Below are 115,343 nucleotides of genomic sequence, written 5' to 3'. Positions count from 1 at the left end.
CCCGGGAGGCCGCCGTTGCACGGTCCGAACCTGGTCAGCTGGCTGCTCGCCGTGCTCTCCGCGGCCTCCGGGGGCTACTGCCTCTCCCGGCTGCGCCACGCCCCGTGCGTTCCGGCGGACGGCGCGCCCGTCCCGGTGGGCGCCGGGCCGCGGTGGCTGCGCGCCCACGAGTCGGATCTGGCCGAGGGGCTGATGGGCTGCGGGATGGCGGCCATGGCGGTGACCGGGACGGCCGTGCCGGGCGAGGTGTGGGCCTGGGTGTACGGTCCGCCCGCGGTGCTCCTGCTGCTCGCGGCCCTGTGCCGGCCGGCCCGGCGCGCGCACCGGCTGCACCACGCGGTCGGCGCGCTGGCGATGACGTACATGGCGCTGGTGATGACGGCCGCGCCCGGCCACGCCGGGCACCACCCGGCGGCGGGCCCACCGGCGCTGACCGGCGCGCTGCTCGTCTACTTCGGCGGGTACGCGCTGTGGTCCGGCAGCCGGCTGCTGAGCGGGCCCGGCGGGGCGGTGCCGGTGCCCGCGGCGGCCGGGCTGCCCCGGGCCTGCCGGCTGTCGGTGGTCATCGGCATGTTCGCCATGCTCCTGACCACGTAGGACGTCCGTCCCGGGACCGTCCGACCGCCGCACGGCACCACGGGAAGCCGCCACGCCGGAGCACGGTCGTGGCGTTGGTCACTGGGCGACCGAAAGTCGTACCACCGCGCCCCGGCAGCGCATAAGTTGGCGGGAAGCGCACTGTCGCGCTCCGTTTGCCCTCGGGGAGCCCATGCCATGACGGCCCTGCTCGGCCTGCTGCTGCTCGGACTGCTGCTCGCCACCGCCGCCCCCCGGCTGCTGGCCCGGGCGCGCTGGGTGGAGCGGGAACCGGTGCTGGCGCTGCTGGTCTGGCAGTGCCTGGTGGTGGCCGTGCTGCTGTGCTGCGCGCTGAGCCTGGTGCTGGCCGCGATGGCCGCCCTGCCCGCCCTGCGGGAGGTGCTGTTCTCCTGCGCGCCGAACGGCGTCGAGGCCGCGTACGGGCTGCACAACGCCGAGGGCTGGGGGCGGCTGTGCGCGGCGGTGCTGGCGGCGGGCGCTCTGCAGACGGTGTTCGCGCTGACCCGCGAGGTCCGTACGGCGAAGGCGCTGCGCGCCCGGCGGCACGCCCAACTGGCGAAGCTGTCACCGCCGTTGCCGGAGTCGATCGAGCCGGCCTCCGGTCAGGGCGCCCGGCCGCGCCGGGAGCGGCTGGTGGTGCTGGAGAACGTCCGCCCGGAGGCGTGGTCGCTGCCGGGGCAGGACTCCCGGCTGGTGGTGACCACCGGGGCAATGCGTCAGCTGACGGACCGGGAGCTGGCGGCGGTTCTCAGCCACGAGCGCGGGCACGTCCGGGCCCGCCACCACTGGCTGGCGCAGGTCGCCCAGGCGCTCGCCTCCGGGTTCCCCGGGGTCGGGGTGTTCAGCGCCTTCCGCGACCAGGTGGGCGAGCTGGTGGAACTGGCGGCGGACGACCGGGCGGCGCGCCGGCACGGGCGGCACACCACGGCGCTGGCGCTGGCCGAGATCAATCTGGGGCGCGGGGTGTTCGGTTCCTGCCCGCCCGGGCTGGCACAGTCCCCGAAGCGGGTGGACCGGCTGCTGGCCGGACGGCCGCGGCTGTCGGTGCCGGGCCGGCTGCAGGTGACCCTGTTCGCCCTGGCGACGCCCGCCACGGTCGTGGTCCTGGCCGCCGCGCCGGGGCTGCTCGCCCTGCGCTGACCACCGGGGCCATCGGGGCCCCCGGCACCACCAGGACGACCGGGCGGACCGGGAGGACCGGGAGGACCGGGAGGACCGGCACCGCCGGGACGACCAACCGGCCGGAAGCACCGGCGGGTTGGCGAGAGGTCAGTCGGCGATCGGGGCCCCGCAGGCCGGCTCAGGGTCGTCGGCCAGGGTGAGCGAGAGCACCTCACGGTGCAACGGGCGCGCCTCTTCGTAGCGCCGGTGCCCCTCCTCGGTCAGCGCGACCTTGATGCCGCGCCGGTCCTCGACACACATCGCGCGGGTGACCAGCCCGGCCTTCTCCAGCCGGCCGATCAGCCGGGAGAGCGCGCTCTGACTGAGGTGCACGGTGGGGGCCAGCTCCTGGACCCGCAGTCCGTGGCCGGTGCCGTCACAGCCCTCGACCAGGCGCTCCAGCACCTCGAACTCGCTCATGCCCAGGCCGAACTTCTCCCCGAGCTCGCGGTCGAGCAGGCAGGAGGTCTGGGCATGGCGGGCCAGCAGGTCGCGCCACTGGGCGACCAGACCGGCCTCCGCCGGGGAGTCGAGTTCAGCCACGGCGCCACAGTATCACAGGCGCCAGCAACTTATGCGTTAACATTTTATTCACTTGCATTGGATGCACGTGCATGTAGTCTCTTGGGCCATGACCACAGCGACCGCCACGACATCCGACGCACCGTCAGCTGCCGGAGGCCACTGGACCCCCCGCCTCTGGGGCACCCTGATCGTGCTCTGCGCCGCGCTCTTCCTGGACACCCTGGACGTCTCGATGGTGGGCATCGCCCTGCCGTCCATCGGCTCCGAACTGCACCTCTCGACCTCCACCCTGCAGTGGGTGGTCTCCGGCTACGTGCTCGGCTACGGCGGCCTGCTGCTGCTCGGCGGCCGTACCGCCGACCTGCTCGGCCGCCGCCGAGTCTTCCTCGCCGCGCTCGCCGTCTTCGCCGCCGCCTCCCTGCTCGGCGGCCTGGTCGACGACGGCGGGCTGCTGATCGCCGCCCGCTTCCTGAAGGGCGTCGCGGCCGCCTTCACCGCGCCGGCCGGCCTGTCGATCATCACCACGACGTTCCCCGAGGGCCCGGCCCGCAACCGGGCGCTGTCCATCTACACCACCTGCGGCGCCAGCGGCTTCTCGCTCGGCCTGGTGCTCAGCGGGCTGCTCACCTCGGTCGGCTGGCGCTGGACCTTCCTGGTGCCGGTCCCGATCGCGCTGATCGCGCTGGTCTTCGCCGTCCGGCTGCTCCCCCGCCCGGCCGAGGAGAAGCCGCACGGCCGTTACGACGTGCTCGGCGCGATCACCGGCACCGCCTCCGTCCTGCTGCTGGTCTTCACCGCCACCGAGGCGCAGGGCGCGGGCTGGCTCAGCCTGCGCACCCTGGGCTCGCTCGCCGTCGTGGTGCTGCTCGTCGCGGCCTTCCTGGTGACCGAGACCCGCACCGCGCACCCGCTGGTGCGGCTCGGCATCTTCCGCAACGGCGGGGTCGCCCGCGCCAACGTGGTCGCCTTCGCGATGGCCGGCGCGTACGGCGGCTTCCAGTTCGTGGTCACCCTCTACCTGCAGGAGCTGCTCGGCTGGTCGGCCCTGGCGATGGCGCTCGGCATGCTCCCGGCCGGTGCGATGGTCGCCCTCTCGGCGCCCTTCATGGGACCGGTGGTGGACCGCTTCGGCACCGGCCGGCTGCTGCCGATCGGCCTGCTCGCCCTGGTCGGCGCGTTCGCCCTGTTCCTGCGGCTGGACGAGCACAGCTCGTACCCGGCGCTGGTGCTCCCGTCGATCGTCCTGCTCGGCATCGGCTTCGCGCTGGCCTTCCCCTCGGTCAACATCGCCGCCACCGACGGGGTGGCCGACGAGGAGCAGGGGCTCGCCTCCGGGCTGGTGAACACCGCGATCCAGGTGGGCACCGCGGTCGTGCTGGCCGGCGCCACCGCGATCATCACCGCCGGCAACGGCGGCGGCACCAGCGCCCAGGCCCAGCTGGACGGCTACCGGCCCGCACTGCTCTTCGTCACCGGGGTCGCGCTGGTCGGGCTGCTGATCGCGGTGACCGGCGCCGTGCTCGACCGCCGGAAGAAGGCAACTCCCCTGCCGGTACTGGACTATGATTATCCGTCAGTAAGCCGGGAAGACCTGGCTGAGCGGCGCGACGAGATCCTCAGCAAGAGCTGACCGCCGAGCACCGGACGACGGTCGGCCCGGTCCCCGACCCGGGGTTCCCGGCACCCGCGTCCGGCCCTCGCCGTCGGACCGGGCGCCGGCTCTACCAAACCCCCGTGTTGGTAGGGCCGGCGCCTCCGTACGAACCGAACCGGACCGCACGGCCAAGGGCCGGACACCGCGGTTCGCCCGTCGGCCCGGCCAGTATATTGGCCGCCAGCCAACGAACGTACGGAGCAGACACGATGGCACCTCGCGGGGATTCGGTCAATGAGGAGATGCGTCAGCGCTCCCGGCGACGCATCATGCGGGCCACCGTCGAACTGGTCGACCAGCGCGGATACGCCGGGACGACGCTGACCGACATCGCCGAGCGGGCCGGACTCGCGCGCGGGCTGCTGTCCTACTACTTCGACGGCAAACGGCTGCTGATGCAGTCCGCGACCCACCGGATGATGCACCAGACGCTCTCCGCCGCCCTCGACGAGCTGGCCCCGGACGCGGGCCCGGAGGCCCGGCTCGCCCGGGCCATCGACGCGGTGCTCGGCCTGGCCATGGACCACCCGCGGGTGATGCGCTCGCACCTCGCGCTGATCCTCGACCCGGACACCGGCGCCTTCGTCCAGGACCCGGAGCAGCAGCGGCTCGGCGCCCTCCTCCAGGGGCTGCTGCGCGACTGGGGGGCGCCCGACCCGGCGGCCGAGCACGCGGTGCTGCGCAGTGCGCTGATGGGCGGTTGCATAGGCGTGCTGCTGCCCGGGGCGGAGCTGCCGCTGGCCCCGATCCGCGCCGACCTGTTCCGCCGTTACGACCTGCCCTGGCAGCTGGGCCGCCCGCCGCAGCCGCTCCCGCCGGAACGGGAACGGCCGCCGGCCCGCGGCTGACCCGCGGCGGCCGGCGGCCGCTCCCCGTCGTGCTCCGGTCGCCTCCCGGCTCCCCGGTCCCCGGTCCCCGGTCTCCCGGCTCCCGTTCTCCCGGCCTGCTCCCGGCTCGCGCTCAGCGCTCCTTCAGGATCGAGGACAGCAGGTCGATGGTGCGCTCGGGCGTGAGACTGTCCACGCAGAGCCGTTCCATGACCTGGATGTAGGCGTCCACGTCGTCGCGCTTGTCCAGGTACAGCGCACTGGTCAGCTGCTCCAGGTAGACCACGTCGGCGAGGTCCTGCTCGGGGAAGCGCAGGATGGTGAACGCACCGGACTCACCCGCGTGCGCGCCGAAGCGGAACGGCATGACCTGGATGACCACGTTGGCCTGCTCGGCGGCGTCGATCAGGTACTGGACCTGGCCGCGCATCACCTTCGGCCCGCCGACCGGCCGGCGCAGCGCGGCCTCGTCGATGACCGCCCAGAGCCGCGGGCTGTTGCCCTCGGTGAGCAGCTTCTGGCGGCGCATGCGCAGGCTGACCCGGCGCTCGACCTCCTCCTCGCTGATCACCGGCCGACTCTGGCCGAAAACCGCCCGTGCGTACTCCTCGGACTGGAGCAGGCCGGGGACGAACTGGACCTCGTAGGTACGGATGAGGGCAGCGGCCTCCTCAAGGCCGACGTAGGTCTGGAACCAGCCCGGCAGGACGTCGTTGAAGCTGTGCCACCAGCCCGACTTGTTCGCCTCGCGGACCAGGCCGAGCAGAGCCTCGCGTTCGAGGCCGTCGTCCACGCCGTAGAGGCTGAGCAGGTCGGCGACGTCGCGTTCCTTGAAGCTGACCCGGCCGAGTTCCATGCGGCTGATCTTGGACTCGGAGGCGCGAATCGCGTAGCCCGCATCCTCGCGGGTGATGCCGCGCGTCTCGCGGAGCCGGCGCAGCTGGGAGCCGAGGAGGATCCGGCGGACCATCGAGCCGCCGCCCGGCTGAACTGTGGTCATGCGGTCCTAACCTCCACCTAGGGCAAACAGCGCACAGTCTGCCATCAGTTGAGCGCTCACGGTGCCGATACTGACGGATGTTCCTATCAGTTCTGCACTCCATGCACCAGGATGCACGTGCATCCGGCGCTTGCATATGCCATTTGAACGACTGCACGTGAATCGACTCTTGCATCTGCAGTGAGCGCAGAGCACGATGGTGCACGTGCACCTGCACATCCCTGGCAATCCCGCGGGCTCCGCGTCGACCCCACGCGCGATTCCGTGCACCGGCCCGGCAGCGCCCCCGCGCCTCCGGGCCCTCGTGCGCGCGCGCCTGGTCGAGGGGCGGCCGCGCGGCCGAGCGAGTCGGAGGTGACCGGCATGACCCCGGCGGGTCCAGCCGTGTCCGCCCCCTTATGGGAGGAGCTCTTCATGAGCACCGGAACGGCCTTGGCAGTCGACCCCCATGTGGTCACCTGTACGCTCGCTCCCCGCTATGAGGCTGTGAGAACCGCGCGCGACTTCGCCAGGACCGCCCTGCAGCGCTGGGGGCTGGGCGAGCTCTTCGACGACGTCGCGCTGGTGGCGTCGGAGCTGGTGACCAACGCGCTGCGGCACGCGATCGGCGCGTGTCCCACCGCGGCGGACGACTACGACTTTCCCACGCATCCGGCGGCGGAGAGCCGGCTGCCGATCCGAATAAGCCTCGTGCACCGCGCCCCCCAGATCGTCTGCGCGGTGAGCGATCCCAGCAGCGCCGGCCCGGTGGCCCGGGAGGCGGACTTCGTGGCGGAGTCCGGCCGGGGCCTGCACCTGGTCGACTCGTTCAGCCGCTCCTGGGGCTGGCACCCGCTGGGCAGCGGCAAGGTCGTCTGGGCGCTGTTCGAGGCCGAGGAGGCGCAGCGGTTGGCGCCCGCCCCGGTGGGCGAGTTCGGCGGACGGCACCGGCGTTCGGCCTGACCGGCGCCCGAGGGCATCGTGTCCGACGGCATCGCGTCCGACGGCGCGAGCGCGCGGAATCACCACAGTACGGCGAACGGCACCCCGGCAGCGGCGACCGGCGGCCCTCGGGCAGCGGGCACCGGCGGCCCACCGGTGGTGGCGGCGTCGTGATCCGCGTGCGGCGGCGGTCCGCACGGGACCGCGCGACGAAGGCTCCGCGGCGAAGGCCCTGCGACAGCGGCCCGGAACGACGGCTCCGGGCGAGGCCTTCAGGAAAAGACAAAGGCCGTCGTGGTGTCAGCACCCACGACGGCCCCCCGATGTGAAGCCGGCGGCCGGTCAGACCGCCAGGTGGTCGAACTCCCCGTCCTTCGCCCCCAGGAGCAGTGCGGCGATCTCGGCGCGGGTGTAGATGAGCGCCGGACCGTCCGGGAACCGCGAGTTGCGCATCGCCACCTCGCCCCCCGGGAGCGCGGCGAACTCGACGCAGTTGCCCTGGGAGTTGCTGTGCAGGCTCTTCTGCCAGACCACGCCCTCAAGGTCGGTCGCGGCCATCCCGTTGTACGTGTCGGACGTGTCGAACGTGTCGTGCGTGTCGTGCATAGAAATCTCCCGAAGAGCTCCGGAGTGGGTCGTTCGGCTCGGCGCCCCGGCCCCGGCCGAACGGACGGGCCGGCCCCGTACTGGCCCGGCACACCGCCTCACTTGACGTGATGATAGCTCCAGTGCACGTGCATCAGCACGGGACGTTGCAGGTGCACGGCCTTTTCGACACCGAACCGGAACTCTTCACAAGGCGCCCGCCTGACGGTACGTAAACGGACAAAGCCGACTGAATCGGCAAGCCGCCGATAACCGCCCGTAGGCGGTCACCCGCCGATTGTTGATCTTCGAACGCCCGGAGTCGCCCTTCCGTGACCCTCCGTCAGGTCGCCCGCATGCTGTGAGACATCTCACGCGCCGGACCGGCAACGCGGTTCCCGTTCCGGCGCATCTGAACGGGTACCGGGAGAACTGCCGCCCGAGGGTCGGTTATGTCCGGTTTTCACGGTGGCCGCCCCTCTCGGTTCGGCAGCCGACTGCGGGACGGGCGGACCGATGTCCTACGATCTCCGCCATGAGCACCGCAGCCATCCCGGGCGCGCCACTGCCCGTCCGCACTCCAGGCTCCCGTGCGCGGGGGCGCCACCGCCGTCCCGAGCGCCCCGAGATCCCGGCCGGTTCCCCGGCCCTGCTGCTCGCCGTCCCCGCGGCCGCCGGGCCGGAATCCCGGCCCGTCGTCGAGGAGCTGCTGTCCATCGTCCGCAGCGAGCAGAACGGCGTGCGGACCGCCGCCGGCTACCTGCCCTCCGGTGGCACCGAGGGCGAGGCGGGCGGCGAGCGCACCGTGGCCGAGCTGCTGGCCGAGGCGGCCGAGGCCGGCCTGCCCGCGCCGGTCGTGGTGCCGCTGGTGCCCGGCCCGCACGACTTCCTCCCCCAACTGCACGCGCTGGCCGCCGAGTACGGCGCCCCGGTGACCGACACGCTGGGCCCGCACCCGCTGCTCGCCGAGGCCGTCCACGTCCGCCTCTCCGAGGCCGGACTGGCCCGCGCCGACCGGGCCCGGCTGTTCGCCATCGCGACCGCCGCCGACGGCGTGGTGCTCACCACCGTCGGCGGGCAGGTCGCCGCCGACGCCGCCGGCATCACCGGCATGCTGCTGGCCGCCCGGCTCGCGGTACCGGTGGTCGCCGCCGCACTGGACGTGCCCGGCTCGGTGGCGGATGCCGTCGCCCACCTCAAGGAGATGGGTGCCCAGAACCCGGCGCTGGCCCCGCTGGTGATCGGCCCCGAGGCGGACGCCGAGCTGCTCGCCGCGGCCGCCGAGGAGTCCGGCTGCCCGTCGGCCGCGCCGCTGGGCGCGTACCAGGCGGTCGGCCAGCTGGTCGCCTCCACCTACCTGGCCACCCTGCCGGCCTTCGACCCCGAGGACGGGTCCGAGGAGGCCGGCGTCGAGGCGGGCGCGGCGCGCGCCGCCGGCCGGCACGCCGCCCAGTAGCACCCACCGCGCGACGCCGCCGTGCGAAGGGCCCGGAACGGTTCGTCCGCTCCGGGCCCTCGGCGTCTACCGGCCGACCCGGGTGGTGGGCGCGGCGGCGTCCTTCAGTCGCAGCGCGGGCACCTGCACCGGCCGTGACTGGCCGGCCAGGGTGGGCACCACGGCCGCGGCGGCGTTCCACCGCGGCTGGGCGGTGCCCTCCTCACCGGCCCGGCGCACCTGGAGCACCTCGGTGGAGCCGGCCCGGCGCAGCAGGATGTTCTTGGGCGGCCCGGCCTCCGGGTCCAGCCACAGTTCGTTGCCGCCGAACTCGCAGTCCAGCACCAGCAGGTCGTCCGGCTTGCCGTCGGCCCCGGCGCGGAAGGCGATCCCGGCCCGGCGGTAGCCGGTGAAGCGGCAGCGGCCGAAGGTGACGGACTCTCCGGCGAGTTCGTGCCGGGTGGTGGAGACCGCGAAGTCGCTGTGCCCGGCGGCGTCGATCAGCAGGCCGTCGAACACGGTGCCCTTGTCCCGGCCGAGCGCGTGCAGGGCCACTCCCCCGGCCGCGTTGCCGTAGAGCACGCTCGCGGTGTAGTCGAAGTCGTTGAGGTAGGCGCCGTGCTCGATGCCCCAGCCGCCGTTGTGGTAGGCGGCGAACTCGGTGACGACGTGGTGCTGCTTGGCGTTGAGCCAGACGAAGATGCCGTCCTGCAGGTTGTTGTGGGCCAGGCAGCGCTGGAAGGTCCAGACGCCCTCGCTGTTCTCCGGCCACTCGAAGCCGGAGGCGCCGTTGGCCCCCCGCACGCCGACCGCCACGCAGTCCAGCGCCTTGCCGCCGGTGCCGGCGCCGAGGTTGAAGCCGGTCAGCCGGTAGGCGCGGGGGTTGGGTTCGAGCAGGGTGCGGGAGGCCACGCAGGACTCGTAGACGATGTCGTCGGAGGGCTGCTGGGGGGTGCGGGTGTCCAGCGGCCCGTCCCACCAGTAGGCGTCCTCCCAGGTCTCGTGGCTGATGCAGCCGCGGAAGGTGATGCCGTGGCTGGCGTGCGGGACGTACGCGTGGCTGCCGGCGTCGCGGACCACCACGCCCTCGACGACGGTGCCGCGGGCGGCGTCGCCGAGCCGGTGGAAGTGCAGGCCGTAGCGGCCGAGCACCGGCGCGGTGACCGGAGCGGTGCCGTCGGCGCCCTTCCAGGTCTCCTTGGTGTCGGCGCGCGGGCCGACCCAGCGCAGCGCGGTGTGCCGGACGTCGGCGCGGCGGGAGCTGGTGAGGTGGACGTGGCTGCGGCCCTTCGCGGTGCCCTCGACCCGGACGCTGCGGGTCAGGTTGAGCACCTCGGCGCCGACGGTGACGCCCCCTCCGGCGGCGACCTTCGGGTGGGGGTGCTTGAGCGGGGTCTCCAGGGTGACGGTGGTTCCGCTGACGGACCGGATGGTGACGAGGTCGTAGCGGTCGGCGAAGCCCTCCTGGTCGGGCGGGCCGGTCGGGGTGACGGCGAGTTCGTCGCCGGGCAGCCAGCCGGCGGGCGGGGCGGCCAGGGCGAGGGCGGTGTCGCCGGCCCTGAGCTCGCCCTCGGCGCGGACCCAGGCGGTCTTGGCGGCGCCGTCCAGCCGCAGGTAGCCCGCGCCGGTGACCCAGAGGCCGACGTCGGTGTCGACCACCTTCATGCCGTCGCCCTGGAAGCGCTTCTCGTCGACGCCGGGGAAGCGCAGGGTGTGGACGTGGGTGCCGTCGGGGGCGAGGGCGAGGGCGCCGCGGACCTCGACGTTGCCGGCGGCGGCGAGGGTGAGGGTGCGGTCGGCGGCGAAGGTGAGCGCGCCGCCGGGCTCGACCAGCAGGGAGCCGACCTCGGCGTCGGTGTCGAGCAGCACCCGGTCGGTGATCCGTACGGCGCCGCGCGGGCCGGGCGGGTTGCCGCCCCAGCCGGCCCGGTCCGACCAGCGGCGTCCGCCCTGGTCCACGGTGGGCGCGGGGGCGGGCTGTTCGGGGGCTCCGCCGACCGGCGGGCCGCTGCCGTCCGTCGGGGCGCCGCCGTGGCCGCCGTCGGGGCCCATCGGTCCAGCGGCCTCGGTCGGGGTCGTCCCGATGACGGCGGCCGGGGTGACGAGCCGGGTCTCGCCGGTCAGCGAGCGGCGCAGGACCTCCTCCCCGCTGATCGCCGCGAAGGCGGTGCCGACGGCGAGCCAGCGCAGTAATGCCCGGCGGGTCAGGTGAGTTCGGGTCGGTTCGGGTGGGATGTCCGCTCTGCGGTGCTTTGCCCTGCGATGCGCTCCAGCCGGCCGAACGGCCGGACGGGAGGCGTCCGGCTCCTCGTCGATGCCCATCGGTGCGTAGCCCTCTCCCCGGACGGCTGCGGCGTGCCGGCGTGCCGCCGACGCTCTGAAGCATAGGCAGTTGCATTGGCCGCGACCGGCGTTGCGGGAAATCGGTCATTTCTGATCATGAAGGGCGGCCATTCGGCCGGGATTTCGTAAACCGTGACGAGCGTCACACATGTTTGCGGTTTGAACGCGCCTCTGCTTAACGTGCTCCCCGTTCGTGGCCACACGGACCCAGTTCGTCCGCGACGCCGAGTCCTGCCGTCGGGCGCACTGGCAGCGCAATGCACCACGGCAGGAGCGGGGGAACCACAGGTAGTTCGCCCAGGACCGGTCCACGGACCGGCCCGGGGCTAGGGGTGAAGCCGCGTCCACAGCGCGGCCGGGCAACTCCAGCCCGAATCCGACAGCTCACCTCGCAGGCGTGGGAGAGGACCGCGTCTTCATGCTGCCCACCAACGGCACCCGACTGTCCGGCCGTACCCGTCGCGCGATCGCCACCCTCGGCGTCGCGGGCATCGGCCTCACCATCCCCTGCCTGACCGCCGGCACCGCCTCGGCCGCCTCCGTCGCCACCTGGGACAAGGTCGCCCAGTGCGAGAGCGGCGGCAACTGGAGCATCAACACCGGCAACGGCTTCTACGGCGGCCTCCAGTTCACCAACTCCACCTGGGCCTCGTTCGGCGGCACCGGCTACGCCGCGCGTGCCGACCTGGCCACCAAGGACCAGCAGATCGCGATCGCCGAGAAGGTCCTGGCCGTGCAGGGCCCCGGCGCCTGGCCGGTCTGCTCGGTCCAGGCCGGTCTGACCAAGGGCGGCGCCCCGGCCGCGGTGGACACCTCCTCCGCCGCCGCCACCACGCCGGCCGCCCAGACCCCGGCCCCGGCCGCCAAGCCCACCGAGAAGCCCGCCGCGGTCCCGCAGAGCCGGCAGTGGCGTCAGCAGGCCGGTCAGCAGGCCGCCGAGGACTACACCGTGGTCGCCGGCGACTGGCTGTCCACCATCGCCGACCGGCACCAGGTCCAGGGCGGCTGGCAGCGGCTGTACGAGCTCAACCGCGCCACCCTGACCGACGGCCCGCACGCCATCTACCCGGGCCAGCACCTGACCCTCGGCGAGCGCGCCACCGGCCAGGGCTTCGACTGGTTCAACCGCGACCAGGGCGGCGCCCAGGGCCAGGCCCAGACCCCGGCCACCCCGCCGGCGACCAAGCCCGCCGCGCAGGCCGGGACCCCGGCCCCCGCCCCGACCGCCACCGGCAGCATGGCCGCCGCCGTCGCCTTCGCCCAGTCGAAGGTCGGCCAGGCCTACGTCTACGGCGGCACCGGCAACGGCGGCTGGGACTGCTCCGGCCTCACCCAGGCCGCGCTGCGCGCCGCGGGCATCTCCGTCCCGCGTATCGCCGCCGACCAGGCCGCCGCGTCCACCCACGTCTCGCTGGACGCCCTCAAGGCCGGCGACCTGCTGTTCTGGTCCAACAACGGCAAGGACTCCGGCGTCTACCACGTCGCGCTCTACATCGGCGACGGCAAGTACGTCGAGGCCGCCAACCCGAGCTCGGGCGTGCGCGTCCAGACCGTCGCCAACTGGGCCCCGGACTTCGCCGGCCGGGTCTGACCCCGCCGCACCGTCACACCTGCCGCACCTGCCGCGCCGAAGCCCCCGGGGAGAGTCCTGCCGCTCCTCCCCGGGGGCTTCGGCCTGCGCGGACGCGCCGGGGCGGGTCCGGGCGCCGGACGGCCGTGGCCAAACGGGGCCGCGGCGGGCATGCTGCTGCCCTGCACCAGAGGAGGAGTCACCATGGCACAGGTCACCGTCTCGCTCGACGCCAATCTCGCGATCGACGTGATGATGCTGTCCGGCACCAGGAGCCCGCAGGACGCCGTCGAACTGATCCTCCGCGACTACCTGGAGCGGGGCCGGCGCACCGGGACCCGCACCGGCGACGCCGCCGACGGCCACCGGGTCTCCCAGGAGCGTCCGAACACCCAGGAGGGCTGAGCCCGGGAAGGCCGAGGAGCCCGGGACCCCCGAAGGACCCGGGCGCACCGAAGGGATCCGGGCACACCGAAGGGGCCCGGGAGCAGCCTGCTCCCGGGCCCTCTCCCGGGTCCGCTCAGCGCGCGCGGGCGCCGGTCGACCCGCGCATCACCAGCTCCGGCTGGAACATGAACTCCCCGCGCTGCGCGGCGTTCCCGCCGACCTCCTCCAGCAGCGCGTCCACCGCCGCGGTGGCCATCGCCTCCACCGGCTGGCGCACGGTGGTCAGCGGCGGCTCGGTGAAGGCGATCAGTGGCGAGTCGTCGAAGCCGACCACCGAGACGTCCTGCGGCACCGACAGACCCCGCTGCCGGACCGCGCGGATCGCGCCGAGCGCCATCATGTCGCTGCCGCAGACGATCGCCGTGCAGCCCTTGTCGAGCAGCGCCCCGGCCGCCGCGTGCCCGCCCTCCACGCTGAACAGCGTGTGGTGGACGAGCCCCTGCGCCTCCTGCGCCGTGTACCCCAGCACCTCGCGCATGGCCGCGGTGAAACCCTCGATCTTGCGCAGCACCGGCACGTACCGCTGCTGGCCGACCGCCAGGCCGATCCGCTCGTGGCCGAGTTCGGCCAGGTGCTGGACGGCCATCCACATCGCGGCCCGGTCGTCGGGCGAGATGAACGGCGCGTCGATCCGCTCGCTGTAGCCGTTGATCAGCACGAACGGCACCCCGCGTCCGGCCAGCCGGGCGTACCGGTCGTGGTCGGCGGTGGAGTCGGCGTGCAGACCGGAGACGAAGACGATGCCCGCCACGCCCCGGTCGACCAGCATCTCGACCAGTTCGTCCTCGGTCGAGCCGCCCGGCGTCTGGGTGCAGAGCACCGGCGTGAAGCCGTGCCGGCTGAGCGCCTGCTCGATCACCTGGGCCAGCGCCGGGAAGATCGGGTTGCTCAGCTCCGGGGTGATCAGCCCGATCAGTCCGGCGCTGCGCCGGCGCAGCCGGGTCGGCCGCTCGTAGCCGAGCACGTCCAGGGCCGCCAGCACGGTCTGCCGGGTGGTGGCCGAGACGTTGGCCTTGCCGTTGAGCACGCGGGAGACGGTGGCTTCGCTGACCCCCGCCTGCGCCGCGATGTCTGAGAGTCGCGCCGTAGTCACGGTTCCAGAGCCTATTGCAACCACGTCAGACCGCCCACCAGTCGGTGCTGTCCGCGGCGAGCACCGCCTCGCCGTCCGCCACCACCGGGTCGGCGTCGGCGGAGGTGAGCAGCAGCCGGCCGGGGGCCGGTATGCGCACCGGGGCTCCGGTGGTGTTGACGGTGCAGACGAAGGAGCCGCGGCGCAGCACCAGGGTGCCCTCGGGGCTGTCCAGCCACTCGACGTCGGTGCCGGCGCCGAGTTCGGGGCGGGCCCGGCGCAGGGCCAGCGCCGAGCGGTACAGCTCCAGGGTGGACGTCGGGTCGCCGGTCTGCGCCTCGACGCTGAGCGCGGCCCACTCGGCGGGCTGCGGCAGCCAGGACGGTCCGCCGGCGGTCGGGCCGAAGCCGTACGGGGCCTCGGTGCCGGACCACGGGATCGGGACGCGGCAGCCGTCGCGGTAGCCGTCCTGGCCGGCCTGGCGGAAGAACGACGGGTCCTGGCGGACCTCGTCGGGCAGGTCGGTGACGTCCGGCAGGCCGAGTTCCTCACCCTGGTAGACGTAGGCGGAGCCGGGCAGGGCGAGCATCAGCAGGGTGGCGGCGCGGGCGCGGCGCAGGCCGAGCGGGCGGTCGCCGGGGGTGCGGATCTGGGTGCCGAGGCCGGGCGGGTTGGCGAACCGGGTGGCGTGCCGGGTGACGTCGTGGTTGGAGAGCACCCAGGTGGTGGGGGCGTCGACCGGGCGCATCGAGTCGAGCGAGAGGTCGATCACCGCGCGCAGCTCGGCGGCGTCCCAGGAGGTGCCCAGGTACTGGAAGTTGAAGGCCTGGTGCAGTTCGTCGGGGCGCACGTAGTTGGCGGTGCGCTGGACGGTGGGGGTCCAGGCCTCGGCGACGCCGATCCGCTCGCCCGGGTACTCGTCGAGGATCGTGCGCCAGCTGCGGTAGACGGCGTGCACGCCGTCCTGGTCGAAGAAGGGCATGACGTCGTTGCCGAGCAGCTTGAGCTGGTCGGCGCCGCCGAGGTCGGGCAGGCCGGGGGCCTTGACCAGGCCGTGGGCGACGTCGATGCGGAAGCCGTCGACGCCCATGTCCAGCCAGAAGCGCAGGATGGAGCGGAACTCGTCGGCGACGGCGGGGCTGTCCCAGTTGAAGTCGGGCTGCTCGGGGGCGAACAGGTGCAGGTACCAGTCGCCGGGGGTGCCGTCCGGGTTCCGGGTGCGGGTCCAGGCCGGGCCGCCGAAGATGGACTCCCAGTCGTTGGGCGGCAGTTCGCCGTTCTCGCCCTTGCCGGGGCGGAAGTGGTAGCGGTCGCGCAGCGGGGAGCCGGGGCCCTCGCGCAGGGCGCGCTTGAACCACTCGTGCTGGTCGGAGGAGTGGTTGGGGACGAGGTCCACGATGATCCGCAGGCCGAGCCGGTGCGCGTCGCGGATCAGCGCGTCGGCGTCCAGCAGGGTGCCGAACATCGGGTCCACGGCGCGGTAGTCGGCGACGTCGTAGCCGGCGTCGGCCTGCGGGGAGGCGTAGAACGGCGAGAGCCAGACGGCGTCCACGCCGAGGTCGCGCAGGTAGGGCAGGCGGCTGCGGATGCCGGGCAGGTCGCCCATGCCGTCGCCGTTGGAGTCGGCGAAGCTGCGCGGGTACACCTGGTAGATGACCGCGTCCCGCCACCAGCCTCGGTCCGCGGCGGCACCGGCCTCGTGAGCGGTGGCGTCGGCGGCGGGCCGGGAGGTGTCGGCCAGGTTCTGGGTCATGGACGGTATCCCTTGGGAAGTGGCGGGCGGAGCTGTCGGGACGTCGGCGGGGACGTCGGTCAGGACTTCGAGGCGCCGGCGGTCAGGCCGGTCACCAGGTGGCGCTGCACCAGGTAGAAGAGGACCGAGGAGGGGATCGCGATCAGAACGGCGGTCGCGGCCATCAGGTTCCACTGGGCGTCGTGCTCGCTGACGAAGGTCTGCAGTCCGACGGCGAGGGTGTACTTGTCGGAGCTGAGCATGAAGGTGGAGGCGAAGGCGACCTCGGCCCAGGCGGTGAGGAAGGAGTAGAACGCGGCGACGGCCAGGCCCGGGCGGGCGAGCGGCAGCACGAGGCGCCAGAAGGTGCCGAACGGGGTGAGCCCGTCGACCCGGCCGGCCTCGTCGATCTCCACCGGGACGGTGTCGAAGTAGCCCTTCATCAGCCACGCGCAGTAGGGCACGGTGGTGGTCGAGTAGACCAGGATCAGGCCGAGGTAGCTGTCCAGCAGGTCGAGCTCGGAGAGGATCGTGTACATCGGCACGATCAGCACCGCGATCGGGAACATCTGGGTGACCAGCAGCGACCACATCAGCGGGCGGTGGCCGGGGAAGCGCATCCGGGAGACGGCGTAGCCGGTGGAGGCGGCGATCAGCACGCCGAACACGGTGGTGACGCCGGAGACCAGGAAGGCGTTGCCGAACCACCGGAAGAAGTCGGTGTCGAACAGCACCGTGCGGTAGTTGGCCAGGGTCAGCTTGTCGATGATCTCGCCGGGGTGCAGGTAGTCGGTCTTGTCCGGGCCGAACGAGACGTAGAGGATCCACGCCACCGGGAACAGCGCGATCAGGCTGGCGAGGATCAGCGCGCCGTGCATCAGGGTCCGGGCGAGCGGGCCGTTCGCGCCGCGCGGGCGGGCCTTGGCGGGCCGGGCGGCGGGGGCCGCGGGCCGGGCGGTGAGGGGGGTGGGTCGGTCGGTGGTGGTGCTCATCGGGGGTGCCTCCTTCGTGGTCGCGGGGTTCGCCGGGGTCAGCCTTCGGCCCGCTCGTTGCGGGCGAGCCAGCGGCGGTAGAAGCCGGTGAAGACGATCAGGATGGAGAGCAGGATGACGCCGTAGGCGGCGGACTGGGCGTAGTCCCGGGGCTGCTGGCCGAAGCCGAGCCGGTAGGCCCAGGTGACCAGCAGCTGGGCGTCGGGGGCGCCGTTGCCGAACAGCAGGAAGATGACGGCGAACTGGTTGAACGTCCAGATGACGCCGAGCAGGACGACGGTCGAGGAGACCGTGCGCAGGCCGGGCAGGGTGACGTGGCGGAAGCGCTGCCAGGCGGTGGCGCCGTCCATCTCGGCGGCCTCGTACAGCTCGGCGGGGATCGACTGGAGGCCGCCGAGCAGCGAGATCATCATGAACGGCACGCCGACCCAGGTGTTGACCAGCACGGCGGCGGCCTTCTGCGCGGTCGGGTCGTCCAGCCAGCCGGGCTCGGGCAGGTGCAGGGCGGCGAGCACGCCGTTGACGGCGCCGCCGTCGGCGAGCATCAGCCGCCAGGAGAAGACGGTGACGAAGGTCGGCACGGCCCAGGGCAGGATGAGCAGCATCCGGTAGACGGCGCGTCCGCGCAGCTTCTGGTTGAGCAGCAGGGCCAGGCCCAGGCCGATGGTGTAGTGCAGGCCGACGCACAGGGCGGTCCAGGCGATGGTCCACACGAAGTGCGACCAGAAGCGGTCGTAGGAGCCGGGGCCCCAGAGGATGTCGGCGTAGTTGTCGAAGCCGACGAAGTGGTAGCTCGCGGGGATCTCGTTGGCGCCGATCTTCCGGGCGGCGTTGAGGCTGTTGGCGTCGGTGAGGGTGAGCCAGAAGCCCTGGGCGAGCGGGTAGAGCACCAGGACGCCGAGCACGAGCACGACCGGCGTGATCATCGCGTAGGCGTACCAGTGCTTGGCGTACGAGCGCTTGAGGCGCTCCATCAGGCCCGGACGCGGATCGCGCTGCCGGCTGCCCTGGCCGGTGGCGCCCTGCACGGCGACTGACATGGTTCGACACCTTCTCGGGGGGAGGTCCGCCGCCTCGCTTCGGCGACTGCTGCTACGGGTCCGGCCGTCCGGCCCGCCGAGGGGGGAGGCGGCGGGCCGGACGGCGGGGAGGGGACTACTTGGCGAAGCCCGGGAGGAGCTTGGCGTAGTCGGTGGCGACGGTGTTCAGGCCGTCCTGGGTCGCGGTGCCCTGGACGATCTTGCCGAGGTTGGTGCCCAGCGACGCGAACAGCGAGCTGTACTCGGGCAGTTCGGGGCGCGGCTTGGCGCTCGGCAGCACGGCCTGGAAGCCGGCGATGCCGGGGTCGGCCTTGACCTCGGGGGTGAAGGCGTCGTCGCGGGTCGGCAGGGTGGAGTTCTTCTGCGCGACGAAGGCCTGGCTCTCGGCCGAGGTCATGAAGGCGGCGAACTTCTCGGCGGCGGCCTTGTGGGCCTTGTCGGCGCCGGCGTAGACGGCGATGTTGTGGCCGCCGGTCGGGGCGCCGGCCTTGCCCGCGGCGCCGGCCGGGACGGGGGCGATGCCGAGGTTGGCCTTGTCGGCGAAGGCGGAGCCCTTGTAGATGTTGGTGATCTCCCAGGGGCCCTGGATGATCGCCGCGACCTTGCCGCTGTTGAAGGCGTCCATCATGTGCGCGTAGGCGTCGGTGGTGACGTCGGCCTTGACGGTGCCGGGCGCGGTGAACATCGACTTGTAGGTCTCGACGGCCTTGACGGCCTCCGGCCCGGCGACGGTGATCTTCTTGCCCTTGGCGTCGACGGTGTCGGTGCCCTCGCCGAACAGGAACGGCATCGCGTAGTAGCCGTCGGCGGCCTTCAGCCAGAAGCCGTCGACGCCGGCCTTCTCCTTGACCGCGGCGGCGGCGGTCTTGAGCTCGTCCCAGGTGGTGGGGGCGGCGGTGATGCCGGCCTTGGCGAAGAGGTCCTTGTTGTAGAGCAGGCCGAGGGTGTCGGTGACCAGCGGCACGCCGTAGAGCTTGCCCTCGTAGGAGGCCTGCTGGACGAGGCTGGGCTGGAACTTGGCGGCGTCGGCGGCGGCCGGGGTGCCGTCCAGCGGCTCCAGGTAGCCGGCCTTGGCGAAGGCGGCGGTCCAGCCGACCTCGGCGCGGAAGACGTCCGGGGCGCCCTTGGCCCCCATCGCGGTCTGGAGCTTGTTCTGCGCCTGGTCGAACGGCACGTTGACGAAGTCCACCTTGACGCCCGGGTTGGCGGCCTCGAACTTCTTGACGAGCTCCTGGTAGTTCGGCGCCTCGTTGGTGGCGTTCGAGGTGTCCCAGTAGGTGAGGGTGACCGGCCCGTCGGCCTTGCCGTCCGAGCTGGAGCCGCTGCTGCCACAGGCAGCCATCGAGACCGCGAGGGCCACAACGAGGGCAGAGGCCGCGATGCCACGCCGCATTTGAACTCCTTGGAGGGTGGGGGGTGCCCGAAATGTTCGGAGACAGGCGCATAATGGCTGCCTTGCCTCGCGCCGACCGCACCGTTGCTGCCGCCGGGCCCGCAAGGAAGTTAACAGCGGGGTGACAGCGACGGAAACCCCTTGCAGCAAGTTTCTGCAAGAAAGGGCGATCGTTACGCCCACGTGTCCTTCGCGTTGCCGCACGGTAGTCATGGTCGGCCGCATTGCGGCGTCTTGTCCGGTTTGCCCCGGCCGGCCGAGGCCGCCGGGGCCACCCTCCGTGGTGAAAGATCCTTGCAGCGCCCCCGTCAGCCGGTCGTTCCGAACCGCAGAACGGTGGTCGAACGGAACTCCTCGCCCGGGCGCAACTCGGTGCTCGGGAAGGCCGGGTGGTGCGGGGAGTCCGGGAAGTGCTGGGTCTCCAGCGCGATCCCGGCGAACGGCCCGTAGGGCACCCCGCTCGCGCCGGTGACCGCCCCGTGGAACTTGTTGGCGGTGTAGACCTGGATGCCGGGCTCGGTGGTCAGTACCTCCAGGGTCCGGCCACTGGACGGGTCCTCCAGCCGCGCCGCCGGGGCCGGGGTGCCGTCCGCCGGGCGCGGGCGCAGCACCCAGTTGTGGTCGTAGCCGCCGGGCCCGGTCAGCTGCGGGTGGCCGTCGTGCACCGACTTGCCGATCGGCCGGGCGGTGGTGAAGTCGAACGGTGTGCCGGCCACGGGTTCGATCCGGCCGTCCGGGATCTGCCGCTCGTCGGTGGGCGTGTAGCCGTCGGCGTCCAGGGTGAGCAGGTGGCCGAGGATGTCGCCGGAGCCCTCGCCGGCCAGGTTGAAGTAGGCGTGGTTGGTGAGGTTGAGCACGGTCGGCGCGCCGGTCACCGCGTGGTAGTCGATCGCCAGCTCGCCGTCGGCGTCCAGGGTGTAGTCGACGGTGACGTCGAGCGCGCCCGGGAAGCCCTGGTCGCCGTGCGGGCTGTGCAGCTTCAGCCGGACGCCGCCGGGGATCTCCTCGGCCGCCCACATCCGGTGCGCGAAGCCGTCCGGGCCGCCGTGCAGGGTGATCCCGCCGCCGGTCGGGGCGAGCGGGTGCTCCTCTCCGGCGACGGTGACGCTGCTGCGGTCGATCCGGTTGGCGTAGCGGCCGACCACGGTGCCGTAGTGGCGGGCCGGGCCGAGGATGTCGGCGAGCCGGTCGGTGGAGAGCAGCAGTTGGGCGGGGCGGCCGTCGCGGTCGGGGGCGACCACGGTGTGCAGGGTGGCGCCGAGGGTGAGCACGCTCGCCTCGTACGGTCCGGCGCGCAGCGTCCACCGCTCGATCGCGGCGCCCGCGCCCGAGGGTTCGAAGGGCTCGCGCCGCACGGTGGTGGTCTGCGGCCCGTTCGCCGGGGGCGTCGCCATGGCCTGCTCCTCACTGGCGGGCCACCGGAGCGCGCCCGCCCTTCGCCGGGGTCCGGGCCTCGTACGGGACCGGGTCGGCGTCAGCCTAGGGCCTGGCTCCCGGAATCCGTCGGATCAGGTGACGGCCCCGGCACGGATCCGGGAGAAGGGTCCTTGCCGGGTGGGACGGCGCGGGGGCGCTGATCGAGTGCCCGCGCGCCGTCCGTGCGCTCCGACCGCCGGTGCGTCGGCGTCAGCGCGCGCGGTCGAACCCGCCCCCGAGCGTGTCCGGCCCGCTCTGCCGGTCGACCGGGTCCGAGCCGTCCCGCTGCGCGGGCGGCAGGCCGAGCGCGGCGGCCAGGCCGTCCGGGCCGCTGCCCGCCTTGCGGTAGACGGCGGCCAGCCGGTAGTTGACCTGGCTGAGCGGGAGCCCCAGCTGTTCGGCGATCCGCTGCGGCGGCACGCCCCGCACGGCGAGTTCGGCGACGGCCCACTCCGGCTGGCTGAGCGCCTCCCGGACGTCGCCGAGCCGGTTGGGCCGCAGGCCGTAGTTGGCCAGCTCGCGCCGGGCCCGCTCGACCAGCCCGTCCGCCGCGCAGTGCTGGGCCAGTTCGATGCCCTGGTAGAGGTACTCCTGGGCGTCCTCCAGCCGGCCGACCCGGCGCAGCGCGGCACCGAGGTCCACCAGGGCGACGGCGTGCTCGTAGCCCGCGGGCGACTGGCCGAGGTGGGTCACCGCCCGCTCCAGCAGTTCGACCGCCTGCTGGCCGTCCTCGATCTGGGCGTGCAGCCGCAGCGCCGTGCCGATCGCCGAGGCGGTACCGAAGCGCTCGGCGTCGACGACCGAGCGCCGGGCGTACGCGCGGGCCCGCTCCGGCTCGTCCTCGGCGATCGCGATGGCGAGGTGTCCGGCCCAGGGCGCCCAGACCGTGTTGTGCCAGCCCCGCAGGTCCAGCTGGGCGCCGGCCTCGGTCAGCGCGGCGGCGGCGCCGGCGGGCCGGTTGACGGCGAGCAGCAGCTTGCCGTACAGCGACGCGGCGTCGGGCAGCACCATCGCGGTGGGGTGGTACGGCGGGTGGAAGCCGAACTCCAGGGCGAGTTCTCAGGCCTCCTGGCTGCGACCGCGGGCGATCAGGGTGTCGATCAGCACGCCGACCGCGTCCCAGGCGAGCGGCAGCTTGGCGCTGATCCGCTCGGAGAGCCGCAGCGCCCGGCGCAGGAAGTCCTCGGCCTCGGCGAGCAGGCCGCGCCGGAACCGGGCCAGTCCCATCAGGAAGTAGGCGAAGCCCCGGTGGGCACCGCTCCAGCCCGCCACCTCGAACTGGACGATGGCGTCCGAGAAGAGCCGTTCGGCCTGGGCGATCCGGTCGTTGTAGGTGTAGGACAGGCCGAGGGTGGCGGGCAGTTCGAAGCCCCAGGTGTTGTCGGTCCAGCCGAGGCCCTTGGGCAGCCGGCCGTTGTCCAGGACGTGGTCCGCGTGCCGCAGCACCTCCGCCGAGGACTCGCCGCGCAGGGTGAGGTCCCAGGCCCGCAGGGCCAGCACCGCCCGGTCGGCCGCCTCCCGTCCGGTGAGGCTCTCGCACAGCGCGCCGAGCCGGGCGGAGCGGGCCGGCCCGTCCTCCTCGGACTTGCGGTAGGCGTGCCACATGAACGACGCGGCCTCCAGCCGCAGCCGGCCCGCCGGGTCCCCGGTGGTGCGTTCGGCCTCCTGCTGGCAGACCACGGCGGCCTGGCGCAGTTCGCCGCTGTGCGCCAGCACCTCGGAGAGCCGGAAGGTGGCGTCGATCCGCATCGAGGGGCGCAGCGGTCCCTCCTCCGGATCGAGCGCGAGCTTCAGCTGGTTGACGGTGGCGACGGGGTCGGTGAGCAGGGCGGAGCAGCCCAGCTCGTACAGCACCTCGGCGCGGTCCTGGTCGTCCGGGGGTTCGGCGAGCGCGCGGTGCAGGCAGCGCTGGGCGGCCTCGGGGGCGCCGATCAGCAGGTGTTCGGAGGCGGCCTTGCGCAGTTTGCGGACGGTGCGGTCGTCGCCCTCGCCCGCGAAGGTCTCCACCAGGTGGCGGGAGGCGGCGAGCAGGCCGAGTCCGGCGTTCTCGATCTCGGCGGCGGCCACGCCGTGCATGCCGGTGCGGGTGGCCTCGGGCATGGTGTTGTAGATCGAGCTGGCGATCAGCGGGTGGACGAATTCGAGGTTGCCGTTCGGGGTGGCGGTGAGGACGCGCTGCTTGCGCAGTTCCTTGATGGACTCGCGGGCGCCCTCGGCGCTCTGGGCGGAGATCCGGGTGGCGAGGTCGGGCCGGATGTCGGTGCCGAGCATCGCGGCGGCCCAGGCGAAGCGCAGGGTGGCGGCGCCGAGCCGGTCCAGCCAGGACTTGAGGGTCATCCCGGTGGCGTCGACCGCGAGTTCGCGCAGTTGCTGGGAGTTCTCCTCGACGGGATCCAGTTCCTGGTCGCGGACCTGGTCGAGCAGTGCGACGACCTCGAAGGGGTTGCCGTTGACGACGTTCCAGAACTCGTAACAGAAGGCGTCCTCGGCCTTGTCGCCGAGTTCGGCGCGGATCATGTCGGTGACCGCGACCAGGGACAGCCGGCTCAGCTGGTGCCGGCGGGTGGCGAGCGCGGCGACCGCGCGCTGGTGCTCCTGGGTCTCCTGCTGCCAGTCGGCGGTGTCGTCGCGGTAGGCGAAGACCAGCAGGACCGGCAGTTCACGGGCCCGTACGGCGAACTGGGCCAGCCAGCCGAGCGATTCGAGGTCGGCCCAGTGCAGGTCGTCGACGATCATCACCAGCGGGGCGCGCCGCGGGGCGAGCTGGGTGAGGACGAAGTCGAGGCCGTCGCGGACGCCCTGCGGGTCGAGCCGGCGGGCGCCCTTCCGGGGCTGCTTGAGGCCCATCGCCGGGCCGACGACCTCCTCCCAGGTGCCCATCACCTGGCTGAACTCGCCGGGCTCCAGGCTGCCGAGGACCGGTTGCAGGAGCTGGCGCAGCACGTGGTACGGCTCGTTGAACTGGCGCTCGCCGCCGCGGGCGAACAGGACGGTGGCGCCCTCGCGCAGCTTGGCGATCCGGCGGACCTCGTGCAGCAGACTGGTCTTGCCGATGCCGGGCCGGCCGGAGAAGGTGAGCAGCTCGCCGATCTCGGTGCCGCCGGCCGCGAAGTCGCGGCAGAGCTTGTCCACCGCGGCCTCGGCGGAGCGGAGTTCGGCGTCGCGGTCACGCAGTCTGATGCGATTGGGGGCGCCGTCCGCCTCCCGCGCGCCGGGCATCGCCCCCGCCCGGAAATCCCTGTCCCGCTCGGTCACCGTCGTGCCTCCGCCTCGCCGATCCGTGCTCGTGGAGCCGAGGTTAGCGCCGCGGGGGGCCTATTGGAGCGTATTCACGCAGGCGGGGGGCGAGTTGAGGGGTTTGGAGGGCCCTCCGAGGGCAATTGCCCTATATCACTAACGTCGGATCATTGCATCAGATACTCTACGCCCCGCGTAGCCAGTTGATCATGTCATGACCCCGTTTCACCATTCGACAGCGCTGCCCCAACTCCCCCGTCGATCACCGCAGTACCCATCAGTACACCCACCCTTCGCAGCTCCGGGAGTCCGATGTCTGACGACACTTCACTTCAGATTCCGTTCCCGCACCGTCGCAGCGACCACGGGCCGTACGCCACCGAACTGCACCGCGCCTGGCTGACCCGCCATCCACTGCTGCCCGATCCGACCCACCCGTCCTACGCGCACTGGGACGTGGTCGACCTCGCCGCGCTCGGCTACCCCGACGCCGGACCCGACGAACTCGCGCTCGCCGCCGACCTCATGGGTTTCTACTTCCTCTTCGACGACCAGTTCGACGGCCCGCTCGGCCGCCGCCCCACCGAGGTCGCGCCGATCTGCGACCGGCTGATCGCCGTCCTGCACGGCGCGCCGGCCGACCGGGGCTCCCCCGTGGAGAGCGCCTTCGCCGACCTGTGGGAGCGCAGCGTCCGGGGCATGCCGGCGCGCTGGCAGGCGCGCGCCGCGTACAACTGGGAGTACTACCTCGCCTCGCACCCCGCCGAGGCGGCCGGGCGGATCAGCCCGCGCCCGCCGGACCGGGCCGGCTACCAGGTGCTGCGGCGCGGCACCGCCGCGATGGAGACCATCTTCGACATGATCGAGCGGCTCGGCCACTTCGAGGTACCGCCGGCCGTGCTGCACCACCCGGTGCTGCGCCAGTTGCGCCAGCTCGCCGCCGACATCCCCTCGCTCACCAACGACGTGCGCTCGTTCCCGCTGGAGGCGCCGCGCGGCGACGTCAACAACCTGGTGATGATCGTGCGACGGGAGCGGGACTGCTCGGCCGAGGAGGCCTGCGCCGTGGTGATGGCCGAGGCGCAGCTGATGGCGGAGCGCTGCCAGGAGCTCTACGACGGACTGCCCGACGTGTACCGGGAGCTCGGCCTGGCCAGGGTGGAGCGGATCGTCGCCCAGCGCTACGCCGACGGCCTGCTCACCTGGCTGGCCGGCTACCTGAGTTGGGAGCGCCGCACCGGCCGTTACCAGCCGGCCTGAGCGGCCGGCGGTCGCGACACGCCACCCTGCGTCGACCGGGGCCGCACGGACCGTAGCCGAATCGGGCGTCCGCCGGTTAGGGTGCTGACCGGCGGACGTCCCCGGCACGGGGGCGCCCGACCCGCGCGTGTGTCCGTACCCTCCGCCGGGCCGCCCTGCGCGCGGCCCGGTGTCCCGCTGCCGCCCACGCGCCGCGGCGGCGCCCCGACCGCACGAGGAGGCACCAGAGCATGCCGGTCTACCAGCCCCCCGGACAGCCCGGATCCATCGTCGCCTACCGCCCCCGCTACGAGCACTGGATCGGCGGCCAGTGGACGCCGCCGGTCCTCGGCCGGTACTTCGAGAACCCCAGCCCGGTCACCGGCGAGGTCTTCACCGAGGTCGCCCGCGGCACCGCGGAGGACATCGAGGCCGCGCTGGACGCCGCCCACGCCGCCGCCCCGGCCTGGGGCCGCACCTCGCCCGCCGAGCGCGCCCAGGTACTGCTGCGGCTCGCCGACCGGATCGAGCAGAACCTGGAGAAGCTCGCCGTCGCCGAGAGCTGGGAGAACGGCAAGCCGGTCCGCGAGACGCTGGGCGCCGACCTGCCGCTGGCCGTCGACCAGTTGCGCTACTTCGCCGGCGCGCTGCGCGCCCAGGAGGGCGGTGTCTCGCAGCTGGACGAGGACACCGTGGCCTACCACTTCCACGAGCCGCTGGGCGTGGTCGGCCAGATCATCCCGTGGAACTTCCCGATCCTGATGGCCGTCTGGAAGATCGCCCCGGCGCTGGCCGCGGGCAACACGGTCGTGCTGAAGCCGGCCGAGCAGACCCCGGCCTCCGTGCTGCTGCTGGTCGAGCTGACCGCCGACCTGCTGCCGCCCGGCGTGCTCAACGTGGTCAACGGCTTCGGCCTGGAGGCCGGACGCCCGCTCGCCTCCAGCGACCGGATCCGCAAGATCGCCTTCACCGGCGAGACCACCACCGGCCGGCTGATCTCGCAGTACGCGAGCGGCAACCTCATCCCGGTCTCGCTGGAGCTCGGCGGCAAGAGCCCCAACCTGTTCTTCGCCGACGTCGCCGCCGAGCAGGACGCCTTCTACGACAAGGCCGTCGAGGGCTTCGCGATGTTCGCCCTCAACCAGGGCGAGGTCTGCACCTGCCCCAGCCGGGCGCTGATCGAGTCCGCCGTCTACGACCGGCTGCTCGCCGACGGCCTGGAGCGGGTGCGCGGGCTGCGCCAGGGCAACCCGCTCGACACCGAGACCCAGGTCGGCGCGCAGGCCAGCGACGAGCAGCTGCGCAAGGTCCTCTCCTACGTCGAGATCGGCCAGGCCGAGGGCGCCAAGCTGCTGACCGGCGGCGAACGGGCCGACCTCGGCGGCTCGCTGGCCGGCGGCTACTACGTCACGCCGACGGTCTTCGAGGGCGTCAACGGGATGCGGATCTTCCAGGAGGAGATCTTCGGCCCGGTCGTCGCGGTGACCCGCTTCGAGGACTTCGACGACGCGATCACGCTCGCCAACGACACCCTGTACGGGCTCGGCGCCGGCGTCTGGACCCGCAACGGCACCACCGCCTACCGGGCGGGCCGCGCCATCCAGGCCGGCCGGGTCTGGACCAACTGCTTCCACGCCTACCCGGCGCACGCCGCGTTCGGCGGCTACAAGAACTCCGGCATCGGCCGCGAGGGCCACAAGGCCGTCCTGGAGCACTACCAGCAGACCAAGAACCTGCTGGTCAGCTACTCCCCGCAGGCCACCGGCCTGTTCTAGGGCGGGTCACCCGGGCGCAACCGCGGAGTGGGAAGCCGGACCCGCCGACTTCCCACTCCGTACGCCACTCCCCGTGGCCCGACCGGGGACCCCTGCGAGCAAATCACCCGTATCGGGATCCAAGCACATGAATACCGGTAAATCCCCGACGCGCCGCCGACATGCGCGGCGCGTCGCGCCCGAGGTCCTAAACAGGAGTCCCGACCCGCTTCGACTCCTGGGAGACCGGATGACCATCGCCCCCGCCAGACTCTCCGACCCGACCGTGCGCGCCGCCGTCACCGCGATCAACGCCGGCGACCGGCAGGCCTTCGTCGACCTGCTCGCCCCGGACGCCACCATGGCCGACGACGGCTCCGCCCGCGACCTCCAGGACTGGATCGACCGGGAGATCTTCACCGTCCGCGGCCACATGGAGGTCCGCTCCGAGTCCGACGGCGGCCGGGCCCTGGTCGCCGACTACCGCAACGAGACCTGGGGCGAGATGCGCACCGCCTGGCGCTTCACCGTCGAGGACGGCCGGATCAGCCACTTCGAGACCGGCCAGGCCTGACCCGGCCCCTCCGACGTCCCGAGCGGCCTCCCGTCAGGCATCCCGCCCGGCGTCCCGTCAGGCCGCGCCGAGGCACTCCCGCACCGCCCGGATCAGCGTGCGCGAGCGGATGTCCCCGGTGACGCCGGGCTGCATGCCGTTGGTGACGTAGCCGAACCCGATCCCGAGCCCGGGGTCGGCGAAGCCCAGCGAGCCGCCCCGGCCCGGATGGCCGAAGCTGGCCGGCGAGGCCATCGGCGAGGTCGGGCCGTGCCGGAAGAAGCCCAGCCCGAAGGTCGAGTTGACGATCAGCACCCGGTCCGGGCCGCTGACCACCGGCCCGACCGCGCGGGCCAGCACCTCGGGCCCGAGCAGCGGCGGCAGCGTCCCGCCGCCGCTGCCGTGCCGGTCGGCCGCGCCGATCAGCGCCGCGTAGAACCGGGCCACCGAGCGCGCGGTACCGATCCCGCCCGCGCCTGGGATCTCGGCGGCCTGCACCGCCGGGTCGTTCAGGTCCACCCCGGGCCGCACCGAGGCGAACGCCCGGGCGGTCAGCGAGTCCGGGTTCCGGTAGGCGTCGCGCACCGACTGCTTGGCGCGCAGCCGCAGCCCGCTCGGGCCGGTCCTGGCTGCCTGCGGAGCGGGCAGGTCGACCAGCCGGCCGACCCGGGGCTCGGCGCCGGCCGGCAGCCCGATCCACAGGTCGAGGCCGAGCGGCCCGGCGATCTCCTCGGCGAAGTACCGGCCCACCGAGCGCCCGCTCGCCCGCCGCACCACCTCGCCGACCAGCCAGCCGAAGGTGTACGGGTGGTAGCCGTGCGCCGTGCCGGGCTCCCAGGCGGGCGCCTGGGCGGCCACCGCGGCCGCCGCCCGCTCCCAGGTGAGCACGTCCTCCAGCCGCAGCGGCTCGTCCAGGGCCGGCACCCCGGCCTGGTGCGACAGCAGCCAGCGCACCGGCACCCCGCCCTTGCCGGCGGCCCCGAACTCCGGCCAGTACGCGACGACCGGGGCGTCCAGGTCGAGCTGCCCGCGCTCGGCGAGCAGCAGCGCGGTCGCCGCGGTCAGCCCCTTGGTGACCGAGCGCAGCACCTGCGCGGTGTCCGCCGTCCACGGCACCGCCGGCGCGGGCCGCGCGCCGACCTCGGGCCGGGCGTCGCCGCCCCACAGGTCGACCACCTTGCGGCCGTCGGCGTACAGCGCGAACGCCGCGCCGAGCTCCCCGTACTCGCGGAAGTTGCGGGCGAAGGCCTCCCGCACCGGCTCGAAGCCCCCGGCCGTCTCGCCCCAGATCTCGACCACCGCGTGCCGTCCTCGTCGTTCGTACGTCCATCGATCGCCCGGAAACCCTAACCTGTCGGTCATGACCGAAACCCCGCAGACCGATCCCGCCGACGAGCTGCTGGACGTCGTCGACGAGCACGACCGGGTGACCGGGACCGCACCGCGCGGGGAGGTGTACCGGCGCGGGCTGATCCACCGGTGCGTCTTCGTCCTGGTGCGCGACCCGGCCGGGCGGATCTTCGTGCACCGGCGCACCGACACCAAGCTGTTCGCGCCCGGGGCGCACGACATGTTCGTCGGCGGCGTGGTGGGCGCCGGCGAGACCTACCGGCAGGCCGCCGTCCGGGAGGCCGAGGAGGAGCTGGGCGTCACCGGGATCGCCCCGCGCCCGCTGTTCCGCTTCCTGTTCCGCGGGGCCGGCCTGGCCTGGTGGTCCGACGTGCACGAGGCCGAGTGGGACGGCCCGGTGGCCCCGCAGGAGTCCGAGGTGGCCTGGCACGCCTGGCTCACCCCGGCCGAACTGGCCGAACGGCTGGAGCGCGACGAGTTCGTCCCGGACGGCCGGGAGGCCTACCGCCGCTACCTGGAGCACCACCCGGCCTGACCGGGCGGATAGGGTGGCGCGCATGGCATCCCGCACGCCGTCGGCCCCCTCCCCCGCGTCCGCGCCCGCGCGCGGCGACCGTCCGGAGCCCGCCGTGCGACCGCGCCGGCGGCTCAGCGTGGACGAGCGGCGCGAGCAGCTGATCGCCGTGGCGCTGGAGCTGTTCAGCCACCGCCCGCCCGAGGAGGTGTCGATCGACGACATCGCCGCCGCCGCGGGCGCCTCCCGGCCGCTGGTCTACCACTACTTCCCGGGCAAGCAGGCGATCTACGAGGAGTCGCTGCGCCGGGCCGGCCGGGAGCTGTCGGCCCGGTTCGAGGAGCCGGCCGAGGGCCCGCTCTCCGAGCGCCTGTACCGGGTGATGGGCCGCTACCTGGACTTCGTGCAGAGCCACGGGCCCGGCTTCGCGGCGCTGCTGCGCGGCGGTTCGGTGACGGCCAGCACCAACACCTCGGCGGTGATCGACGAGGTCCGCAAGGCCGCCCACGACCAGATCCTCGGCCACCTGGCGCTGCCCTCGCCCAGCCCGGGGCTGCGGCTGACCGTCCGGGCCTGGATCGCCAACGCCGAGATCACCTCGCTGGAGTGGCTGGCCGACCGCTCGGTGCCGCTGGAGGAGCTGCAGCTGCACCTGGTGCAGGAGTTCGTGGCGGCACTCACCCTGACCGCCGCCCGGGAGCCCGCGCTGGCCGCCGAGCTGGCCGGCTTCTTCGCCGACGAGCGCCCGGACGGCCCGACCGGGCGGCTGGTCCGCGACCTCGCCGGCCTGCTGGCCGTACCGGGCCTGGCCGGCGCCCTCACCGGCCTGGCCGCCGAGCCCGCACCCGGCCCCGGTCCCGGCCCCGCCGACAACACCGGCTCCGACGCCGACTGACGCCGGACGGCCGGTTCTGCCCCGTCGGCGGCCTCTGATAGGAATGTGCACGGATCTGACGGCCTGCCGGTCACCCCCGGGCCGGGGTCCACGGACCACGGACGCACAGCGAGCAGAGCGGGGGGCTCAACAGTTGACCCAGGACGGCCAGTTCAGCGCGGAGGCCAATCCCTTCGCAGCCGCGGAGCGGGTCTCCGCGACGCTCGGCAGCCTCACCGACGCCCTCTTCGGCGCCCGCACCTCGCGCCACCCCGCGGCCGCGCTGACCGCCCTGCGGACCGTCGCGCACCCGGCCGCCGGCACCCTGTTCCACCTGCCGCTGGCGCCCAACGGCCCGGTGCACACCGCCGTCGACCGGCTCGGCACCGTGGTCACCGCCGGCACCGCCCGCCCGGGCACCGGGGCCGCGCTCGCCCCGCTGGCGACCGGCGCGCTGCTGTCCCGCTACGGCGCCGCCGGCCCGGTCCGCGGTGCGGTGGGCGGCGCCGCCGAGCCGCCCACCGCCGAGCGCTTCGGCCTGCCGGTGACCGGTGAGCCCGCCGACCCCAAGCTCCGCCCCGCGTTCGCCGCTCCGCTGGCCGCGCTGGCGGCCGGTCAGCAGACCCGGCAGCCGGTCGAACTGCCCACCGGCGCGGGCGCCGAGGTCCGGCTGGTCGTCCCGCCGGGCTTCCACGCGCTCACCGCGCCCGACGGCCCGCCCGGGGTCTCCGCCCGCACCGTGCCCGCCGGCCCGGTGGACGGCGTCCCGGCCGGCAGCGGGATCGCCCCGGCCACCGGCGCGGCCGCCGCCGGGCTGAGCGCCCACCTGGCCGAGACCGCCGAGGAGCTGTTCAGCGGCGCCGGCCCGGCCGAGCGCCGCGACTTCGCGCTGATCGCCGCCGCCCTGGCGGACACCGTCACCGCCTCCGGCGCCGTCTACGCGGGCGTCGGCGCCTTCCACCTGGACGGCCGGCCGACCGAGGCGACCCTGGTCGTCTCGCTGGCCCGCCACCCGCTGCCGATCACCGGACTCGCGACCGAACTGGCCACCCTGCGCCGGCACGCCGAGGTCTGGACGGTGCTGCTGCCCGCCGGACCGGCCGCCGTCCTGGTCGAGGCCCGCAGCGTCCCGGTGCCGGGCCCGCTGGCCGCCGACGGGGCGCGCCGCTGGGCGGTCACCTCGGTGGTGGAGGCGTTCGTACCGCTGCCGGACGGCGCCTCGGTGCTCTGCGTGCAGCTGACCACCGCCCAGCCGCAGGACTGGGAGCTGTACACGGACGTCTTCGCCGAGCTGCTGAAGAGCGTGCAGTTCGGCTGGGACGGCGTGCCCGCCGCCCCGGTCGCCCCGGCGCCCGCGCCCGTCCCGGCGCCTGCCCCCGTCCCCGTGCTCGCGCCCGCCCCGGCCGCGCCTCCGGCTCCCCCGGCACCCGTGGCACCCCTGATGCCCCCGGCGCCCGCGGACGACGCCACGCCGGTCCGCATCCCGCCGGCCGACTTCAACCCCTTCGACCCGGTCGCCGACCCGACCCCGGCCCAGCCGATCCTGGTGCCCGAGGAGGCCGCGGAGCCGGCCGCCCCGCCCAAGGGCACCCCGGTGATGGTCCCGCCGCCCGACTTCGACCCCTTCGGCATCCTCGGCACCCCGGCCGCCGAACCGACCGCCCCGGAGGAGCCCGAGGCCCCGGAGCCGCTGAAGGGGACGCCCGTGATGGTGCCCCCGCCGGACTTCGACCCCTTCGGCATCCTGGGGACCCCGGTCGCCGAACCGCTGCCGGCCGCCGCCCCCCAGCCCTCGGCCGCCCCGGCCGCCGACCCGTTCGGCACGGTGACCGCCGCGGAGCAGGCCGCCGACCCGTTCGGCACCACCGTCCCGGCCCCCCGGCCCGCGACCGCGGTCCCCCCGCCGCCCAGCGCCCCGCCCGCCGTCCCCGTCACTACCGCCACCGACCCGGGCTCCGGCCCGGTGGCCGGCCCCGCCAAGGGCACCCCGGTGATGGTCCCGCCGCCGGACTTCGACCCCTTCGCCCCGCAGCCCGACGCCACCCCGGCCCCGCCGCCGCCCACCGCGGCCCCGGAGCGCGACCCCTTCGGCTGAGCGCCGGGCATCCCCGCACGCGGGCCGCCCGACGCACCGACCGTCGGGCGGCCCCGTCCGTCCCCGTCCCTCCCTCGCCCGCCGACTCCCGATCCGCGCACCGGGCACCGGGCACCGGAAAGCGCCCGGCACCCGCGGACCGTGACGAAGGCGCAGGTCCGCCGGGTTCCACCGGTCGCGTCCGCCATGTCCACGATCGATAACTGGTACAGACCTATTGCCAGTTCACCCGTCCGCTCCCTACCCTCGGCACAGGATCCTCCGTGGCACCCCGACGGCCCGAGGACCGGTTCCGCGCCGCCCCCATGGCCCGGAGCACACTGCTCCACGCACCTGACACCTCCCCACGGGTAACGGGGCGTCCGGGCCTGCCCGGGCCCCCAGGACAGGAGCCACATCCATGCGCAGACGTCGGATCAGCCTGCCGCTGCTCGCGGCCGGAACCCTGCTCGTCCCCCTGCTCGGCGCAGCCCTCCCCGCCACCCTGGCCCACGCCGCCGCGGACGCCGCCGCCGCCGCGGACGCCGCCGCCGACGCGGCCGCGCAGACCGCCGCAGGCTCGGTGACCGCGACCCTGACCAAGGGCAGTGACTGGGGCAGCGGCTACGAGGGCAGCTACACCATCAGCAACGGCTCCAGCGCCCCGGTCAACGGCTGGACACTGGAGTTCGACCTGCCCACCGGCAACACCGTCGCCGGCCTGTGGAACGCCTCGTACACCACCGCGGCCTCCCACGTCACGGTGAAGAACCCCGGCTGGGCCGCCACCCTGCCGGTCGGCGGCACCTACAACGTCGGCTTCAACATCGCCTACTCCGGCAGCTACCAGCCGCCGGCGAACTGCAAGCTGAACGGCAAGCCGTGCGACGGCAGCGGCGACGACCTGACCCCGCCGACCGTCCCGGGAGCCCTGACGGCCGGCACCGTCACCCAGACCACGGCGGCGCTCTCCTGGGCGGCGAGCACCGACAACGTCGGCGTCACCGGGTACGACGTGTTCAAGGACGGCACCAAGGTGGCCACCACCGACGGCTCCACCACGGCCGTCACCGTGCAGGGCCTGACCGGCGGCACCACCTACCGGTTCACCGTCCAGGCCTTCGACGCGGCGGGCAACCGCTCGGCGGCGGCCGGCCCGGTGAGCGTCACCACCCCGCCGCCGATCGAGGACAAGGAGGCGCCGACCACCCCGGGCACCCCGGTCGTCACCGGCTCGGACTCCAGCTCGGTCTCGCTGAGCTGGACGCCCAGCACCGACAACGTCGGCGTCACCGCCTACGACATCGCCGCGAGCAACGGCGTGGTCACCACGGTCACCAGCCCCTCCGGCACCGTCGGCGGCCTGGCCCCGGACACCGACTACACCTTCACCGTCAAGGCCCGCGACGCGGCCGGCAACGTCTCCCCGGCCTCCGGCTCGGTGACCGCGCGCACCAAGAAGGGCGGCACCGGCGGCGCGCTGAAGATCGGCTACTTCACGCAGTGGAGCATCTACGCCCGCGGCTACAGCGTGAAGCAGCTCGACACCTCCGGCTCGGCCGGCCGGCTCTCGGTGGTCAACTACGCCTTCGCCAACATCCACCCGAGCACCAAGCAGTGCTTCATCACCAACAAGGCGGCCGGGCCGGAGAACGACCCGAACGCGGGTGACGGCGCCGGTGACGCCTGGGCCGACTTCGGCAAGGGCTGGGACGCCGGCAACTCGGTGGCCGGCACCACCGACACCTGGGACCAGAAGCTGGCCGGCAACTTCAACCAGCTGAAGCAGCTCAAGGCCAAGTACCCCAACCTCAAGATCCAGATCTCGCTGGGCGGTTGGTCCTACAGCAAGTACTTCTCCGACGCGGCGGCCACCGACGCCTCCCGCAAGGCGCTGGTCAGCTCCTGCATCGACATGTACATCAAGGGCAACCTGCCGGTGATCGACGGCCGCGGCGGCGCGGGCAGCGCGGCGGGCATCTTCGAGGGCATCGACCTCGACTGGGAGTGGCCGAACTCCGACGGACACGCCGGCAACATCTTCCGGCCCGCCGACAAGGCCAACTACGTCCTGCTGGCCCAGGAGTTCCGCCGCCAGCTGGACGCCCTCGGCGCCACCACCGGCAAGCACTACACGCTGAGCGCCTTCCTCCCGGCCGACCCCGGCAAGATCGCGGCGGGCGTCGACGTCCCCGGCCTGTTCGGCGCCTTCGACTTCGCCACCATCCAGGGCTACGACTACCACGGCGGCTGGGAGATGGTCACCAACCAGCAGTCCGGCATCAAGGTCGCCGCCGGCGACCCGAACCCGCCGGCCCGGCAGTTCAGCTCCGAGGTCGCGATCGGCGCCTACGTGGACGGCGGCGCCCCGAAGAGCAAACTCACCCTCGGCATCCCGTTCTACGGACGCGGCTGGACGGGCGTGCCGCGCGGCACGACCAACGGCCTCTTCCAGACCGCGACGGGCCCCGGCCCGGGCACCTACGAGGCGGGCTTCGAGGACTACAAGAAGCTCAAGGACATGGCCACCAGCGGTGGTTACACCATCTACCGCGACCCGGTGGCCGGCCACGCCTACATCTACAACGGGAACGTCTTCTACACCTACGACGACCCGACCGAGATCGCCCGCAAGACCGCCTGGATCAAGTCCCAGGGACTGGCCGGCGCGATGGTCTGGGCCTTCGACGGTGACACACCGAACGGCGAGCTGATGGCCGCGGTGGACAACGGTCTGAAGTAGCCCGGGGGCGGCCCGGCCCCTCCACCGCCTGGCCCGTCACGCGCTCACCGCGCGCGGCGGGCCAGGTGCACGACATCCGGTACACCCCGGGCCACCGCGACCTCGTGGGTCACCACGTCCGTGAAGCCGGCCGCCCGCAGCGCCTGTTCGAAGGCCGCCGACGGCCGGGCGCTCCAGACCGCCAGCACCCCGCCCGGCTCCAGCCGCCGCATCAGCACCGCCAGTCCGTCCGGCCCGTACAGCCCGGCGTTGGCGTCGGTGACCGTCCAGTCCGGGCCGTTGTCGATGTCCAGGCAGAGCGCGTGGTAGCGGGCGCCGTCGGCGCCCGCCAGGTACTCCAGCAGGTCGGTGTGCAGCACCTCGACCCGGGGATCGTCCAGCGCCCCGGCCGAGAAGGCGGCCAGCGGACCGGCGCGGTGCCAGTCGATGACGGCGCTCTCGCGCTCCACCACGGCGATCCGCCCCCAGCGCGGCTCGGCCGCGGCGTGGGCCAGCGAGAAGCCGACGCCGAGGCCCCCGATCAGCACGGCGGGCCGCGCCACCGGTCCGTCCCGGTCCAGTTCGTCCAGCGCCGCCCGGACCAGCAGCCGTTCGGAGCGCCCGTCGGCGGTGTCCATCAGGAAGCAGCCGTTGGCGATGATCTCGTAGTCCCCGCCGCGCCGCCGCAGCACCACCTCCCCGAACGGACCCTCGCGCCGGTCGAGCGTCACGACGGCGGCGGAACCGTCCCGTTCGGGCAGTGCGCTGGACATGCGGCGGTTTCCTCCGCGGTACTCGGCGACACGGACGCGCGGGCCGGGCGGCCGCCGGGCCCCGGGACCGCACGGCCTGGGGTCCACCGGGCCGACGCATCGGACCACCCGGCCGACGATAGCCCCAACCGGCGCCGGCCGCCCCGGATTTTCACGTCGTGGCCAGCACCCCGACATAGGAGACCCCCGCGACCATCACCCAGGAGCCGAGCCCGAGCAGCGCGATCCGGCCGCCGGTGCGCACCATGGTCGGCAGGTGGACGGCGCTGCCCAGCCCGAACAGCGCGGCCGCGAGCAGCAGTTCCTGGGTTTCCCCGGCGAGGGCCAGGGCCCGCTCGGGCAGCACCCCGGTGGTGCGCAGCGCGATCATGGCGAGGAAGCCGGCGACGAACAGCGGCACCAGCGGAGGCCGCTTCCCGGCCGCCGGCGCGGTGCCGGCGCGCCGGTGCGAGCGCCGCACGGCCACCGCGACCCCGGCTACCAGCGGCGCGAGCAGGACCACCCGCATCAGCTTGACGAGCACCGCCTCGCGCAGCGCGCCCGCCCCGCCGCTCTGCGCGGTGGCGACCACCTGCCCGACGTCGTGCACGCTCGCGCCGACCCAGCGGCCGAAGCCGTCCGGGTCCAGGCCGAGCGGGTGCTGCAGCAGCGGCAGGACGGCGATGGCCAGGGTGCCGCAGAGGGTGACCAGGGCGACGGAGGCGGCGACGTCCTCCTCCTCGCTCCCGGCGGCCTGGCTGACCGCGCCGATCGCCGAGGCGCCGCAGATCGAGTAGCCGGTGGCGACCAGCAGCGGCTGGTCGCCGGGCAGGCCGAGCCGGCGCCCGAGCCAGAGGGTGCCGGCGAAGGTCGCGGCGACCACCGCGAGCACCATGGCGACGGTGGCCCAGCCGAGGCCGAGCACGTCGTCCAGACTCAGCTTGAGGCCGAGCAGCACGATGCCCAGCCGCATCAGCCGTTTGCCGGCGGTGGACAGCCCGGGCCGGGCGACGCCGCGGACCACCGGGCGCAGACCGGGCAGGTGGGCGGCGGCGACACCGAGCAGCACGGCGGCGGTGAGCTTGGGCACGGCGGGCACGGCCTGGTGGACGGCGATCGCGGCGGTGACGCCGAGCGCGGCGAGCAGCAGGCCGGGGGCGTTCCCGCCGAGCGGGGGCAGGGCGCGGGTGCGGGTCGGGCGGACCGCGCGGTCCCGGAGGGTCAGGGCCATCCGGGGCTCACCGCCGCTCGTCGGCGGGCAGCCGGTAGACGCGCCGGATGCTGGTGCCGAGCCGGGAGACGTCGGCGCCGTACACGTGGATGGAGATGGCGGTGGTGGTGCAGGTGTTGCGCACCAGGTGGATGTCGCCGGGCGGGGCGAAGGCGGCGACGGTGCCGGCCGGGCCGACCACGTGCTCGGTCTCGACGAGGTGGGCGGCGCGCCCGTCGGAGATCAGCCGGTAGCGGGTCTCGCTCTCCTGGCCCTGGTGGACGCCGGCCACGCACCAGGAGACGTGGTCGTGGATCGGGGTGTGCTGGCCGGGCAGCCAGACCAGGGCGACGACGGAGAAGGAGCCGTCGTCCTCGGCGTGCAGGACGTGCTGGCGGTAGCGCCCGGGGTCGCCCTCGCGCTGGTCCGCGGTGAGCAGTTCGCCGTCGCCCAGGTGCGGGGCGAGCCGTTCGCCGACCAGGTAGGCGGTGAGCTCGGGGGGCAGGCCGCGGTCCACGACCGCGCGGATCTCGCCGACGAGCGCGGTCATGCGCTCGGTGAGCCGGCCGCCGCCGACCGTGGCTGACGTTGTCATGCCAGCAGGGTCGCCGTCGCCGACCCATCACGTCCAAGGAGGGTTCTTTCGCTCTCCCCCCATCACCGCTTATCGATTCCGGGGTGGCCGACGGGGATCGCGACAGGGGTTCGGCCGGAGGTCCGGCGGGGGTTCAGCACCCCACCCGGGCCGCGGCGGCCTGCCGCAGGTGGTCCAGGACGAGCGCGGTCGCCGGGATCCGCCGGTGCTCGCGGAGCACGTACGCGCTGACCTGGCGCCGCAGGTGCGGCTCGACGGCCCGGCCGGTGACCTTGCGGTGGCACATGAAGGAGAGCACCAGCGCGGGCATCAGCGCTATCCCGACCCCGGCGGCGACCAGGCTCTGCACGGCGAGGTTGTCGTCGGTGGAGAACACGATGTCCGGGGCGAAGCCCTGTTCGGCGCAGACCTGCAGCAGGTTGGCCCGGCAGCGCGGGCAGCCGGCGATCCAGCGCTCGCCGTCGAGGTCGGCCAGCCGGACGGCGTGCCGGCGCCCGAGCGGGTGGCCGACCGGCAGCAGCACGGTCAGCAGGTCCTCCATCAGCGGGATCTCGTCCAGCCCGTCGGGGACCTCGGCGGGCGCGCCGGGATAGCGGAAGGCCAGCGCGATGTCGCACTCCCCGCGCAGCAGCCGCTGCACCGAGTCCGGCGGTTCGGCCTCCAGGAGTTCGACCCGCACGCCGGGGTGCTCGGCGAGCAGCCGGGCCATCGCCTCCGGTATCAGGGTGGCGTTGGCGCTGGGGAAGGCGCAGACCCGCACGCGCCCGGCGCGCAGCCGGCCGAGCGCGGCGAGCTGCTGCTGGGCTGCGGAGAGGCTGCCGAGGATCTGTTCGGCGTGCCGGGCGAGCGCCTCGCCGGCCTCGGTGAGCCGCAGCCCGCGCCCCGCGCGGGTGAACAGCGGCAGGCCGACGGTGCGTTCCAGGGCCTTCATCTGCTGGGTGATGGCGGGCTGGGTGTAGCCGAGTTCGCGGGCGGCCGCCGAGTAGGAGCCCGCCCGGACGACCTCGTGGAAGGTCCTGATGTGCCGTGAGTCGAACACCGGCTCCACTGTCCCTCCGCCCGGCCGTCGTAGCGTGTCGCTGCCGGCAATCATAAGCAGAGTTTGGAGGTACCGATCCAGACCTCGGCCGCACCTATGGTTTACCGGCGAACCGTCCGCCCCCGGACGCATCCGCCCACCCCGCCCGGTCACGGCCGGGCGGCCGGCGGCACCCCCATCGACACGTCGGCCGGCGCCACCGGGGCCCCGCCGCGCGCGCTCGGGCTGCGCCGGCTGCGCCGCTCGACCCAGTGGGCGAACCAGGAGAGCAGCAGGCACATGCCGATGTAGATCGGCGCGATCACCATCACCACCGGGATGAACGGCAGGTCGTAGTCCAGGTTGGTGGCGATCAGCTTGCCGGCGTGCAGGAACTCCTCATAGGTGATCAGGAAGCCCAGCGAGGTGTCCTTGAGTGCCACCACCAGCTGGCTGATGATCGCCGGCAGCATCGCCCGCGCCGCCTGCGGCGCCAGGACGTACGCCATCACCTGGGACTTGCGCATGCCGAGCGCGAAGGCCGCCTCCCGCTGGCCCCTGGGCACCGCGACCACGCCGGCCCGGAACACCTCGGCGAGCACCGAGCCGTTGTAGAGCACCAGCCCGGCCACCAGCGCCCAGAGCGGGGCCACCTTGAGGGCGACGAAGATGAAGAAGATCATCACCAGCACCGGCATGGCCCGGAAGAACTCCACCACCAGGGTGGAGAGCAGGCGCACCACCCGGTGGTCGGAGAGCCGCCCGACCGCGAACAGCGCGCCGAACGGCAGGGCGAACAGCACGGTCCAGCCGAAGGCCTTGAGGGTGTTGGCGAGCCCGCGCAGCAGCAGGTCCTGGACGCCCTCGTACTGGAAGGCCGTCCACTTGGCCGCGGTGAACTGGTGGGTGTGGAAGAGCATGTAGACGATCCAGCCGATCAGCGCGGCGATCGCCAGCAGCGCGATCCCGCCGTACAGCCGGTGCCGGGCGAGCGCCTTCGGGCCGGGGATGTCGTAGAGCGCCGAGGATTCCGCCGTCATCGCGACACCGCCACTCGTCGTTCCAGGAGGTTGAACACGGCGCTGATGGCCAGGGTGATGATCAGGTAGCCGACGGCGATCCAGACGAAGGTCCAGACGATGCTGTAGCCGAGCTCGTTGATGGTCCGGTAGGTGCCGAGCAGTTCGGTGACGCTGAACGAGCCGGCGATCGCCGTGTTCTTCGCCAGCGCGATCATCACACTGCCGATCGGCGCCACCACCGAGCGGTAGGCCTGCGGCAGCACCACCAGCCCCATCGTCTGGCCGAAGGTCATGCCCAGGCTCCGTGCCGCCTCGCCCTGCCCGACCGGCACCGTGTTGACGCCCGCGCGCATCGCCTCGCAGACGAAGGCGGAGGTGTAGCAGCCGAGCGCGAGCACCGCGAAGGTGAAGAACGGCAGGGTGATGTCGAACCGCGGCAGGCCCAGCACCACGATGAAGAACAGCAGGGTCAGCGGGGTGTTGCGCAGCAGGGTCACCCAGGTGGTGCCGAACACCCGCAGCGGCCGCACCGGCGAGACCCGGAAGGCCGCCATCAGCACCCCGAGCACCAGCGCCAGCACGGCGCTCACCGCGAACAGCTCCAGGGTGCCGAGGAAGCCGTCCCAGTAGGTCGACCAGTTGTCGATCAGTGTCTTCACAGCCCGGCCCTTCCTCAGTACCGGTCGATCGGCGGCGGGGCCGGCGCGGGCACCCCGGACAGGCCGAGGGTCGCGTCGTAGGCCTTCTTCCAGTCGCCGTTCGCCTCGTGGTGCGCCAGCGCGTCGTTGAGCGCGCCGCGCAGCACGGTGTCGTCCTTCGGCGTGCCGATCCCGTACGGCTCCTGGGAGAACAGCGGCCCGACCACCTTGAGCTCGTCCGGCACCTTGGCCGCGTAGCCGAGCAGGATGGTGTTGTCCGTGGTGACGGCGTCCGCCTGGGAGGTGATCAGGTTGTCCACGCAGGCCGAGTAGGTGTCGTAGCCGATCAGCCTCGCCTTCGGGTACTGCTTCTGGATCCGCTGGTACGGGGTGGAGCCGGCCGCCGAGCAGACCGTCCTGCCGTCCAGGTCCTGCGGGCCGTTGATGTCCTTGTTGTTCCTGCGCACCAGCAGCGACTGCCCGGCCATGAAGTACGGACCGGCGAAGCCGACCAGCTTCTTGCGGTTGTCGTTGATGGTGTAGGTGCCGACGTAGTAGTCGACCTGGCCGTTCTGCAGCGCGGTCTCGCGGTTGGCGGAGGCGATGGTGCGGAACTCGATCCGGTCCGGGCCGAACCCGAGGTCGGCGGCGACCATCTTGGCGATCTCGATGTCGAAGCCGGAGTACTCGCCGGTGGCCGGGTTCTTCTGGCCCAGGTAGGGCTGGTCCTCCTTGGCCCCGACCACCAGGTGCCCGCGGGCGCGGGCCGCCGCCAGAGTCGGCGAGCCGCTCGCCGGGGTCCCGGTCGCCACCTGGTAGCTGGGCAGCGCGCTGGGCTGCGGCCCCTTCGGCGGCGGGGTGCCGGCCTTGCCGCAGCCGGACAGCAGCAGCGCCGGCAGCAGGACCGGTAGCAGGATCGAGGCCGCGAGGGCGGTGGGCTTCCGCACGGTCCCGGCCTCAGTGCTTCAGGATCTTGGAGAGGAAGTCCCGGGCGCGCTCGCTGCGCGGGGCGCTGAAGAACTCCTCCGGGGCCCGGTCCTCGACGATCCGGCCGTCCGCCATGAAGACCACCCGGTTGGCGGAGGCGCGGGCGAAGCCCATCTCGTGGGTCACCACGACCATCGTCATGCCCTCGTGCGCCAGCCGGCGCATCACGTCCAGCACCTCGGTGATCATCTCGGGGTCGAGCGCCGAGGTCGGCTCGTCGAACAGCAGGGCCTTGGGCTCCATCGCCAGCGCCCGGGCGATCGCCACCCGCTGCTGCTGGCCGCCGGACAGCTGGGCCGGGTACTTGTCGGCGTGCGCGGCCAGCCCGACCCGGTCCAGCAGCGCCCGTGACCTGTCGTCGGCCTGCGACCTGCTCCGCCCGCGCACCTTCACCTGCGCCAGTGAGACGTTCTGCAGCACGGTCCGGTGCGCGAACAGGTTGAAGGACTGGAACACCATCCCGACCTCGGCCCGCAGCCGGGCCAGCCCCTTGCCCTCCTCGGGCAGGGGCCGGCCGTCGATCAGGATGGTGCCGGACTCGACCGGCTCCAGCCGGTTGATGGCGCGGCAGAGCGTGGACTTGCCGGAGCCGGAGGGGCCGATCACCACCACCACCTCGCCCCGGCCGACGGTCAGCTCGACGTCCTGCAGGACGTGCAGCGAACCGAAGTGCTTGTTGACGCCGCGCAGCTCGATCAGCGGAGTGAAGCCGCCGGGCCCGGACGCCGAGACCGGCCCGGCGTCGGCGCTCACTTCCCGCGCCGCCCCTTCAGCAGCCAGCCGAGCACCACACCGGCGAGCAGGGTGGCCAGCAGGGCGATCCAGAGCGGGGCGGTCACGGTGAACACCCAGAACTGGATCTGCACCTTGTCGAGGTTGGCGAACAGGAACCAGGCGGCGAGGACGACGATGACGCCGATCCCGATGTAGCGGGTGGGGATGCCGCCGATCTCGCCGCGTTTGGTACCAGAGGAGTCCGAAATCTTAGTCACCCGAGCATTCTGCGGGTGCTTGGGCGCATTTGCCCGTATACGCGGCCGGGAGTGGCCCGCACCGGACGGTCTTGTCCTGTGCGGGTCACCACCCGTCACCCTCCGTCAGTGCTCATCGGCGTTCGTCGGTGTCCATCGGTGTCCGTCAGCGCTCGTCGCGCCAGGAGCGCCAGAGCGCCGCATACGGGCCGCCGGCCGCCACCAGCTCGGGGTGGCTGCCGTACTCGCTGATCCGCCCGTCCTCCACCACCGCGATCACGTCGGCGTCGTGGGCGGTGTGCAGCCGGTGGGCGATGGCGATCACCGTCCGGCCCTCCAGCACCCGGGAGAGCGAGCGCTCCAGGTGCCGGGCGGCCCTCGGGTCCAGCAGCGAGGTGGCCTCGTCCAGCACCAGGGTGTGCGGATCGGCCAGCACCAGCCGGGCCAGCGCCAGCTGCTGGGCCTGCGGCGGCGTCAGCGCGGCGCCGCCGCTGCCGACCTCGGTGTCCAGCCCGGCCTCCAGCGCGTCCACCCACGCCCCGGCGTCCACCGCGTCCAGCGCCCGGCGCAGCTCGGCGTCGTCGGCGTCCGGCGCGGCCAGCCGCAGGTTGTCGCGCAGCGTCCCGACGAAGACGTGGTGCTCCTGGTTGACCAGCGCCACCTCGGCGCGCACCCGCTCGGCCGGCATCCGCGACAGCGCCGCCCCGCCGAGGGTCACGCTGCCCCGGCCGGGGGCGTAGATCCCGGCCAGCAGCCGGCCCAGGGTGGACTTGCCCGCCCCGGACGGGCCGACCAGCGCCACCCGGCTGCCCGGGGCGACGTCCAGGCTGATGCCGTGCAGCACGTCGGCGCCCTCCCGGTAGCCGAAGCGCACGTCCCGCGCCTCGACCCGCCGCCCGCTCGGCCGGACCTCGTCGTCGCCCACGGCCCGCGGCACCTCCTGGACGCCGACCAGCCGGGCCAGCGAGGCCTGGCCGATCTGCAGCTCGTCGTACCAGCGCAGGAGCAGATCGGCCGGCGCCGCCAGGGCCTGGGCGTACAGCACCCCGGTGGTCAGCTGGCCCACGGTGATCCAGCCCCGCAGCGCGAACAGCCCGCCCAGCACCAGCGGACCGAGCACGGCCAGCGTGTACGTCGCGTCGATGGTCGGGAACCAGGCCGAGCGCAGCCAGAGGGTGTACCGCTCCCAGGCGAGCCACTCCGTCAGCTTGCGGTCGGTCAACCGGACCCGCTGCTCGCCGAGCCGCAGCGCCTCGACCGTGCGCCCGGCGTCGACCGTCTCGGCCAGGACGGAGTTCACCGCCGCGTACCCGGCCGACTCGCTGCGGTAGGACTGCGGGGCCCGCCGGAAGTACCAGCGGGAGGAGACCAGCAGCACCGGCACGCCGATCAGCGAGGAGAGCGCCAGCAGCGGTGAGGTGACCACCAGGGCCCCGAGCACCAGCAGCAGCGAGACGACCGCCACGGCCAGCTCCGGCACCGCCTGGCGCACCGACTTGTCCAGCCGGTCGATGTCGGTCGTGCCCCGGGAGACCAGGTCCCCGGTACCGGCCCGTTCCAGGACGCCGGTGGGCAGCGCCACCGAGCGGACCAGGAAGTCCTCCCGCAGGTCGGCCAGCACCCGCTCGCCGAGCACCGCGCCGCGCAGCCGCGACCACCAGGTGAACGCGGACTGCGCCGCCAGCGCGAGCAGGTACCAGGCCACGGCGACGGTGAGGGTGGACCCGGCGGTGCCGGCGGCCAGCGACTCGACGAGCGTGCCGAGCACCCAGGGGCCGACCAGTCCGGCCACGGTGGCCACCGCGTGCAGCCCGACCACGGCCGAGAAGGCTCCCCGGTGACGCCGGGCCAGCAGTCGCACGTACGCGCGCACGGCGGTGGGCGAGCCGACCGGCAGGGTGGTGGCCGGCCGCTGCTCCTGGTGGGCGGGGGGCTTCATGCGACACTCCTCGACTCGATGAGGCTGCGGTGCCCGCCCTTGCGGGCGGCGGTGGTCTTCATGACGGCTCCCCCGCCGGTGGCGGCTCCTCGGCGCGGGTGACCACCGCCCGGTAGGCCGGCTCCGTGTGCAGCAGCTCGCGGTGGACGCCGCTCGCCGCGACCCGGCCGCCGCGCACCAGCACCACCCGGTCCGCCTGGTCGAGCAGCAGCGGACTGGTGGCGAAGACCACCGTGGTGCGCCCCTCACGGTTCTTCCGCAGCCCGGCGGCGATCCGGGACTCGGTGTGCGCGTCGACCGCGCTGGTCGGCTCGTCCAGCACCAGCACCGGCGGATCGGCCAGCAGCGACCGGGCCAGCGCCAGCCGCTGCCGCTGCCCACCGGACAGCGAGCGCCCCCGCTCGGTGATCTCCGCCGCCATCACGTCCTCTCCTCCCGCCGCGTCCGAGGGGGCCCGGGCGCCGTCCGCCAACGCGTCCAGCACGTCCTGCGCGCGGGCCGCGGCGAGCGCCTCCCACGGATCGACCCGGCCGGAGGACGGAACGTCGAACAGCGCCGCCAGGGTGCCGGAGAGCAGCACCGGCTCCTTGTCGTGCACCAGGACCGCGGCCCGTGCCTCGGCCAGCGGGACGGCGTCCAGCTCGGTGCCGCCGAGGCGGACAGAGGGCTGCGGCCGCCCCTCCTCGCCCGGCGGGACGTGCCCGCCGAGCCGTTCGGCGAGCGCGCCGGCGAAGTCCGGGTCGCCGCAGACCACGGCGGTCAGCTCGCCGGCCCGGGCGGTCAGCCCGGTGAGCGGGTCGAACAGGTCGGAGCGGGCCGGGTCGGTGAGCCTGGCGTCCGCACCGCCCTCGGTACGGGCCAGCGAGAGCACCCGCACGGCGCGCCCGGCGGAGACCTTGGCCACGCTCCAGGCGTGCGCCGCCTCGCCGAGGATCCGCAGCGGCGCGGCCAGGAACGCGGTGGCGCCGTAGACCGCGACCAGGGCGCCCACCGAGATCCGCCCGTCGGCCGCCAGCCGGACGCCGTACCAGGTGACGCCGACCACGAAGAGGCCGGGCAGCAGCACCTGCTGGGCCTGCATCAGGGACCGGATCCGGGCCGAGCGGACGGCCGCGGCGCGGACCTTCTGGGAGGCGGCCCGGTAGCGGTCGAGGAAGAGTTCCTCGCCGCCGATGCCGCGCAGCACCCGGAGCCCGGCCACCGTGTCGGCGGCCAGCTCGGTGGCCTTGCCGCCGAGGGCGCGCTGCTCGCCGTAGCGGCGCTCCAGCGGCGCGAGCAGCGGCCAGACCGAAGCGGCGAGCACGGGCACCCCGAGCAGGACGGCCAGACCGAGCGTCGGCTGGACGACGAGCACCGCGGTGCCGGTGGCCAGCCAGACGGCGACCGCGCCGCGCAGCCGGGCGAGGAGTTCGACGTACCAGCCGATCTTCTCGACGTCCCCGCTGCCGACCGCGACGATCTCGCCGGTGGCGATCCGCCGGGACAGCCCGGAGCCGAGGTGGGAGGCCTGACGGGACACCAGCTGACGGACCTGGGTGACGGCGTGGATCCAGTTCCAGACCGACTGGCGGTGCAGCAGCACGGTGCCGACCGCGGACACCGCGGCCAGGGCCAGGGCGAGCGCGCCGGCCCGCCACAGGGCGCCGGAGTCCCGGTCGACGACGGCCTGCACGCCGAGGCCGACCGGCACCGGGAGGGCGGCCTGACAGCCCATCTCCAGCAGCGCCCAGCAGGTCGCGAGCACCTGGCCGCTCCGCTGGTCACGCCGGAGCCGGCGCAGGAAGGCGGAGGGGGAGGACAGTTCGGGCCGACCGGGATCGGCCAGGGGGAGGGTTTTGAGCAGCATGACGATCCGTTGCAGGGCAGTGCGGGCGGAGGGCGCGGAGGACGGCCGGTAGGGTCACGGCCGTGGGTTCGTCAAGAGGTCATGGCAGCGAGCCTGCCAACTCGGATGTGATCTGCGCAACAGGTTTTCCAGGCACCCGGCCGACGCCGTAGTGTTGTGCACGCGCCGGTAGCACGCGTCGGAAAATTTCCCCCGCCGGGGAACCTTCCCGACCAGCGCCCCGGTTGCCCCATCAGGACCACAGAACCGCATGGACGACCAGGAGAGGGCACTCCTTCCGTGAGCAACATTCCCAGCGTCACGCTCAACGACGGCACCCGGATCCCCCAGCTCGGCTTCGGGGTCTGGCAGGTGCCGGACGCGGAGGCCACCGCCGCCGTCCGCACCGCGATCGAGGTCGGCTACCGCTCGATCGACACCGCCGCGATCTACGAGAACGAGTCCGGCACCGGCAAGGCGATCACCGAGGCCCTGGCCGGCGGCGCCGTCGCCCGCGAGGACCTCTACATCACCACCAAGCTGTGGAACTCCGGCACCCGCGACTGGTCCGGCGAGCAGGGCCGCGACGCGGTGCTGCGCGAGTTCGACGCCTCGCTTGACCGGCTCGGCCTGGACTACCTCGACCTCTACCTCATCCACTGGCCGCGTCCGATGCACGGCAGCTACCTCAACGTCTGGAAGGCGCTGGAGCAGCTGAAGGCCGACGGCCGGGTCCGCTCGGTCGGCGTCTCCAACTTCGGCACCGAGCAGCTCACCCGGATCGTCGAGGAGTCCTCGCTCCTGCCGGCGCTGAACCAGGTCGAGCTGCACCCGTACTTCCCGCAGGAGGAGCTGCGCGCCTTCCACGCCCGGCACGGCATCGCCACCGAGGCCTGGAGCCCGCTCGGCCAGGGCAAGGAGCTGCTGTCCGAGCCGGCGCTGGCCGGCATCGCCGACAAGCACGGCCGCACCGTCGCCCAGGTGGTGCTCCGCTGGCACCTGCAGAGCGGCGTCATCGCGATCCCGAAGTCGGTCACCCCGTCGCGGATCAAGGAGAACCTGGACGTCGCCGGCTTCGAGCTGGACGCCGAGGACCTCGCCGCGATCGCCGGCATCGCCACCGGCACCCGGATCGGCCCGGACCCGCAGGAGTTCGACTGGAGCTGACCCGCCCGGCGGCCCCGGCCGCCCGAGGACCGGTCACCCCGTGCCCGACGCGAAGGCCGCCCTCCCCCGTTCGGGGAGGGCGGCCTTCACCGCGTTGACGGGCGGTGCCCGTCACCGGCCCGGGACCGGCGGGCCCTGGTCGGCCGGCGGACGACTGGCGACCGACCGGCGGCCGACTGATGAATCGTTTTGGCTGACAGCCGCGACGTTCCGGCTACAGCCGGGCCGCCTTGGCGATCAGCGCGAGCGCGGCCTCGTGCTCGTCCTCCTCCAGCGGCGCCAGCAGCAGCAGCTGGACCTGGGCGACGCCCGCGGCCGAGCGGTGCAGCAGGTCCTGTCCCGCCGGCGAGAGCGAGAGCAGGTTGCGCCGTCCGTCCGAGGGGTCGCGGCGACGCTGGACCAGGCCGCGCCGGACCAGCCGACTGACCATCTCGGCCATCGTGGCCTTGTCCAGCGAGGCCAGCTCGCCCACCGTGCGCTGGTCGGCGCCCGGCTCCAGTTCGAGCGCGTCGAGCACCGCGTACTGCGGCGCCGTCAGCTCCGAACCGACGTGCTCCGACCAGAGCTTGGTGTGCACCTGCTGGCTCACCCGGATCAGGTAGCCGATCGCCCGCTGGGCGTCCAGCATCGGTCGCGCGTCCGTCAGGACGGCGACCTGGGCCGGTTCCAGTCTGGCTATCTTGGCCATCACACGGACGATCTCCAGCTGCTCCTCCGGAGCGAGCGGCTCGAAGAGCGTGCGCTGCACGCGGACCACTCCGCCGGTGGCCTCACGGACAGCCTGGGCCCCGCTCTGCGAGAGAGCGAGCAACTTGCGCCGGCCGTCGGCCGGGTCTCGGCGCCGCAGCACCAGGCCGCGCCGGACCAGCCGGGCGACCATCTCGGCCATCGTGGCCTTGTCGAGCGAGGCACGCTCTCCCACCGTGCGCTGGTCGGCGCCCGGTTCGAGGGCGAGGACCAGCAGGACCGCGAACTGCGGAGCCGTGAGATCGGCTCCGACGTGTTCGGACCACAGACGGGTGTGGACCTGCTGTGCAACGCGGATGAGGTGTCCGGGCGACTGCTGCAGTCGCGCGGACACGCGGGTCGTCGGGATCTCCCCCAGCACCATGTATCCGTCCCGATGTCACACCCGGTGTGTGTGGGACACCCGGGTGGGGCAGTAACGGCGAGTGGGCGTCCCGCTGTTCGGGAGGGCGCTCCAGCCGTGCAGCCGGTGGCTGCTGGCGGACACTATACAAACGGCGGGCCCTCGCTGGCAGGCAGGGGCGGATAGTAGACGCAGGTTCGGCAACATTGGCATATTTACTCGCCGTGCCGACCCACCGGTAACCCGTTCGCAGGAGAAAGCCGACCGGTCGGTCCTTACCCACGGTCACCTGCGTCTTCACCCTGGCCGAGCCCCCTACCCGCCGGTAGGGTGTGGCCACCGGGGCGGATCCGACCTCCGGAGCGGCCCGGTGGAACCCGGGTGTCCCCCGAGCGGTTCCTGGGAGTCTCCTGGGTTCCCGGGCCCGTGCCCGACCGTCCGGCGGGCCGACTCCGGAGCGCGACCGGCGCCGACCGGCGCCGGCCGGGCGGGCTGCGAACCCTGGCCATCTGCAACTGACCTGCAACAACGCCCGATTACTCCGAGAGAGACGAGACCGAGCATGACCGAGCAGACCACCACCCCCCGGGTCGCCGTCGTCACCGGCGCCGCGCGCGGACTGGGCGCCGCCACCGCCGAGCGACTGGCCGCCGACGGCTACGCGGTGGCCGTCCTCGACCTGGAGGAGTCGGCCGGCCGGGAGACCGTCGAACGCATCACCGCCGCCGGCGGCCGCGCCATCGCCGTCGGCGCCGACGTCTCGGACGCCGGCCAGGTCCGGGCCGCCGTCGAGCGGATCGCCGCCGAACTCGGCGCGCCGGTCGTGCTCGTCAACAACGCGGGCGTGCTGCGCGACAACCTGATCTTCAAGATGACCGAGTCGGACTGGGACACGGTCATGAACGTGCACCTGCGCGGCGCGTTCCTGATGACCCGGGCGGTCCAGAAGTACATGGTGGACGCCGGTTTCGGACGGATCGTCAACCTGTCGTCGTCCTCCGCCCAGGGCAACCGCGGCCAGGCCAACTACTCGGCCGCCAAGGCCGGTCTGCAGGGCTTCACCAAGACCCTGGCCATCGAGCTCGGCAAGTTCGGCATCACCGCCAACGCGGTCGCGCCCGGCTTCATAGCCACCGACATGACCGTCGCCACCGCCGCCCGGGTCGGCATGGACTTCGAGGACTTCAAGGCCGCCGCCGCCACCCAGATCCCGGTCCAGCGGGTCGGCGTGCCGCAGGACGTGGCCAACGCCATCGCGTTCTTCGCCTCGGAGGGCGCCGGCTTCGTCTCCGGACAGGTCCTCTACGTGGCCGGCGGCCCCCTCGACTGAGCCATCGAACCTACACAGGGTTACCACGGGGTGGGAACCGGAGCGTCCGGTCTCCCGCCCCGTTCTTTTTGCCCGAACTTGGGGAAAAGCACACGAACCCCTTACGGACATTCGATCCGAAAACGCCGTTGGATCGTCCTGAAACAGACCTTGGCCGATCGGAGAACGGCTTTGCCGGGGAATTCCGAATGGAACAGGGAATCACGCTGCGTCGCCGGGTAGGTTCACCGCCGTGCAAGCGCCGAGTGAACAGCCTGGCCGCCCCGAGCCCCTGACCACCCGCCCCGAGCACCCGACCGTCCGCCCCGAGCACCCCACCGTCCGCCGCGAGCGCCCGCATGCCACCCGCCCCGAGCACCCGCGCCCCGGCCGCCGAGGGTCCGCCCGCCCGCCCCTCGGCCGCCGGCAGACCGCCCTGCTGGGCCTCGCCGCGCTCGGCTACCTGCTGGTCGCCGTCGCCGTCCTGCTGGACACCTCGCTGGTCGACCTCGACTGGAAGATACGCCTGTACCGGCCCGAGGAGCACTGGCCCGGCCTGCAGCCGCTGCTCGACAACTGGGTGGTGGCCGGCCAGCGCGGCCCCTCCGCCCTCGCCGCCTTCGCCTGGCTCGGCTGGCGCGCCCGCCGGCTGGGCCGGATCCGGCCGCTGCTGGTGATGGGCGCCGCCCTGCTGCTGCTCAACCTCACGGTCGGCGGGGTCAAGATCGTCACCGGCCGGCTCGGCCCGCACTACGCCCGGTACGTCGGCTCCCCCGAGCTCTTCTCCGGCGGCACCATATTCCCCTCCGGCCACACCGCGAACGCCGTGGTCACCTGGGGCGTGCTCGCCTACCTGGCGGTCCGCTGGCGGCGCCTCGGCGCGCTGCTGGCGGGCGCCACCGCCTGGTCGGTCGGCCTCACCACCGTCTACCTGGGCACCCACTGGGTCACCGACGTCCTGGCCGGCTGGGCCGCCGGGCTGCTCGTGCTGCTCTCGCTCCCGCTGCTGGAACCGCTGGTGCTGGCCGCCGAAGGCCGGCTCACCCGGCGCCGACGGGGGGCCGGGACCGGGCTCACCCCTCCCAGCTGCGTACCACCAGCCCGTCGCGCACCGCGAGGTTGAGCCGCCCCTCGCGATAGTCCATGGTCATCGCCGCCCCCTGCGGCAGTACCCGCACCGAGGCCCAGCCGTGCCGGCGGGCCAGCTCCTCGGCCCGCTCGACCCGCAGCCCCGCGTAGCCCTCCGCGTCCGTGTCCGTCATCGCCCCTCCCCGGCTCGCCCAGCGGACGTACGCTGGAATCGTAGACCGCCCGTGCGGAACCGGCCGCACGGGCCGGGGGGACCGGCAGCACCGGGAGGTGACCGCGGATGCCCGCCACCACCCCGCGACGGTGGCGCAGCGGCACCGAGCCCGCCACCGCCCGCAGCGACCTCAAGCTGCGCTACCTGCTCTCGCTGACCTTCACCCCGCTGTTCGCGCTGGCCACCGCGGCCTTCGCGTTCTGGGCCGCGAACGCCCCGGCGTTCGGGGCGCCGAGCCGGGGCACCCTCACCGGCTTCGCCGTGGCCTGCGGAATCCTCACCCTGTTCGCCGTCGTCGATCTCGTCGTCGTCATCCGGCGCCGCCGGACCGAGCTCTGACGCGGTGTCTCCCGCGGGGTGGGAAGCCGGTGCCGGCCTCCCACCCCCCGCACGGATCCCCCCCCGCACGGACTCAGCGGTTGCTGACCGCCTGCTTGACCAGCGTCCGCCCGAAGTCCCACATCAGGCCGCTCCCCCGGTGCGCGTCCTCCATCACCTCGGTGAAGGCCGCCATGAACCGGTCCACGTCCCGCTCGGTGATGATCAGCGGCGGGATCAGCTTGATCACCTCCAGGTGGTCCCCGGACACCTGGGTGAGGATCCGGTGCCGCTGCAGCAGCGGGACGACCACCATCTGGGCGAACAGGCCCTTGCGGGCCGCCTGCAGCGCCGTCCACCCGGTCCGCAGTTTGAGCGACTTCGGCCGGCCGAACTCGATGCCGATCATCAGCCCGCGCCCGCGCACCTCGGCGAGCAGCTCGTAGCGGTCGACCAGTTCGGTCAGCCGCTCCCGGAAGTGGTCGCCCACCTTGCGGGCGTTCTCCACCACCCGCTCGTCCCGGACGACCTCCAGGGTCGCCAGGCCGGCCGCCATCGCCTGCGCGTTGGAGCCGAAGCTGGCCGAGTGCACCAGCACCCGGTCCATCGAGGAGTACACCTTCTCGAAGATCCAGCCCTTGCCGAGGGTCGCCCCGACCGGCACGTAGCCGCCGGAGAGCGCCTTGGCCGCGCAGACCAGGTCCGGCAGCACGCCGTCCTCGTGCTGGTAGGCGAAGAAGTCGCCGGTGCGTCCGACGCCGGTCTGCACCTCGTCGCAGATCAGCAGCGCCTTGTGCTCGTGCAGCAGCTCCTGCGCGGCCCGCAGCCAGCCGGGCGGGGCCGCCTGCACGCCCTTGCCCTGGATCGGCTCGACGATCAGCGCCGCGACGTCGCCGCGCTTCAGCTCCTTGGCCAGGGCCGCGAGGTCGCCGAGCGGGATCGCGGTGTCCGGCAGCAGCGGGTCGAAGCCCTTGCGGAACCCGCTCTCGCCGTTCACCGAGAGCGAGCCGGTGGTCAGCCCGTGGAAGGCGTGGTCGGCGTAGAGGATCCGCTTGCGGCCGGTGGCGTACCGGGCGAACTTGAGCGCGGTCTCCACCGCCTCGGTGCCGCTGTTGCCGAAGAACACCCGGTCCAGTCCGGGCGCGTACGACAGCAGGCGTTCGGCGAGCAGGCCGGGCAGCGGCGAGCAGTCGAAGCGGACCAGGTCCGGCAGGTCGAGGTCCATCACCTGCTGGACGGCCGAGCGGACCACCGGGTGGTGGCGGCCCAGAGCGAAGATGCCGAAGCCGGCCAGCATGTCGAGGTACTCGTTGCCCTCGGCGTCATAGAAGTACTGCCCGCGGGCCCGTTCGTAGTACTTGTCAAAGCCGATGGTGTGCAGCATCCGGGTCAGCTGCGGGTTCAGGTAGCGGCTCTGCAGCTCGTACCGCTCGCCGCCGCGTTCGGCGAGCAGGGCGGCCAGGTCGAAGCCGCCCGGACGGTCACGGCGGTCGGTGCTGTCGGGGTCAGCCGGCATGGTGCTGGTTCGCTCCTCGGTTCGGAAGTCCCCGGTCCGGTAGTCCTCGGGCCGGTAGCAGGTGCTTGGCGAAGGCGGCGGTCTGGGCGGCGACCCCGGTGCCGGTCAGCCCGGCCTCCTCCAGGATCTCGCCACGCGCGGCGTGCCCGAGGAACTCCTGCGGCAGGCCCAGCACCCGCACCGGGACGTCCACGTCCGCGTCGCGCAGCGCCAGTGCGATCGCCGCGCCGACGCCGCCGACCCGGCCGCCGTCCTCCACGGTGACCACCAGCCGGTGCCCGGCGGCGAGCGCGGGCAACGCCGGGTCGACCGGCTTGACCCAGCGCGGGTCGACCACGGTCGCGGTGAACCCCTCGGCGAGCAGCAGCCGGGCCGCGTCCAGCGCGGCGCCGGCCATCGTGCCGACGGCCACCAGCAGGATCTCCGGCAGCTCCCCGGTGCGCAGCAGGACGTCCACGCCGCCGGTCCGCTCGACGGCGGGCACGGCCGGGCCGACGGTGCCCTTGGGGAAGCGGACCACGGTCGGGGCGTCGTCGACCTCGACGGCCTCGCGCAGCTGGGCGCGCAGCTGGTCGGCGTCGCGCGGGGCGGCGAGCCGCAGGCCGGGGACGACCTGCAGGATCGACAGGTCCCACATGCCGTTGTGCGAGGCGCCGTCGTTGCCGGTGACGCCGGAGCGGTCCAGCACGAAGGTGACGCCCAGTCCGTGCAGGGCGACGTCCATCAGCACCTGGTCGAAGGCCCGGTTGAGGAAGGTCGCGTAGACCGCCACCACCGGGTGCAGCCCGCCGGTGGCCAGGCCCGCCGCGCTGGTGACGGCGTGCTGCTCGGCGATGCCGACGTCGAAGGTCCGCTCCGGGAAGGCCTTGGCGAACGGGGCCAGGCCGACCGGCTGGAGCATCGCCGCGGTGATCGCCACCAGGTCCGGCCGCTCGGCGCCGAGGGCCAGCAGCTCGTCGCCGAACACCGAGGTCCAGGAGACGCCGCCGCTGGGCGAGATCGGCAGGCAGGTGTACGGGTCGATCGGGTTGACGGCGTGGAAGCGGTCGGCCTCGTCCTGCTCGGCGGGCCGGTAGCCGCGGCCCTTGACGGTGAGGCAGTGCACGATGACCGGGCCGCCGAAGCCGCGGGCCTTGGTGAGCGCGGACTCCAGGGCGGCGAGGTCGTGTCCGTCGATCGGGCCGAGGTACTTGAGTCCGAGGTCCTCGAACATGCCCTGTGGGGCGAAGGCGTCCTTGAACCCCTTCTTGGCGCCGTGCAGCGCGTCGAAGATCGGCTGGCCGACCACGGGGGTGCGCTGCAGCGCGTCCTTGCCCCAGGACAGGAAGCGCTCGTAGCCCTGGGTGGTGCGCAGCGCGGCGAGGTGGTTGGCGAGCCCGCCGATGGTGCGGGCGTAGGAGCGCTCGTTGTCGTTGACGACGATGACGAGCGGGCGGTCCTTGGCGGCCGCGATGTTGTTGAGCGCCTCCCAGGCGAGGCCCCCGGTGAGCGCGCCGTCACCGATGACGGCGACCACCGGGTCGTCGCGGCCGAGCAGCTGGTTGGCCTTGGCCAGGCCGTCGGCGTAGGAGAGCGCGGTGGAGGCGTGCGAGTTCTCGACGACGTCGTGCTCGGACTCGGCGCGCGAGGGGTAGCCGGACAGGCCGCCCCTGGCGCGCAGCCGGGAGAAGTCCTGGCGGCCGGTGAGCAGCTTGTGGACGTAGCTCTGGTGGCCGGTGTCCCAGACGATCCGGTCGCGCGGGGAGTCGAAGACCCGGTGCAGCGCGATGGTCAGTTCGACGACACCGAGGTTGGGGCCGAGGTGGCCGCCGGTGCGGGTGACGGCGTCGATCAGGAAGTCGCGGATCTCGTCGGCGAGCCGGGGGAGCTCGGCGGCCGGGAGGGTTCGCAGGTCCGCCGGGGACGTGACGCCGGAGAGCAGTGACATGGCTTTCACCTCACGACTCGATAGCGGTGCGCTGGTGCCCCGCCGTGGCCGTGCCGCGCGGGGTGGCCCGGCCCGGGTCGGCGGCCCGGGCCGGACGGGGCGGCCGGCGGGGTGCGCCGGCCGCCGACGGGTGCGCTCAGCGGCTCCGGGTGGAGCCGACGGTCTCGGTGATCGCCCGCAGGGACTCCTTGAGGGAGCCCATGGTGGCGAGGACGGCGGTCGGCTCGTAGCCGCAGTGCGCCATGCAGTTGGCGCAGCGGGCGTCCTTGCCGCGGCCGTACTTGTCCCAGTCGGTCTTCTCGATCAGCTCGCGGTAGGTCGGCACGTAGCCGTCGGCCATCAGGTAGCAGGGCCGCTGCCAGCCGAACAGCGAGTAGTTGGGGATGCCCCAGGCGGTGCACTCGAAGTCGACCCGGCCCTCCAGGAAGTCCAGGAAGAGCGGGCTGTGGTTGAGCCGCCAGCGCCGCCGCCGGCCGCCGGCGAAGGTCTTGCGGAACAGCTCGCGGGTCTGCTCGACGCCGAGGAAGTGTTCCTGGTCGGGTGCCTTCTCGTAGGCGAACGCCGGGGAGATCATCATCTCGTCGACCTTGAGCTCGTCGTTGAGGTAGTCGAGCACGTCGATGATGGTCTGCGGGGTGTCGGTGTTGAAGAAGGTGGAGTTGGTGGTCACCCGGAAGCCGCGCCGCTTGGCCTCCTTGATCGCCGCCACCGCCTCGTCGAAGGTGCCCTCCTTGGCCACCGAGGCGTCGTGCCGCTCGCGCAGCCCGTCGATGTGCACGGTGAAGGTGAAGTAGGGCGAGGGCTTGAACTTGTCGAGCTTCTTGCGCAGCAGCAGCGCGTTGGTGCAGAGGAACACGTACTTGCGGCGCTCGACCAGCTGCCGGACGATCTCGTCGATCTGCGGGTGCATCAGCGGCTCGCCGCCGGCGATCGAGACCATCGGGGCGCCGGACTCCAGGACCGCCCCGACCGCCTGGGCGACCGGCATCCGCTGCTTCAGCACCCCGGCCGGGTGCTGGATCTTGCCGCACCCCTCGCAGGCCAGGTTGCAGGCGAAGAGCGGTTCCAGTTCGACGATCAGCGGGAATTTGTCGCGCCGCTTGAGCTTCTGCTGCATGAGGTAGGTGCCGACCCGCACGGTCTGGCGCAGCGGCATGGCCATGGCTAGCTCGCCTCCTGGGGGAGCGTCGAGGATGTGGGGTGGTTCAGGGCGGCGGGCGCGGGGCGGCCGCGCGGCGGCCGGTCGTCGCGCAGGTGCCAGTCGACCAGGGCGGGCACCGTGGAGCGCAGGGTGCGCCAGGCGCGGACCCCGGCCGGCAGGGTTCCCGGGCGCAGCAACTCGCGCTCGGGCGTGTCGACGACCACCCGCAGCACGGCCGCGGGCAGGCCGGGGCGCATTTCGCGCAGGGCCGCCAGTACGGCGGCGGCCTCCATGTCGACGGCGAGCGCCCCCTGCAGGTGCAGGGCGCGCCGCTCCAGGCCGCGCACCACGTGGTCGGCGGTGTGGTGCACGCCGGTGTGCGCGGTCAGGCCGCGCACGGTCAGGGCCCGGGTGAGCGCCGGGCCGGAATCGACGGCGAAGTGGTTCCCCTCGGCATCACGCACCCCGTCGGCAACGATCACCTCGCCGGGCGCTATTCCCGGCGCGACGGCGGCGCCGAAGCCGGCCACCACGATGGCGCCGTAGCCGCCCGGGGCGGCGGTGAGCAGCCTTCTGACGGTGAGTGAGGCCCGGCGGCGGCCGACCCCGGTCCGCACCACGACGGGCGGGCCGCCCGCCGCACCGCGCCAGTCCCCGCCGCGCAGGGCCCACACCTCGGGGCCGAGCGCGCACAGGACCAGCAGCGGGGAAGCGGTCACCGGGACGCCCCGATCCCGGCGGGGCCCCCGGCCGGGCGGCCGACCGCGGGGTTGCCGTGCAGGTAGCGGCCGAGCGCGGTGACCGGGAACACCAGCCGGTAAAGGTGGTAGTTGATGGAGAAGTCCCACGGGAAGCCGGTACCGGTGAACTGGGGCTCGTCCCAGGTGCCTTCGGGCAGCTGGGTGCGCACCAGCCAGTCGACGCCGCGCTCCACCGCCGCGTTGGCCCGGCCGTCCGGTCCCTCGCCGGCCGCGAGCAGCGCCATCAGCGCCCACGCGGTCTGCGAGGCGGTGGACTCGCCCCGCCCGGCCCAGCGCGCCGGGTCGTCGTAGGAGCGCATGTCCTCGCCCCAGCCGCCGTCGGCGTTCTGGCGGTCCTCCAGCCAGCGCACCGCCCGGCGGATCGCCGGGTGCTCGGCGGGGACGCCGGTCGCGACCAGGGCGGGCAGCACCGAGCCGGTGCCGTAGATGTAGTTGGTGCCCCAGCGGCCGAACCAGGAGCCGTCCGCCTCCTGGTTGCGCAGCAGCCACTCGACGCCGCGCCGGGTGCGCGGGTCGTGCGCCCGGCCGACCGCGGCGAGCATCTCCACGACGTGGGCGGTGACGTCCGCGGACGGCGGGTCGACGACCTCGCCGAAGTCGCAGAACGGCAGCTTGTTCGGCAGCGTGCTGGTGTTGTCGACGTCGAAGGCGCCCCAGGCGCCGTTCTTGGACTGCATGCCGAGGTTCCACCGCACGCCCCGGTCGACGGAGGCGGCGACCTTGGCGGGGTCGGGGTGGGCGACCCGGCGCAGCGCGAGCACCACCTCGGCGGTGTCGTCGATGTCCGGGTAGGTGTCGTTCTCGAACTCGAAGGCCCAGCCGCCGGGGGCGAGCGAGGGCCGCTGGACGGACCAGTCGCCGGCCTTGGTGATCTCCTCACCGAGCATCCAGTCGACGGCGGAGACCAGCGCCGGGTGGTCGGCCGGTACGCCGGCGTCGACCAGGGCGACGGTGGCCAGGCAGGTGTCCCAGACCGGGGACTGGCAGGCCTCCAGCCAGCGGCGGCCGTCGGGGGTGTGCACGGTGAAGCGGTCGAAGGAGGCGAGGCCGGCCCGCATCACCGGGTGGTCGAGCTCGTAGCCCTCCAGGTGCAGGGCGATCAGCGAGTAGACGGCGGGCGGCTGGATGCCTCCCCAGCAGCCGTCGGCCTCCTGGCGCTCGACGATCCAGCGGCAGGCCTGGGAGAGCGCGAGCCTGCGCAGCGGGCGCAGCGCGCGCCGGTGGTAGGCGTGCAGGACCTTGTCGAGGCGTTCGAACAGGCCGTCCCAGCTGGTGGCCGGGGCCATCGGCCGGGCGGGGTAGGGGTCGTCCGGGTCGGTGTGCAGCTCGGTGAGCGGGAAGGGCGCCGGGCGCACCGGGCGGTGGGCGGAGACGATGGTCAGCGGGACGATGGTCTGCCGGGCCCAGCAGCCGAAGGCGTAGATGTTCAGCGGGAGCCACTTGGGCAGGAACATGATCTCCGGCGGCATCTCGGGCAGCCGTTCCCAGGGCCACCAGCCGAAGAGCGCGAGCCAGATCCGGGTGAACACCCGGGCCGCGGCGATGCCTCCGGCGGAGCGGATCCAACGGGCGGCGGCCAGCATGTGCGGGGCGTTCGGGTCGTCGCCGGCGAGCTTCAGGGCGACGTACGCCTCGACAGTGGTGGAGAGCTCGGCCGGGCCGCCGTGGAAGGTGGACCAGGTGCCGTCCTCGCGCTGCTGGGAGCGGATCCACTCGGCGGTGGCCTTGGTCTGCTCCTCGGTGAGGATCCCGAGGAACTGCCGGAGCAGTAAGTCCTCGGCGTCCATGGTGACGTTGGTCTCCAGATCGCCCTTCCACCACCCCTCGGAGCTCTGCAGGGAGAGCAGGTGGGTGGTGGCACGGGCCAGTGCCTCCTCGGCGGAGGCGGCCCCGTCCTGCTGCTGATCGGTCCGGCCGGCCGGGGCGTCCGGGGCGGATCCCTCGGGCTGCCACCGCCCGGCGCTCAGCAGCGCCGGGGGGAGGCCGCCCACCGCGACCGGCTCGGAATCGTACTCAGGGTCGAGCCGGCCGTCCGCGGTTGCTGTCAACGTAACGTCACCTCTCTCGTACCACCACGAATTCGGCGAGTGCGACGAAGTGCTCGCGCACCACATCGGGCATGGGCACCTCGTCCAGCGCGGCGAGGGCAGTCGTGTGCTGGCGGCGGGCCTCCTCCTGGGTCCAGGCGCGACCGCCGGCCTTCTCGATCAGCAGCGCGCGGGCGGCCAGCTCGGTCTCGCTCTCCTCGCCGCGCCCCTTGGGGTCGGCGAGCTGTTCGGCCAGTTCGCGGGAGGCCTCGCCGCCCTCGGCGAGGGCGGCGGCGACCGGCAGGGACTTCTTGCGCTGGCGCAGGTCGCCCCAGTGCGGCTTGCCGGTGACCTCGGTGGCCCCCCAGATGCCGAGCAGGTCGTCGACCGCCTGGAAGGCCAGGCCCAGGTGCTCGCCGAAGCGCTGGAGGGAGTCCGAGACCCGGTCGTCGGCGCCGGCCAGGACGGCGCCCAGCGCCGAGGCGGCGGAGAGCAGGGCGGCGGTCTTGCCGCCCTCCATCTCCAGGCACTCGGCGACCGTGACGGTGTCCCGCTGCTCGAAGGCGACGTCCATCGCCTGGCCGTCGATCAGCCGGCGGCTGGCGGTGTTGAGCAGCCGGACGGCGCGCGCGGCATCGGTGGGGCTCGCGCCACCCGTGGTCGCGGCGTCGAGCAGCACCTCCGTACCGAGCGTCGCCAGGGCGTCACCGACCAGGATCGCCTGGGACGGGCCGAAGACCGTCCAGGCAGTGGCCCGGTGGCGCCGGGTCTCGTCACCGTCCATCAGATCATCATGGAGCAGGGAGAAGTTGTGCACCAGTTCAACAGCGACCCCGCCGGGCACACCGGCCTCCGCCGGGGCGCCGGCGGCCTGGGCCGAGAGCAGGGCCAGGGCCGGGCGGACGGCCTTGCCGCCGTCCCCCGCGACCGGCGTGCCGTCCCGGTCGATCCAGCCGAAGTGGTACGCCGCGACGGTGTTCATGGGTTCCGCCAGACGGGCGACGGCGGCCCTCAGCGGCGGGGTGCAGAGCGCGCGGGTGCGGTTGAGCAGCTCCGGCACCGAGACCGGTTCGGCATGTGCCGTGCCTCCGACGGCCGTGCCGATGCGTGACTCCACGTACGTTCCCTCTCCCTGGTGGTGCCTGGCCGCGTGGGACGGCCGGACGCTGGCGGTGGTGGTGCGGCCGTTGGGGCCACGGCCGGCACGGGGGGTCGCGCCCCCGGGACCCGAGCGGTGGGCGCCGGCTCTGGCGGGCTCGCCGCGGTCCCCGGTGCGCTGGGCGCCGGTCACCGCGGCCACCTCCCGTCGCCGCGGTCCGAGGGCCGGCGCCGGCCCTCGGCGGCGAGGGCCGCGTCGGCGGCGGCGTGGCCGCTGCGCACCGCCCCCTCCATCGTGGCGGGCCAGCCGGTGGCCGTCCACGCGCCGGCCAGCAGCAGGCCGGGGACGGCGGTGCGCGGGCCGGGCCGCAGCGCCGCCGTGCCCGGGGCCGGGTCGAAGGTGGCGGTGCGCTCCCTGGTGACGAAGAAGTCCAGCACCTCGGCGCCGCCGGCGGCGGGCAGCAGCCGGGCCAGCTCCGGCAGGTAGCGTCGGCGCAGCTCGGCGACCGGCAGGTCGATCTCGTCCTGCACCGCGGACTGCGACAGCGCCAGGTACTGGGCGTCCGGGTGGGCCGCGCCGAGCCCGGTGCCGGCCAGGCCGGAGTGCCGGGTGCGGTCGAAGACCCACTGGACGGGCGAGCCGAGCGCGGCGAAGAACGGCCTGCGCAGGACGCGCCGGTCGTAGATCACGTGCACGTTCAGGATCGGCGCGGTGCCGAAGTCGGCCAGCCGCTCCTGCCCGGGGACCGCGTCCGGCGGCAGCAGGGCCGCCGCGGTGTCCTGGGCACCGGCCAGCACCACGGTGTCGGCGGCGAGCGGCTCGTCGACGCCCTCCAGCCGGACGGCGTGCTGCGGGACGGCCGGCTTGAGCTCGCTCACCCGGGCGCGCAGCAGCACCTTCACACCGGCGCGTTCCAGCTCGGCGAGCGCCCGGTCGTGGTGGATCACGCCGAGCGGGACGCTGGGCGTGCCGATGTCGGAGGCCCCGGGGTCGGACAGCAGCCCGGTCTTGAACACCATGGCGGCCAGCGCCAGCGACACCTGGTCGGCGCGGGCGTTCAGGGTCGCCACGCCCACGAGGTCCCACAGCGCGGCCAGGGTGCGATCGTTCTGGCCGTGGGACCGCAGCCAGTCGGCGAAGGAGACCTCGTCCAGCGCCGGGTCGGCGAGGTCGAGGCGGCGCAGGGCCAGGGCGCCGCGCACCACCCGGGCCCGGTCGGCCGGGCTCAGGTGCGGGTAGCCGGCCAGGCTGCCGGCCAGGTGCAGCGGCACCGGCAGTGCGGCGCGCTCCAGCTTGCCCAAGGTGCGCACCGGTGCGCCGGCGGGCCCGGAGACGCCCAGCACGGGCACCTGGAGGCGGTCCTGGAGATGCGCCAGTCGGCCCGCGCCCAGCCGCTCCAGCAGGCCGCGGTAGGCGGTGCAGCAGCGCAGGTAGACGTGCTGGCCGTTGTCGACGGTCAGCTCGCCGCGCCGGAACGAGAAGGCCAGGCCGCCCAGCCGGGGACGGCCCTCGGCGAGGGTGACCCGGTGGCCGGCCTCGGCCAGCCGCAGAGCGGCGGTGATGCCCGCGAGGCCGCCGCCGACCACGACGGCGGCCGGGCGCGCGGAGTCGGCTCGCCCGGTCATCGGACCTCCCCCTCGCGTCCCGCGCCCGGTCCGGTCACGGCCGGAGCGCCCGTGGTCAATGCGGTCGGACCCGGGACCGGTGCGGTCGGATCCGGCACAGCCGTCAACAGGGCTCTACCCAAAAGTGATTCCCCGCTGACACAGCGTGACAGAACTGTGGCAAGAATCAAGAACGCCCCCCGGCGAGCCCGGAAAGCGCGACGTACGCCTTCTCCCAGCCCGGCAGCGACACCCGGCCGCGCAGCACCGACTCCGGGTCGGCGGCGATCCGGCCGAGCAGCCGGTGGTAGATGCCCGCCATCGCGGCGGTGCAGGCCCGGCTGCGGCGGTCGAGCATCGGCAGCAGCCGCAGGCCCTCCTCGAAGGCCGCCTGGGCGCGGGCCGCCTCGAAGGCGATCAGGCCGGTGAAGTCCGCGCCGACCGGCGGCCGGGACTGCGCGAAGCCCTCCTGGCAGCCGAACCGGACGAGGTCCTCGGTCGGCAGGTAGGTGCGACCGTTCAGGGCGTCCTCGCGCAGGTCGCGCAGGATGTTGGTGAGCTGGAGCGCCAGGCCGAGGGTGTCGGCGTACCGGGCGCCGCGCTCGGGGTCGTCGCAGCCGTACACGCCGAGCGAGAGCCGCCCGATCGCCCCGGCCACGCACCGGCAGTAGACCTTGAGCTCCTCGTACGTCTGGTACTCGGCGCCCTTGAGGTCCATCTCGACCCCGTCGATCAGCTCGTCGAAGCCGCCGAGCGGGATCGGGAACCGCCGGGCCGCGTCCGCCAGCGCGACCTTGATCGGGTCGGTGTCGTCCTCCGCGACCGAGCCGGCCCGGATCTCGTCGAGCAGCTCGCGGGTGCGCAGCAGGGCCTCGGCCTTGCGGTCGTCCGGGAGGTCGCCGTCGCCGATGTCGTCCACCCGGCGGGCGAGCGCGTACAGGGCCGACATGGCCAGCCGCTTCGGCTCCGGCAGCAACCTGATGCCGTAGCTGAAGTTGCGGGCCTGCAGCCCGGTCACTGCCTCGCAGTACCGGTACGCCGCCATGACCGGCGCCGACGCCAGTGGTGATGCCGCCACTCGGGCGTTCACCTTCCCTTCGCGAAGATGGCCGCCGCCTTCGCTGCGAGGCGGCGCTTGTCCGGCTTCGCCTGCTGGGCGAGCACGTCGTACCCGGCGTCCTCGACGGCCGCCAGGGCCGCGTAGCCACCTGCGGTGAATCCCGCCAGGAGCAGTCGAAGCCTCCCCCGAACCGTACCTACCAATGGCGCACCGCGGTCGAGCAGGGTGCGGGCCCGGTCCACCTGGAAGGAGATCAGCCGCCGCACGGCGGGGCTCGCGCCCGGCGCGGCGAGGTCCTCCTCGGTGACCCCGAACCGTTCCAGGTCCTCGGCGGGCAGGTAGATCCGGCCGCGGGCGAGGTCCTCGGCGACGTCCTGGAGGTGCTCGACGATCTGCAGGGCGGTGCAGACGGCGTCGGACATCGCCACCCGCTCGGGGGTGGAGACGCCGGCGATGGCGAGCACGAGGCGGCCGACCGGGTCGGCGGAGAGCGTGCAGTACTCCAGGAGGTCGTCGTAGCGGGGGTAGCGGTCGGCGGTCTGGTCGACCCGGTTGGCCTGGATCAGCCGGCGGAACGGCTCCGGGGTGAGGCCGTGCCGGTCGACCAGCGGGACCAGCGGGCGCATCAGCGGGTGGCGGGGGGCCTCCGCGGCCGAGGACGGGGCGAGGGCCGTCTCGAAGACCCGGTCGAGGTCGCGCTCCAGGCCGTCCAGCAGGGCGAGCCGGAAGGCGGTCTCCTCGGGGCCGGGCCGGTGCGGGCCGGCGGCGGGCCCGGCCGCGGGGGCGGGCGCCGCGGGCGGGGCGGGCACGCCGAGCAGTGCGGCGGTGCCGGCCGGGTCGGCGAGGTCGCCGTCACCGGCGTCGTCGACCAGCCGGGCGAAGCCGTAGACCGTCATCAGGTCGTCGCGCCACGCGGCGGGCAGGAAGAACGGGGCGACCGGGAAGTTCTCCGCGCTCGCCTTGGCGAGGGTCGCCGCTCCCGCGGCACCCTCCGCGGGCGGGGAATCACTGTTGGGCTGGGCCGAAGCCGACACTGCTGTCACTCCCCCGTTCTACACCGCTCCGGTGACCGGCCCGAGTCGGACACGCGTCCGACCACGGGAGTCACGTCCGGCACACCACCCCCGCGCCTACAGCCTGACACCAACGGCCGCGCCGGAGAAGGGCGCCTCGCCCGGCGCACGGGGCGCTCACCCGGGCGGCGGCGGGCCACCCGGGGCACGACGGGGCGGGACGGGGGCGCACGAACGACGGCGGGGCCGGTCCCGGATCTCCTCCGGGACCGGCCCCTGCGCGGGGTCCTGCGCGGTCCGGTCCGCCGTCAGGGGCGCTCGCCGCGCTCGTAGCGGCGGACGACCTCCTCGGTCGGCCCGTCCATGATGAGCTCGCCGGCCTCGATCCAGATGGTCCGCTCGCAGGTCTCGCGGATCGACGCGTTGTCGTGGCTGACCAGGAAGACCGTACCGGCCTGCTCGCGCAGCTCCTCGATCCGCTTCTTGCTGCGGGCCTGGAAGGCCTGGTCACCGGTGGCCAGCGCCTCGTCGATGAGCAGCACGTCGTGGGTCTTGGCCGCGGCGATGGCGAAGCGCAGGCGGGCGCCCATGCCGGAGGAGTAGGTGCGCATCGGCAGCGAGATGAAGTCGCCCTTCTCGTTGATGCCCGAGAAGTCGACGATCTCCTGGTAGCGGCGCTTCACGTCGGCCGGCGACATGCCCATGGCGAGGCAGCCGAGGACGACGTTGCGCTCACCGGTCAGCTCGTTCATCAGCGCGGCGTTGACGCCGAGCAGCGAGGGCTGGCCGTTGGTGTAGATGCCGCCCTTCTCGGTCGGCAGCAGGCCGGCGATGGCCGCCAGCATGGTGGACTTGCCGGAGCCGTTGGAGCCGATCAGGCCGATCGCCTCACCCTTGTACGCGGTGAAGCTGACGCCCTTGACCGCGTGCACCTCGCGCACGCCGGAGCCGCGCTTGCGGCTGATGATCCGGCTCAGCGCCGAGGTGGCGCTGCCCTTGCCGGAGCCGGCGCCGTGCACCCGGTAGACGATGTGCACGTCGTCGACGACGACGGTGGGGTCGCGGGCCACGTCGGCGTCGAACACCTTGCGGCGCGGACGGGCGTCCTTGAGGTCCTTGCGCAGGTCGTCGGTCCCGCGCACGTCGGTGTCAGCCACGGCCGTACTCCTCCTCAGCCTTCCAGAAGAAGACGTATCCGATGACCAGCATGCCCACACCCCAGGCGATCCCGTACTTCCACTGGTGCGCCGGGAACTCCAGGAAGACCTTCTCGTGCTTGTTGTAGATGATCGGCGCGAGCGCGTGGCGGACCAGGTCGATGTAGACCGAGGCCGGGTTGAGCTCCATCACCTTCTGCCAGAACGGCGGCCACTCCTTGATCTTGTCCGAGATGCTGTACATGACGCCGGACAGGAACAGCCAGGCGCGCATCGCGAACGGGATCAGCTGGGAGATGTCGCTGGTCTTGGCGCCTATCCGGGCGAAGATCAGGGCGACGCCGGTGTTGAACATCGACTGCAGCACCAGCGCGGGCACGACCAGGATCCAGGTGCGGCCGGGTTCGATGCCGTTCATCAGGACCACGGCGAACAGCACGACCATCGAGATCAGCAGCTGCTGGAGCTGGATCACGGTGAACGCGACCGGCAGCGAGGCGCGCGGGAAGTGCAGCGCCCGGATCAGCCCGAGGTTGTCCGAGATCGCCCGGGTGCCGGACTGCACGGCGTTCTGGGTGAACTGGAAGATGAAGACGCCGATGCAGAGCCAGGCGACGTAGTACGGGTTGTCGTCCTTGTTCTTCAGGATCTCGCCGAAGACCAGGTAGAACACCGCGCAGTTCAGCAGCGGCGTCACGACCTGCCAGATCTGGCCGAGCTTGGCGTCGGTGTACTGGGCCACCAGGCGCGCGGTGGCGAAGGCCCAGATGAAGTGACGGCGGGCCCAGAGCTGCTTGGTGTAGGCGAACAGGCCGGGCCGTCTGCCGCTCACCGTCAGACCGTACTTGTCCGCAAGCTGCTTGGGGGTCAGGCCCGCGTCCGCCCCCCTCGGGGCGGAGAGGCTGACGGGTTCACTCACTGTCGACACATTCGTCCTTCGCGCGGGATCGTCGGGGCGGGCCGGTCGGCGGGGGTCCGCCGGCCTGCCCCGAGGAGGATCCACTCGGATATCGGGGGGAGTGCGGCCGGTCTGTGGTCACCGGCCATGACGACCGTCCTACCGTACGGTCGTCGGACGGATCAGATGACCGGCGGCCGGCCCAGCCGGGTCAGGCGCCACACGGTACGCCATCGCATGGGCCGCCGCGCACCGCAGGGTTCGCGCCAGCCCGCCTTGAACCCGCCCAGCCAGGCCTTGAGGGCCTCCGGGGAGGGCCGACGGGCCAGCGTGAGCAGGAACCAGGTTCCCAGGTATAGAGGCACCAACAGGCCCGGAAGGTTCCGCCTCGCGAGCCAGACCCTGTTCCGGGCCACGTTGTGGAAGTACGTGGCGTGCCGGGCGGGCGAGGTGGTGGGGTGGTGCAGCACCACGTCGGCGCGGTAATCGATGGCCCAGCCGGCGTCCAGCGCGCGCCAGGCGAGGTCGGTCTCCTCGTGCGCGTAGAAGAACTCGCCGGGCAGCTGGCCGGCGTTCTCGAAGACGGCGCACCGCACCGCGCTCGCGCCGCCCAGGAAGGTGGTCACCCGGGAGGAGCGCAGCGGGTCGCTGGCGCGCAGCCGGGGCACGTGCCGGCGCTGGGTGACACCGGTGTCCGGGTCGGCGATCCGGAAGCTCACGATGCCGAGCTCCGGGTCGGCGGTGAAGGCCTCGCGCAGCAGGCGGGCCGCGTCGGTGCCGGGCAGCCGGCCGTCGTCGTCCAGGAACAGCACCGCGTCGACCTCACGGCCGTTGCGGCCGAACAGCTCGATGCCGACGTTGCGCCCGCCCGGGATGCCGAGGTTCTCGGGCAGCTCGACGGCGCGCACGCCCTCCGGGAGCGGGGGCATCGGGGCGCCGTTGGCGACCACGGCCAGCTCGACGGCCGGGCCCTGCTGGGCGCGGACGGAATCGATCAGGGCGATCAGCTCGTCCGGGCGGTTGCCCATGGTGATGATCACCGCGCCGAGCCGGAAGGTGTCGGCGCCGGCCGTGCCGCCCGGCGCGGTGCTCCCGGTCGTTCCGGTGGCCGTCACGTCGCTCCCCTTCACGTCGTTCCCCTTCACGTCGGTCACCGGAGCCTGCTCGACAGGACGATGCTCAGCAGGTGCAGCACGGTCTGCAGCATGGCGATCGCGGCCAGCACGACCACCGCGACCCGGGTGAAGAACAGGCCTCCGTGGAGGACGTCGGCGACGCCCGCGGCCAGGATGAACAGCGAGGCCTCGACCGCGCCGACCAGCCGGTGGAACTTGAGGAACGAGGCGGCCCGGCGGGCCCGGGCGACGCCGGCCGAGCGCGGCACCGAGGCGCTGTCCTCGACCGCGGTCAGGCCGCTGCGGGCGCGGGCGACGTCGACCAGGTCGGTCTCCGACTTGATCAGGATCGCGCCGAGCGCGGCCAGGGTGCCGAGGAAGGCCCACTCCCAGTGCGCGGCGGCGCCCTCGCGGTGCAGCAGGTCGGTGCCGCGCAGGCCGAGGCCGGTCAGCAGCGCCGCCTCGGACATGTAGTGGCCGACCCGGTCCAGGTAGACGCCGGTGAGCGAGGTCTGCCGGCGCCAGCGGGCCACCTCGCCGTCCACGCAGTCCAGCAGCAGGTACACCTGGATCAGCAGGGCCGCCAGCACCGCGCCGGCGATGCCCGGGACGACCAGCGCGGCGCCCGCCAGGATGCCGGTGACCATCATCAGGTACGTCAGGCCGTTGGGCGTGATCGCCGTCACGGTGGACAGCACCCGGGTGATCCGCAGCGAGATCCGCCGCATGTAGAGCCGTCCGGCCCAGTGCTCGGCGCTCCGGCGCTGGAGCATGCCCTCCGGGTGGATCACCGCGCGCAGCTCCTCGATCGAGGGCCGGCGGGTCAGGTCCACCGGCGGTGGCGCGGCCCCCGCGGCGGAGCGGTCAGCTGTTGACGGCTTGGACATAGTCGGCGTACGCGTCCCTGATTGCGGAGGGGGAGAGGTCGAGGTGCTCAAGAATGGTGAAGCGGCCCGGCCGGGTGTTCGGAGCGTAGTGCACCGCCTCGGTGAACTCCGCCTCGGTGAAGCCGATCTGAGCGGCGGTCACCGGCAGTCCGTGGTGCGCCAGGCGCTCCACGATCAGGCCGGTCAGCTCGCGCTCGCCCCGCAGGAAGCTGGCGAAGGCGGCCCCGAGGCCGACCTGCTCGCCGTGCTGGGCGGACCGCTTGGGGTACAGCACGTCCAGGGCATGCGAGATCTCGTGGCAGGCGCCCGACGAGGGCCGGGTGCTGCCGGCGATGTTCATCGCGATGCCGGAGAGTACCAGTGCCTCCGCGAGGGCCGTCAGGAAGCCCCGGTCCTGGAGGTTGCCCGGGTGCCGCAGCAGGTTCTCGCCCGCCGAGCGGGCCATCGCGACGGCCAGTCCGTCCACCGGTTCGCCGGTCTCGGCGTGCGACAGCTCCCAGTCGGCGCAGGCCGAGATGTTGGAGACGATGTCGCCGATGCCGGCCGCGACGAAGCGCGGCGGGGCGCCCAGGATCACGTCCAGGTCGATCACGATGCCGATCGGGCTGGGCACCCCGTAGGAGCCGCGTCCGCCCACGTTGTCCAGGGTGGAGACCGGCGAGCAGATGCCGTCGTGGGCCAGGTTGGTCGGGACGGAGACCAGCGGCAGGCCGATCCGCGCGGCGGCGTACTTGGCGACGTCGATGATCTTGCCGCCGCCCAGGGCGACGACGGTGTCGTAGTGGCCGCCGTGCACGCCGCCGCGGATCTCGTCCGCCAGCCGGACCGCGCTGTCGAGGCTGCCGTCCTCGACGCTGTACCAGTCGGCGCCGGGCAGCGCCGGCTCCAGCCGGGCGCGCAGCACCGAGCCCGAGCCGTTGCTGATCGCCACCGCGATCCGGCCCGAGGCGGACAGCCGCTGGTCGGCGAGGATGCCGCCGAGCGCGTCCAGGGCGCCCGGGCGGATCTCGACGAAGACCGGCGACGGCACCAGCCGGGTCAGTACTGGCACGCGATCTCCCGCGCCTTCGCCAGGTCGTCGTGGTTGTCGACCTCGACCCAGGAGACCTCGCCGATCGGCTGGACGTCGATCCGCAGGCCGCGGTCGACCATCTCCTGGTAGCCGTCCTCGTAGTACAGCTGCGGGTCGCGCTCGTAGGTGGCGCGCAGCGCGTCGGCGAGGTCGGCGGCGGCGGACGGGTTGATCACGGTGACGCCGATGTACTCGCCGGTGGCCTCGGCCGGGTCCATCAGCTTGGTGATGCGGCGCATGCCGGCGGTCGGGTGGACGACCACCTTCATCTCCTCGTCGGCGAGCCGCTTCACCGTGTCGAGGGCGAGCAGGATGCCGGCCTCGCGCCCCTCGGCGGCCAGCCGGGCGTTGCCCTCCAGCATGGTGCGCTGGACGGAGACCGGGTGGACGGTGTCGCCGTTGGCGAGCAGCAGGCCCTCGGTGAAGAGGTCGCGGGCGCACCAGAGCGAGTAGGCGTTGTTCCACTCCTCGGCCTTGTCGTTCTCGACCAGGGTGAGCTTGACGCCGTACTTCCGCTCCAGGGCGTCCTTGCGCTCCTCCACCGCCTCCTTGCGGTAGCCGACGACGATCGCCGCCTCACGCAGGCCGACCTCGGCGAAGTTGCCGAGGGTGAGGTCCAGAACGGTCCGCTCCCCGTCGACCGGCACCAGCGCCTTGGGCAGCGTGTCGGTGTACGGGCGCAGTCGGCGGCCGGCGCCGGCTGCCAGAACGAGGCCGATCATGCGAGGTCTCCTGATCCGTCGTGCGGTGCGCGGCCGCGCGCGGCTACCGGGAGTCTCCGGGTGACCGGCGATGGCGCGCCGCGGCCGCCGAGATGCGGCCGCGGTGTCCTATGTGATGGTAGGCGACCACGGCGACCAGCCCGAACGCGGCCGGAGCGTCGAACACAGATCGAACACATTCCGAACAACTCTGCTAATGCGGCGCCACTCCCCGGCCACCGGGCGCCCCCTTCCCGCCCGGTTGTGCGTCGGACCTCGGCGCGGTGCCACCCGTACGGCAGACTGGGGCGCGACGCCACCGGTGCGAGCCGTGGTTGCTCCCCGTGCTCCCGAAGTGCTCCCGAAGCTGCCGAAAGAGGCCTCATGCCCCAGAGCCTGCCGACCGACCGCCCGACCCACCTCGACCCGCGGACCGGCCCCGGCTCCGACGCCGACACCGACGCCGGGGGGTCGCTCGACTCCGGCGTGGACACCGGCCTCGACACCGGTCTCGACGTCGAGACGGACGTGGACAGCGGCGCGCGGCCCTCCGGCGCCCAGCAGGAGATCCTGCTGGAGCTGGTCGACGACGAGGGCGTGACGATCGGCACCGCGGAGAAGCTCTGGGCCCACCAGCAGCCCGGCCGGCTGCACCGGGCCTTCTCGGTGTTCCTCTTCGACCGGCAGGGCCGGATGCTGCTCCAGCGCCGGGCGCTCGGCAAGTACCACTCCCCCGGCGTCTGGTCGAACACCTGCTGCGGCCACCCCTACCCCGACGAGCAGCCCTTCGTGGCCGCCGCCCGGCGGACCGCGGAGGAGCTGGGTGTCGCCCCGGCGCTGCTGTGCGAGGCGGGCACGGTCCGCTACGACCTGCCGGACGAGGCGTCCGGGCTGATCGAGCGGGAGTGGAACCACCTGTTCGTGGGCCTGGTCACCGGGCCGGTGCGGCCGGCGCCCGAGGAGGTGGACGACTACGCCTTCGTGACCGCCGAGGAGCTGCGCGCACTGGAGGCGGAGCGGCCGTTCTCGGTGTGGTTCCGGACCGTGTTCGAGGCCGCCCTGCCGGGGATCCGCGAGATCGCCGGGAACGCCTGGTAGACCTGCTCCGACCGTCAGCTCCGGGGGAGCGGCAGCGAGGCCCAGATGACCTTGCCGCCCTCCCCCGCCTTCTCCACGTCGCAGACCCCGCCGGCCTGCAGCGTGACGCTCTTCACCAGCAGCAGCCCCCGCCCGCCGGTGCGCCCGGTGTCGGCCGCCAGGGCCTTCGGCCGGTACGGGTCGCCGTCCTCGACGGAGACCCGTACCCAGCCGTCGCGCACCGCCAGCTCGGTGGTCACCTCCGGCGACAGCTCGGCGGCGTGCGTCACCGCGTTGCCGACCAGCTCCGAGACGATCAGCAGCAGGTCGTCCACCAGCTCCTGGTAGCGGATCTCCGCCAGGCCCTGGGCCAGCAGCCGGTCGCGCACCGCGTGCCGGGTGCGCGGCACCGAGGCCTGCTCGGCGGGCACGGTGAACCGCCACACCCCCTCGGCGGGCCCGCCCCGCGCCGCCGCCTCTTCCTCGCTGATCCGCTCCACGTCCAGCCGTCCTTCGTCCGCGACCCGGGAATCAGGCGTTCCGCTCATGGCGCCCTCGGTCCACAGAGGCTAGGAGAGCCGCCCCGGCGGCCGGGGCACCGTCGACAAGTTGCCCGTGTCGGACCACCCCTGCCCGTTCCCGACCGTTCACCGTCCGCAACTCGACCGTTTACCGCCGACGAACCACCGCTTCGCGCACACCTGCGACCCATCCCACGGCCCCCCACCATCCCGACCGGGGAAACGCAGGTGAGAAGCACTCCGAAACCCTGGTAATGTTCTCTCTGTCGCCGAGGGGGCGAGCAGAAATCCCCCGAAGCACACACCCGGTCCGGGTGGCGGAATGGCAGACGCGCTAGCTTGAGGTGCTAGTGCCCTTTATCGGGCGTGGGGGTTCAAGTCCCCCCTCGGACACCATGGATTCCCCGTGGGAACTCGAAAGAGATCCCACGGGGATTTTATTTTTTCACCCTTTCGGACCGCCTGTCGCCGCCCCTTCCGCAGCCCGCCTCCACGGCACGATGGTTCGGACACGAGATGACAACGATCGGGTGTTTTGTGTCGCATTTGAGGGTTATCTGAGGTTTCGCCCGATTTGGCCGCTTAGGCTGTCTCCGTTTGTCCGGAAAACCGAATGACATGATGAGACAGAGGACCGATACGGTGAGTGACCCCGAGTCGACAACGGCATCCCATCAGCACTACCGCCGTTCGCTCGGCACCATCAGCCTCACCGCCGTGGGCCTGGGGTCGATCATCGGATCCGGCTGGCTCTTCGGGGCCGAGCGGGCGGCGCGGCTGGCCGGGCCGGCGTCGATCGTCGCCTGGGTGATCGGGGCGGCCGTCGCCCTGACCATCGCGCTCACCTACAGCGAGCTGGGGTCGATGTTCCCCAAGGCCGGCGGCATGGTCCGGTACGGGCAGTACTCGCACGGCTCGCTGGCCGGGTACCTGGCCGCCTGGGCCAACTGGATCGCCATCGTCTCGGTCATCCCCGGTGAGGCGACCGCCTCGGTGCAGTACATGAGCTCCTGGGACTTCGGCTGGGCCAAGGGCCTGTACGACGGGCAGGAGCTGTCGGTCAGCGGTGTGGCGCTGGCGAGCGTGCTGCTGCTGGTGTACTTCGCGCTGAACTGGTTCGCGATCACGCTGTTCGCCAAGACCAACACCGCGATCACGGTGTTCAAGCTCGTCGTCCCGACGGTCACCGCCGGCGCGCTGCTGCTCGCGCACTTCGACACCAAGCACTTCACCGACCACGGCGGCTTCGCCCCGAACGGCTGGAGCGCGGTGTTCACCGCGGTGGCCGTGTCCGGCATCGTCTGGGCGTTCAACGGCTTCCAGTCCCCGCTCAACCTGGCCGGTGAGGCCCGCAACCCCGGCAAGTCGCTGCCCAAGGCGGTGATCGGCTCGATCCTGATCGCCCTGGTGATCTACGTCGCGCTGCAGATCGCCTTCCTCGGCGCCGTGCCGACCGCCGACCTGAGCAACGGCTGGAGCGGCCTCGGCTACACCTCGCCGCTCGCCGACCTGGCCGTCGCCTGGGGCCTGAACTGGCTCGCGCTGCTGCTGTACGCGGACGCCTTCGTCTCCCCCAGCGGCACCGGCATGATCTACGCCGCCACCACCTCCCGGATGATCCACGGCGTCCAGGAGAACGGCCACCTGCCGTCCGTCTTCGGCAGGGTCGACCGCCGGACCGGCATCCCGCGCCCGGCGCTGGTGCTCAACCTGGTCGTCGCCTTCGGCTTCCTCGCGGTCTTCCGCGGCTGGGGCTCGCTCGCCGAGATCGTCTCGGTGGCCACCGTGATCTCGTACATCACCGGCCCGGTCGCCGTGATGGCGCTGCGCCGCCTGGCGCCCGAGCTGCCGCGCCCGGTCCGGCTGCGCGCGATGCCGGTGATCGCCCCGGTCGCCATGATCTTCGGCTCGCTGGTGCTCTACTGGGCCCGCTGGCCGCTCACCGGCAAGGTCATCCTGCTGATGGCCGCCGGCCTGCCGATCTGGGCCTGGTACGAGCTGCGCAAGCCGTTCGCCGAGCTCAAGCCGCACCTCAAGGCGGGCGCCTGGATGATCGCCTACCTGTTCGTGATGGCCGGCGTCTCCTGGGCCGGCTCCGCCGACTTCGGCGGCCACGGCTACCTGCCGGAGGGCTGGGACCTCCTGGTCGTCGCCGCCATCGCCCTGGTCTTCTACGCCTGGGGCGTGCGCAGCGCCTGGGCCAACCCCTCGCTGGCCGCCGTCAAGCGCGAGCTGACGGAAACCGAAGGCGCCGCCGACCAGGCACCCCGCGCCCCGGAAACCGGCACGGCCTCCCGGGTCTGAGGCCCGCCGCAGTCGTCCGCAGGGGTGTCGTTCCGGGATCTTCCGGGACGACACCCCTGCGGCGTTGTCAGGGCCGTACGGAATACTGGATCACATGTCGCCCGCTGCGTCCTCCCCTTCCGTCGCGGCCCGTATGAGCCGGCAGGCCTCCCGTGACACCGCTCAGGAAGTGGCCGTCCGACAGCTCCTCTTCCGATGGGGGCTCCGTTACCGCGTGAACGCCAAGGTCCCGGGAATGCCCCGTCGGACCGCCGACATCCTGTTCCTCGGGCCGAAGGTCGCGGTGTTCCTCGACGGCTGCTTCTGGCACGGCTGCCCCGAGCACGCGACCAGCCCCAAGGCCAACGCCGAGTGGTGGCGCACCAAGCTGGACCGGAACGTCGCCCGCGACCGGGAGACCACGCAGCACCTCGTCGACACCGGCTGGACCGTCCTGCGCTTCTGGGAGCACGAAGCCGCCGGCGAGATAGCCAGAACGGTCTACGCCCGTCTGCGGCCGGACGGCCCCGCCCCGCTCGACAACCCCTGACCCACCCACCCGATCGGGCCGCCGGCCCCGCTGTCGGCACCGACATCTAGTCTTGGGCCGAACGGCTCACGGAGGTGGTGTGTTGAGGTCCCACAGGTTCACGTCGCTGGAGATCTGCTCCGGGGTCGGCGCGCAGGCTCTCGGACTGGAGCGGGCGGGATTCGACCCCGTGATGCTGATCGACAACGAGGACAACGCGTGCAGGACGGTCCGGCTGAACCGGCCGCTCTGGGACGTGCGGTGCGAGGACGTCGTCGACTTCGATCCGGCCGACCACACCCAGACCTACGACGTGGACCTCCTCAGCGGCGGCCTGCCTCGGGTCAGGTCGGCCGCGGCCGTCCGACGAACGGGGAACGACGCCGAGCGCAGGATTCTGCGTGCGGCGGTGTTGCTGACGACCGCCGTCCGGCCGAAGGCGCTGATGCTGGAGAATCTCCCGGATCTCGTCGAGAAGGACACCTTCGCCGAGGACCGGAGCTGGATCGAGGAGGAACTCGCCCACGCCGGCTACCGGTGGCACTGGGAGGTCCTGAACGCCGTGCACTTCGGTGTTCCCCAGAAACGCAGGAGCGGTTTTCTCGTCGCGTTCGCCGAACGGGGCGGGGCCGACTTCGTCTGGCCCAGGCGGACCGACGGTCCGCCGCCCACTGTAGGACAGGCTCTCCGTGCCTCGATGGCGGCCGGCGGCTGGGCCGGCGCGGAGCGGTGGGCCCAACGCGCCGACAGCCCGGCACCGGCCCTCGTCGGCGGGTCCGGAAACCACGGCGGCCCGGACCTCGGTCCGACCGGCACCAAGCGGGCCTGGGCATCGCTGGGCGTCGAAGGGAAGAGTCTCAGCGACGGCCCCCCGAACGCCGACTTTCCCCTCGACGGCATTCCGAGGATCAGCCTCCGTCAGGCGGCGACGATCCAGGCCATCCCGGAGGACTGGGTCGTCCACGGTCCCAAGACGCCCGCGTACCGCCAGATCGGGCACGCCATGCCTCCCCCGCTGGCCGAGGCCGTCGGCCGTTCGATCGCCACGGTGCTGGCGGGCTAGGATCGACACCATGTCTTCGCCCGAAACCACCCCTGAATTCAAGATCGTTGATCTCTTCGCCGGTCCCGGCGGCCTGGACATGGCCGCGCACGTACTGGGTGTTCCGGCAACGGGTGTGGAGTGGGACGACAACGCGTGCCGAACCCGTGCCGCGGCCGGCCTGGCCACAGTGCAGGGCGATGTCCGTGCGCTGGATCCCGGCCACTTCGACGCCAACGTGCTCGCCGGTGGCCCCCCGTGCCAGACCTTCACGGTCGCGGGCAAGGGCGCGGGCCGGCAGGCACTGGACCAGGTGCTCGACTTCGCCCGGCGGATGGCCAAGGGCGAGGACGTGCGGGGCGAGCTCGACGCCCTCGAGGACGAACGGACCGGCCTCGTCCTGGAACCGCTGCGGTGGGCGCTCGACGCGCTCGACAACGACCGGGGCTACACCACGATCGTGCTGGAGCAGGTGCCGGCCGTGCTTCCGGTCTGGCAGGAGTACAAGCGCATCCTGGAGGCGCGCGGCTACAGCGCCGAATGCGACGTCCTGCACACCGAGGAGTTCGGTGTACCCCAGACCCGGCGACGCGCCATCCTGATCGCGCGCAAGCGTCCGGAGGATTCGGTCCTGGGCGACGTGGTGGAGTTCCCGCAGCCCACTCATCGACGATTCCACAAGAGCACGGCGAAGAAGGCTCACGGCACCGGCCTGCAGCGCTGGGTCACCATGGGGGAAACGCTCAAGAACGTCCCGACGCCCTACGAGGTGGTGTCGAACTACGGCACCGGCGGCGACCCTGCGGCCCGCGGTCGCCGCAGTCACGATGAACCGGCCTTCACCGTCACCGGCAAGGTCTCCCGGAACTGGCTGGAGCGCCCCGGCGTTCCGGTCCCCGTCCCGAAGGAGCGCGAGCGCTTCACGCTGCCCGAGTCCGGCGCCCTCCAGACCTTTCCGGCGAACTATCCGTGGTCCGGCAAGGACCAGGCTCAGCAGATCGGCAACGCCATTCCGCCCCGCCTCGGTGTCCACGTCCTGGCCGCGGCCCTCCGTCGCGGGCCGGAGGACATCCAGATGGCGCTGAAGAAGCTCGACGTCTGGGGACCTTCGACCGATGGGCCCGCGATGTACTCCGTGGACGAGTGGAAGCAGAAGGTCGCTTCCGAGCAGCAGGAAGCAGCGGCCGTCCTGGTCTGAGTCGGTGCTCCGGGGTGGGGCGGTTCCTTCGCGGAAGGAGCCGCCCCACCCGTCGGTCACGGTGTCGCCTCGGCCTCGTGCTTGCGCCCGCGGTCCCGCAGTGGCGCATGCTCGGAGAACTGCTGGAACATCCGGGCCAGGTGGTCCACCGCGTCGCGCCGCACCGATTCCTCGGGCGGACCGTCGGGGAGCCGGTCCCACGGAACCGCAGGGTCCGTGTCCGCATCGTCGATCCAGCCGGCCAGGGCGTCCGGATCGGGCAGGTCGTCGTGGGCGATCACGTCGTACATCAACGTGCTTCCGGCCGCGTTCACCGCGGTGCAGAGGGCGTTGACCCGGTCGCCGAGCCGATTGGCGCCCGACTCGGCAAGCCCCTTCAGGACCCGGACCATGGCCAGGGCGGTGGGACGGTGGTCGATCGCGTCCAGACGCATCGCGGTGTTGAGCATGTCCTGGTTGCGGCAGGCGATCTCGACCGGACGGTAGTCGCCGCCGTCACGGAACAACTCCGCCGCCCACCACAGGCGGGCGAAGGCCTGCGTGTAGTGGATGCCGGTGAATCGAGGAGCGCTGACCGTTCGTGGCTCACCGTCCTTCGACTCCCCTCGCGGGAGGTGACGCCACAGGACGTAATCGGGTGCGACGACCAGGGCGAGGAAGTTCCACACGCCCGGCCCGGCCGCCTCGGCCCGCGTCATGCGGAGCGTCGCGTGCAGCCGGGGAGCCAGCCAGGCGTCGGCATCGGTGGACGAGTCGTCGAAACGGCGGACCGCCTCGTCGAGCAACTCCCGCACCGGGGCCGTGTCCCAGCGGCCGGAGCCGTCGTCGATCGCCTCGCTCGCGCGCATCAGCGCGACCTGGGGCAGCTGCTCCCGACCGGCCCGGACCCCGATCGTCAGGTACTTGGCGGCGACGGTCGGGGACAACAGGGCGAGCCGCTCGGGCGTGTGACTTCCGGGGCGGTTCAACGGCTTGCACCTTCCTGGTTGCGCGTGACGGTGCGGACGGCCGTGGTCAGCTGTTTGGGGACCTGGGCCCGGCGGGCGGCCGCGAACTGGATCCGGGACTGGAGCTCGGCCCAGCCGTGCCCCTCACACCGCCGCGTGTGCGCCTCGGCCAGGGCCTCGGCGGGAGGTCGACCTGGGAGGACGTCCGGCAGCATGGCGCGCAGCGCGGCCTCCCGCCAGCCGTCGGGGAATCGCGGGACACCGTCCTCGTCCGACTCGACGTCACCGAGCGCGGCATGGAACATGGCCGTCCACGCCTCCCCCGCGACCTGGGCCGCCACCAGGCCGGCGGTGGCCTTCTCCAGCGGGCCGCGTGGGGTGTTGAGCAGTTCGGTCAGACCCTCGAAGGACGTGTTGAGGAACACCACCGGCAGGTCGCCCGTGGTCTCGACCAACCACGGAGCGTCCCTGTACTGATGGAGCCACTCGTGCGGGCCGTCCCGGAAGTCCTCCTGACGGATCTCGATCTCGCGGCGACGGAGCGGGGTCCGGGCGAGGAGGTCGACGTACCACGGCTCGTCGGCGGTCCCGATGACCCGGCCGTCGATGCCGTCGTAGCTGCCGACCAGGCTGACCTGCAGGGTCGCACGCGCCACGTGCGAGCTCCGGCGGACCACCACTTCGCCGCGCCACCGGCGGTCGGTGCGGCTGCGTTCGAGTCGTGTGACGCTTCGGGCGTTGGTGGCCCCCTCGGTCAGGACGGCGACACAGGTCACCGCCGCCCACGGCCCGTCGGCCAGCTCGTCGCCGGGCGCGGCGACCTCGAGTTCGAGCACCCCCTCGCGCCAGTCGTTCCGGTCCACCTGGTGCAGGGCGACGACGTGCTCACGTTCGGAGACGTAGGAGAAGGGCAGTTCCCTGCCGTCGATGCTCGCCCGACGGATCGAGACGTCGATCCTGCCGAGCAGGGTCGGGTAGGGGTAGACGGTGCTCACTGGGTGACCTCCCGGGCCTGCTGAACCTCCACGATCACACCGGCGAGGGCCGCGGCGACCGGATGACTGCCGATGGCGGTGATGCCCGCGAACCTGGCCGTGCGGGCCTCCGGATCCACGAGGATCCGGCCGTCGACGATCCGGCAGTTCTCGACGGCCGACAGTTCCGCCCACTTGAGCGACGGACGCCCACCGGACCGGACGTCGAACTTGGCGACCGGCGTCAACTGCCACGGATCCTCCCGCGGCGGGAGTTTCAGCACCACGTCCAGCGTCCAGGCGCCGGAGGCGTCGACCCGCCCGCGGGTCCGCTCCACCACGGGGTGCCCCTCCACCCGGCGCGCGGCGGCGGCCGGCAGGTCGAGGCGCAGCAGGTTGCGGAGCACCTCCGGTCCGGCGGACTCCTGTCGGTCCACCCGGCGGCCCACGATCGAACGCAGGGCCGCGTCCATCGCCGTGTTGAAGTCGGTGAGCTTCCTCGGCGCGTTGGCATAGGTGGCCGTCAGGTCCTCGGTCGTACCCCAACGGTCGTGCTCGGGCGGTTCCGCCGCACGCAGGAAGGCCTCGCCGGCGTGCACCGCCGCGTCGTCCTCCCCCGTGGCGTAGCCCGCCAGAAGCACGGCCTGGAACGGGTCCGCCCCCAGACCGAGGTTGCGCGGCCGTCGGGAGGTGACGGTCATCCGGGTGCCGCGCATGCACACGATCCGGCTGTGTTCCTCGTCGGAGTCGTCGGCCGGGGTGACGAGGAGGACCGCCTCGTGGGTGAACCCCTTGGCCCGGCGCCCGTCGGATCGCAGTGCCGGGACGTCCAGGGCCACCCGCACCGCGGCGACCTGGTCGGCGGCGGTGAGCTCCTCCACCGTGTCGCCGTCGAGGTAGGCCCGTAGGGCATGGGTGAGCGCGGGTCGGTGCTCACGGGGGTCGACCGATCGTTCCGGCAGGACGGCCTCCCCGTTGTGGAGGACCCGGACCGAGGCCTCCAGGAGGGCGGGGGTCGAGCGGCCCGCCGTCATGGCAGCCCAGAAGTTGTCGGCGAGGGCGGTGACCAGCGCGGTCTGCATCTCCTGCAACGTGGTGCAGTTACCTGCGGCGTCGTGCGCCCCGACGATGAGGAAGGATGTCCCTGGGTCCTCCCCGTCGCGATCGAGGTGGAGGTCGGCCACGGTCCTCTCGTCCGCCCACCAGGACCGTGAGACCCCCTCGTGCTCCTTCTCCGTATCGGGTTCGCCGAGCCATGCGGGCCCCGCGTACGCGACATCGTCGACGGTCCGCCACGGCAGGTCGAGCCTGCCGACCACGCGCCGGGCGGTGCGCCCCTCGTGCGCTGCCGACAGGGTGCTGTTGATCAGCACCAGCCCCAACCGGCTCGCCGCCCACAGCGTGGCCTTGCCGAGACCGTACGACCCGCCCGCCCGGTCGCTGCTCTTGTGGCTGTCGAGCTGGCGGCGGACCACGGCGGCGAATCGCCCGTCGCCGTACTCGGGGCCGGTCAGCCCGGACGCGTTGTAGTCGTCGATCCGCAGCAGGAGCAGCGACGGTTCCTCGTCGCCGAGGCCGCGAAGGCCGCGCAGCCCCTCGGCCACCACCCGGCCGACCTTCTGGCGGGACCGCGCGGCCGCGTCGTAGTGCGGCTCGATGGCGTCCCAGTGCAGCGCCCGGAGGAAGGAGTGGAGGTGCTCTCCGGTCAGCTCGTGCAGGGTGAACCGGATCCTGACCGGCCGGGTCGCGTCGAGCCGCTCGTCGAGACTGTTCTGGGTCGCCTCGCGCGCCAGGACGGCGAGGTTGGCGTCGAAGGCGAACGCGGCGGCGTTGCCGTACTCCCGACCGCCGTCCTGGTGGGCGAGGCGGTGGTGCCACCGGACCGGCCCGGTCGTTCCCGCGTCGGTGTCCCGAGTGACCAGGGTGGCGACGTCCGTGCCCAGCAGCTCGGCGATCCTGGGCATGAGGTCGGGCCGGGGCCGTGCCCGCCCGGTGACCCATGCCGACACCGCTGCCCTGGTGAGTCCCAGCTGTTCGGCGAACTCGGCCTGCGACATCCCGGCGCGGCGGAGCTGGCGCCCCAGCCACGCACCGAAGTGTTCGTCCTCCATCGACCCCTCTCCCGACCGCATTCGGTGGCCGTCCGCCCCGTGCGGGCGGATCTTGAGCCATCAGAGTATCACTTCGATTGACAGTGACGAGCTTGTCAAATGCGCTTTGACACTGCATGATCGTCGCAGCGCCAGCAGTCGCCGGTCGAGAAGTTTTGGATCTCGCCGGAAGGGGCTCGACAGCGCGACCGTCGACCGAGTAGGTTCATCGGCCACGGGGGTTTCAACTTCCCCTTCAGCCACGGCTGTTCAGGGGTGAAGTGTGTCTCGCGGGAGGGGCTCCCGCATCATCGTCGGAGGGGAACACCGTCATGTCGTCGTACAACCGCTGGATCGCCCGTCGCATCGAGGAGCACGATGCGCTCACCACTGCCCACGAGCAGGCGGCCTTCCTCGCCCGGCGCGGCCTGACCGCCGCCGAGCTGGAGTACTGGCGGCAGTGTCTCCTCATGCCTCGCGCCTCGGCCGAGGATCCCTCCGCCGTACACGCGTATCTCATGCCTCACCCGGTCGAGCGGGACACCCGGGTGCAGGTCCGCATGCGCCGTTCGCCCGACCGGCGCTCCCGCACCGTCCGCATGACCATCACGATCCACTTCCGGGGCTGATCAACCCCGTCCCTCCGTCGTACCACCGCACCACTCGCACCACCCGGGGTGCCGGCCGCTGCCGGCACCCCCGCCCATCGTGATCGTTCGGACATACCCCCGGAACAGGTGCTCCATGAGTGACCGGCAGTTCGCCGACCCCTCCTCCCCCGTCATCGCCACCGTGCTTCGGCAGTCGTCCGTGGTGCTCCAGACCTACAAGGTCGACCCCGGTCTCGTGCAGGAGCACGCGAACAGCGAGTTGCGCATCACCCAGGGCGGCTACGGCGACCGCCAGCTGTTCGAACTCGTGCAGAACGGGGCCGACGAGATCGCGGCGGCACCCGGCGGCAAATTGCACGTCGTCCTGACGGACACTCACCTCTACTGTGCCAACGAGGGAAATCCGGTCACGCCCGAGGGGGCCGAGACGATCCTCCGGATGAGCGTCTCGCGCAAGCGGGGCGGCCAGATCGGCCGCTTCGGTGTCGGTGTCAAGTCGGTGCTCTCCGTCAGCGACACGCCCCAGTTCTTCAGCACCAGCGGCTGCTTCGGCTTCGACCGGGACTGGTCCGCCGGGGAGATCGCGGCCGCGCTCGGGAAGTCGGGCCCGCTCGACATGGACACACCGGTGCTGCGCATGGCCCGGCCGCTCGACATCGACCGGGAGAAGGGCGACGACACCGTCCTCGAGAGCCTCGTCAAGTGGGCAAGCACGGTCGTCCGACTTCCCCTCCTGGAGGGCGCCGCCGAACGCCTGGGCCACGACATCAACGGCCACAAGTACCCCGACGGACGGAGGACCGAGCCGTTCCCCGCCCGGTTCCAGTTGTTCTCGCCGCACGTCGGCCAGGTGCTGCTGGTCGACCACCGCACCATGCCCCCCGTCCGGCGGGAGATCTCGGTCGAGAACAACGGCGTCCGCCGCAGGCTCAGGGAGGTCGCCCGAGGGACGAAGCCGACCGTCGAGGACTGGAAGGTCTTCTCCGTGGCGCACTCGCCCACGGAGAACGTCCGCGACAGCGCGGGCGAGCTCCAGTACCGGCCGGTCCTCGACATCTCCTGGGCCGTACCCGAGTACACCGTGAAGAACGGCCTCCACACCGTCCCGACCGGAAAGGGCGAGTTCTGGGCCTTCTTCCCGACCAAGTACGAGGTCTCGCTCAGCGGCATTCTCAACGCCCCGTGGAAGACCAACGAGGACCGCCAGCATCTCCTGGACGGCAACGCGTTCAACCTCGAACTGCTCCGGGCCGCAGCCGAGTTGGTCGTTGGCACGATCCCCTCCCTGGTCCCCGCGGAGGATCCTGCCGCCTACCTCCCGCTGCTCCCCGGCCGTACCAAGGAGTCCTTGAACTGGGCCGACGACTACCTGCTGCGGCAGGTCTGGGCGCTGGCGGCCCGGATGCCCTCGTTGCCCGATCAGGACGGGAAGCTGCGGGTGCCGGCCGAGCTGCACATCACGCCGGCGAACCTCGAGAAGGACTGGGTGCGGATCTGGTCCGAGTACCCCGGCCGTCCCAAGGACTGGATCCACTCCTCGGTCGACGCCGCCGACAACGCACTGCGCCGCGGCAAGATGAACCACATCCTGGAGGAGACGGGGCGCAAGCCCGAGAGCGTCACGACCTGGTTGGAAGCCCTGGTCGCCGACGGGACCGCAGAGGCGTCCTGCCATGCCATCGAGATCCTCTCCTCGATGGTGCTCACCGACCAGTCCCGTCGGCTGCGTGGCGACTCCGACATCACCGCGGCGGCACGCAAGGCCCGGATCGTGCTCACCGAGGAGCACGGCATGGTCGCCCCGGTGGCCGGTGAGATCTTCCACCGGACCTCGGAGGACGCCCTGCGCGACGACATGGTCTACGTCGATCCGCGGATCTCGGGCCGCAACGACATGGCCCGTCACCTGCACAACATCGGCATCCGGGTCGCCGACGCCCAGGGCCGGTTCGAGGGCGTCCTCGACCAAGGCTTCGACCACTACGACGCCCAGGGCTGGAGCAACTTCTGGGTGCTGCTGCGCAGCGCCGGCGGCAACGCGCAGGTCGATCGCATCCGGGCGAAGGTGGCGAAGCCGCTGGAGACCCTGCAGGTACGGACCGTCGACGGTCGGTTCCGCCCCATGCGCGACTGCCTCTTGCCCGGTCCGGTGGTGCCGGCCGACGGCAGCCGGGACCGGTCGATCGCCGTCGACCTCGACTTCCACGGCAGCGACCGGCCGATCTTCCGCGACCTCGGGCTCTCCGACCGGCCCACCCCGAGTCACCGGCCGGACCACGAGCCGTGGTTCGAGAGGTACCGGGAGGTCGTGCACGAGCACCATCTGCGGGCCCTGCCCGCGAACGCCCCCCGGCCGAGCCTCTCCCGGTTGACCCTCGAAGGCGCACCGACGGCAGGACCGCTGCACCTTCTGGAGACGCTCTCGGAGAAGGGACGCGCCGGGTTCGTGGCAACCCTTCCGGAGATGGGCATCGTGCGGCAGTGGACCAGCCAGTACGGCGCCCAGACGTCGACCCGCAAGGCCGTGCTCTCTCCGCTGCGCTGGATGATCAACAAGTACGGGCGGGTCGAGACATCGATGGGCCTGACCCGGGTCTCCGAGGCCGTCGGCCCGCAGCTCAAGGAGTACGCCGGGGTGCTGCCGGTCGCCGTCGTCGGAGCGGAGATCGCCCAGCGGCTCGAGATGCCCACCACCGCCGAAGCCGTGCCCCCCGGCCGGTGGGGCAAGCTGCTCGACCGGGTGCTGAAAAGCGAGGACGACGCCTTCATCGGCCGCGCCTACGCCCTCCTGCTGCGGGTCGGCTTCGACTTCCCCGAGGGCGTGCTGACGCGCTGCCGGATCGGGAACACGTGGGACACCCGCGCCGACGGCAAGATCGCCGTGGCGACCACCGAGAGCGACTTCAAGGAGCTGGTCCGCGAACAGCTGCCCGCCGTCCTGGTGGCCGACCGGTCCGACGCGGCCACCGCCAGGGCGATGGTCGAGGAATGGGGCATGCTCAAGGTCTCGGACGTCATCACCAAGGAGCTCCGGGTCGTCAAGAGCGGGCCCGCGGTCTCCCTGCTCGACGAGTACACCACCGTGCGCGCCCGGATCGGCAACGCCGGGAACAACCTGAAGATCCAGCGATGCTCCGAGCTCGAGCAGGTCGTCCGCACCGAGAAGGGCGCCGAGCCCACACCGCTCAGGTCCGCGCGCAAGGGCAGCACCCTGCTGGTACTGGACGCCCTCGACCGGCTGCAGGTCCTGGAGGCGGCCGACACCGAGTTCAAGTGGGGGTTCGGCACGGACGGCTGCCGGCAGGCCCTCGAACTCCAGGACCGCCAGGAGCAGGACCAGCAGCTCCAGGCCCGCCTGCGCGCCGTGCGGGAGGCCGAGAGCATCATCGACAAGATCGCGCTGCTGATCGGCGCCGAGGCACTCGCCCGGGGCCTGCCACCCGGCCTGATGGAGAGCGAGCTCGAGGAGCGCGGTGAGGAGCCGGACGCGCGCCGCGTCGCGGAGATGGCGTTCAACTCGCACGGCGAGTCGATCCTCGCCGAACACGTCCGCGACCTCTCCCTGGAGTTCCCGACCCGGGCCCCGAGCTCCTTCACCGGGAACGACAAGGCACACCGGTTCGTCGCCGATCTCGGTTTCCCGGACTCCTTCGCGGGTGCCCGGGTGCCTTCGCTCGACGCACGGCTGGAGGTCGACGGACCGTCGGAGTTCCCGGCACTGCACGCGTACCAGGAGCAGCTGGCCCAGGCGCTGTTCCGGCTCCTGGAGAGCCCCACACCGCAGCGCGGCATGCTGAGTCTGCCCACCGGTGCCGGCAAGACCCGTGTGACGGCCGAGGGAGTGATCCGCTGGATCCGGGACGTCGAGTCCCGGCCCGGACCCGTGCTCTGGATCGCGCAGACCGAGGAGCTGTGCGAGCAGGCCGTACAGAGCTGGCGGTTCGTCTGGTCGAAGGTCGGGCCCGAGCAGCCACTGGTGATCAACCGCCTGTGGTCCTCCAACTCGGCCACCCCGGTCGACGGACGCATCCACCTGGTCGTGGCCACCGACGCCAAGCTCGCCGAGTGTCTGGACACCGACGACTACGCCTGGCTGCGCGACAATGCCTCGCTCGTCGTGGTCGACGAGGCCCACACCGCGATCTCACCCCGCTACACCCGGCTGCTGGAACTGCTCGATCTCACCCAGTACCGCACCGGCCGGCATCTGGTCGGGCTCACCGCCACGCCCTACCGGAACAACGAGGAGCTGACCCGGCGTCTGGTCCAGCGGTTCGGCGAGCGCCTCGACACCGGGGTGTTCGACGGCGACCTCGCCGATGCGATCAAGCAGCTGCAGCACATCGGGGTCCTGGCCGAGGTCCGTCACCGGGAACTGGCCGGTGGGACGATCTCCCTCAACCCCGACGAGCTGAAGCGCTCCGCGACGTTCGCGACCCTGCCCAAGGGTGCCGAGCAGCGGCTGGCCGACGACCACGAGCGCAACCAGCGCATCATCGACGAGATCGCCGACATGCCCTCCGACTGGCCGATCCTGGTCTTCGCCACCTCCGTGGCGCATGCCAAGTTCCTCGCCGCGAAGCTCGGTGACCGGGGGATCACCGCCACCGCCATCGACTCGACCACGTCGGTCGGAGAGCGGCGCAAGCGGATCGACGCCTTCCGGCAGGGGAGGATCCAGGTGATCACCAACTACGGAGTGCTCACCCAGGGCTTCGACGCGCCCGCCACGCGGGCCGTGGTCGTGGCCCGTCCGACCTACAGCCAGCACGTCTACCAACAGATGATCGGCCGCGGGTTGCGCGGGCCCAAGAACGGCGGCAAGGACACCTGCCTGATCCTCAACGTCCGCGACAACGTCACCAACTTCGGTGAACGGCTCGCCTTCACCGACTTCGAGTACCTCTGGGGGACGGAGAAGTGATGCCGCCGATCCTCGAGGACCACCCGCTCACCGCGGAGCAGCGGGCCGTCGTCGATCAGCCGTGGGACGCACGTGTCCTGGTGACCGCGGGCGCCGGTGCGGGCAAGACCCACACCCTCGTCCGCCGTCTCGACGCCCTCGTGGAGCGCGAGGAACTGGAGGCCTCGGAGATCCTGGTGCTCAGCTTCTCCCGGGCCGCGGTCCGCGAGCTCGCCGAGCGGATCGGACGCCATGCCTCGGCCGCACGACGGGTACGGGCTCAGACCTTCGACGCCTGGGCCGCGGGCCTGTTGAACCGGGCCTACCCGGACACCGATTGGAGCGGCCTTCCGTTCGACCGTCGGATCGAGGCGGCGACCGAGGCAATCGACCGCGGTGCCGTCGAGGTCGGCGATCACGGCGTACCCGCGCATGTCGTCGTCGACGAGGTGCAGGACCTCGTCGGCGTCCGGCGGGAAATGGTGGAGGCACTGCTCGACCGGTTCCACGACAACTGCGGCTTCACCGTGGTCGGCGACTCCGCCCAGGCGGTGTACGGCTTCCAGGTCTCCGATCCGGACCTGCGTGCCGAGGAGACCGGCCGCTTCCTGGACTGGGTCCGGGCGAGTTTCGGCGAGGACCTGGTCGAGCTCTCCCTGGGCGACAACTTCCGGGCGCGCACCGAGGAGGTCCGGGTGGCCCTGCCGTTCGGCCCGCAGCTCCAGCGGCTGCCACGCGATCCCGCGTCCGCCTCCGCCGAGGCCGAACGGATCCACGGCGATCTGCGTGCCGGGCTGCTCATGGCACCGAACTTCGGCAGCCTCGACTCGGAGTTCGTCCGGGCCGCGCTCCGCGACTACCCCGGGACCACGGCGATCCTCTGCCGTGACAACGGCGAGGCCCTGACGATCTCCGGGTGCCTGGGGAACGCCGGGGTACCGCACGCCGTCCAGCGCTCCGCCCGGGAGCGCTCGGCCCCGGCGTGGATCACCGGGCTGCTGGCCTCGACCGGCGCGTCCACGCTGCCGCAGGGCCGGTTCACGGAGCTGCTCGAGAGCCTCGAACTCCCGCCCGGCAGCAGCCCCTCGATGCTGTGGCAGTCCGTGCGCAAGGTGGCGAGGGGTGCCCGGGGCATGCTCGACGTCGCAGCACTCCACCGTGCACTCGCCGAGCGGCGGCTCCCGGACGAGCTCACCGCCCCGGTGCCGTCACCGCTGGTCGTCTCGACCGTGCACCGCGCGAAGGGCCTGGAGTTCGACCGGGCGCTGGTGGTCGAACCACGCGTGCTGAAGGAACCGCGGCGCGTCGCCAAGAAGAAGTACGACTACGATCCCGCGGCCGAGGCCCGGCTCCTCTATGTCGCGATGACCCGGGCCAGGGACGACCTCTACGTCCTGGACGCTCCCCCCACGTGGCAGGTCCGCAAGGACGGGCGGCTCGACCGCTGGTACCTGGGCGGCCGCAGCACCTGGGCGCGCAACGGCATCGAACTCCTCGGCGACGACGTGTCCCACGAACTGCCGCCCGGCGCGGAGGAGCTGAACGACGATCCGGGCGGGCTGTTCGAGCACCTGCGGAGCCGGGTTTCCCCGGGAGACCCCGCCGAGTTGGTGCTGCTGCACGGCATCCCGGTCGCCGCGGACCAGTCGCCGCCGTACGCGGTGACCGTGGGCGGGCGTCGCATCGCCGTGGTGTCGCGACGGTTCCGGAGCGACCTGCGACAGATGCTCCGGCGCAACTCTCACTCCGAGGCCGAGAACTGGCCGCCACTGATCACCGGCCTGCGGGTCGACTGCGTCGAGAGCGTCGCCGGCGACGGCACCGCGAGCGAGCGGGCGGGCCTCGACAACCGGGGAGTGTGGTTGGCCCCCCGTCTCTGCGGCATGGGGCGGTTCCACTGGTACGACGAACAGAGCCCGACGAACGACGACACCGAGGGACGATCGGCATGAGCGACTCGTACGAGGCCCATTACGAGATGTGCGACTCCCTGCTCGACGCGCTGCGCTCCGACCTGCTCGGGCCGGCGGGCGGCGAGGAGGAGATCCTCACGGACGACGCGCCGATCACCATGTACCCGATCGGCGTGCTCTTCCCCCGCACGCGGCCCGACGAGGTCCGTCCCGAGATCTCCGAGCTGGAGGCCTCGCGCGACGGACTGGACAGCGCACCGCTCCAGGCCCGGCGCGACGTCGAGGACGCGGCCGCGAACCTGGAGGTGGCGCTCGCCAATGTGCGGATGCCCTCCTCGATCGGCCTCACCTTCGCCGTCGACCCGAATGTCGCACCCCGGATCCGCTTCACCGTCCGGGCCGGCGTGTACGTCCCGCAGGACTCGGAGGGCAGGCCGGTGCCGGCCCGACGTACCGAGGCACGGACGACGGAGGCCCAGCAGGAGAACTGGCGCCGTGTCCCGTTGAGTCCGGAGGCGGTGGAGGTCGACGTCACCCGTCCCGGGAGCCTGCCTGCGGTGGCCCTGCACAAGGGGCTCGAGCTCCGTGTCCTGGTCCGCCCGGCCGCCGAGCCGGACGGCACCGTGACGGTGACCGCGACGGTGGTGAACAGTCTGAGGATCGGCCAGTACGACCTGCGTGACGCGCACTGCTTCTACCAACCCGTACTGGAGGTCACCGGTGTGCGGGAGGGATCCCTCCCGTTCGTCGAGCGACCGGCCGCGCTCGGGGCGGTCGACCCCGAGCAGGCCCTCGGCCGACTGCTCCACCGCCATGCGCCGAGCTTCGCCACCGGCCACGGTTGCGCCGCCGATTGGCACTGGTCGCCCCCATCGGTCGGGGCCCCGTCCGCGGGCCGCGCGACCGTCGGGGCGGTGCGGACCGAGTTCGTGCCCTCCCACCAGGTGCTGCTGACGGAGTCGAATCCGCGGATCGACACCGAGGCACTCACCATGCACGGTCTTGGCACCGCCGGCGCCGACTCCGTGGTCGAGGCGCTGCACCGCGTGGTCGACGGCTACGAGCGGTGGGTGGACGGCCAGGAGGCGCTGGCGCGGTCCGCGGCTCTCGCGGAGCACCACGCGCCCGCCATCGAGCAGATCGACCGTTGCCGGCAGGCCCTGCGACGCATGCGTGGCGGAGTCGCCCTGCTGGCCGACCCCGAACGGCCCGAGGTCCTCCGGGCCTTCCGCCTGGCGAACCTCGCCATGGCCGAACAGCGGGCACGGACCGATTGGGTCAAGAAGGGCCGGCAGGGCACTCCGGACACCCGGAGCGGCCGATGGCGACCGTTCCAGATCTCCTTCGTCCTGCTGTGCCTGGCCGGCATCGTCGACCCCGAGCACGAGGACCGGGGCGTCGCCGATCTGCTGTGGTTCCCCACCGGTGGTGGCAAGACCGAGGCATACCTCGGGCTGATCGCCTTCACGACCTTCCTCCGCCGGCTCCGGGACGGCGAGGACGGCGCGGGTGTCACGGTGCTGATGCGGTACACCCTGCGACTGCTGACCCTGCAACAGTTCGAGCGGGCGGCAGCACTGATCTGCGCCATGGAGCGTCTGCGAGCGGCCGACCAGGAGGCCCTGGGCGGTCAGGAGATCTCCATCGGCATGTGGGTCGGCCGGTCCGCCACGCCCAATACGCTGGCGGTCGCCTCGGAGAGGCTCGCCGAGCTGGTCGCCAACCCCCTCCGATCGGTGCAGACCGAGAACCCCGTGCAGCTGCGGAACTGCCCCTGGTGCGGTGAATCGCTGTCCGCCGGCGACTACGCCGTGGACGAGGAGAGGGAACGGATGAACATCCACTGTCCCTCGGCGACCTGCGACTTCCGGTCCGGATTGCCGGTACACCTGGTGGACCAGGCGGTCTACCGCAACCGGCCGACCCTGGTGATCGCGACCGTCGACAAGTTCGCCTCCATGCCCTGGCGGGAAGGGTCGGCGGCACTGTTCAACCGGGACCGCCCCGGCCGCACCCGGCCCCCCGAGCTCATCGTCCAGGACGAGCTGCACCTGATCTCCGGGCCGCTCGGCACTCTGACCGGTTTGTACGAGACCGCTGTCGACGCCTTGGCGGACCGTCCGAAGATCATCGCCTCGACCGCCACGATCCGGCGGGCGGACGAGCAGGGGGCGCGTCTGTTCGCCCGCCGGGTGGAGCAGTTCCCGCCGTCCGGCCTGGACGCCCGTGACTCCTGGTTCGCCGTGGAGACTCCGGCCGACCGGAAGGCCGCCCGTCGCTACGTCGGGCTGCTGACCTCCAGCACCAGTCAGTCCACGCTGTTGATCCGTGCCTACGCCGCGCTGCTGCACCGCGCCGCGGCGCACGACGCACCCCCGGAGGTGAAGGACGCGTACTGGACGCTCGTCGGCTACTTCAACAGCCTCCGGCTGCTTTCCGCCGCCGAACTGCAGGTCCTGGACGACGTGCAGGACCGACTGGAGTACGTCGCCGCACGCGAGGGTGCGAAGCCCCGCACCGTCAACAGCATCACCGAGCTGAGCAGTCGGGCGAACGCGAGCGACATCTCCGGGCGACTGAAGGAGGTCGAACGGGCGCTCCCCCGGAACGACGTGCTGGACGTGCTGCTCGCCACCAACATGATCTCGGTGGGCGTGGACGTCGACCGCCTGGGGCTGATGGCCGTCATGGGACAGCCACAGACCACCGCCGAGTACATCCAGGCCACCAGCCGGGTCGGCCGCCGTCACCCGGGATTCGTCACCGTGATGCTCAACTCGGCGCGTTCCAGGGACCGTTCGCACTACGAGAACTTCCGCCACTTCCACTCCGCGCTGTACCGGGAGGTGGAGTCCAGCAGCGTCACGCCGTTCTCCGCCCGGGCGCGCGACCGCGGTCTGCACGCGGTCGTCGTGGCGCTGACCCGGTTGATGCTGCCCGCCGCGCGGGCCAACGACCGGGCCGCCCGGATCGAGGAGTTCCTCCCCGAACTGCAAGAACTCGTCCGCCCTGCCGTACTCGACCGCGTCGCCGAGGTCGATCCGCAGGAGCTCGAGGCCACGACCCGCGCCTTCGACCACTTCGTCGAATGGTGGCGCGACGAGGCCCACATCAGGCCGACCCTTGTCTACGAGGCACCGCGCGGCACGCGGACACCGGCCCTGCTGAGCGGCTTCGACGACGAGAGCCCACGGGCGACCGGTTGGCCCACGCTGTGGAGCCTGCGCGACGTCGACGCCTCGTCCCCCTTCTTCGAGGAGCGCTGAACCGATGAGCCCCCTGCCGCCCCGTACCCGTCGTCGCGGGCCCCTGTCGGCACCCGTACGCGCCGCCCGCCGCCTGGGCGAGATCCGCCGGGCACAATTCGTCACCACCTACGGTGTGGGCGCCATGATCGCGGTCGAGAACGAGTCCTTCCTGGTCCGCGGCACCGACTCCTGGGACATGTCCGAGGCAGTGACCGTGTGGGAACCGCGCCTCGCCCGGCAGTTGGGCGTGAACTCGTTCCGGCTGCCACCGGCCCCCGATGCCGAGCGGGCCAAGGACGGTGTGCGTGCCACGCGCTTCCCCCGGATGTACTCCTGTCCGGGGTGCGGCTCGCTGGCCCCTTTCCAGAAGTTCAACTCGCCCGCCGGCAAGGCGGAGTGCTCGCTCTGCCTGGAGGACCTCGTACCGTCCCGATTCGTCGTCGCCTGCGAGAACGGTCATCTGGACGACTTCCCCTATTGGCGCTGGGTCCATCGCGGCGCCGGACGGACGATCGGGCCCTGCGGGGGCACCTTGTCCCTGCGGGCGCAGGGGTCCACCGCCTCGCTCCGCGGCGTGGTCGTCAGCTGCAGCTGCGGCGTCGCCCCCGTGTCCATGGAGGGCGCCTTCCGCCGGAAGACCGTCGAGGAGCTGGGGCTCCGCTGCACCGGCCGACTCCCCTGGTTGAAGGACGCGCCCGACGAGACCTGCGGCCTGTGGCCGCGCACCCTCCAGCGCGGTTCGTCGTCCGTCTGGTTCCCCGTGATGCACTCGGCGCTGTCGATCCCGCCGTGGAGCGAGGGACTGGCCAAGCTCGTGTCCCGCTACTACGACGAGCTCAAGAACCTCCCCCGGGAGGACATCCCCGGCTTCCTCCTGGGCGCGAAGGTTCTGAACAAGCACCCGGAGTACTCACCCGACGAGGTCGTCGAGCTGGTCGACCAGTGGAGCCGGGCCGAGGAGGCGGCCGAGGACGCCGAGAAGGATCCGCCGCAGACTCTGCGGGCGAAGATCTACCGCGACGAGTACGACACGCTCCGTCGCACGTATCCGGAGCGGGCCGACGCCGAACACCAGGACTTCGTCTGCGAGCCGCCCACCTCGTCCGTCCTCCCGCTCACACGCTCGTACGGCATCGAACAGATCATGCTCGTGGAGCGGCTGCGCGAAGTACGGGCGCTGGAGTCGTTCACCCGGGTGGAAGAGCCCGGCGCGGTGGAGACCACTGCGCGGCGGGCGCGGATCTCACGTACACCGCAGAACTGGCTTCCCGCCATGGAGGTCTCCGGCGAGGGCGTGTTCGTCCGGCTCGACGAGGACCGGCTGCGGGAGTGGGAGCAGCGCGCCGAGCCGGCCGCCCGCGCCCGAAGGCTGCGCGAGAACCATCAGCGCCTCCTCGCCGAACGCACCTCGAGCGCCGCGGGGCCCGTGCCCGGTTCCCCCGCGACTCCGCGGTTCCTGTTGCTCCACTCGCTGGCCCACATCCTGATCAATGAGTGGAGCCTGGACGGCGGCTACCCGGCGGCCGCCCTGCGCGAGCGGCTCTACGTCGACAAGGACATGGCGGGAATCCTGATCTACACGGCCACCAGTGACTCGGCGGGGAGCCTCGGCGGCATCGTCTCCCAGGGCGAGCCCGACCGGCTCGCCGGCGGATTGCGTGCTGCCCTGCACCGCGCGAATTGGTGCTCGAACGACCCGCTGTGCATGGAGGCCGAGGCAAGCGGTGCCGACGGCCTCAACCTGGCCGCCTGCCACGCCTGTCTCCTGCTGCCGGAGACGAGTTGCGAGAACAACAACATCCTGCTGGACCGTGCGGCCCTGGTGGGGACGCCCGACGGACTCGCGAGCGGGTTCTTCGGGCTTCCGGCGGAACTCTGAGGAAGGCGGCCCGAAAGCGCCGACCGGGCGGTGTCCGGTCGGCGCTTTCGCAGGTTCGGGGCAGGGGGGGCAGGCGTACGTATTTCGTTGGTCAGGGGGCAATAGTTTCATCATCTTCCATTCAGTTGGGGGCGGCTGCCAGCATCGGCGGACCGTCACCGCCCGAGGGAGATGCCGATGAACCGCCCCCGTCCCCTGCGTTGTCTGGCCGCGCTGGCGCTGGTGGCCCTGGCCGCCACCGCCTGCGGGCGTTCCGATCAGGGTTCCGCCGCCGCGCCCGGTGCGGGCGGCGGGGCCGCCGACACCGCCGGGAAGAGCTCCGCCGAGCTGCTGCCCGGCAAGTTCAAGCAGGCCGGCGTGCTCAGAGTGGCGACCGCCGTGGGCTACCCGCCGATGGAGATGTACAAGCCGGGCACCACCGAGCTGACCGGGGTCGACCCGGACCTCGCCGCGGCGCTCGCGGCGAAGCTCGGGCTGAAGCTGGAGATGACCAACGCCTCGTTCGACGGGCTGATCCCGGGCCTCCAGGCCGGCCGGTTCGACCTGGTGATGTCCTCGATGACCGACAGCGAGCAGCGCCGCCAGGCCGTCGACTTCGTCGACTACTTCCGCACCGGCGGGGTGGTCATGACCGCCAAGGACAACCCCCAGGGCATCAAGTCCCTGGAGGACCTCTGCGGCAAGCAGGTGGTGCTGGCCAAGGGCAGCTCCAACCTGGAGATCGGCGAGCAGCAGAACACCAAGTGCGCGCAGAAGATGACCATCTCGCAGAGCGAGGACGCGCCCACCGGGCTGCTGCAGCTGGACAGCGGGCGGGCCGTCGCCACCATCGTGGACTACCCGGTCGCGCAGATGTTCGCGCAGAAGAACACCGCCTACCAGGTGCTGCCCGAGCAGTACGGGACGGCGCCCTGGGGCATCGCGGTGGCGAAGAAGGAGAGCGGGCTGCGCGACGCGGTGCAGCGGGCGCTCCAGGAGCTGATCGACTCCGGTGAGTACCGCACGGTGCTCGACAAGTACGAGGTCGGCGGCAGCGCCGTCACCAAGGCCACCCTCAACACGGTCGGGCAGTGAGTGCGGTGACGGGCGAGGGCACAAGAGGCGCCACGGCGACCGCCCCGGCGGCGAAGGCGATCGAGGACGACGACCTGGAGCTGCGGGTCACCGGGCGGCCCAGGCCCGGGCGGTGGGTGGCCGTGCTGGCGGCGGCGTTCGCCGCGGTCTGGCTGGCGTACACGATCATCGTCAACCCCAACCTGCACTGGGACGTCATCGCGAAGTACCAGTTCGACGGGGTGATCCTGGACGGCCTGTGGGTCACCGTCCAGCTGACCCTCATCTCGCAGGTGGCCGGCATCGTGATCGGTGTGCTGGCGGCGGTGATGCAGCTCTCGGACAGCCCGGTGCTGCGGACCACGGCCGGCGCGTACACCTGGTTCTTCCGCGGGACGCCGCTGCTGGTGCAGCTGATCTTCTGGTTCAACCTCGCGCTGCTGTTCCCGGAGATCAGCATCGGGATCCCGTTCGACGGGCCGAAGCTGGTCAGCTGGCAGACGAACGCGCTGATCACCGGGTTCGTCGCGGCGCTGCTGGGCCTGTCGATCAACGAGGGCGCCTACATGTCGGAGATCGTCCGGGCCGGCATCCAGAGCGTCGACCCCGGGCAGCGGGAGGCCGCGGCGGCGCTGGGCATGTCCAACCGGCAGATCCTGGTCCGGGTGGTGCTGCCGCAGGCCATGCGGGTGATCATCCCGCCGTTCGGGAACCAGTTCATCTCGATGCTGAAGACCACGTCGCTGGTCTCGGTCATCGCGGGAGCCGACCTGATGACGGTCTCCCAGCACCTGTACCTGGCGAACTTCGAGGTCATCGCGCTGCTGGTGGTGGCGTCGATCTGGTACCTGGTGCTGACCACCATCGCGAGCGTCGCGCAGCACGCCGTGGAGCGGAAGTTCAGTCCCGGCGCGCAGACGGCGCGCCCGGGGCTGGGGCAGCGGGTGCTGCGCAATCTGCGGCCCGGTGCGAGGAAGACCGACGTCAAGAAGAAGGGGGCGGCGAAGTGACGGTGGCGACGGACGAGGTGATCCTCTCGGCGCGCGGGGTGCGCAAGCGGTTCGGCGAGCTGGAGGTGCTGCGCGGGATCGACCTGGAGGTGCGGTCCGGGGAGGTGCTCTGCGTGATCGGGCCCTCCGGCTCCGGCAAGTCCACCCTGCTGCGCTGCTTCAACCACCTGGAGAAGATCGACGCCGGGCGGATCGCCGTCAACGGCGAGCTGATCGGCTACGAGCCGGCCGGCTCCGGCGGCGTCCTGCGCGAGCGGCGGCCCAAGGACATCCAGCGCCAGCGCGAGCGGATCGGCATGGTGTTCCAGCGCTTCCACCTCTTCCCGCACCGCACGGCGGTGCAGAACGTGATGGAGGGACCGGTCGCCGTCCAGGGACGCGGCCGGGCCGAGGCCGAGCGGCAGGCCCGTGAGCTGCTGCGCCGGGTCGGCCTCGACGACCGCGCCGACCACTACCCCGGCCAGCTCTCCGGCGGCCAGCAGCAGCGGGTCGCCATCGCCCGGGCGCTGGCCATGGAGCCGACCCTGATGCTCTTCGACGAGCCGACCTCCGCGCTCGACCCCGAACTCGTCGGGGAGGTGCTGGGCGTGATGCGCGATCTGGCCCGCAGCGGCATGACGATGATCGTCGTCACGCATGAGATGGGGTTCGCCCGCGAGGTCGCCGACCGGGTCGTCTTCATGGACCAGGGCGCGGTCGTCGAGGCCGGGCACCCCGCCGAGGTGTTCACCGCCCCGCGCCACGAGCGCACCCGGGCCTTCCTGGCGACGGTGCTGTGATGGCGGCCGTGGAACTGCTGGTGCGCGGCGGACTGCTGGTGGACGGCACCGGGGCGCCCGCGCGGCCGGCCGACCTCGCGGTGGCGGGCGGGCGGGTCACCGTGCTGGCGCCCGGGGCGGACGCGGGCGCGGCGGGTGACACCGGCGGCCGTCCGGTGCCGGTCGTCGACGCCACCGGGCGGGTCGTCACCCCCGGGTTCATCGACGTGCACACCCACTCCGACGCGCTGGCCGCCGTCGGCGGGCCGGGCGTGGACGCGGGGACGGGGACGCAGGGCGCGCGGGCGGACGGCGCGGACACCGCGTGGGACGCGCTGGAGGAGCTGCGGCTCGCCCCGCTGCTCCAGGGCGTGACCACCGAGATCAGCGGCAACTGCGGCAGCAGCCTGTTCCCCTGCCTGCCCGAGCGGCTGCCGGAGCTGGCCGAGCACCTGCGGGTCACCTTCGGCCTCGGCCCGGTCCGCCCCGCCGAGGACTTCGCCGCCTTCGCCGCCGCCCAGCGGCCCGAACTGCGCCGCAACCACCTCGCCTCGCTGGTCGGCCACGGCACCCTGCGGGCCGGGGTGATGGGCTTCACCGACCGGCCGCCCCGGCCGGAGGAGCTGGCCGCGATGTGCGAACTGCTCGACCGCGCCCTCACCCAGGGCGCGGCCGGGCTCTCCACCGGCCTGATCTACCCGCCCGGCACCTACGCCGACACGGCGGAGATCGTCGCGCTCGCCCGCGTCGCGGCCCGCCACGGCAAGCCGTACGTCACCCATCTGCGGGACGAGATGTCGCAGGTGGAGAAGGCCCTGGAGGAGGCGCTGGAGATCGCCGAGCGCTCCGGCGCGCCGCTCCAGGTCTCCCACCACAAAACCGCCGGCCGGCACGCCTGGGGCGCCACCCTGCGCACCCTCCCCCGGCTCGAACAGGCCCGCGCCGACGGCCTCGACGTCCTGCTCGACGTGTACCCCTACACCGCCGGCAGCACGGTGCTGCACGCGATGCTGCCGCCGTGGGCCAGCGAGGGCGGGATCGGCGCGCTGCTGGAGCGGCTGCGCCGTCCCGAGGTGCGCGAGCGGATCCGGGCGGACATCGCGGGCGGCGTGGACGGCTGGGAGAACACCGTCGGCAACGGCGGCTGGGACCTCATCGCGGTCGCCGCCGCCCCGGCCCGCCGCGCGGCGGAGGGCCACCGGATCGCCGACCTGGCGGCGGCGGGCGGCGTCGACCCGGTCGACTACGTCTGCGACCTGCTGCTCGACTCGCGGGGAGAGGTGACCATCATCAGCCACTCGATGCGCGAGGACGACGTCCGCCGGGTGCTGGCCAGCCCGCTGTCGATGATCGGCTCGGACGGCGTGCCCAAGCCCGGGCGGCCCCACCCGCGCTGGGCGGGAAGCTTCGCCCGGGTCCTCGGCCACTACGGCCGGGAGGAGGGGCTGCTGTCGCTGGAGAGCGCGGTACACAAGATGACCGGGCTGCCGGCGGCGCGGTTCCGGCTCGCCGGGCGCGGGGTGGTCCGCGACGGCGCGGTGGCCGACCTGGTGGTGCTGGACCCGGACGCCGTCCGGGACGCGGCCACCTTCGAGCAGCCGCTGCTGGCGCCGGAGGGCGTGGCGGCCGTGGTGGTCGCCGGGCAGGTCGCGGTGCGCGACGGGCGGGCGACGGACGCCCGGGCCGGAGAGGTGGTACGGGTCCGATGATCCTGGCGCAGGTGGCGGCCGCCGCACGGTCGGCGGCCGCACTGCCGTTGACCCTGGCGGTCGCGGCGGTGGACGTGGATGCGGATGCGGAGCTGACGGCCGGGACCGGCGACAGCGCGGTCGGGGTGGACGACACGGTGGTGCTGCCGGTCGCCAGCGCGTCCAAGCTGCTGCTGCTCGCGGAGGTGGCACGCCGGCTGGACTCCGGGGAGCTGCGGGCGGACGCGGTGGTGCCGATCGGGGACGAGGACGTGGCCGGGGGCACCGGGCTGCTCCGGCGGCTCGCGCGCGGGCCTGCGAGCGGGCGTGGAAGCGCGGGCGCGGGCGCGTGCGGCTGGACGGTGGAGGACCTGGCCTGGCTGACCGCCTCGGTCAGCGACAACACGGCCACCAACGCGCTGCTGCGCACGGTCGGCCTGCCCGCCACCGAGCGGCTGGCCCGGGAGCTCGGGCTGGAGCGGCTCACCCTGCACGACCGGGTCCGGGACGTCCGCGGGCCCGGTGTGCCGCCGGTGTTCGCCACCGGGACGGCCCGGGACCTCGCGCGGCTGGTCGCGCTGGCCGTCCGGGGCGAGCTGGTCACGCCCGGCGCGTCGGCGCGGCTGCTGGAGTGGATGCGCTCCAACACCGACCACGGGCTGGTGCCGGCGCTCGTCCAGCACGACCCCTACGCGGAGTGCTTCCCCGACCCGCTGCCCGGCGGGCTGCTGGTGGCCAACAAGACCGGGACCGACACCGGGGTACGGGCCGACGCGGGGGTGCTGATCGGCACCCGACGGGTCGCCTACGCAGTGATCGCGCACTGGGACGTGGCGCTCGGGCCGAGCACGGAGCGGGCGGCGGTGCACGCCATCCGCGAGGTCGGGCGGGCGCTCGCGGCGGGCGCCCAGCGCGGCGAGCCGGCGAACTGCGCGCTGCTGCGGCAGCCGGGCGGCTGAGCCCCCGGGATCTCCGACGGTGAGCGGCCGCCGGGGTGGTCAGGACCACTGCAGTTCGAGCAGTGACCGGACCTCCCCGGCGGCCGCGCGCAGTTCGCCGAGGAAGGCGCGGACGGCGGGGTTGCGGTTGGTGGCCCGGGTGGCCACGCCGATCCGGCGGTGCAGCTGCGGGTGGTCCAGCCGGCAGACGTGCACACCGGCGCTGTCGGCCAGGCCGAGGGCCGGGATCAGCGCGACGCCCATACCGGCCCGGGCCAGGCTGATCGTCACCTGGTAGTGGTCGCTGCGGCAGCGCACCCGGGGGCGGAACCCCTCGGCGGCGCAGGCGCGTTCCAGCACCGGCTCGCCGGTCGAGCCGCCGTGGGTGCCGATCCAGCTCTCGCCGTCGAGCTCGGCGAGCCGGACCAGGCTCCGCCGGCCGAGCCGGTGGCGCAGCGGCACGATCACCAACTGCGGCTCGTCGAAGAAGAGTTCGACCTCGGCGACGCCCTGGCGGCCGGCCTGCCGGATCCACGGGTCGAGCGGGTGCTCGAAGACCACGGCGGCGTCCAGGCGACCGGCCTCCAGGTCGGGGAGCAGCTCGTGCGGCTGGCCCATGATGAGTTCGAGTTCGACCTGCGGGTGGCGGGCCGAGAACGCGGTGAGCGCGCGGGGCAGCAGGTCCAGGCCGGCGGAGGCGAAGAAACCGAGGCGCAGCACGCCCGCCGTGCCCTCGGAGTGGGCGCGCAGGTCGTCCTGGGCGACGGCCATGAGGTCGGCGATCGCCTGGGCGTGCTCGGCCAGCCGGACGCCCGCCGGGGTCAGCCGCAGGGACTGCGGCTGACGCTCGACCAGGGCGACGCCCAGCTCCTGTTCGAGCCGGGCGAGCTGGTGGGAGACGGCGGACGGGCTCAGGTGGAGCGCCTGCGCCGCGGCCACGATGGTGCCCCGGCGGGCGATCTCCAGCAGGACGAGCAGGCGGGCGCTGTTCAGCATCGGGCCAGGGTAGGTCATCGTGGCTGGTCAGGGGCGGAGGGCGGGGCGGACGGCCGGGCCGTGCGTGCCGGGGAAGGAGCGGACCGGTCCCCCCGTTCCGGGGGACCGGTCCACGTGTGCGGCCGGGTCCGCGCTCAGGCGCCGGCGGTCCGGGCCGAAGCGGCGGGGGCCGTGCCGAGACCCTCGGCGAGACACTCGGCCGGGCCGTCGGCGTCGAGGCGCAGCAGGTCCTCCTCGGTCTCCCGGCGCACCACCACCCGGGCCTCGCCGTCCCGGACGAAGACCACCGCCGGGCGCGGCAGCTTGTTGTAGTTGGACGCCATCGCGTACCCGTACGCGCCGGTGACCGGGGTGGCGAGCACGTCGCCGATCCGCAGCCCGGCCGGGAGGGCGGCGTCGTCGATGATGACGTCCCCGCTCTCGCAGTGCTTGCCGACCAGGCGGGCGCGCAGCGGCCGGGGCTCCTGCGGGCAGCGCGGCAGGAACGCCTCGTAGCGCGCGCCGTAGAGCGCCGGGCGCAGGTTGTCGCTCATCCCGCCGTCGACGCTCACATACGTCCGGACGCCGGCGATCCGCTTGACCGTGCCCACCCGGTAGAGGGTGAGCCCGGCCCGGGCGGTGATCGAGCGCCCCGGCTCGACCCCGAACTCCCCGGTCCAGCCCGCCCCGCGGACGGCCGCCCGGACCCGGTCCGCCCACACCGCGAAGGACGGCGCGCTCTGGCCCGCCAGGTAGGCCACGCCGAGTCCGCCGCCCACCGTCAGCCGGGCCACCCCGGAATCCACCGCGAACCGGGCCACGGCGGCGGCGCCGTCGGCGAGTTCGGCCGGGTCCAGGACCTGCGAGCCGACGTGCGCGTGGACGCCCTCCAGCCGGACGGCCGGCGAGGCGGCGGCCCGGTGGACGGCGGCCTCGGCGGCCCCGTCGGCCAGGCCGAAGCCGAACTTGGAGTCGTGCCCGCCGGTGCGGATCGCCTCGTGGGCGCCCGCCGCGACGCCGGGCGCCACCCGCAGCTGGACCCGGGCCGGCGGCAGGCCCTCCTCGGCGACCAGGCGCTCGATCCGGTCCAGTTCGTCGAAGCTGTCGACGACGACGTGCCGCAGGCCGACGGTGAGGGCGGTGCGCAGTTCGGCCTCGCTCTTGTTGTTGCCGTGCAGCACGATCCGCTCCGGGGAGACCCCGGCGTGCAGGGCGGTGCGCAGTTCGCCGCCCGAGGCGACGTCGAGCAGCAGGCCCTCCTCGGCGGCGAGCCGGGCCATCGCGGTGCAGAGGAAGGCCTTCGAGGCGTAGGCGACGTTGCCCGGGCCGAAGGCGGCGACGGCCTCCCGGCAGCGGCGGCGCAGGTGCTCCTCGTCGTAGACGAAGAGCGGGGTGCCGAACCGGCGGGCGAGTTCCGTCAGCGCCACCCCGCCGACGGCGAGCCCGGCGGGGCCCGTCGCGGCGGTGAGCGGCAGCAGTCCGGCGTCGACCGGCGGCCCGGCGGCGGGGCGGCCGTCGGCGGGCGACGGAACGGCGGAGGGCGGGGCGGCGGGCGAGATGGACGACACGGATTCCTCCCGGCGGGCTGGTTCGCCTGCCATCCTCGGTCGGGTGGGAGGAGTCGGAAAAGCGCTTTCTTCCGACCCTGAGCAGTACCGTCTTCGATGCTCGCCCTCGATGCTCCCGCCCGGTGGCACGGCACGGGCGGAACGCGCGTCGGCCGCGCTCCCCCGCAGCGGGGAGACGCGGCCGACGGACGGCAGGCGGAAGCCGGCGGGGCGCGGTCAGCCGCGCCGGGCCCGGCGGATCGCGGAGGCGACCACCGGCGGGAGGAGGTCGCCCACCGCCCGCTTGGCGACGTTGGCCGGACGGCGGCGCTCGGCGGCGCGGGCCCGGCGCTCGGCGAGGTCGCGCACGGCCTCGTCACGCTCGCGCTCGGCCGTGCGCAGGGCGTCCTCGGTGGCCCGGGCGATCTCCCGGCGCGCGGCCTCGGAGGCCAGCCGGGCGTGGTGGCGGGAGACCCGGAACGGCGCGGCCCCGGCGTCGCTGCCACCGATCCGGACCACCCGCTGCCCGGCGAGCGTCTCGTTGGTGACGTCGGACTGCGGCAGGGTGCCGCGGCGGGCCAGCAGGTCGAGCTGGGCGGGCTCCGGGTCGCCCCAGGTGCCGTAGAACTTGGAGTCGGTGAGCACGATCGGCCGCAGACCGTTGTTGAACACCGCCTCCCAGGTGGCGGCGGCGACGCCCGGGGTGTGCGCGGAGCGGTAGTCGTCCAGCACCACGACGCCCTCCGGGGCGAGCGCGTTCCTGGCCACCTGGAGGTCGCCGGCCACGTGCTCGTAGAGGTGCGAGGCGTCGATGTGGATGAACCGGAAGGCACCGGGCGGGATGCGGTCGCCGGCCAGCGTCGCGGTGGTGGCCTGGATGATCTCCGGCAGCCGGTCGTGGAAGGAGAGGTAGTTGGCCTCGAAGGCGGTGCGGGTGAGCGTCCTGCGGTAGGACATGTCCATCTCGGCGGCGTTCTCGTCGTCCGGCGCGTCCGAGTCGAAGAGGTCGCAGACCGTGAAGGTCTCGCCCGCCTGGAGGTGTGCCCCGATGACGATCGCACTGCGGCCGAGGTAGGCGCCCATCTCCAGGAGGTCCCCGGAGACGCCCGCCTTCTCCTGGCGCCCGAGGAACCAGTCGAAGAGGTGACGGTCGTGGTCCCAGAACCATCCGGGGACGTCGTCGAGCACCGCCGGCTCCACCGGCTGCTGATCGGCACTGCGTGCGGCGTCGTTCACGAGGCGGCTCCTAGGACAGTACGAACGACCACGGGCTGGATCTCCGGGCACGGGGACAGGACCCGGAGGGCCGTCCGGCCCCGGTCCGGCGCGCCCGAGTGGGCTGCAATCTACCCGCCACCGGGCCGACTTGGGAGAACTCGCGGGAAAGAGCTCCGGTCACCCGACCATTTGTGGGCGTACTTGACCACCCGGCACAAAACACCGGCCCGGTTCGTCCATACTCCGCCGGGTCACCCCGTTTGTCACCAGCACCGGAAACGATCTTCACCGCACCGGAGTAGGCGTGGGAGGGCCGGTCCTTGCGCCTGCCGGGGCGCGCACCGTTGACTGGTCCGGGACCCGGTCGGCCGTTCGGCGGACCGGCGGGGCCCGGGAACGATCTGAACCGGCACGAAGGGGCAGCACATGGCGGACGAGACGCAGCGGGCCGCAGGGTACGCCGAGTACACCGATCAGTACGTCGACGGCGCCTGGCGGCCCGCCCTGGACCAGGGGTCGATCCCGGTGCTCGACCCGGCGACCGAACGCCTGCTCGCCACCGTCCCGGCCGGCGGGGCGGCGGACGTGGACGCGGCCGTCGCGGCCGCCCGCCGGGCGGCCCGCGCCTGGGGCGCGACCACCGCCGCCGAGCGGCTGGTGCCGCTGACCCGGCTGCGGGACGGCCTGGCCGCGCACCAGGAGGAGATCGCCGCCACCCTGACGGCCGAGCTGGGCGCGCCGATCGGCTTCGCCACCACCGTGCAGGCCACGCTGCCGCTGACGGTCACCGAGACCTACCTGGAGCTGCTGGCCGGGTACCCGTTCGAGGAGCGGATCGGCAACTCGGTGGTGCACGCCGAGCCCGCCGGGGTGGTCGCGGCGATCACGCCGTGGAACTACCCGCTGCACCAGATCGCCGCCAAGGTGGTGCCCGCGCTGGCGGCCGGCTGCCCGGTGGTCCTCAAGCCGGCCGAGGACACCCCGCTGGTGGCCCGGCTGTTCGCCCGGCTGGTCGACGCGGCGGGCTTCCCCGCCGGGGTGTTCAACCTGGTGACCGGCACCGGCGCGGTGGCGGGCGCGGCGCTGGCCGCCCACCCGGACGTGGACGTGGTGTCCTTCACCGGCTCGACGGCGGTCGGCCGGACGGTCGCCGAGACGGCCGGGCGCGGCATCAAGAGGGTGTCCCTGGAGCTGGGCGGCAAGTCCGCCAACGTGGTGCTGCCCGGCGCCGACCTGGCCCGCGCGGTGAACGTCAACATCGCCAACGTCTTCGCCAACTCCGGCCAGACCTGCAGCGCGTGGACCAGGCTGCTGGTCCACCGCGACCAGTACGACGAGGCGGTGGCGCTCGCCGCGAAGGCCGCCGCCAAGTACGTCCCGGGCGACCCGACGGACCCGCAGACCCGGGTCGGGCCGGTGGTCAACGCCCGCCAGCGCGAGCGGGTGCGCGGCTACATCACCGGCGCCCTCGCCGAGGGCGCGCGCCTGGTCTCCGGCGGCGCCGAGGCCCCGGACGGCCTCGCCACCGGCTACTACGTCCGCCCGACCGTGCTCGCCGACGTCACCGCCGACATGACGGTGGCCCGGGAGGAGGTGTTCGGACCGGTGCTGGCGATCCTGGCCTTCGACGACGAGGACCACGCCGCCGACCTGGCCAACGCCACCGAGTACGGCCTGGCCGGCGGGGTCTGGGCGGCCGACACCGACACCGCCGCCCGCTTCGCCCGCCGCCTGGACGCCGGCCAGCTCCACCTCAACGGCGGCCCCTTCAACCCGCGCGCCCCGTTCGGCGGTTACAAGAACTCCGGCCTCGGCCGCGAACTGGGCCGGCACGGCCTGGAGGAGTTCCTGCAGTACAAGTCGCTGCAGTACTGACGCCGCCGTTCCGACGCCGCCTTCCGACCCCGCGGCAGTGACCCACGTCTCCCCCGGCCAGCACCACGCTGGGCAGCCTCCGCGATCGCGCGCCCACAGAATGGGGCTCCCGCCGCGCCCGCGGAGGAATCGGCAGAAGGGGACGAACATGCAGACGGTCACACCCGCCGAGCCGGGCCACCGACCGGTGGCCCGGCTCACCGCCCCACTGGCCTCGTCCACCACCGAAGTCATCGGTGAGCTGCAGCGCACCGATGCCAAGGCCGCCGGAATCGGGGCGACTTCGGCGGCCGGCCTCACCACCGCCGCCGCCCTCTGCGGGACGCTGCCGCCACTGACCCGGACCACCACCGCGGTCATCGCCGTCGCGATCACCGCCCTGGCCGGCGCGCTCGGTCTGGCCCTGGTCGCCGTCCGGCCGCACCTCAAGCACGGGCGGCACCTCGCCGTCTCCTACCTCGACTTCGCGCGTCTCACGCCCGACCAGCTGCTCGAAGCGGTCGCCACGCGCCACGACGCCGACGCACTGGCCGCTTCGCACGCGCAGAGGCTGGTGGCGCTGTCCCGCCTCGCCCGCCGCAAGTACCGGCTGCTTCGCGTCTCGGTGGACCTCCTCTGCGGCGGGCTGGCCCTCGGAGCCGTCGCCATCGCCCTCTCCGGGCTGGGACACTGACGGCCGATCAACCGCGTACCATCGTTCCGCGCCCCCTCGGCTGTCCGTGGACAGCAGAACCAGCCCGGCCTTGGCGCGGGTCCGGCCCGCATCACCGGAGGCCACGATGCCGACGTCCCATCGAGAGGCCCTCGGCGAGCACCACTGGGAGGCGCTCCGGGAGCTCACACCGGTCCGTTTCCGCGCCGCGCAGAGCGAGCTCCTGCGGCAGGACCGGGCCGGCACCTGCGTGATGCTCCTGGAGAGCGGAAGAGTGATGGTGACCGCGACCGGGCCGCTCGGCCGGGAGCAACTGATCGCCGTCCGGGGAAGCGGCGAAATCCTGGGCGAGATGGCCGTGCTGACGGGCATCAGGCGCAGCGCGACCGTACGGACCCTCACCTCCTGCCAGGTCCACGTCGTCCCCGCCGAGGAGTTTCGCGTCTTCGTGGCCGAGCACGGGCTCCTCCAGCCGCTGCTCCAGCACTCCTACGGCCGGATCCGCGAGTCCGAGCAGAGCAGGCTGGAGCTGGCCACCGGTTCGGTCGCGGTCCGGCTCGCCTGCCTCCTGACGAGGCTGGCGGGGACGGCCTCCGCCGACGCCCCGGCCCGGATCGGCCTGAGCCAGGAGGCCCTCGCCCAGTTGATCGGCGCCTCGCGCAACGCGGTCGGCAACGCGTTGAAGGAATGGCGCGACCGCGGCTGGCTCACCACGACGCCCAGTGGCGGAATCACCGTCACCGACATCACCGCGCTCTACGACCACGCGACCACGCCGTAGCGCGGGACCGCCGTACCGGTCCCGACCGCGTGGCACAGCTCACCCGCCGCCTGCCCAGCATTGGGCAGCGCGGCCGCCCGGTCAGCGGTGATGATCGAGTCGTGGTCACCGAGTGACCTGGATCGCCGACCCGAACGGAACACCACCATGGCCCAGCAGACCGCCGCGAACCCGCACGATCTCCCGCCCGACGTCGCGCTCTTCGTGGTCGACATCGTCGGCTACAGCAGGATCCACGAGACCGAGATGCCGAAGCTGCGGTCCGCGCTCGACGACGCGCTCGCGGAGTCGTTCGACCGGAGCGGCCTGTGCGACGAGTGGGCGGACCGGGCCACCGCCCGCGACACGGGCGACGGGTGGATCAAGATCCTGCCGGCCGCCCGCCTGGCACAGCTCGTGGACCCGGGCATCGCGCTGCTGGAAGAGGCGCTGCACCGGCACCACTGGCAGCGTCGCGCCTCGGCTCCCACGCTTCGCACCCGGGTGAGCGTCCACCTGGGGCCGCTGTCCGCCGACCACCGGGGCGACGCGATCAACGACGCCTGCCGGCTGGTCGACAGCGACGCCGTCCGGGCCGCCGCCGAAGTCGCGGCGGCGCACGAGTCGTTCACGGCGGCGATCCTCTCGGACGAGGTGTACCGCCGGGTCGTCGCGGCCCACCGAACCGTCCACCTGTCCGAGCGGGACTTCCTCGAAGTGTCCGCCACGGTGCGGCAGAAGCAGTTCAGCCGCACGGCGTGGGTGCACGTCCCCCGGCTCTCCCCCGCCCTGCTCACGGCCGGGGAGCCGGAGCCCGAGCCCGTCTCTCCCGCTCCGCCTTCCACGGGAGGCACGTTCCACATCGCCGGGAACGTCGGCACGGTCGCGAACTCGATCGGGACCATGACTGTCGGAGACATCAACTTCGCATGACAGAGGACGACCTGGAACGCCTCTTGGCCTTCCTGCCGGCGCCGAAGAGGGGCGAGCCGCGCAACCCCGAACCACCGATGATCGGCCATCAGGAGGTCGTTTCGGCTGCCACCGCGTCAACCGTGCCTGGTTCCGGTCCGACGTTGAACGTCGGCAACGCCGGTATCGCTGCCTTGCACATCGGCACCCTGGTCCAGAAGGTCCGGGGGGATCTGCTGCCGGCCAGGGAGCTCATCCGGGAGGAGATCCTCGGCTCCCCCACCTTCACAGACCCGGCCGCCTGGAACGACGCGCGGAATCAAGGCTGGGCTGCCCTCGCCGACCCCGACATCCGGGTCGTCATCATCGTGTCGCCGCGGGGCTTCGGTTCGACCACCTTCGCCCACCGGTTGTTGGCCACCCGGACCCCACAGTCGATGACACTCGTCCAGCTCGAACCGGAGTGGCAGGACCCGAAGGTCGAGAAGCTCCGCCTCGATTCCTCTCACGCCTATCAGCTCGATCTCAAGGACCCGGAGAAAGGCAGCCCTTCCCGGGATTTCCTGTCGGATCTGGCGAAGAAGGTCGAGAAGCTGAAGGCAGCCGGGTCGATCTGGGTTCTCACCGTTGCCACCGAACTGTGGGCGAGCCATTGGGCCTGGTCGGCACCGGGCGTTCAGGTCATCGCGCTCCGGTCGCCACCGGAGCCCCAGGCCGTCGTGGAGAAGGCACTCGCCGCGGCCGGGCATCCCTGGCTCATCGAGTACGTCCGGACACCGACCGCCCATACGCAGTTGTCAGCGGTCCGCGACGCCGTCCAGGCCGTCCAGGCCGCTTCCTCGGTCATCGACCAGTGGCGCGAGTACCAGTACGAACGGCCGCTCCAGGCCCGCGTCGTTGCGGCCGGTGCCGGCCGGCCACCGGGCGGCGGTCTCGACGCCGAGCTTCGGCAGCGGATCGAGAACGCTCTCGGAGACTGGCGCGCCGAGTTGGACGAGACCTTTGCCGGAGGCGGCGCCGGAAAGACGCTCTCGCTGGAGGACCGGTGCCTCCTGCTCTCGCTCGCGGTGCATCGCCGTGCGCCCGCAGCGGTGATCTCCAAGGACGCGCGGCTGCTGGAGAAGCTGATCGCCGAGGCCGACCGCACGACGACGCCGACCAACCTCGGCCAAGCCTTCGCGGGCCGGGGGCTCCGCCAGAGACTCACCGGCCTCCGGGCCGAGGTGAACTCCCAGGACGTCGTCGACTTCCACCGCCCCGGATTCGACCGCGCCGTCCTGGGCTACGTCTGGGACAACTACGAGGACATGCGTCCGGTGCTGCTGCGCTGGCTCGTGAAAATCACTCCGCCGAGCAATCGCCCCTCCGACCTGGGGGTGGCCTCCCTCACGGCTCTGGCCGTCCGGCACCAGAGTCCGGCAGTGCTGACGGACATCCGCGAAACCGCTGTACGCCTCGGCCGGACAGACGTCTGCGTGGCAGTCATGTGCCGTGCGCTGCTGACCGAGCAGATGGAGTGGGCCGTCTGGGCCCGGCTCTACGACTGGGCGGACCACCGCGCTGACACACAATTCCTGGTCGTGGCCGTAGCCGACCGCGTGCTGGCCGACCCCAAGAGCACACCGACCGCCCGAGGCAAGGCCCTCACCCGACTTCGCCGTGTCGCGTCGAACGCACAGAACGCCTCGGTGCTTCGCGAGGTCCTCACAACGTACCGACAACTGGCCGCCAACGAGGCCGGACGGGACCAGCTGCTGGACGAGGTGCTCTGGAAGCCTGAAGGCAAGCCTTCCCCACCCGGCAAGATCGCACTGTTGGCACTGGCCACCAGCCAGGAGGCGGCGGACCCTCCGCTGCCCTGGTTGCTCCGCATCGACGACGGCCAGAGGCGCGCCGCCGTGGACGACGGACTGCGTGAGCTGCTGTCGGACGCGGCCTTCGAAGCCGAGGCGGTGGAGGCGATCGCCAGGTGGCTGCAGGCCGCCGCCGGCGACATCCCGGCCTACCGGGTGGTCCTCGACCGCGCGGTGCCCCTGCTGCGAGGCCGTCCGTCGCGGACCGCGGGTGTCCATCTGATGCGCAGTATCGAGGGACTGGTCCTGCCCGACGGCAGCAGCGTCGGGGACGACGTGTGGGACGCGCTCTCGGCCACGGCCTGACGGTGTGACGGCCCGCGGGCCGTCACACCGGGAGCCGGGGTCAGGACAGGTCGACGCCCGGGTAGAGGGGGAAGTCGGCGAGGAGGTCGGCGGCACGCTTGGCGACGGACTCGGCGACGGCGGGGTCCAGGGCGTACTGGGCCTTGGACGGGGCGCCGGCGGCGGTGGTGGCCGGGGTGGTGGCGCGCAGGACGGTGTCGATGAGGTCCGCGATCTCGTCCATCTCGGCGGTGCCGAGGCCGCGAGTGGTGAGCGCCGGGGTGCCGAGCCGCACACCGGAGGTGTACCAGGCGCCGTTCGGGTCCTGCGGGACGGAGTTGCGGTTGGTGACGACGCCGGAGTCGAGCAGCGCGGCCTCGGCCTGGCGGCCGGTCAGGCCGTGGCCGGAGACGTCGGCGAGCACCAGGTGGTTGTCGGTGCCGCCGGTGACGAGCGTGCCGCCGCGGCGCAGCAGGCCCTCGGCGAGGGCCTGGGCGTTGTCGACGACCTGGCGGGCGTAGGCGCGGAACTCGGGGCGGCGGGCCTCCGCGAAGGCGACCGCCTTGGCGGCCATGACGTGCGAGAGCGGGCCGCCGAGCACCAGCGGGCAGCCGCGGTCGACGTGCTCGGCGAGTTCGGTGGTGCACAGCACCGCGCCGCCGCGCGGGCCGCGCAGCGACTTGTGGGTGGTCGTGGTGACGATGTCGGCGCACGGCACCGGGTCGAAGTCGCCGGTGAGCACCTTGCCCGCGACCAGGCCCGCGAAGTGCGCCATGTCGACCATCAGGGTGGCGCCGACCTCGTCGGCGATCTCGCGCATCTTCCGGAAGTTCACCAGCCGCGGGTAGGCGGAGTAGCCGGCCACCAGGATCAGCGGGCGGAACTCGCGGGCGGTGGCCCGCAGCGCGTCGTAGTCGATCAGGCCGGTGGCCGGGTCGGTGCCGTAGCTGCGCTGGTCGAACATCTTGCCGGAGATGTTGGGGCGGAAGCCGTGGGTGAGGTGGCCGCCGGTGTCCAGGGACATGCCGAGCATGCGCTGGTTGCCGAGCTCCCGGCGCAGCTCGGCCCAGTCCTGCTCGGTGAGGTCGTTGACGTTGCGGACCCTGGCGCGCTCCAGGGCGGGGCTCTCGACGCGCTGGGAGAGCACGGCCCAGAAGGCGGTGAGGTTGGCGTCGATGCCGGAGTGCGGCTGGACGTAGGCGTGGTCGGCGCCGAACAGGGCGCGGGCGTGCTCGGCGGCGACGGTCTCGACGGTGTCGACGTTGCGGCAGCCGGCGTAGAAGCGGCGGCCGGCGGTGCCCTCGGCGTACTTGTCGCTGAGCCAGTTGCCCATGGCGAGCAGGACGGCCGGGGAGGCGTAGTTCTCGCTGGCGATGAGCTTGAGCGAGGCGCGCTGGTCGTCGATCTCCCGGCCGATGGCGTCGGCGATCCGCGGTTCGACCTCGCGGACCACGTCGAGGGCGGAGCGGAAGGCGGTGTCGGCGGCGGGGGTGGCGGCCGTGTGCGGCTGCGGGGCCATGGCGGTCTCCTGGTGGGGAGGTCGGGAGGCCCAGGCGCTCGGCAACTGCGTCGTGTTCGGCACGGGGCCGCTTCCCGATGGTCGATTCCATCCGTGCGCGCCAGTCGCGGCCCGCCGGAATCGTACCAATGCCGGGCGGTCTGTGGCGGAGATCTCACCATACGGGACGGTGGCGGACATGACATGCCCTTTGTCCCGGTATGCCTGGTCCAGTGCTACGGCAGTATTGCGGCGGAATGAAGCCGAAACAATTCCCGAAACAAAGTACTCGAATCACCTCGGCGAAGCCTTCGGAATGATTTGCGGAAACTCCCCGCGATCCGATCTGATGACGCTCGTCGGCCTTCCGGGAAACCCCCGGAGCGGCCGGCCTGAAATGCACGTCGGCGCACCCTCGACAGCGGGGGCGGCGCAGAATTCGGGGAGTACGCCTCTCATGGCCGTGGTCGAACAAGTCGCAGCACCGGACGCCCCGGCGCCGTCCCCGGCGCCCGTCCCGACGAGCCTGCTGCGCCGCGTCTGCCGCGACCGCACCGGGGCCGTCGCGCTCGGCGTCGTGGTGTTCTTCCTGCTGATCGCCCTGGCGGCCCCGCTGATCGCCGCGCTGTACGGCAAGAACCCCACCGAGCACTACGGCCAGAACCTTCCGGGCCTGCTCAGCGACGGCGGCCTGCCGATCGCGCCGAACGGCGGCATCTCCGGCGAGTACTGGTTCGGCCTGGAGCCCGGCCTCGGCCGCGACGTGTTCACCCAGCTGCTCTACGGCATCCGCACCTCGCTGCTGATCGCCTTCGCCTCGGCCGCCGTGACCACCACCCTCGGGGTGCTGGCCGGGGTCGCGGTGGGCTACCTCGGCGGGGTCACCGACCGGCTCTTCGGCTTCCTGTCGAACGTCCTGCTGGCCTTCCCGACCCTGCTCCTGCTGCTCGCGCTCAGCCCGGTGATCCAGTCCCGGCTGGTCGATCCGGGCACCGCGGAACCGGAGTGGATGCAGTTCCTGGTGCTCGTCCTGGTCTTCTCCGCGTTCGGCTGGATTCCGCTCGCGCTTTCCCTGCGGGCCGCCGTCCGGTCGCTCCGCGAAAGGGATTTCGTGCAGTCCGCCCGGGCGCTCGGCGCAAGCGGATTCCATATCGTCTTCCGGGAACTCCTGCCGAATGTCCGGGCGCAGCTGCTGGTGCACGCCACCATGGCGGTGCCGACCTTCGTCGCCTCCGAGGCGGTGCTGTCCTTCCTCGGCGTGGGCGTCAACGAGCCGGTCCCGGACTGGGGCCGGATGATCTCCCGCGGCTCCGAGGTCTTCCAGGCCGACCCGACCTACATGTTCTTCCCCGGCCTCGCGCTGCTGGCCTTCGTGCTCGCCTTCAACCTGCTCGGCGACGCCGTCCGGGACGCCCTGGACCCGCGCGCCGCGCGCTGAGGCCTCCTCCCGAAAACTCCCGAAACCTCCCTCGTTCACACCGTTCACCCGACCCGCCCCGGAGCTCCCGGGGCAAGGAGAGATTCGCCATGCGCTGGATCAGACCGTCCCTCGCCGTCGTCGCGACCGCCCTGCTGGCGACGTCCTGCTCGGCCGGCGCGGGCACCACCGGCGGCGGCCCGGGCGCCGCCGCCAAGGACAGCTCGCCGCTGACCGCCGCGCTCGGCACCGAGCAGGAGAGCGCCGGCCCGGCCCCCGCCGTCCCCGGCGCCCGCCCGGGCGGCACGGTGAACGTCTACAACGCCACCGACTTCCGCCACCTGGACCCGCAGAAGGTGTACGCGGGCGCCACCTACAACACCTCGCTGCTGTGGGGCCGCCAGCTGACCCAGTACCAGGTGGTCGACGGCAAGGCCAAGCTGGTCGGCGACCTCGCCACCGACACCGGCACCTCCACCGACGGCGGCCGCACCTGGACGTACAAGCTGAAGGAGGGCGTGGCCTGGGAGGACGGCCAGCCGATCACCTCCCAGCAGGTCAAGTACGGCATCGAGCGCTCCTTCGGCAAGGGCTACGAGGTCGGCCCGCCGTACTGGCCGCAGTGGCTCACCGGCGAGGCCAGCTACGACGACGCCCGCAAGAAGTACGGCGGCCCGCAGGACGGCGACCTCGCCGCGATCGAGACGCCGGACGAGCGCACCGTCGTCTTCCACTTCCCGCAGCCGCAGGCCGACGTGCCGTACATGGCCGCGCAGTCCTCCTCCTCGCCGGTGCGCAAGGACAAGGACACCGGCGTCGACTACGACCGCCAGCCGTTCGCCACCGGCCCGTACCGGATCGTCGAGCACGTCCAGAACACCCGGCTGGTGCTGGAGCGCAACCCGAACTGGAAGCCGGAGACCGACCCGATCCGCAACCAGTACCCGGAGAAGTTCGTCTTCAGCTTCGGCAAGGAGGCGCTCAACATCAACCAGGAGATCCTCTCCGGTCGCGACGGCGGCGCCGACGCCACCACGGTCTCCACCCCGCTCTCCCCCGAGCTGTACCAGACCGTGGACACCGACCCGAAGGCCAAGGAGCTGGTCACCTCCGGCCGGCGGGGCGCCTTCGTCACCTACCTCATGGTCAACAACGAGCGGGTGACCGACGTCGAGGTCCGCCGGGCCCTCAACCTCGCCTACCCGCGCCAGCAGGCCCGCCAGGTCCAGGGCGGCAGCCGGGTCGGCGAGTTCGCCAGTACGCTCAGCTCACCCGCCCTGGTCGACTGGCAGAAGTACGACCTGAACCCGGCGAAGCCGGAGGGCGACCCGGAGGCCGCCAAGGCCGCGCTGGCCAAGGCCAAGCAGCCGCCCGCGCCGCTCACCTACGCGTACGCCAACACGCCCGACGGGCAGCGGGTCGCCCAGGTGCTGGTCGACGGCTTCGCCAAGGCCGGCATCACGGTCGTGCCCAAGCCGGTCGACGCCAAGGCCCTGCTGGACGAGGCGCACCGCGCCGACTCCCCGTACGACCTGTGGGAGGAGACCAGCTCGGTCGACTGGCCGACGCCCTCCACCCTGATCCCGTTCTCCTTCGACGGCCGCGCCAACGCCGATCTCAACTCCGCCCGCTACCACAACGGCGAGGTGGACAAGGAGATCGACCGGATCAACCAGATCGGCGAGCCGCACGCCAAGGCCAAGGAGCTGTACGCCCTGGAGCAGACGGTGATGAAGGACCTGCCGGTGCTGCCGTGGGTCTACCCGAACGTCGACCAGCTGCACGGCGCCAACGTCGGCGGCTCGTTCATCCACCCGATCTACGGGTCGGTCAGCCTCGCCTGGCTCTACCTGAAGTCCTGACGCCCCGAAGTCCCCGGACGGTCCCGCCGCGCGCCTCCCCCGAGGAGCGCGCGCGGCGGGGCCACCGCCCCGACGCCCCCCGACCCCGGACCGGCCACCATGCTCTCCTTCGCCCTGCGGCGGATCCTCCAGGCGCTCGCCGTCCTGGCCGCCGTCTCCGCCGCCGCCTTCGCCCTCTTCTACGCCGGCCCCGCCGACCCCGCGCGCGCCGCCTGCGGCCCGCGCTGCGACACCGGCCAGGTCGCGGCGGTCCGCACGAGCATGGGCCTGGACCAGCCGCTGCTCACCCAGTACACCGACTACCTCACCGGGATCGTCGCCGGCCGGGACGTCCAGGACGTCGACGGTTCCACCCGCCACTGCGACGCGCCCTGCCTCGGCTACTCCTACCGGCTGCACCAGCCGGTCACCGAGGCGCTGGCCGACCACCTGCCGGTGACCGTCTCGCTGGCCGCGGGCGCGCTGGCCGTGCTGGTGCTGCTCGGGCTCGGCACCGGCTTCGTCGCCGCGCTGCGGCACGGCACCCGCACCGACAAGCTGCTGTCCGGCTTCACCCTGGTCGGCGCCAGCGTGCAGATCTACTTCCTCGGCTACGTCGCCCAGTGGGGGCTCGTGTACACCACCGGACTGCTGCCGCTGCCCTCCTACACCCCGCCGGCCGCCGACCCCGTCGCCTGGGCGGGCGGTCTGCTGCTGCCCTGGCTCGTCCTCGGCTTCGTCAACTCGGCGGTGTTCGCCCGGCTCACGCGCTCCCAGCTGCTGGAGACGATGAACGAGGAGTACGTGCGCACCGCCCGCGGCAAGGGCCTCGGCCGGTTGCGCACCCACCTCAAGTACACCTCGCGCGGCGCCGCCGGACCGCTGGTGCAGCTGCTCGGCCTGGAGGCGGGCGCGCTGCTCGGCGGCGCGGTGATCACCGAGACGGTGTTCGGGCTGAACGGCGTGGGCCGCTTCGCCCTGGAGGCCGTCGAGGGGCAGGACCTGCCGGCCGTGGTCGGCGCCGTCCTGCTGGCCGCCTGCTTCGTCGTGCTGTTCGTCGCGCTGGCCGACCTCGCGGTGGCCTGGCTCGACCCGCGCATCCGCCTCGGCTGACCGTCCCCGCCGCCCCCTTCTGGAGCCCCACCGTGAACCCCTCCCCCGCCGCCGCCCCCGGGCACAGCACCGAGCAGCACGCCGAACAGCTCACCGAGCAGGGCGCCGAGCCGCCGGTGCTCAGCGTCCGGAACCTGTCCGTCACCTTCGCCGACCCGCGCGGCGGCGCGCCCGTCGCGGCCGTGAACGGGCTCTCCTTCGACCTCGCCCGCGGCGAGGTGCTCGGTCTGGTCGGCGAGTCCGGATCCGGCAAGTCCGCCACCGGGCTCGCCGTGCTCGGCCTGCACGACCCGCGCACCACCACCGTCACCGGCTCGATCCGGCTGGCCGGGCAGGAGCTGGTGGGCGCCGGGGAGCCGGTGCTGCGGCAGGTGCGCGGCGGGCGGGCGGCGCTGGTCTTCCAGGACGCGCTGACCTCGCTCAGCCCCTTCCACGGCGTCGACGCGCAGCTCGCCGAGATGTACCGGCTGCACCACCCCGACGCGGGCCGGGCCGAGTCCCGCCGGCGGGCGGCGGCGATGCTGGACCGGGTCGGCATCCCGGCCGCCCGGGTGCGCGACTACCCGCACCAGTTCTCCGGCGGCATGCGCCAGCGCGTGATGATCGCGATGGCGCTGATGAACGACCCCGACGTGCTGATCGCCGACGAGCCGACCACCGCGCTCGACGCCCGCGTCCAGCGCCAGGTGCTGGACCTGCTGGGCGAGCTGCAGCGCGAGCACGGCACCGCGGTGCTGCTGGTCAGCCACGACCTCGGGGTGGTCGCCGGCACCACGGACCGCACCCTGGTGCTGCGCGGCGGCCGACCGGTGGAGAGCGCGCCAACCGCCACCCTGCTGGCCGCGCCCCGCGAGCCGTACACCCGGGCCCTGGTGGGCGCGGCGCTCACCCTGGACTCGGTCCCGGGCACGCCGCTGCCGACCGTAGACGACCCGTCACCCGTGCCCCGGACCGCCGCCCGCACCGGGCCGTCCGGCGCGTCGGACGGCGCGCCGGCCCTCACGCCGGACGGCCGCTGGCTGGTCGAGGTCGAGGACCTCGCCGTGCACTTCCCCGGCCGCCGCCGCGGCCTGCCCCTGCCGGGGCGCGGGCGGCCCGCACCGGTGCGCGCCGTCGAGGGCGTCAGCCTGCGCATCGCCCCCGGCGAGACGCTCGGCCTGGTCGGCGAGTCCGGCTCCGGCAAGTCCACCACCTCCCGGGTGCTGGCCGGCCTCCAGGCCGCCACCGCCGGCACCGTCCGCTACGACGGCGTCGACGCCACCGCCCCCGACCGGGCGCTGCGGCGACGGCTCGCCAAGGAGGTCCAGCTGGTCTTCCAGGACCCGTACGCCTCGCTCAACCCGCGCCGCACCGTCGCGCAGACCCTGGACACCCCGCTGCGGCTGCACACCGCGCTGGACGCCGGGCAGCGGCGCGCCCGCTCCGCCGAGCTGCTGGAGCAGGTCGGCCTGCCGGCCGCCCACCTGGACCGCTACCCGCACGAGTTCTCCGGCGGCCAGCGCCAGCGGATCGGCATCGCCCGCGCGCTCGCCCCCGAACCGCGGCTGATCATCGCCGACGAACCGGTCTCCGCCCTGGACGTCTCG

At 73.0% G+C, this 115,343-nt stretch carries 92 protein-coding genes, 1 tRNA gene and 2 riboswitches (1 of these 95 running past the window's edge); of the genes, 44 read left to right on the top strand and 49 right to left on the bottom strand.

The window, feature by feature from the left end; all coding sequences use genetic code 11:
* Nucleotides 1-15 precede the first annotated feature (15 nt).
* A complete protein-coding gene (locus tag ACFVVU_RS25715) occupies nt 16-597 on the top strand; it encodes a DUF5134 domain-containing protein (protein ID WP_380686210.1) in 582 nt (193 codons plus the stop codon).
* A 177-nt stretch (nt 598-774) separates the two neighbouring features.
* Entirely contained in the window at nt 775-1,737 is a 963-nt protein-coding gene (locus ACFVVU_RS25710; protein WP_387792431.1) for a M56 family metallopeptidase, read from the top strand.
* A gap of 129 nt (nt 1,738-1,866) precedes the next feature.
* Here the strand turns inward: ACFVVU_RS25710 and ACFVVU_RS25705 are convergent, their stop codons facing one another.
* Nucleotides 1,867-2,301 carry a MarR family winged helix-turn-helix transcriptional regulator gene (locus ACFVVU_RS25705; RefSeq protein ID WP_380686214.1) on the bottom strand — a complete coding sequence of 145 codons (435 nt, stop codon included), beginning with the start codon at nt 2,299-2,301 and terminating at the stop codon, nt 1,867-1,869.
* 88 nt (nt 2,302-2,389) lie between these two features.
* Here ACFVVU_RS25705 and ACFVVU_RS25700 point away from each other — a divergent pair, with 88 nt between their 5' ends.
* Nucleotides 2,390-3,913: an MFS transporter gene (locus tag ACFVVU_RS25700; protein ID WP_387792428.1), complete on the top strand. Its 1,524-nt coding sequence runs from the start codon at nt 2,390-2,392 to the stop codon at nt 3,911-3,913.
* Between the two features lie 266 nt (nt 3,914-4,179).
* Nucleotides 4,180-4,785, top strand: a complete 606-nt coding sequence (locus ACFVVU_RS25695; protein WP_380686218.1) for a TetR/AcrR family transcriptional regulator — start codon at nt 4,180-4,182, stop codon at nt 4,783-4,785.
* 112 nt (nt 4,786-4,897) lie between these two features.
* On the opposite strand, the gene ACFVVU_RS25690 is transcribed toward ACFVVU_RS25695, so the two are convergent.
* Nucleotides 4,898-5,764 carry a helix-turn-helix transcriptional regulator gene (locus ACFVVU_RS25690; protein ID WP_355376209.1) on the bottom strand — a complete coding sequence of 289 codons (867 nt, stop codon included), beginning with the start codon at nt 5,762-5,764 and terminating at the stop codon, nt 4,898-4,900.
* A 414-nt stretch (nt 5,765-6,178) separates the two neighbouring features.
* Between ACFVVU_RS25690 and ACFVVU_RS25685 the strand changes: the two genes are divergently transcribed.
* On the top strand, nt 6,179-6,706 hold the full coding sequence (locus tag ACFVVU_RS25685) for an ATP-binding protein (protein ID WP_380686633.1): 528 nt from the start codon (nt 6,179-6,181) through the stop codon (nt 6,704-6,706).
* Nucleotides 6,707-7,027: 321 nt separating this feature from the next.
* On the opposite strand, the gene ACFVVU_RS25680 is transcribed toward ACFVVU_RS25685, so the two are convergent.
* The gene (locus ACFVVU_RS25680) at nt 7,028-7,291 is read right to left on the bottom strand and encodes a DUF397 domain-containing protein (RefSeq protein WP_355376214.1); all 264 of its coding nucleotides are present in this window, start codon (nt 7,289-7,291) and stop codon (nt 7,028-7,030) included.
* Between the two features lie 514 nt (nt 7,292-7,805).
* On the opposite strand from ACFVVU_RS25680, the gene ACFVVU_RS25675 reads away from it, so the two are divergent.
* Nucleotides 7,806-8,726 (top strand): hypothetical protein, encoded by a 921-nt coding sequence (locus ACFVVU_RS25675; protein WP_387792426.1) that lies wholly within the window; start codon nt 7,806-7,808, stop codon nt 8,724-8,726.
* A gap of 66 nt (nt 8,727-8,792) precedes the next feature.
* On the opposite strand, the gene ACFVVU_RS25670 is transcribed toward ACFVVU_RS25675, so the two are convergent.
* Nucleotides 8,793-11,027, bottom strand: coding sequence for a hypothetical protein (locus tag ACFVVU_RS25670; protein ID WP_380686629.1), 2,235 nt, complete (start codon nt 11,025-11,027; stop codon nt 8,793-8,795).
* A 305-nt stretch (nt 11,028-11,332) separates the two neighbouring features.
* A riboswitch (cyclic di-AMP (ydaO/yuaA leader) is annotated at nt 11,333-11,459 on the top strand.
* Here ACFVVU_RS25670 and ACFVVU_RS25665 point away from each other — a divergent pair.
* Nucleotides 11,446-12,639: a transglycosylase family protein gene (locus ACFVVU_RS25665; protein WP_387792424.1), complete on the top strand. Its 1,194-nt coding sequence runs from the start codon at nt 11,446-11,448 to the stop codon at nt 12,637-12,639. It overlaps the preceding riboswitch by 14 nt.
* A 183-nt stretch (nt 12,640-12,822) precedes the next feature.
* Nucleotides 12,823-13,023, top strand: coding sequence for a hypothetical protein (locus tag ACFVVU_RS25660; protein WP_387792423.1), 201 nt, complete (start codon nt 12,823-12,825; stop codon nt 13,021-13,023).
* A 115-nt stretch (nt 13,024-13,138) separates the two neighbouring features.
* Here ACFVVU_RS25660 and ACFVVU_RS25655 read toward each other — a convergent pair whose 3' ends face one another.
* The 8 genes from ACFVVU_RS25655 to ACFVVU_RS25620 all read right to left on the bottom strand — a co-directional run bounded on the left by ACFVVU_RS25655 (nt 13,139) and on the right by ACFVVU_RS25620 (nt 23,965).
* Complete coding sequence (locus ACFVVU_RS25655; RefSeq protein ID WP_387792421.1) at nt 13,139-14,158, bottom strand: LacI family DNA-binding transcriptional regulator; 1,020 nt, start codon at nt 14,156-14,158, stop codon at nt 13,139-13,141.
* A gap of 25 nt (nt 14,159-14,183) precedes the next feature.
* Nucleotides 14,184-15,890, bottom strand: coding sequence for an alpha-amylase family glycosyl hydrolase (locus ACFVVU_RS25650; protein WP_387792420.1), 1,707 nt, complete (start codon nt 15,888-15,890; stop codon nt 14,184-14,186).
* A 59-nt stretch (nt 15,891-15,949) separates the two neighbouring features.
* Complete coding sequence (locus ACFVVU_RS25645; RefSeq protein WP_380688634.1) at nt 15,950-16,861, bottom strand: sugar ABC transporter permease; 912 nt, start codon at nt 16,859-16,861, stop codon at nt 15,950-15,952.
* Nucleotides 16,862-16,899: 38 nt separating this feature from the next.
* Complete coding sequence (locus tag ACFVVU_RS25640; protein WP_380688632.1) at nt 16,900-17,901, bottom strand: carbohydrate ABC transporter permease; 1,002 nt, start codon at nt 17,899-17,901, stop codon at nt 16,900-16,902.
* 115 nt (nt 17,902-18,016) lie between these two features.
* Nucleotides 18,017-19,294, bottom strand: coding sequence for an extracellular solute-binding protein (locus tag ACFVVU_RS25635; RefSeq protein WP_387792417.1), 1,278 nt, complete (start codon nt 19,292-19,294; stop codon nt 18,017-18,019).
* Nucleotides 19,295-19,602: 308 nt separating this feature from the next.
* The gene (locus ACFVVU_RS25630) at nt 19,603-20,688 is read right to left on the bottom strand and encodes an aldose epimerase family protein (RefSeq protein ID WP_387792414.1); all 1,086 of its coding nucleotides are present in this window, start codon (nt 20,686-20,688) and stop codon (nt 19,603-19,605) included.
* 232 nt (nt 20,689-20,920) lie between these two features.
* Nucleotides 20,921-21,721, bottom strand: a complete 801-nt coding sequence (locus ACFVVU_RS25625; protein WP_387792412.1) for a hypothetical protein — start codon at nt 21,719-21,721, stop codon at nt 20,921-20,923.
* A gap of 48 nt (nt 21,722-21,769) precedes the next feature.
* A complete protein-coding gene (locus ACFVVU_RS25620) occupies nt 21,770-23,965 on the bottom strand; it encodes an ATP-binding protein (RefSeq protein WP_387792410.1) in 2,196 nt (731 codons plus the stop codon).
* Between the two features lie 294 nt (nt 23,966-24,259).
* Between ACFVVU_RS25620 and ACFVVU_RS25615 the strand changes: the two genes are divergently transcribed.
* The 3 genes from ACFVVU_RS25615 (at nt 24,260) to ACFVVU_RS25605 (ending at nt 27,514) form a co-directional block, all read left to right on the top strand.
* A complete protein-coding gene (locus ACFVVU_RS25615) occupies nt 24,260-25,207 on the top strand; it encodes a terpene cyclase (protein WP_380684501.1) in 948 nt (315 codons plus the stop codon).
* Nucleotides 25,208-25,437: 230 nt separating this feature from the next.
* Nucleotides 25,438-26,961 carry an aldehyde dehydrogenase family protein gene (locus ACFVVU_RS25610; RefSeq protein ID WP_387792407.1) on the top strand — a complete coding sequence of 508 codons (1,524 nt, stop codon included), beginning with the start codon at nt 25,438-25,440 and terminating at the stop codon, nt 26,959-26,961.
* A 229-nt stretch (nt 26,962-27,190) separates the two neighbouring features.
* On the top strand, nt 27,191-27,514 hold the full coding sequence (locus ACFVVU_RS25605) for a nuclear transport factor 2 family protein (RefSeq protein WP_387792406.1): 324 nt from the start codon (nt 27,191-27,193) through the stop codon (nt 27,512-27,514).
* Between the two features lie 57 nt (nt 27,515-27,571).
* On the opposite strand, the gene ACFVVU_RS25600 is transcribed toward ACFVVU_RS25605, so the two are convergent.
* Nucleotides 27,572-28,792 (bottom strand): serine hydrolase domain-containing protein, encoded by a 1,221-nt coding sequence (locus tag ACFVVU_RS25600; RefSeq protein ID WP_380684504.1) that lies wholly within the window; start codon nt 28,790-28,792, stop codon nt 27,572-27,574.
* 61 nt (nt 28,793-28,853) lie between these two features.
* On the opposite strand from ACFVVU_RS25600, the gene ACFVVU_RS25595 reads away from it, so the two are divergent.
* From ACFVVU_RS25595 to ACFVVU_RS25580, 4 genes are all read left to right on the top strand, one after another.
* Complete coding sequence (locus tag ACFVVU_RS25595; protein ID WP_380684505.1) at nt 28,854-29,378, top strand: NUDIX hydrolase; 525 nt, start codon at nt 28,854-28,856, stop codon at nt 29,376-29,378.
* 22 nt (nt 29,379-29,400) lie between these two features.
* Complete coding sequence (locus ACFVVU_RS25590) at nt 29,401-30,252, top strand: TetR/AcrR family transcriptional regulator (RefSeq protein ID WP_380684506.1); 852 nt, start codon at nt 29,401-29,403, stop codon at nt 30,250-30,252.
* Between the two features lie 133 nt (nt 30,253-30,385).
* Entirely contained in the window at nt 30,386-32,326 is a 1,941-nt protein-coding gene (locus ACFVVU_RS25585; RefSeq protein WP_387792404.1) for a hypothetical protein, read from the top strand.
* Between the two features lie 400 nt (nt 32,327-32,726).
* Nucleotides 32,727-35,048 (top strand): glycoside hydrolase family 18 chitinase, encoded by a 2,322-nt coding sequence (locus ACFVVU_RS25580; RefSeq protein ID WP_387792402.1) that lies wholly within the window; start codon nt 32,727-32,729, stop codon nt 35,046-35,048.
* 44 nt (nt 35,049-35,092) lie between these two features.
* Here the strand turns inward: ACFVVU_RS25580 and ACFVVU_RS25575 are convergent, their stop codons facing one another.
* The 11 genes from ACFVVU_RS25575 to ACFVVU_RS25525 form a co-directional block, all read right to left on the bottom strand.
* Nucleotides 35,093-35,800: a spermidine synthase gene (locus ACFVVU_RS25575; RefSeq protein WP_380684007.1), complete on the bottom strand. Its 708-nt coding sequence runs from the start codon at nt 35,798-35,800 to the stop codon at nt 35,093-35,095.
* Nucleotides 35,801-35,951: 151 nt separating this feature from the next.
* Nucleotides 35,952-37,010 carry a YeiH family protein gene (locus ACFVVU_RS25570; RefSeq protein WP_380684006.1) on the bottom strand — a complete coding sequence of 353 codons (1,059 nt, stop codon included), beginning with the start codon at nt 37,008-37,010 and terminating at the stop codon, nt 35,952-35,954.
* Between the two features lie 7 nt (nt 37,011-37,017).
* Nucleotides 37,018-37,584, bottom strand: a complete 567-nt coding sequence (locus ACFVVU_RS25565; protein ID WP_380684005.1) for a cysteine dioxygenase — start codon at nt 37,582-37,584, stop codon at nt 37,018-37,020.
* A gap of 133 nt (nt 37,585-37,717) precedes the next feature.
* A complete protein-coding gene (locus ACFVVU_RS25560; protein ID WP_350563810.1) occupies nt 37,718-38,623 on the bottom strand; it encodes a LysR family transcriptional regulator in 906 nt (301 codons plus the stop codon).
* Between the two features lie 149 nt (nt 38,624-38,772).
* On the bottom strand, nt 38,773-39,642 hold the full coding sequence (locus tag ACFVVU_RS25555; protein ID WP_380684004.1) for an amino acid ABC transporter permease: 870 nt from the start codon (nt 39,640-39,642) through the stop codon (nt 38,773-38,775).
* Entirely contained in the window at nt 39,639-40,283 is a 645-nt protein-coding gene (locus ACFVVU_RS25550) for an amino acid ABC transporter permease (protein WP_380684003.1), read from the bottom strand. The genes ACFVVU_RS25555 and ACFVVU_RS25550 overlap by 4 nt, the downstream gene beginning before the upstream one ends.
* Nucleotides 40,284-40,297: 14 nt before the next feature.
* Nucleotides 40,298-41,209, bottom strand: a complete 912-nt coding sequence (locus ACFVVU_RS25545) for a glutamate ABC transporter substrate-binding protein (RefSeq protein WP_387792401.1) — start codon at nt 41,207-41,209, stop codon at nt 40,298-40,300.
* Between the two features lie 10 nt (nt 41,210-41,219).
* Entirely contained in the window at nt 41,220-42,002 is a 783-nt protein-coding gene (locus tag ACFVVU_RS25540) for an amino acid ABC transporter ATP-binding protein (RefSeq protein ID WP_380684001.1), read from the bottom strand.
* On the bottom strand, nt 41,999-42,241 hold the full coding sequence (locus ACFVVU_RS25535; protein ID WP_380684000.1) for a LapA family protein: 243 nt from the start codon (nt 42,239-42,241) through the stop codon (nt 41,999-42,001). Before ACFVVU_RS25535 ends, ACFVVU_RS25540 begins: the two co-directional genes overlap by 4 nt.
* 145 nt (nt 42,242-42,386) lie before the next feature.
* Nucleotides 42,387-44,159, bottom strand: a complete 1,773-nt coding sequence (locus tag ACFVVU_RS25530; protein ID WP_387792399.1) for an ABC transporter ATP-binding protein — start codon at nt 44,157-44,159, stop codon at nt 42,387-42,389.
* Between the two features lie 58 nt (nt 44,160-44,217).
* Complete coding sequence (locus tag ACFVVU_RS25525) at nt 44,218-46,005, bottom strand: ABC transporter transmembrane domain-containing protein (RefSeq protein WP_387792397.1); 1,788 nt, start codon at nt 46,003-46,005, stop codon at nt 44,218-44,220.
* Nucleotides 46,006-46,284: 279 nt separating this feature from the next.
* On the opposite strand from ACFVVU_RS25525, the gene ACFVVU_RS25520 reads away from it, so the two are divergent.
* A complete protein-coding gene (locus ACFVVU_RS25520; RefSeq protein ID WP_380683997.1) occupies nt 46,285-47,151 on the top strand; it encodes an aldo/keto reductase in 867 nt (288 codons plus the stop codon).
* A gap of 214 nt (nt 47,152-47,365) precedes the next feature.
* Here the strand turns inward: ACFVVU_RS25520 and ACFVVU_RS25515 are convergent, their stop codons facing one another.
* On the bottom strand, nt 47,366-48,232 hold the full coding sequence (locus ACFVVU_RS25515) for a MarR family winged helix-turn-helix transcriptional regulator (protein ID WP_387792395.1): 867 nt from the start codon (nt 48,230-48,232) through the stop codon (nt 47,366-47,368).
* Between the two features lie 571 nt (nt 48,233-48,803).
* Here ACFVVU_RS25515 and fabG point away from each other — a divergent pair.
* Nucleotides 48,804-49,571: a 3-oxoacyl-ACP reductase FabG gene (gene fabG / locus ACFVVU_RS25510; RefSeq protein ID WP_380687078.1), complete on the top strand. Its 768-nt coding sequence runs from the start codon at nt 48,804-48,806 to the stop codon at nt 49,569-49,571.
* A 232-nt stretch (nt 49,572-49,803) separates the two neighbouring features.
* A complete protein-coding gene (locus ACFVVU_RS25505) occupies nt 49,804-50,673 on the top strand; it encodes a phosphatase PAP2 family protein (protein WP_387792393.1) in 870 nt (289 codons plus the stop codon).
* Here ACFVVU_RS25505 and ACFVVU_RS25500 read toward each other — a convergent pair.
* Nucleotides 50,624-50,812, bottom strand: a complete 189-nt coding sequence (locus ACFVVU_RS25500; RefSeq protein WP_355374197.1) for an I78 family peptidase inhibitor — start codon at nt 50,810-50,812, stop codon at nt 50,624-50,626. The genes ACFVVU_RS25505 and ACFVVU_RS25500 overlap by 50 nt on opposite strands.
* A 107-nt stretch (nt 50,813-50,919) precedes the next feature.
* Here ACFVVU_RS25500 and ACFVVU_RS25495 point away from each other — a divergent pair, with 107 nt between their 5' ends.
* Nucleotides 50,920-51,192, top strand: a complete 273-nt coding sequence (locus tag ACFVVU_RS25495) for a DUF6343 family protein (protein ID WP_380687074.1) — start codon at nt 50,920-50,922, stop codon at nt 51,190-51,192.
* A gap of 73 nt (nt 51,193-51,265) precedes the next feature.
* Here ACFVVU_RS25495 and ACFVVU_RS25490 read toward each other — a convergent pair whose 3' ends face one another.
* The 15 genes from ACFVVU_RS25490 to ACFVVU_RS25420 all read right to left on the bottom strand — a co-directional run bounded on the left by ACFVVU_RS25490 (nt 51,266) and on the right by ACFVVU_RS25420 (nt 69,170).
* On the bottom strand, nt 51,266-52,687 hold the full coding sequence (locus ACFVVU_RS25490) for an aspartate aminotransferase family protein (protein WP_380687072.1): 1,422 nt from the start codon (nt 52,685-52,687) through the stop codon (nt 51,266-51,268).
* A complete protein-coding gene (dxs, locus tag ACFVVU_RS25485) occupies nt 52,677-54,614 on the bottom strand; it encodes a 1-deoxy-D-xylulose-5-phosphate synthase (RefSeq protein ID WP_380687070.1) in 1,938 nt (645 codons plus the stop codon). Before dxs ends, ACFVVU_RS25490 begins: the two co-directional genes overlap by 11 nt.
* Nucleotides 54,615-54,750: 136 nt before the next feature.
* A complete protein-coding gene (gene hpnH / locus ACFVVU_RS25480) occupies nt 54,751-55,776 on the bottom strand; it encodes an adenosyl-hopene transferase HpnH (RefSeq protein ID WP_355373792.1) in 1,026 nt (341 codons plus the stop codon).
* A 2-nt stretch (nt 55,777-55,778) separates the two neighbouring features.
* Entirely contained in the window at nt 55,779-56,474 is a 696-nt protein-coding gene (locus ACFVVU_RS25475) for a 1-hydroxy-2-methyl-2-butenyl 4-diphosphate reductase (RefSeq protein WP_380686102.1), read from the bottom strand.
* A complete protein-coding gene (shc, locus tag ACFVVU_RS25470; RefSeq protein ID WP_380686104.1) occupies nt 56,471-58,564 on the bottom strand; it encodes a squalene--hopene cyclase in 2,094 nt (697 codons plus the stop codon). The genes ACFVVU_RS25475 and shc overlap by 4 nt, the downstream gene beginning before the upstream one ends.
* A 7-nt stretch (nt 58,565-58,571) precedes the next feature.
* Entirely contained in the window at nt 58,572-59,660 is a 1,089-nt protein-coding gene (locus ACFVVU_RS25465) for a polyprenyl synthetase family protein (RefSeq protein WP_380686106.1), read from the bottom strand.
* A 170-nt stretch (nt 59,661-59,830) separates the two neighbouring features.
* Nucleotides 59,831-61,267: a hydroxysqualene dehydroxylase HpnE gene (gene hpnE, locus ACFVVU_RS25460; RefSeq protein ID WP_387792389.1), complete on the bottom strand. Its 1,437-nt coding sequence runs from the start codon at nt 61,265-61,267 to the stop codon at nt 59,831-59,833.
* 166 nt (nt 61,268-61,433) lie between these two features.
* The gene (gene hpnD / locus ACFVVU_RS25455) at nt 61,434-62,291 is read right to left on the bottom strand and encodes a presqualene diphosphate synthase HpnD (RefSeq protein WP_355373810.1); all 858 of its coding nucleotides are present in this window, start codon (nt 62,289-62,291) and stop codon (nt 61,434-61,436) included.
* Between the two features lie 41 nt (nt 62,292-62,332).
* Nucleotides 62,333-63,340 (bottom strand): squalene synthase HpnC, encoded by a 1,008-nt coding sequence (hpnC, locus tag ACFVVU_RS25450; protein ID WP_380686110.1) that lies wholly within the window; start codon nt 63,338-63,340, stop codon nt 62,333-62,335.
* Nucleotides 63,341-63,627: 287 nt separating this feature from the next.
* Complete coding sequence (locus ACFVVU_RS25445; protein ID WP_380680913.1) at nt 63,628-64,404, bottom strand: ABC transporter ATP-binding protein; 777 nt, start codon at nt 64,402-64,404, stop codon at nt 63,628-63,630.
* A 64-nt stretch (nt 64,405-64,468) separates the two neighbouring features.
* Nucleotides 64,469-65,404, bottom strand: coding sequence for an ABC transporter permease (locus tag ACFVVU_RS25440; protein ID WP_380680848.1), 936 nt, complete (start codon nt 65,402-65,404; stop codon nt 64,469-64,471).
* 152 nt (nt 65,405-65,556) lie between these two features.
* Nucleotides 65,557-66,402 (bottom strand): glycosyltransferase family 2 protein, encoded by an 846-nt coding sequence (locus ACFVVU_RS25435; RefSeq protein WP_380680916.1) that lies wholly within the window; start codon nt 66,400-66,402, stop codon nt 65,557-65,559.
* A gap of 122 nt (nt 66,403-66,524) precedes the next feature.
* Complete coding sequence (locus ACFVVU_RS25430) at nt 66,525-67,262, bottom strand: CDP-alcohol phosphatidyltransferase family protein (protein ID WP_380680919.1); 738 nt, start codon at nt 67,260-67,262, stop codon at nt 66,525-66,527.
* A gap of 91 nt (nt 67,263-67,353) precedes the next feature.
* Nucleotides 67,354-68,427, bottom strand: a complete 1,074-nt coding sequence (locus ACFVVU_RS25425) for an iron-containing alcohol dehydrogenase family protein (protein ID WP_380680851.1) — start codon at nt 68,425-68,427, stop codon at nt 67,354-67,356.
* Nucleotides 68,415-69,170 carry a sugar phosphate nucleotidyltransferase gene (locus tag ACFVVU_RS25420; RefSeq protein ID WP_380680854.1) on the bottom strand — a complete coding sequence of 252 codons (756 nt, stop codon included), beginning with the start codon at nt 69,168-69,170 and terminating at the stop codon, nt 68,415-68,417. Before ACFVVU_RS25420 ends, ACFVVU_RS25425 begins: the two co-directional genes overlap by 13 nt.
* Before the next feature lie 363 nt (nt 69,171-69,533).
* On the opposite strand from ACFVVU_RS25420, the gene idi reads away from it, so the two are divergent.
* Complete coding sequence (gene idi, locus ACFVVU_RS25415) at nt 69,534-70,247, top strand: isopentenyl-diphosphate Delta-isomerase (protein WP_380680857.1); 714 nt, start codon at nt 69,534-69,536, stop codon at nt 70,245-70,247.
* Nucleotides 70,248-70,261: 14 nt separating this feature from the next.
* On the opposite strand, the gene ACFVVU_RS25410 is transcribed toward idi, so the two are convergent.
* A complete protein-coding gene (locus tag ACFVVU_RS25410; protein WP_380680860.1) occupies nt 70,262-70,774 on the bottom strand; it encodes an ATP-binding protein in 513 nt (170 codons plus the stop codon).
* A 281-nt stretch (nt 70,775-71,055) separates the two neighbouring features.
* Between ACFVVU_RS25410 and ACFVVU_RS25405 the strand changes: the two genes are divergently transcribed.
* The 5 genes from ACFVVU_RS25405 (at nt 71,056) to ACFVVU_RS25385 (ending at nt 75,799) form a co-directional block, all read left to right on the top strand.
* Nucleotides 71,056-71,143, top strand: a tRNA-Leu gene (locus tag ACFVVU_RS25405).
* 246 nt (nt 71,144-71,389) lie between these two features.
* Complete coding sequence (locus tag ACFVVU_RS25400; RefSeq protein WP_387792386.1) at nt 71,390-73,051, top strand: APC family permease; 1,662 nt, start codon at nt 71,390-71,392, stop codon at nt 73,049-73,051.
* 133 nt (nt 73,052-73,184) lie between these two features.
* Nucleotides 73,185-73,580, top strand: coding sequence for a very short patch repair endonuclease (locus ACFVVU_RS25395; protein WP_387792437.1), 396 nt, complete (start codon nt 73,185-73,187; stop codon nt 73,578-73,580).
* An 82-nt stretch (nt 73,581-73,662) separates the two neighbouring features.
* A complete protein-coding gene (locus ACFVVU_RS25390; protein ID WP_380680866.1) occupies nt 73,663-74,622 on the top strand; it encodes a DNA cytosine methyltransferase in 960 nt (319 codons plus the stop codon).
* Between the two features lie 10 nt (nt 74,623-74,632).
* On the top strand, nt 74,633-75,799 hold the full coding sequence (locus ACFVVU_RS25385) for a DNA cytosine methyltransferase (protein ID WP_387792384.1): 1,167 nt from the start codon (nt 74,633-74,635) through the stop codon (nt 75,797-75,799).
* 56 nt (nt 75,800-75,855) lie between these two features.
* Here ACFVVU_RS25385 and ACFVVU_RS25380 read toward each other — a convergent pair whose 3' ends face one another.
* The 3 genes from ACFVVU_RS25380 to ACFVVU_RS25370 are packed head-to-tail and all read right to left on the bottom strand — an operon-like array spanning nt 75,856 to nt 79,831.
* Nucleotides 75,856-76,767, bottom strand: a complete 912-nt coding sequence (locus tag ACFVVU_RS25380; protein WP_387792382.1) for a DUF6339 family protein — start codon at nt 76,765-76,767, stop codon at nt 75,856-75,858.
* Nucleotides 76,764-77,741, bottom strand: a complete 978-nt coding sequence (locus ACFVVU_RS25375) for a hypothetical protein (RefSeq protein WP_380680875.1) — start codon at nt 77,739-77,741, stop codon at nt 76,764-76,766. The genes ACFVVU_RS25380 and ACFVVU_RS25375 overlap by 4 nt, the downstream gene beginning before the upstream one ends.
* Nucleotides 77,738-79,831 carry a helix-turn-helix transcriptional regulator gene (locus ACFVVU_RS25370; protein WP_380680878.1) on the bottom strand — a complete coding sequence of 698 codons (2,094 nt, stop codon included), beginning with the start codon at nt 79,829-79,831 and terminating at the stop codon, nt 77,738-77,740. The genes ACFVVU_RS25375 and ACFVVU_RS25370 overlap by 4 nt, the downstream gene beginning before the upstream one ends.
* A gap of 311 nt (nt 79,832-80,142) precedes the next feature.
* Between ACFVVU_RS25370 and ACFVVU_RS25365 the strand changes: the two genes are divergently transcribed.
* From ACFVVU_RS25365 to ACFVVU_RS25320, 10 genes are all read left to right on the top strand, one after another.
* Nucleotides 80,143-80,439 (top strand): hypothetical protein, encoded by a 297-nt coding sequence (locus ACFVVU_RS25365; protein WP_380680881.1) that lies wholly within the window; start codon nt 80,143-80,145, stop codon nt 80,437-80,439.
* A gap of 115 nt (nt 80,440-80,554) precedes the next feature.
* Entirely contained in the window at nt 80,555-85,345 is a 4,791-nt protein-coding gene (locus ACFVVU_RS25360) for a DEAD/DEAH box helicase family protein (RefSeq protein WP_380680884.1), read from the top strand.
* On the top strand, nt 85,345-87,276 hold the full coding sequence (locus ACFVVU_RS25355) for a UvrD-helicase domain-containing protein (protein ID WP_387792380.1): 1,932 nt from the start codon (nt 85,345-85,347) through the stop codon (nt 87,274-87,276). Before ACFVVU_RS25360 ends, ACFVVU_RS25355 begins: the two co-directional genes overlap by 1 nt.
* Complete coding sequence (locus ACFVVU_RS25350; RefSeq protein WP_387792378.1) at nt 87,273-90,503, top strand: helicase-related protein; 3,231 nt, start codon at nt 87,273-87,275, stop codon at nt 90,501-90,503. The genes ACFVVU_RS25355 and ACFVVU_RS25350 overlap by 4 nt, the downstream gene beginning before the upstream one ends.
* Nucleotides 90,504-90,507: 4 nt before the next feature.
* Nucleotides 90,508-92,364: a DrmB family protein gene (gene drmB, locus ACFVVU_RS25345; protein WP_387792376.1), complete on the top strand. Its 1,857-nt coding sequence runs from the start codon at nt 90,508-90,510 to the stop codon at nt 92,362-92,364.
* Between the two features lie 177 nt (nt 92,365-92,541).
* Nucleotides 92,542-93,438 (top strand): ABC transporter substrate-binding protein, encoded by an 897-nt coding sequence (locus ACFVVU_RS25340; protein WP_380680895.1) that lies wholly within the window; start codon nt 92,542-92,544, stop codon nt 93,436-93,438.
* Complete coding sequence (locus tag ACFVVU_RS25335; RefSeq protein WP_380680898.1) at nt 93,435-94,427, top strand: amino acid ABC transporter permease; 993 nt, start codon at nt 93,435-93,437, stop codon at nt 94,425-94,427. The genes ACFVVU_RS25340 and ACFVVU_RS25335 overlap by 4 nt, the downstream gene beginning before the upstream one ends.
* 20 nt (nt 94,428-94,447) lie before the next feature.
* On the top strand, nt 94,448-95,206 hold the full coding sequence (locus ACFVVU_RS25330; protein WP_380680925.1) for an amino acid ABC transporter ATP-binding protein: 759 nt from the start codon (nt 94,448-94,450) through the stop codon (nt 95,204-95,206).
* Nucleotides 95,206-96,894: an amidohydrolase family protein gene (locus ACFVVU_RS25325; RefSeq protein WP_387792373.1), complete on the top strand. Its 1,689-nt coding sequence runs from the start codon at nt 95,206-95,208 to the stop codon at nt 96,892-96,894. The genes ACFVVU_RS25330 and ACFVVU_RS25325 overlap by 1 nt, the downstream gene beginning before the upstream one ends.
* Nucleotides 96,891-97,832, top strand: a complete 942-nt coding sequence (locus tag ACFVVU_RS25320) for a serine hydrolase (RefSeq protein WP_387792371.1) — start codon at nt 96,891-96,893, stop codon at nt 97,830-97,832. The genes ACFVVU_RS25325 and ACFVVU_RS25320 overlap by 4 nt, the downstream gene beginning before the upstream one ends.
* A 39-nt stretch (nt 97,833-97,871) precedes the next feature.
* Here the strand turns inward: ACFVVU_RS25320 and ACFVVU_RS25315 are convergent, their stop codons facing one another.
* The 3 genes from ACFVVU_RS25315 to ACFVVU_RS25305 all read right to left on the bottom strand — a co-directional run bounded on the left by ACFVVU_RS25315 (nt 97,872) and on the right by ACFVVU_RS25305 (nt 101,569).
* The gene (locus ACFVVU_RS25315) at nt 97,872-98,807 is read right to left on the bottom strand and encodes a LysR family transcriptional regulator (protein WP_380680907.1); all 936 of its coding nucleotides are present in this window, start codon (nt 98,805-98,807) and stop codon (nt 97,872-97,874) included.
* 134 nt (nt 98,808-98,941) lie between these two features.
* Nucleotides 98,942-100,354: a diaminopimelate decarboxylase gene (gene lysA, locus ACFVVU_RS25310; RefSeq protein ID WP_387792369.1), complete on the bottom strand. Its 1,413-nt coding sequence runs from the start codon at nt 100,352-100,354 to the stop codon at nt 98,942-98,944.
* 216 nt (nt 100,355-100,570) lie between these two features.
* Nucleotides 100,571-101,569, bottom strand: a complete 999-nt coding sequence (locus ACFVVU_RS25305; RefSeq protein ID WP_387792367.1) for a class I SAM-dependent methyltransferase — start codon at nt 101,567-101,569, stop codon at nt 100,571-100,573.
* Nucleotides 101,570-101,977: 408 nt separating this feature from the next.
* Between ACFVVU_RS25305 and ACFVVU_RS25300 the strand changes: the two genes are divergently transcribed.
* The 5 genes from ACFVVU_RS25300 to ACFVVU_RS25280 all read left to right on the top strand — a co-directional run bounded on the left by ACFVVU_RS25300 (nt 101,978) and on the right by ACFVVU_RS25280 (nt 107,909).
* Complete coding sequence (locus tag ACFVVU_RS25300; RefSeq protein WP_387792365.1) at nt 101,978-103,426, top strand: aldehyde dehydrogenase family protein; 1,449 nt, start codon at nt 101,978-101,980, stop codon at nt 103,424-103,426.
* Between the two features lie 148 nt (nt 103,427-103,574).
* On the top strand, nt 103,575-104,099 hold the full coding sequence (locus ACFVVU_RS25295; protein WP_387792364.1) for a Pycsar system effector family protein: 525 nt from the start codon (nt 103,575-103,577) through the stop codon (nt 104,097-104,099).
* A gap of 106 nt (nt 104,100-104,205) precedes the next feature.
* The gene (locus ACFVVU_RS25290) at nt 104,206-104,859 is read left to right on the top strand and encodes a Crp/Fnr family transcriptional regulator (RefSeq protein WP_380685986.1); all 654 of its coding nucleotides are present in this window, start codon (nt 104,206-104,208) and stop codon (nt 104,857-104,859) included.
* Between the two features lie 147 nt (nt 104,860-105,006).
* Nucleotides 105,007-105,771, top strand: a complete 765-nt coding sequence (locus ACFVVU_RS25285) for a hypothetical protein (protein WP_387792362.1) — start codon at nt 105,007-105,009, stop codon at nt 105,769-105,771.
* The gene (locus tag ACFVVU_RS25280) at nt 105,768-107,909 is read left to right on the top strand and encodes a hypothetical protein (protein WP_387792361.1); all 2,142 of its coding nucleotides are present in this window, start codon (nt 105,768-105,770) and stop codon (nt 107,907-107,909) included. Before ACFVVU_RS25285 ends, ACFVVU_RS25280 begins: the two co-directional genes overlap by 4 nt.
* A gap of 40 nt (nt 107,910-107,949) precedes the next feature.
* On the opposite strand, the gene ACFVVU_RS25275 is transcribed toward ACFVVU_RS25280, so the two are convergent.
* On the bottom strand, nt 107,950-109,407 hold the full coding sequence (locus ACFVVU_RS25275; protein WP_387792359.1) for a glycine hydroxymethyltransferase: 1,458 nt from the start codon (nt 109,405-109,407) through the stop codon (nt 107,950-107,952).
* A gap of 21 nt (nt 109,408-109,428) precedes the next feature.
* Nucleotides 109,429-109,525, bottom strand: a riboswitch (ZMP/ZTP riboswitch).
* Nucleotides 109,526-109,843: 318 nt separating this feature from the next.
* On the opposite strand from ACFVVU_RS25275, the gene ACFVVU_RS25270 reads away from it, so the two are divergent.
* The 4 genes from ACFVVU_RS25270 to ACFVVU_RS25255 all read left to right on the top strand — a co-directional run.
* Entirely contained in the window at nt 109,844-110,824 is a 981-nt protein-coding gene (locus ACFVVU_RS25270) for an ABC transporter permease (protein WP_380685993.1), read from the top strand.
* 89 nt (nt 110,825-110,913) lie between these two features.
* A complete protein-coding gene (locus ACFVVU_RS25265) occupies nt 110,914-112,665 on the top strand; it encodes an ABC transporter substrate-binding protein (protein WP_387792358.1) in 1,752 nt (583 codons plus the stop codon).
* A gap of 99 nt (nt 112,666-112,764) precedes the next feature.
* Nucleotides 112,765-113,757 carry an ABC transporter permease gene (locus tag ACFVVU_RS25260; RefSeq protein ID WP_380715433.1) on the top strand — a complete coding sequence of 331 codons (993 nt, stop codon included), beginning with the start codon at nt 112,765-112,767 and terminating at the stop codon, nt 113,755-113,757.
* A 32-nt stretch (nt 113,758-113,789) separates the two neighbouring features.
* On the top strand, nt 113,790-115,343 hold the 5' portion of the coding sequence (locus ACFVVU_RS25255) for a dipeptide ABC transporter ATP-binding protein (RefSeq protein ID WP_387792356.1). 216 nt of this gene lie beyond the right edge of the window; only the first 1,554 of its 1,770 coding nucleotides appear in the window; the start codon lies at nt 113,790-113,792; its stop codon lies off the right edge, out of view.

Source organism: Kitasatospora sp. NPDC057965 (assembly GCF_042887135.1).
In the GTDB taxonomy this organism is placed as follows: domain Bacteria; phylum Actinomycetota; class Actinomycetes; order Streptomycetales; family Streptomycetaceae; genus Kitasatospora.
The sequence above is the reverse complement of the archived record's forward strand: the minus strand, read 5'-3'. Positions and strand labels throughout refer to the sequence as shown.

Bases quoted from the DNA above. Each gene is read 5' to 3' on its own strand.
- ACFVVU_RS25630 (WP_387792414.1), bottom strand. From the start codon at position 20,688: ATGGCGACGCCCCCGGCGAACGGGCCGCAGACCACCACCGTGCGGCGC.
- ACFVVU_RS25365 (WP_380680881.1), top strand. From the start codon at position 80,143: ATGTCGTCGTACAACCGCTGGATCGCCCGTCGCATCGAGGAGCACGAT.
- hpnE (WP_387792389.1), bottom strand. From the start codon at position 61,267: ATGACCGGGCGAGCCGACTCCGCGCGCCCGGCCGCCGTCGTGGTCGGC.
- fabG (WP_380687078.1), top strand. From the start codon at position 48,804: ATGACCGAGCAGACCACCACCCCCCGGGTCGCCGTCGTCACCGGCGCC.
- ACFVVU_RS25290 (WP_380685986.1), top strand. From the start codon at position 104,206: ATGCCGACGTCCCATCGAGAGGCCCTCGGCGAGCACCACTGGGAGGCG.
- ACFVVU_RS25270 (WP_380685993.1), top strand. From the start codon at position 109,844: ATGGCCGTGGTCGAACAAGTCGCAGCACCGGACGCCCCGGCGCCGTCC.
- ACFVVU_RS25685 (WP_380686633.1), top strand. From the start codon at position 6,179: ATGAGCACCGGAACGGCCTTGGCAGTCGACCCCCATGTGGTCACCTGT.
- ACFVVU_RS25635 (WP_387792417.1), bottom strand. From the start codon at position 19,294: ATGCGGCGTGGCATCGCGGCCTCTGCCCTCGTTGTGGCCCTCGCGGTC.
- ACFVVU_RS25385 (WP_387792384.1), top strand. From the start codon at position 74,633: ATGTCTTCGCCCGAAACCACCCCTGAATTCAAGATCGTTGATCTCTTC.
- ACFVVU_RS25660 (WP_387792423.1), top strand. From the start codon at position 12,823: ATGGCACAGGTCACCGTCTCGCTCGACGCCAATCTCGCGATCGACGTG.
- ACFVVU_RS25495 (WP_380687074.1), top strand. From the start codon at position 50,920: ATGCCCGCCACCACCCCGCGACGGTGGCGCAGCGGCACCGAGCCCGCC.
- ACFVVU_RS25435 (WP_380680916.1), bottom strand. From the start codon at position 66,402: ATGGGCAACCGCCCGGACGAGCTGATCGCCCTGATCGATTCCGTCCGC.
- ACFVVU_RS25570 (WP_380684006.1), bottom strand. From the start codon at position 37,010: ATGGCCCTGACCCTCCGGGACCGCGCGGTCCGCCCGACCCGCACCCGC.
- ACFVVU_RS25590 (WP_380684506.1), top strand. From the start codon at position 29,401: ATGGCATCCCGCACGCCGTCGGCCCCCTCCCCCGCGTCCGCGCCCGCG.
- ACFVVU_RS25315 (WP_380680907.1), bottom strand. From the start codon at position 98,807: ATGCTGAACAGCGCCCGCCTGCTCGTCCTGCTGGAGATCGCCCGCCGG.
- ACFVVU_RS25625 (WP_387792412.1), bottom strand. From the start codon at position 21,721: ATGGTGCTGCCCGACGCCGCGTCGCTGTACGGCAAGCTGCTGCTCGCC.
- ACFVVU_RS25320 (WP_387792371.1), top strand. From the start codon at position 96,891: ATGATCCTGGCGCAGGTGGCGGCCGCCGCACGGTCGGCGGCCGCACTG.
- ACFVVU_RS25580 (WP_387792402.1), top strand. From the start codon at position 32,727: ATGCGCAGACGTCGGATCAGCCTGCCGCTGCTCGCGGCCGGAACCCTG.
- ACFVVU_RS25370 (WP_380680878.1), bottom strand. From the start codon at position 79,831: ATGGAGGACGAACACTTCGGTGCGTGGCTGGGGCGCCAGCTCCGCCGC.
- ACFVVU_RS25710 (WP_387792431.1), top strand. From the start codon at position 775: ATGACGGCCCTGCTCGGCCTGCTGCTGCTCGGACTGCTGCTCGCCACC.
- hpnH (WP_355373792.1), bottom strand. From the start codon at position 55,776: ATGGCCATGCCGCTGCGCCAGACCGTGCGGGTCGGCACCTACCTCATG.
- ACFVVU_RS25575 (WP_380684007.1), bottom strand. From the start codon at position 35,800: ATGTCCAGCGCACTGCCCGAACGGGACGGTTCCGCCGCCGTCGTGACG.
- ACFVVU_RS25690 (WP_355376209.1), bottom strand. From the start codon at position 5,764: ATGACCACAGTTCAGCCGGGCGGCGGCTCGATGGTCCGCCGGATCCTC.
- ACFVVU_RS25555 (WP_380684004.1), bottom strand. From the start codon at position 39,642: ATGACGGCGGAATCCTCGGCGCTCTACGACATCCCCGGCCCGAAGGCG.
- ACFVVU_RS25350 (WP_387792378.1), top strand. From the start codon at position 87,273: ATGAGCGACTCGTACGAGGCCCATTACGAGATGTGCGACTCCCTGCTC.
- ACFVVU_RS25680 (WP_355376214.1), bottom strand. From the start codon at position 7,291: ATGCACGACACGCACGACACGTTCGACACGTCCGACACGTACAACGGG.
- hpnD (WP_355373810.1), bottom strand. From the start codon at position 62,291: ATGGCGGCGTACCGGTACTGCGAGGCAGTGACCGGGCTGCAGGCCCGC.
- ACFVVU_RS25280 (WP_387792361.1), top strand. From the start codon at position 105,768: ATGACAGAGGACGACCTGGAACGCCTCTTGGCCTTCCTGCCGGCGCCG.
- drmB (WP_387792376.1), top strand. From the start codon at position 90,508: ATGAGCCCCCTGCCGCCCCGTACCCGTCGTCGCGGGCCCCTGTCGGCA.
- ACFVVU_RS25260 (WP_380715433.1), top strand. From the start codon at position 112,765: ATGCTCTCCTTCGCCCTGCGGCGGATCCTCCAGGCGCTCGCCGTCCTG.
- ACFVVU_RS25700 (WP_387792428.1), top strand. From the start codon at position 2,390: ATGACCACAGCGACCGCCACGACATCCGACGCACCGTCAGCTGCCGGA.
- ACFVVU_RS25490 (WP_380687072.1), bottom strand. From the start codon at position 52,687: ATGCCGGCTGACCCCGACAGCACCGACCGCCGTGACCGTCCGGGCGGC.
- ACFVVU_RS25640 (WP_380688632.1), bottom strand. From the start codon at position 17,901: ATGTCAGTCGCCGTGCAGGGCGCCACCGGCCAGGGCAGCCGGCAGCGC.
- idi (WP_380680857.1), top strand. From the start codon at position 69,534: ATGCCCCAGAGCCTGCCGACCGACCGCCCGACCCACCTCGACCCGCGG.
- ACFVVU_RS25420 (WP_380680854.1), bottom strand. From the start codon at position 69,170: ATGATCGGCCTCGTTCTGGCAGCCGGCGCCGGCCGCCGACTGCGCCCG.
- ACFVVU_RS25395 (WP_387792437.1), top strand. From the start codon at position 73,185: ATGAGCCGGCAGGCCTCCCGTGACACCGCTCAGGAAGTGGCCGTCCGA.
- ACFVVU_RS25650 (WP_387792420.1), bottom strand. From the start codon at position 15,890: ATGACCCAGAACCTGGCCGACACCTCCCGGCCCGCCGCCGACGCCACC.
- ACFVVU_RS25615 (WP_380684501.1), top strand. From the start codon at position 24,260: ATGTCTGACGACACTTCACTTCAGATTCCGTTCCCGCACCGTCGCAGC.
- ACFVVU_RS25410 (WP_380680860.1), bottom strand. From the start codon at position 70,774: ATGAGCGGAACGCCTGATTCCCGGGTCGCGGACGAAGGACGGCTGGAC.
- ACFVVU_RS25360 (WP_380680884.1), top strand. From the start codon at position 80,555: ATGAGTGACCGGCAGTTCGCCGACCCCTCCTCCCCCGTCATCGCCACC.
- ACFVVU_RS25670 (WP_380686629.1), bottom strand. From the start codon at position 11,027: ATGGGCATCGACGAGGAGCCGGACGCCTCCCGTCCGGCCGTTCGGCCG.
- ACFVVU_RS25275 (WP_387792359.1), bottom strand. From the start codon at position 109,407: ATGGCCCCGCAGCCGCACACGGCCGCCACCCCCGCCGCCGACACCGCC.
- ACFVVU_RS25300 (WP_387792365.1), top strand. From the start codon at position 101,978: ATGGCGGACGAGACGCAGCGGGCCGCAGGGTACGCCGAGTACACCGAT.
- ACFVVU_RS25265 (WP_387792358.1), top strand. From the start codon at position 110,914: ATGCGCTGGATCAGACCGTCCCTCGCCGTCGTCGCGACCGCCCTGCTG.
- ACFVVU_RS25645 (WP_380688634.1), bottom strand. From the start codon at position 16,861: ATGAGCACCACCACCGACCGACCCACCCCCCTCACCGCCCGGCCCGCG.
- dxs (WP_380687070.1), bottom strand. From the start codon at position 54,614: ATGTCACTGCTCTCCGGCGTCACGTCCCCGGCGGACCTGCGAACCCTC.
- ACFVVU_RS25430 (WP_380680919.1), bottom strand. From the start codon at position 67,262: ATGCTCCAGCGCCGGAGCGCCGAGCACTGGGCCGGACGGCTCTACATG.
- ACFVVU_RS25605 (WP_387792406.1), top strand. From the start codon at position 27,191: ATGACCATCGCCCCCGCCAGACTCTCCGACCCGACCGTGCGCGCCGCC.
- ACFVVU_RS25355 (WP_387792380.1), top strand. From the start codon at position 85,345: ATGCCGCCGATCCTCGAGGACCACCCGCTCACCGCGGAGCAGCGGGCC.
- ACFVVU_RS25595 (WP_380684505.1), top strand. From the start codon at position 28,854: ATGACCGAAACCCCGCAGACCGATCCCGCCGACGAGCTGCTGGACGTC.
- ACFVVU_RS25525 (WP_387792397.1), bottom strand. From the start codon at position 46,005: ATGCTGCTCAAAACCCTCCCCCTGGCCGATCCCGGTCGGCCCGAACTG.
- ACFVVU_RS25610 (WP_387792407.1), top strand. From the start codon at position 25,438: ATGCCGGTCTACCAGCCCCCCGGACAGCCCGGATCCATCGTCGCCTAC.
- ACFVVU_RS25565 (WP_380684005.1), bottom strand. From the start codon at position 37,584: ATGACAACGTCAGCCACGGTCGGCGGCGGCCGGCTCACCGAGCGCATG.
- ACFVVU_RS25325 (WP_387792373.1), top strand. From the start codon at position 95,206: ATGGCGGCCGTGGAACTGCTGGTGCGCGGCGGACTGCTGGTGGACGGC.
- ACFVVU_RS25695 (WP_380686218.1), top strand. From the start codon at position 4,180: ATGCGTCAGCGCTCCCGGCGACGCATCATGCGGGCCACCGTCGAACTG.
- ACFVVU_RS25340 (WP_380680895.1), top strand. From the start codon at position 92,542: ATGAACCGCCCCCGTCCCCTGCGTTGTCTGGCCGCGCTGGCGCTGGTG.
- ACFVVU_RS25295 (WP_387792364.1), top strand. From the start codon at position 103,575: ATGCAGACGGTCACACCCGCCGAGCCGGGCCACCGACCGGTGGCCCGG.
- ACFVVU_RS25500 (WP_355374197.1), bottom strand. From the start codon at position 50,812: ATGACGGACACGGACGCGGAGGGCTACGCGGGGCTGCGGGTCGAGCGG.
- ACFVVU_RS25675 (WP_387792426.1), top strand. From the start codon at position 7,806: ATGAGCACCGCAGCCATCCCGGGCGCGCCACTGCCCGTCCGCACTCCA.
- ACFVVU_RS25285 (WP_387792362.1), top strand. From the start codon at position 105,007: ATGGCCCAGCAGACCGCCGCGAACCCGCACGATCTCCCGCCCGACGTC.
- ACFVVU_RS25530 (WP_387792399.1), bottom strand. From the start codon at position 44,159: ATGAAGCCCCCCGCCCACCAGGAGCAGCGGCCGGCCACCACCCTGCCG.